The following is a 108,073-nucleotide window of genomic DNA, read 5'->3' as shown; positions in this document are numbered from 1 at the left end:
GTTCACGAAGGCCCCCAACACTGTTGGGGGCCTTCGTCATATCCGGACGAAGACAGCCGAGTGCTGAACCACGGTCCGCTGCCGGTGACGGACGGGAGTTGTCCTGTCAGGCTGAGGAGCATGACTCTGCAGACCGCTTTCACCGAGAACATGTCGATTCGGCATCCGATCGCGCTGGCTCCGATGGGCGGCGTGGCCGGAGGGGCACTGGCGGCGGCGGTCTCCGAGGGCGGCGGGCTCGGATTGATCGGCGGTGGCGGAGGCGACCGCGAGAAGCTGGCACCGGAGCTGGCGCTCGCGCGTGACGCGACCGAGAAGCCCTGGGGTATCGGCTTTCTCCTCTGGGGGTTGACCCCCGACGTTCTCGCCTGGGCACTGGAGTTCGAGCCCGCCGCGGTCCTGCTGTCGTTCGGTGATCCGGCACCGTTCGCGGACCGGATTCGTGCCGCGAATACGAAGCTGATCGTGCAGGTGACCGATATGGACGAGGCCCGCCGCGCGGTGGATGTCGGCGCCGACATCATCGTTGCCCAGGGTCGTGACGCCGGTGGGCACAGCGGCGGGAAACCCATGGGCACGATGTCGTTCGTTCCGGCGGTGGTCGACCTGGCCGGTGCGACACCGGTGCTCGCGGCCGGTGGCATCGCGGACGGCCGCGGACTGGCCGCCGCACTGGCGCTGGGCGCGTCGGGCGCGCTGATCGGCACCAGATTCGAGGCCAGCCTGGAGGCATTGGTATCGGCCGAGGTCAGCAAGGCCTTGCTCGATGCCCACGGCGCCGACACCGAACGCAACCGCACCCTGGACATCGCTCGCGAGTCCCCCTGGCCGGACCGCTATCCCGCCCGTACTCTCCGCAACGACTTCCTGGACGAGTGGCGAGACCGCGACGACGAACTACGGGCCGACGAGGCGGCCCGGCGCGAGTACCGAGAGTTCGCGGCCCGCAACGACCTCACTGCGGTTCCCGTATGGGCGGGCCAGGGCGTCGGCCTGGTGACATCCGTCGAGCCCGCCGCGGATATCGTCCCGGCGATCGCGACCGCGGCCGAGAGGATTCTCGCCCGCCTCGGTGGACGCCCGAGTGCGCCGGGATAGATCGCCGCCGTCGGCATCGAGCCCGCTACGGACTACCCGCGCTTGTACAACTGGTGCCAGCGCTCGATGAGCGCGGGCATCTCCTGCGCCATGAAACCGTAGAAGTCTTCCAGGATGCCGCTGCCCTCCGTCGAGATCCACTGTGCGCGAGACGATCCGGCCCGGATGCAGGCTTCCCGCCTCGATCATGGAGAGCATGGTGCCGAAGCGCTGTCCCTGCATGCCGAAGGCGCTTTCGACGAACGCGAGGGTCATCCGGTCCGGCGGTGTGGGTCTTCATCGAGAGCTGTCGGGTTGTCGCGTGTCCGAAGGTGGACGGTCGGTAGGGGATCGCGTCAGGATCTCGTGCCGGTGAACCCGGTGATGCGGTGTGGGGTTACTCGGACGATCAGGCGGTGCACGGTATTCGGTTCGAGCGGTGGGTCCGCATCGACGTACTTGTGGGACAGGCGCATCGGAAGGGTCTTCTCGGGGTCGTCGATCAGCTCCGCGATGCCTGCTATATCGACTGTGCGGTAGGGGTTTTCGGCGTCGATGACGGTGAGGCTGACGCGGGGATCGCGGGCCAGGTTGCGGCCCTTTCGGCGATTCGTCGTGGTGGAGAACACGACCGCGCCGTCGTCGGCGTCCAGCCAGACCACAGAGGTGTGTGGCGACCCGTCGGCGTTCAATGTCGCGACGGTGGCGAAGTTCTTGCCTTCCACCAGCATTCGGGTCGCGTTGTCGAGTTGGACCGCCTCGGGTTTCCCCACCATCTACGGTGTAACCGCCGCACGGCGTCGAAGATTCCGCCACCCCGGGCGTCGGGTAGGTGCACCTGGCGTGTGGGCTCAGCGAGGAGGATTCGCCCGATCACGAGACCGCCTGCGCGCGAGGCTCCTTCGGCGACCGCCGCCGTCACGCCGGTGCCGCCGCCGCAGAGGACGGTCGGCCCGGCCTCGGCCAGTAGGTGGCCGACCTCGGCGGCGTGGGCGGCCTCGGTGTCGGTGCAGTCGCGCGGGCCGCGAACTGGATGGGTGGGTGGTTCATCGCCCGGTGGTCAGCTCCTTGCCCAGGGCGTCGAGCTGGTCGCCGGTGCCGTGTTCGCGCCATTCCGGCTTCTCGTGGCCGTCGAGGTAGGCGCCGTGCTCTGTGAGCGTGAGGCGCGTACCCGATTCTGCCGCAACGAATTCCACGGTGGTGACCGATACGGTCGTCACCGTGTCGCCGCTGCGCATGGTGGAGGTGTAGGCGATGCGCTCGCCGGGGACGATCTCGTGATAGGTGGTCTCGAAGGCCAGTTCGTTGCCGTCGTGGGTGCCCGCGGCGAGTTCGCGGCCGCCGACACGGAAGTCGAGTTCGTGCCGCCCGTTGCCGCCGGCGAACCAGCGAGCCTTGGTCTCCGGATCGGACCATGCGGCGAACACCTCGGCGGGGGCGGCGGGGTACTCGCGTTCGTGGGTGAACGTGGCGTGGACGACGGAATGCTGTGTCATGACCTACTCCTTGTCTTCGGTGTTCTCGGCGAGCACCGCGCCGAGCGCGTCGAGCCGGTGCTCCCAGCCGGTGCGGCGCGCATGTAGCCACTGTTCGGCGGAGCGCAGCGCATCGGGTGCCAGCTGGCAGGTGCGAACCCTGCCGACCTTCTCGGAGTGGACCAGCCCCGCCTCCTGCAGTACCTGCAGGTGCTGGACGACCGCCGCCAGCGACATGTCCAGCGGCTGCGCCAGCGTGCTGACCGCCGCCGGTCCGCTGGTCAGCCGCTCGAGCAGCGCCCGGCGGGTGGGGTCGGCGAGCGCGCGGAAGATGAGATCCAGCCGCTCCGATCGGTTAAGCACCTACTTGAGTATAGGGAGCGGCGGCGGATAGTCAAGGAGAGACTTAACTATTGCTGCCCGCTCCCCGGCAACCCTTTCGCGTCACCTCGAGCCGAAACCTGTTCTCGTATCTGCGGGCTGGCTACCTTGATCTTCGAAGGTCACGAGTATCAGCGTCTCGAGCCCCGGCTCGCTGATCGGCAACCCTCGCGCAGCGGTGGGGTGCCCCGGGTGACGACCTGGCCGAGCCCGCACGGGTCCGGCAAGCGCTGTTGTTCGCACGCCCGGCGCGTGGTTACGCGGCCGGTTGCGGTCGTGCGCCCGCTCCGGCAGGGATGTAGAGGAAATCCGGTGATGAGTGGGACGTGGACCGGGCCGAAGCGGCTGCGGTGGGTGACGGGTGCCGCGGTGGCGGCGTTGGCGGCCGGATTGCTGTCCGGCTGCAGCGATTCCGGCGCGAGCGACACGGTCTACTTCGGGGTGTCGGGCCCCAGGACCGGGCAGTCCGCCGAATACGGGCGGCTGTGGCAGCAGGGTTTCGATCTGGCGCTGCGGGAGGTCAATGCCGCGGGCGGGATCAACGGCAAGAAGGTCGCGCTGAAATGGGAAGACTCGCAGTCGGATCCGAAGCAGACGGTGCCGATCGCCACCAAGTTCGTCGGCGACAGGTCGATCATCGCCGAGCTCGGTGACTTCTCCTCGCCCGCCTCGATCGCCGCCTCGCCGGTGTACAACCGGGGCAAGCTGCTGCAGTACGGATTCACCAATTCCGCGGCCGACTTCACCAAGGGCGGTGACTACTCGTGGAGCCCGTCCATCACCCAGGACGTGTACCAGGAGCGCAACGCGCAGTGGGTACGGCAGGCCGGAGGCCGGAAGGTCTCGGTGGTGTATCTCGAAACCGACTGGGGCAAGCAGTCGTTCGGATACTTCCAGAAGGCGGCGAAGGACAAGGGGATCGATATCGCCTATTCGTCCCCGATCCTGCCCGACTCCACCGACTTCCGGCCGATCCTGATCAAGGCGCGTGACGCCGCCCCCGATGCGGTCGTGCACCTCGGGTACGGGCCGGACGGCGCGCTGGTGATCAAGCAGCTGCGCGATGTCGGATTCACCGGGCCGTTCTACGGCGGGCAGAACACTCCGCAGTTCATCCAGCTGGCCGGTCCGGCGGCCGAGGGCGACATCATCAGCGGCATTTTCAGCCCCTCCGATCCGGACCCGCGAGTTCAGGAGTTCACCGCCAGGTTCCGTTCCGAATTCGGCACCGACCCAGGTGATTTCAATGTCTACGCCTACGACGCCATCCAGGTGTTGGTGAAGGCCGCCAGGGCGGGCGGGGCTACCCGCGAGGGCATCGTGCAGGGGTTGCGCGACGTCAAGGACTTCAGCGGCATCGGCCTCGGACCGTCCTTCGCGTTCGATCAGCAGAGCCGGCGGCCCAGCGGCGTGCAGCCGATCGAACTCCAATTGCGCGACGGGCGATTCGTACCCGCCGCCGCACAGGGCCGGTAAGCGCCGTGTTCGACACGCTCGTCGCGGGGCTGGTCCATGGAAATGCCTACGCGCTCATCGCCGTCGGCATCACCTTGATCTTCGGGGTCAGCAACGTCATCAACTTCGCCCACGGGGCGATCTTCGCCTTCGGATCGGTCCTGGGCTGGTGGCTGATCGCCGAACACGGTGTGCCGCTGTGGCTTGCGATCATCCTGGTGGTCGCGGCCACCGCACTGCTCGGCGTGGCCATCGACGTGATCGCGGTGCATCCGCTGCGCCGGGCACCCGCGATCGCGGCGCTCCTGGCGACGGTGGCGGCCGGGCTGATCATCGAGAACGTGGTGGCCATCGTGTTCGGGCCGGACACCCGGCCGTTCCCACAGGTGCTGCCCACCAACAACTTCCAGATCGGCGGCGTCCGGTTCGGCACCTCGGATCTGGTGATGTTCGGTCTGACCCTGTCGGCGATGGCCGGGCTCTGGGCGTTCCTGCGCTTCAGCCGATTCGGCCTGGCGATCCGGGCGACCGCGCAGGATCCCGATGCCGCCGTGCAGATGGGCATCGGTGTGAGCCGAATCCAGGTGTTGTCGTTCGCGATCGCCTCCGGCCTGGGCGGGCTGGCGGGCATATTCGTCGGCCTGTACAACTCCAACATCTCCCCGACCAGCGGCAGCATCGTGGGAATGACGGGATTCGTCGCGGCCACCGTCGGCGGGCTCGGGTCGCTGCCAGGTGCGGTGCTCGGCGGGTTCGTGCTCGGGACAGTCGAGGCGTTCGGAATCTATTGGCTCGGAGACGGATACCGGGATCTGATCACCTTCGGTCTCTTGGTGATCTTCCTGGTACTGCGGCCGGGTGGACTCCTGGCGCGGCCGCCCGCCATCGAATCCGAGCCGATGACCGGCACTTTCCTGGGCGCCGGGCGGGAATTGCCGGTCCGCTGGTGGCACGTCGTACTCGTATTCGCCGTGGCCGGCATCGCAATCCCACTGGTGGCCGACAGCTACGCGCTGTCGGTGGGGACGCAGATTCTGGCCTACGCGATCATCGCGGTATCGATGACGTTGGTGGCGGGAGCGGCGGGCCAGCTGGCGATCGGGCAGGCGGGTCCGATCGCGATCGGCGCATACACCTCGGCGGTCCTCACCGTCACCTACCACTGGGCATTCCTTCCGGCCTTGCTGGCGGCGGGAGTCGTTGCGGCCGTGGTGTCGTCGGTGCTCGCCGCGCCGCTGTGGAAGCTCGGTGGACATTACGTCGCCATCGCCACGCTCGGCATCGGGATCGTCACGGTCGCGCTCATCCGCAACTGGGAGCCGGTGACGCAGGGCAGCTACGGGATCTTCGGGATTCCGGCGCCCAGCCTGTTCGGTTACGAATTCGCCTCGCAGGGCGCCGTATTCGTACTCGACCTGGTGTTGCTGGCGGCGACCCTGTCGGTGATCGTCCGCATCCAGCGGTCACGGCTGGGCACCGCGATCCGGTCGGTCGGCGCCGACGAACTCGCGGCGCGCGCATCGGGAATCGCGGCGCGCGACTACAAGGCGCTGGCATTCGCGCTGGCCGCCTTCTTCTCCGGGATCGGTGGCGCGCTGCTGGCGCATCAGTATTCCTACATCGATCCGACCGTGTTCAACCTGTCGATGTCGTTGCTGGTGGTGACGATTCTGGTGCTCGGCGGCACCGCATCGCCGTACGGTGCGGTCCTGGGCGCGGTGGTGCTGATCGGTGTGCCGGAAGCGCTGCGCCTGGCACCGCAGGCCCGCATCGTGCTCTACGGCGTGGTGCTGCTGTTGATCATCCGGTTCCGGCCGCAAGGCATTCTGGTGAGGAGGCAACGTGTCCCTGTCACAGCATGATTCGGTGCTGACGGTATCCGGACTGCGCCGCTCGTTCGGTGGCGTCCATGCCGTCGACGGCATCGACTTCTCGGTCGCCCCCGGCGAATTCGTCTCCGTCATCGGACCGAACGGGTCCGGCAAGAGCACCACGATCAACCTGATCTCGGGCATCCTGAAGCCCGATTCCGGCGATATCCTGGTGCACGGCAGGCGCATTCGGCACGGCAGCCCGGAGGCCGCCGCGGCCGCGGGTATCGCGCGGACCTTCCAGAACGGCCGGGTATTCGGCAACCTGAGTGTGCGCGACAACGTCGATATCGGCCTGCACACCACGCTGCGCGCGACGCGTCCGCTCCGATCGCTGACCCGCTACCCGGTGCTGCGCTGGGCGGCGCTGCTCGCGGAGGTCGCGGTGGCCCTGGTGCCGACGCCGCGGGTGCGGGCCGAACGCCGGGACGCGCAGGCACGCATCGATGCGCAGCTGGCCCGGTTCGGCGATCGGCTGACCCCACGTGCCGAGCATCCGACCCACACCCTGTCCTATGCCAATCGGCGGCGCACGGAGATCGCGCGGGCGCTGGCGCTGGAACCGGCGCTGCTGTTGCTCGACGAACCGGCGGCCGGAATGAATCAGACCGAGACCGCCGAGATCGGCAGGCAGCTGGCGCGATTGAAGGAGCAGGGCGCCACGGTGGTGCTGGTGGAACACAAGATGGATCTGGTACACGAACTGTCGGACCGGGTGCTGGTGCTCGATGAGGGACGCATCATCGCCGCGGGAACCCCCGAGGAGGTGCTCGACGACCCCAAGGTGATCGAGGCATACCTGGGCCGCCGCCGGGCGGCGACACGGGAGGCGGTGCCGAATGTCACCGTCTGACGATGCCCTGCCGATTCTCGAATTCGACGGCGTGACAGTTCATTACGGGCCATCGCGGGCATTGAACGAGGTATCGCTGCGGATTCGGCCCGGTGAGATCGTCTCGCTGCTGGGCGGCAACGCGTCCGGCAAGTCGACGACGATGAAGACCGCGCTGGGCCTGCTGCGTCCGACCTCGGGCACGGTGCGCATCGACGGCCGGGACGTGACCGGCGCGCCACCCGCGGCCCGAATCGCGGCCGGGCTCGCGTCGGTCCCCGAGGCGCGGCGGGTGTTTGCGGCGATGACCGTCGAGGAAAACCTCTATGTGGGCGGCTACATCCGCAAGGAACGCCGCGCCGTGCTGGCGGCGCGGGCGGCGGAACTGTTCGAGCACTTTCCGCGGCTGGCGCAGCGGCGCGGGCAGGCGGCGGGCACCCTGTCGGGCGGCGAGCAACAGATGCTGGCCTTCGCCCGGGCGCTCATGAGCAGGCCCCGGTTGATCTGCATGGACGAGCCGACGATGGGCCTGTCGCCGCTGTTCGTCGATCGTGTGCTCGACGAAATCGCCCGGCTCAACCGCGATCTGGGGCTGGCGATCCTGATCGTCGAACAGCAGGCCGAGTTGGCGCTGACCATCGCCCACACCGCGAACGTGCTGCGCGGCGGCGAGATCGTGCTGCGCGGCGCCGCGGAAGATCTGATCGACGATCCGGCGGTGCGCGATGCGTATCTCGGAAAGGTGGCGCAATGACGATGACCAAGAGGCTCGGCCTGTTCACCCGGTTGGTGCGCAGCGGGCCGCACGAGGATGCGGCGACCGTGTACCGGGAGGCGCTGGAGCAGATCGAACTCGCCGAACGGCTCGGCTACGACGTGGCCTGGGTCGCCCAGCACCACCTCGACGCGGACGAGGGCGGGCTCCCATCGCCGTTCGTATTCCTGGCGCACGCGGCCGCCCGCACGACGCGGATCCGGTTCGCCACCGGCATCGTCACGCTGGCGCTGGAGGATCCGGTCCGAGTGGCCGAGGACGCCGCGGTACTGGATGTGCTGTCCGGGGGTCGCTTCGAATTGGGTTTCGGCGCAGGCGGTTCCGCGCATGCCTTCGAGCTCTTCGAGGTGGCGGGGGCGGACCGGCAGCGGGTGTATGCCGACAAGCTGGCCCGGGTGAACGCCGCCTTGGGCGGCGCCCCGCTGGTCGGGGAAAGGACACTGAATCCGCCCGGGGACGGATTGCGGAAACGCCTGTGGCAGGCCACATTCTCCGCTTCGGGCGCGCACCGTGCGGGCACGGCGGGTGACGGCCTGCTGTTGTCGCGAACGCAGCCCCGCGATCCGGTGGCGCCGGAGGCGGCCCTGTGGGAGGTTCAGGAGCCGTTGCTGGACGCGTACCACGCGGCGCTTCCCGCGGGCGTGCCACCGCGAATCGGCGCCTCCCGCAGCGTGTTCGTCGCCGACAATCGGGCCGAAGCCGTCGCGCTCGCCGAGCGGAGCACCGAACGCTATCTCGCGCACCTGCGCCGCAGCGGCGGACCCGATCCGGCGCGGACCGTGGCCGAGGCGCTGCGCGACTCGTATATCGGCACCCCGGACGATGTCGTCGAACGCATGTCGTCCGACACCGCTCTGGCCGGGTCCACCGATGTCGTCGTGCAGGTCTATCCGGCCACGCCGGGACACGAGGCCGTCCTGCGATCGATCGAGCTGATCGCGAGCAAGGTTGCACCGCAACTGGGCTGGTCACCGCATGCCTGAGCGGGGCGAAATAGAGTGTGACAGAGAGGTATTGCCGTGACCGATGTGATCGATGCCGTCCTCGGTGAGCGCGCCGAGGCGGTGCGGGAGGTGCGTCGTGCACGCCCGGCGGTGTTCGCGCACACCCAAGGTGTGTACGACGCGCTGCTGGACGGACCCGCGACCGCCGCGGTCGGGCGGGATCGCCTGATCGCGACCGCCGTGGCGGTGGCCGAATTGGCCGGTGCGCCCGAACTCGCCGCCCACTATGCCGCGCAGGGCGGCCGTCCGGATCCCGGCGACCCGGTGCTCGCCGCGGTGCTGCGGCACGCGGCCCGGGTCACCGAGGTGCCCGCATCCCTCGGCCGCGCGGATATCGACGCCCTGGCGGCCGTCGGGCTCTCGGATCGGGACATCGTGACGGTGTCGCAGCTGATCGGTTACGTGCACTATCAGGCCCGGCTGCTGGCCGGGCTCGGCGTGATCGGAGCGGCAGATGAGTGAGACACGACTCGGCAGCGAGGTGCGCAGCGTCGAAAGCGATTGGCGCGCCACAGAATTCACCCAGCGACGACTCGACTGGGTTCCGTGGGTGGAACCGGTCCGCCTGGCCGACGCCGACGACACCCAGCGCCCGCTGCTGGCGGGTGACCGCGGCATCGGCCCGTACTTCCGGGTATTGGCGCTCAACGCGGCGGTGCTGGCCGAGCGCAGCGCCAACGACAAGGAGATCTTCTACGGTCGCGACGGTGAGCTGCCGCGGGCCGAACGCGAGCTGGCCGCCACGGTCACCTCCCGCCACAACGGCTGCGTCTACTGCGCCTCGGTGCATTCCCGGCTGACCACGGGACTGTCCAAACGCGGCGACGACGTGCAGCGGCTGCTCGACGAGGGGAACGGGGTCCGCCTCGACGAGCGCTGGAACGCGATCATCGACTTCGCCGACGCCCTGGCCGCCAATCCGCCGCGCGCGACCCGGTCGCATGTGGAAAGGCTGCGTGCACAAGGACTCGCGGACAACGAGATTCACGACTTGGTGCTCGCCACGGCATCGTTCTCGTGGGCCAATCGCCTGATGCTCACCCTGGGCGAGCCGGAGATACCCGAGGAGGCTTGACGCCGCTGCGGCGCGATCTTGGCCGGTAGTGTGGAGGTATGTCCGGCATCCAGGGCGTGCTGTACGACATCGACGGCGTGCTGGTGACCTCGTGGCGGGCGCTTCCCGGCGCCGCCGAGGCCGTGCGCTGTCTGCGCGAGGCCGGGCTGCGCCGGGCCTTTCTCACCAACACCACCTCGGCCACCTGCGCGGAGATCTCCGAAAGGCTCTGTGCCGCAGGGATTTCGGTGGACCGGTCGGAAATTGTCACGGCCGCGCGGCTCACCGTCGAATACCTGCACCGCCACCATCCGGACGCGCGCGTCTGGGTGCTCAATCACGGCGATATCGATGAGGACCTCGGCGGGCTGACCCTGGACGCGGAACATCCGGACGTCATCGTCATCGGCGGCGCCGGCGCCGAATTCACCCACCGGGCCCTGAGTGCGGTGGTCGAGGCGATGCTGGACGGCGTGCCCGTGATCGCCATGCAGGGCGGCATGACCTGGGCGACGGACGACGGCCTGCGGATCGACACCGGGGCGTATCTGCCGGGTCTCGAGGCGGCCGGGCGATCGCGAATCACGGTGATCGGCAAGCCCTCTGCGACCGGCTTCCACGCCTGTGCCGAGCTGCTGGGCCTGCGCCCGGAGCAGCTGCTGATGATCGGCGACGATCTGCACTCGGATGTGCTGGCGGCCCAGCAGGCCGGGATGACCGGGGCGCTGGTGCGAACCGGGAAATTCCGGCAGGCCGTGCTCGACGACGCTCCGGGGAAGCCGAATCACGTCCTCGATTCCGTGGCCGACTTGCCCGCTCTGCTGCATGTGGAGTTCTCGAAGTGAAAACGCGCGAGTAACAAGAAATACTTCTAGAAACCTCCTTCAAAATGTCGCGAAATCGCCCGGCGGTGAGTATCGTCCAGGGTGGACAGGCAAACCGCTGGTAACTCCGTTTCGGAGCTCGACTCACCGGCGGTGGCAGCGAGGGCCTGATCCGGATGAGGGGGTTGGGCCCTCGCCGTTCTGGTCTGCGTCCGGCCGACAATTGGATATCTACCGCCGGGCGCGTCGCGAAATCGATACAAGTCCGGTAGACAACTTTCAGCTATCGTTATCGGAATTCGTCCAGTTAACGAAGCGCCCGATCCTTACCTTGTGGATCGGGCGCTTAGGTATTGTCTGGCGCGATGTCACAGGAAACGAACGCGGGCAGGATGTACGCCGGGCAGCCCGTAGAAGACCGGCAGCGGCAGCGACGTGCGCGTTTTCTGGAGTCCGGGCTGACGGTGTTCGCACGCGACGGCTATGGAAATAGTTCGGTCGGCGCCATCTGCAAAGATGCCGGACTCTCCTCACGACAGTTCTACGAGGAGTTCACCGGGCGCGAATCGCTGCTACTGGAGCTCTATGAACAGATCGACCGGCAATCGCGGGAAGCGGTGGCCGCGGCGCTGGCCGAGCAATCCGATCGGAACGCGGTCGAGATCATCGACGCGGCCGTGCGCGCCTACGTCGAATCGATCGGGCGGGATCCGCGTAAGGCGCGTGTCGCGTTGGTCGAAGTGGTCGGTGCGGGGCCCACGGTGGAAAAATTCCGGCTGGAATTACGCCGCGCCTGGGGTTCGCTGCTGGCGAGCGCGGCCGAAGATGCTGCGCTACAGGGAGAAATCCCGCCCGGCGATTACGAGATGCGGGTGCTGGCGATCATCGGTGCGGTCAACTATGTGGTCGACGCCTGGAGCGGTGCGGAGCCGCGCCCGCCCCTCGACGATGTGATCCGCGTGCTGCGCCGGGTGATCATCGGCGCGGTCAGTGCGTGATCTGTAGGCCCGCAAAGCTGGTCGTGTGCTGGTGATTCGCTCTAGCATTCCAGTGTGACAGGCGTTGAGGTGGGGGAGCACTCCCCGAGTTTTGTTGTCTGCGGGGATAATCCGTTGGTGTATCAGCTGGCAGCGCAGCTGGTCGACCGGTTCGCCGATGCCGTGGTGACCGTCGTGATCCCGAACCGCCGGGGTGGTTACGTTCCGCAGCTGGAGCGGCTGGAGCGGGTACGCGTGCTGTGCGCGGAAAGGCTGGACGAGGAGACACTGCGGGTGGCCGGCGTCGCCGAGGCGCGGGCACTGGCGCTGGTCGATCAGGCGGATGTGGAGAACTTCCACGCCGCGCTGCGGGCGTACGAGATCAACCCCGATATTCGGCTGGTGATCCGAATGTTCAACACCGGCTTGGGTTTCCGTATCCGCACCCTGTTCGCGGACTGCGTGGTGCTGTCGATTTCCGAGATGGCCGCACCGTCGTTCATCGCGGCCGCGCTGGGCGAGAAGGCCCTGGACTACCTGCGGCTGGGCGAACGAACGCTGTATGTCACGGGACCCTCCGGCATGCCGGACGGAACGGTGGTGTGCGGGCTGGCGGAATCGCCGTCGGGGGATATTCGCATGCTGGCGTCGACGCGCAGCGATTCCCGGGCACTGGCGCTGGCCGGGCGGGCGCCGTATCTGCCGAACGGGCGCAGGCGATGGTTGCTGCGGTTCCGATATCTGTTCCGCAACAATCTGATTCGGCTCATGCTGGCCATGCTGACCTTGGTCGTGCTGGGCTGCGGGTTGATGGTGGTGTTCGGAAACGCCTGGGGCGATGCCGTATACGAGACGCTGCTGGATGCCGCGGGTGCGGCGCAGCCGGAGCGCGACCGCGAGCCGATCTTCAAGGTGTTGCAGGTCGGAGTCGTGTTCATCGGTCTCGCCCTGACGCCGGTCGTCACCGCGATGGTGGTGGGCGGGGTGCTGCGCGCCCAGCTGTCGGAGCAGATCGGGCCGGAGCCTTCGGATTTCAACGACCACGTGGTGGTGGCCGGGCTGGGCAATGTCGGTATGCGCGTGCTGGAGCAGCTCTGCGATCTCGGTGTGCGCGTGGTCGGCTTGGACTACGACGAGAACGCGCGCGGTATCGCGCTGGCGCGCACGCTGGGTGTGCCGGTGGTGATCGGCCAGGCCACCTGGGAGGACACGCTGGAGGCGGCCGGGGTGTCGCGGGCGCGGGCACTGGTGCTGGTCACCAGCAGCGATGCGGTCAATCTCGAGGCCGCGCTGCTCGGCCAGTCCTACCACCAGGCCCATCGCGAGGACCTGCAGGTGGTGCTGCGCCTGTCCGACGACGACCTGGCCCAGCGGGTCGAGCGTAGCCTCGGGGGATCGGTCCTGGTGCGCAGCGTCTTTCAGCTCGCGGCGGAGGGTTTCGCCGCGGCCATGGCCGAGCGCCGCGTGATCGCGACGCTATCGATCAACGGCGGCACGCTGATGGTCGCCGAGGTTCCGGTGGAGGCGGGGTCGTCGCTGGTCGGCAAGCCGATCCGGACCGCGGGCCTGCCCGTCCACACCCGGGTGCTGGCCCTGCAGCCGGTCGTCGGCGCCGAACTGGAGTGGCAGCCGGACCAGGAGACCCTGCTGGAGGCGGGAAATCAGCTCGTGGTGGTTTCGAACCGGACCGGCCTCGATCACTTGCTGGAGCAGAGCGCAGGTGGTGATTCGGCCCGGCCGGGTGACGATCCGGTCGAGCCGGATCCGGTCGTCGCGTGATCGTGGGCCCCACGGTGATGCGGCCGGATGCGGTGCCGCCGTCCGGCCGCGCCTGCCCGCCGCGCGGTAGCGTGCGCGCATGGAGACGATTCCGATCCAGGTGACCGACGGGAGCACGGTGCCGGTGCGGCTGGTACCGGCCCGCGGCGCGCATCGGCATCCGATCACCCCGGACGCGCCGCGCGCGGTGGTCGTGATCATCCCCGGGCTCGGCGTGCCGGGGGTCTTCTACGGGGACTTCGCGCGGGAGCTGGCGGGCCGCGGCTTCGACGTGGCGATCGGGGAGCTGCGCGGCAACGGCGACAGCCGCCCCAAGCCGAGCCCCAGCAGCGCGTACGGCTACCAGGAACTCGTATCGGTCGACTTCCCGGCGATCTTCGAGGTGGTGCGCGAGCGCTTCCCCGCGAGTACCCCGATTCTGTTGGGGCACAGCATGGGTGGGCAGCTCGGCGTGATGTACGCGGCCCGCGTCCGCGGGCGGCTGGGCGGCCTGATCCTGGTCGCCTCCGGCACGCCCTACTTCCGCGGCTACGGCGGCATCGCCCGCTCGGCCATGCTGCTGGGCCCGGCCGCCATCTCGCTGACCGCCAACCTGGCCGGTTTCTGGCCCGGTGACCGGATCACCGCGGGCGGGTTCGGGCGGCAGTCCAAGGTGCTGATCTCCGACTGGGCGCGGCTGGCGCGCACGGGCCGATTCGTCCCCGTCGACGCCGATATCGACTACGAGGAGCGCATCGCCCGCCTGAAGCTGCCGGTCCTGTCGATCACGCTGGAGGGCGACGATCTGACTCCCCGCAGTTCCGCCGCCCACCTGCTGGAGAAGCTGCCCAACGCCCGCACCACCGCCTGGCACCAGCCCGAGCCGCACGGGCACAACGGCTGGATCACCGATCCCGGGACCACCGTCGACCGCATCGAGCGGTGGATCCGGGACCTGTGACCGAAAAGCGCTGGGGCGCTCAGCCTTTCCGGTCCTCCATCAGCATCTGCGTGAAGAACTCGTAGATCAGCGCGGCCTGGAACGCCATCTGCTTGTTATCGGCCGCGCCGCCGTGGCCGCCCTCGATATTCTCGTGGTACCAGGTGGTGTGGCCCTCTTCGGCCAGGCGCGCGGCCATTTTCCGGGCATGGCCGGGATGGACGCGGTCGTCGCGGGTGGAGGTGGTCAGCAGGATCGGCGGGTAGGTCCGATCGGCTCTCGTGTTCTGATACGGCGAGTATTCGCTGATGTACTCCCACTCCTTCGGATCGTCCGGGTCGCCGTACTCGGCAACCCAGGAGGCGCCGGCCAGCAGCAGGTGATAGCGCTTCATATCCAACAGCGGAACCTGACAGACGATGGCGCCGAACAGCTCCGGATAGCGGGTGAGCATGACGCCCATCAGCAGCCCGCCGTTGCTGCCGCCCACCGCCCCCAGCTGCTGCGGGGTCGTGATCCCGCGTGTGACCAGATCCCTGGCGATCGAGGAGAAGTCCTCGTAGACCTTGTAGCGGTTCTCCTTCTGCGCCTGGGTGTGCCATTCGGGGCCGTATTCGCCGCCGCCGCGGATATTGGTCATCACCCAGGTGCCGCCGCGCTCGAGCCAGCCCATTCCGGAGGCGCCGCTGTAGGCCGGGGTGCGCGACACCTCGAAGCCGCCGTAACCGGACATCACCGTCGGCCCCGGCTCGTCCCTGCGGTCGCGGTGGCGAATCACGAAGTACGGCACCGGCGTTCCGTCGTCGGAGCGGGCGAAGAACTGCTCGGTCTCGATGCCGTCGGCGTCGAAGAATCCGGGCTCCTGCTTCAGCGGTTCCGCCGGACCGCCCACCGATCCGGACAGGAGGGTGGCGGGAGTGGTGAAACCGCTTGTGGTGAGCATGAATTCGTCACCGCCCTCGAGCGGGTCGAGGTTCATGACATTGGTCGTGGCCATCGGCGGGGCGTCGGCCAGCGGCTCGCGCGCCCAGCCGCCCGGACCCGGGGTGAGCACGTAGAGCTTGGTCTGCACATCCTCGAGGGTGATGAGCAGCAGATGGTTCTCGGTCCAGCCGTAGCCGTGCAGGGAGGTGTGTGCGTCGGGGGTGAATACGACCTCGAAATTCCGTGCGCCATCGAGGAATTCGTTCAAGTCGATGGCGAGCAGAGCGCCCGCCGGATAGGTGGCGCCGCCCACCTCCCAGGATGACTTCAGCCGGACCAGCAGCCAATCCTTGTACCAGGACTCCGACGCATCGGTCGGCACGTCGAGATGGCGGAGGGTGTCGCCCTCCTCGAGCAGGTACACCGATTCGTTGAAGAAGTCGGTGGCGCGGGCCACGTAGTGCCGCTCGTAACCGGGGGTGCGATCGTAACCGGCCGACACCATGACATCGCCGGGCTCGCCCTCGAACACCGTCTCCGCCTGCGTCAGGGGCGTGCCGCGCCGCCAGCGCTTGGCGACTCGCGGATAGCCCGACTCGGTCAGGGATCCGGGGCCGAAATCCGTTCCGACATAGACGGTGTCGGCGTCGATCCAGCGCAGCTGCGACTTGGCCTCCGGGAGGTAGAAGCCGCCGTCGGCCTCCTCGCGGAATTGCTTCGTGGCCATGTCGAATTCGCGGACCACCTTCGCATCGGCCCCGCCGCGGGACAGGCTGATCAGTGCCAGGGACTGCTCGGGGCGCAGCACCGCGGCCCCGCCCCAGACCCAGTTCTCCTCCTCGTTCGCGGCCAGCTCGTCGAGATCGATCAGCACCTCCCAGCTCGGGTTCTCGGTGCGGTATTCGGCGAAGGTGGTGCGCCGCCACAGGCCCTTCGGATGCTCGGCGTCGCGCCAGAAGTTGTACAGCCAGCGGCCGCGCCGCGCCGGGTACGGGATGCGCGTATCGGTGTCGAGCATGTCGAGGATGCGATGCTCGAGTTCGGAGAACCGGTCGGAGGTGGCGAAACGGTCGACCACCACCTCGTTGTGCGCGCGGGCCCAGTCCAGCGCGCGGTCGGAGGTCACTTCCTCCAGCCACAGGTGGGGATCGGTCTGCTGCTCCTCGACACTCATGCCTGACATTGTTGCCGACGCCGTTTTCCGCCGGTGAACCGTCTCTGCCCATTTCCGGTGAGCATTGCCCCTACGATTGCGGCGTCGTTGCCACCGCGCTCAGGAGGTCCGGTTGCCGCACTATTTCTGGGAACAGCACTGCTGCCTGCCGCTGCTGCCGTCGGCCGACATCACCGAGCTGGCGCGCTACCCGCTCGGCTCGTACCTATCGGTGAATGTCGGGTACGCCCCGCAGTCCACGGCGGACGCGCTCGCCCTGGTGCGGCAGTTCCGCCGGGACGCGCTGGCGGACGGGCGTTTCCGGCTCGTCGAATCCGTCGACGACACCGTCGGCGACGATCGGACCATCGCCCTGGCGTTCGATCTGGAGGATTCCGGTCCGCTGGGCGGCGATCTCGACAACGTCAAGCTCTTCCACGACCTGGGCGTGCGCTCGCTGCTGCCCAGCTACAACCAGTCCAATGCCGCCGGCGGCGGCTGTCTCGACACCGCCGATACCGGCCTCACCGCCTACGGCCGCGACCTGATCCGCACGCTCAACGAGGTGGGTGTGTTCGCCGACGGCTCGCACTGCTCCGTGCGTACCGGCCTCGATATCGCCGAGGTCACCGCCGAGCCGATGATCTACAGTCACTCCAATTTCGCGGCACTCTGGGCGCATCCGCGCAATATCACCAACGCCCAGGCCCGCGCGTGTGCCCGCACGGGTGGTGTCATCGGCATCAACGGCGTCGGAATCTTCCTGGGCTGCAATGGATCCGATGAGCGCGCCGCCCGCATCGAGGCGATGGCCGATCATCTCGTCTACGGCGCGGATCTGGTCGGGATCGAGCACATCGGCATCGGCTCGGACTTCTCCTTCGACGCCGACCAGTTCAACGCCGAGATCGCCGCCGCCCCGGAGAATTTCTCCGAGGACTACACCCGCTGGGGTCCGCTGCAGTGGACGCCGCCGGAGGATCTGCTCGGCGCTGCGGAGGTGCCCGGGCTGGATGCGGTGCTGGCACGTCGCGGTTTCACCGAGGCGGATCGGGCGGCGGTATTCGGCGGGAACTTCCTGCGGGTGGCGAGGCGGGTGTGGCGCTAGCGCTTATCCCAACTGCACCAACATCTTTCCCACATTGGCGCCCGACAGTACCCCGAGGAACGCCGCCGGTGCCTGCTCGATCCCCTGGTACACCGTCGATTCCGTGTGCAGGGTGCCGTCGGCGAGCCAGGGCGCGGCCGTGGCGATGTACTCGCCGAAGTTCTGGAGGTAGCTGTTGACCAGCATGCCGCGCAGCGTCACCTCGCGCTTCACGGCGGTGAACAGATTCGGGAGGGGTTGCGCGGCACCGTTGTAGCCCTCGATGGCTCCGACCAGTGCGACCCGTCCGTGCGGCCGGATCGCGTCCAGCGCGACCCGCAGGTGCTCGCCGCCGACATTGTCGAGGTAGACGTCGATGCCGTCCGGTGCGGCGGCGGCCAGCTGACCGTCGAGGTCGCCGGCCCGGTAGTCCAGTGCCGCGTCGAAGCCGAACTTCTCGGTCAGCGCCTTCCCCTTGACCGGGCCGCCCGCCGAGCCGATCACCCGGGCTGCGCCCAGCTTGCGAGCGATCTGGCCCGCGACGCTGCCGACCGCCCCGGCGGCCGCGGAAATGAAGACCACATCGCCCGGGCGGACCGGCGCGATATCGGTCAGTGCCGCGTAGGCCGTGAGCCCGGTGGTGCCGAGTGGGCCGAGGTAGTCCCGCGGTGCGGCCAGCGTGGTGTCGATCGGGGTCGCGGCGGCGGCGTCCAGCACCGTGTGCTCGCGCCAGCCGAGGAAATGGGTGACGGCCGTGCCCACCGGAATGTCGGCGGACCGCGAGGCGGTCACCTCACCCACCGCCGAGCCCTCCATCGGCGCACCCAGTTCGAACGGGGCGATGTAGGACGGGGTGTCGTCCATCCGGCCGCGCATGTACGGATCGACCGACATCCAGGTATTGCGGACCAGGATCTGGCCCTCCGCCAGCTCCGGAATCACCCGCTCCACCACCGCGAAGTTGTCGGCGGTCGGAGCCCCGGAAGGCCTTGCGGCCAAATGGATTTCGCGAGTGACGCGGGGTAGTGTGGTGGTCGGGTTCGACATGATCGAAGCCTTTCGAGATCGGTCCCGGATCGGTCGACCCGGTGCTACCGACGACATTAAGAACGCCCACCCCCGCATCCCAGGGCCGCAGACGTCACCCACCGGACCCGTCCCGCCAATCCCGTGCGCTGGGGTTCCATGCTTGATTCCGGCCGAAAGCATGCCGGAAATGCGGGGTGGGCCTGGCCCTATCCCGCTGCCCGGTGCTCGGTGGGTGAGCTGCCCGACCAGCGGCGGTAGGCGCGGCGCAGCGCTCGGTCGTCGGCGAAGCCGAGTTTGCGCGCCACCGCTTCCGTGGTCGAATGTTGTTGCTCGAGAAGGTATTTCGCGCGCTCGTAGCGGAGCAGGTCGACCTCGTGCCGCCAGGTGGTGCCGTGATCGGCCAGCCGGCGCTGCAGGGTCCGCGGGCTGAGGGCCAAGCGGGCCGCGACGGCGTCCAGCGCCGGAGGTCCGACGGTGAGTTCTGCGGCGAGTGCGGCGCGGAACGTCTCCAGCGGTCCGGGGACCGGCCGGGAACTCGCCAGCACCAGATCGGCATGGCTGCGCAACAGATCCGCCAGCTGCGGATCCGCGTGCGGCAGCGGCGCGGTGGCATCGGCGGCAGTGAAGGTGATGCTGTCGGCGGGAGCGTCGAATTCGATGTCGGACGTCCCGAATGCCTCGGACAGCGCGGCACGATCGTGCGGCGCCGGATGGCCGAAGGTGACGCGGGTCGGCACGACCGCACGTCCGGTGGCCTCGCGGGCGCGGCGCAGATAGTAGGCCAGCACGTACTCGTTGATCACCGCAGCGACCGCGGGATCGCCCGCGGAGGTGCGGAATCCGACCGTGAGCTCACCGTCGTGGTGCAGGTCGAAGCCCTCCGCCTCGCCGGTCACGAGGCGGTGATAGGGCTGGGCGGCCCGCAGCGCATCGGCCAGGGTGGGGCCGTTGGTGACCAGATAGTCCCAGGTGGTGAGGGTCCCGAGCGGAGCGGCCGCGGCCACCGCGAGCCCGGCACCCGGCCCCGGGCGCGCGGTCGCCACCAGTTCCCACAGCCGCAGCAGCGAACGCAGCGGAATCCGGTTGAGTTCACCCGCGAGCGCATCGGCGCCCGTGCCGTCGACGGCGGCGAGCTGATCGGCCGCGGCGCCCGCGCGTCGGGCCGAGTCCAGGACCAGCCGCGTCAGGTGCGTGGAGGCGGTGTCGGCGATCGGGTTCAGCGGTGCGGAACCGGATGCGCTGTCACTCACGTCTCCTACGGTAGCGATCCGGGCAAACCCGGCAACCGGGGAAGTGAGTGAAGTTACTGCAACTTATCGGAGGTGGGTGGGCTCGCGGCGGGCGGCGGAGTTAGGCTCGCAGGCGTGACTTCCCACTACGATGTCGTCGTTCTCGGTGCTGGTCCCGGCGGTTACGTCGCCGCGATCCGCGCCGCTCAACTCGGCCTGCGAACAGCGATCGTCGAGCAGAAATACTGGGGCGGTGTGTGCCTGAACGTGGGCTGTATCCCGTCCAAGGCCCTGCTGCGCAATGCGGAGCTGGCGCACCTGTTCACCAAGGAAGCGAAGACGTTCGGTATCACCGGCGAGGCGAGCTTCGACTTCGGCGCGGCATTCGACCGCAGCCGCAAGGTGGCCGACGGCCGCGTCAAGGGCGTCCACTTCCTGATGAAGAAGAACAAGATCGACGAGTTCGACGGCAAGGGGACGTTCACCGGCCCGAACTCGCTGTCGGTCGCCCTCACCAAGGGCGGCGAGGAGTCGATCACCTTCGACAACGCCATCATCGCCACCGGAACCGTCACCAAGCTGCTGCCGGGTACCTCGCTGTCGCAGAACGTGGTCACCTACGAGGAGCAGATCCTGACCCGCGATCTGCCGGGTTCGATCCTCGTCGTCGGCGCCGGCGCCATCGGCATGGAGTTCGCCTACGTCCTGAAGAACTACGGCGTGGACGTGCGCATCGTGGAATTCCTCGACCGCGCCCTGCCGAACGAGGACGCCGACGTCTCCAAGGAGATCACCAAGGCGTACAAGAAGCTCGGCGTCACCATCACCACCGGTGCGTCGGTGCAGTCCATCGAGGACAACGGCACCAAGGTCACCGTCTCGATCAAGGACAACAAGTCCGGCGCGGTCGAGACCGTCACCGTCGACAAGGTGCTGCAGGCCGTCGGTTTCGCGCCGCGGGTGGAGGGCTTCGGCCTGGAGAACACCGGCGTGCAGCTGACCGATCGCGGCGCCATCGCCATCGACGACTACATGCGCACCAACGTGCCGCACATCTACGCCATCGGTGACGTCACCGCCAAGCTGCAGTTGGCGCACGTCGCGGAGGCGCAGGGTGTGGTCGCCGCCGAGACCATCGGCGGCGCCGAGACCATGACGCTGGGCGACTACCGGATGATGCCGCGCGCCACCTTCTGCCAGCCGCAGGTCGCCAGCTTCGGTCTCACCGAGCAGCAGGCCCGCGACGAGGGCTACGACGTGAAGGTCGCGAACTTCCCCTTCACCGCCAACGGCAAGGCGCACGGCCTCGGCGACGCCACCGGCTTCGTGAAGCTGATCTCCGACAACAAGTACGGCGAACTGCTCGGCGGCCACCTGATCGGCCCCGACGTCTCCGAACTGCTCCCCGAACTGACCCTGGCCCAGAAATGGGACCTCACGGTCAACGAGCTCGCCCGCAACGTGCACACCCACCCCACGCTGAGCGAGGCCCTGCAGGAGGCCATCCACGGGTTGGCGGGACACATGATCAACTTCTGATCCTGTCGGCGGCGATCCCGGATCGCGGTTACATTCAAGGCGCCCTTCGGTTTTCGGACCGGAGGGCGTTTTGCTGTCTGCTCGTCATAGGCGACCGTTATTCGCGGTGGTAGGCCGCCTGGGCCTCGTGGACCGTGTCCATATTGGTTTCCAGGGTGACGATCAGGGCCTCGAGGTGGTCGGCGACCCGGGCGCCGAGGTCGGTGAGGGTGTATTCGACGCGGGGCGGGATCGACTGCTGGACCTCGCGGTGGATCATGCCGTCGCGCTCCAGGGCCTGCAGGGTTTGCGACAGCATGCGCTCGCTGACGCCGTCGACGCGGCGGCGCAGGGCGCTGAAGCGGAAGGGGCCCTCGCGCAGCGCGACCAGGGCGAGGGTGCCCCAGCGGCTGGCGACGTTCTGCAGCACCGGGCGTGAGGTGCAGTTTCGGGCGAAGACGTCGGCCTCCAGCGTCGGGTCGGAGGCGTCCGCCGCGGTGGTCTGCCGGGTGGTCATGGGTTTGATGCTACTCATTCGTCTGGTAGTAATGGAATATCGTGTACTAACTAATAGTTAGTGCTAGATATTCCGTACGTAACCAGGAGGTAGACATGACCGTCGCCGTCACCGCAGCCAGTGGTCAGCTGGGCCGTCTCGTCGTGGAGGCGCTGCTGCGCCGGGGAGACGGGCCGGTCGTCGCGATCGTCCGGGATCCGTCGAAGGTGGCCGATCTCGCCGACCGCGGCGTCGATGTCCGGCAGGCGTCCTACGACGACGCGGAGGCGCTGGATCGCGCGCTCGCGGGCGTGGATCGGGTGCTGCTCGTCTCCGGCAACGAGTTCGGTGCGCGAGTAGATCAGCACACCAATGTCATTCGCGCCGCCGAGCGGGCGGGGGTGGACCTGCTGGCCTACACCAGCATCCCGCTCGCCACCGAGAACGAGATGATCCTGGCGCAGGAGCACCGCGGCACCGAGGCGGTTCTCACGGAATCCGCTGTGCCGCACGTAATTTTGCGCAACGGCTGGTATTGGGAGAACTACTACGGCGGATTGGCGCCCGCCGTAGCGGGCGGTGTGCTGTACGGCGCTGCGGGCGATGGCCGGGTCGCGGGTGCGGCACGGGCCGACTATGCGGAGGCCGCTGCGGTAGTCCTCGGCACCGAGGGGCACGCCGGGCAGATCTACGAGCTGGGTGGTGATGAGCGCCTGACGTATACGGATCTGGCGCAGGTGATTTCGGAGGTGTCCGGGAAGCCGGTGCGGTATCAGGATCTCCCGCAGCAGGATTACGCCGCGGCCCTGGAAAAGTCCGGGCTGCCCGGCGAATACGCACAGGTGCTCGCGGACGCGGATACCGGCATCGACGCCGGTCTGCTCGACGTGACCAGCGGCGACCTGCAGAAGCTGCTCGGCCGGGCATCGACTCCCGCGGCCGAGGTGTTCCGGGCCGGATTGAACGCCTAGGACCTGTACGGGAACGAGACGGGGCGGATCGATGATCCGCCCCGGGCGCGACTACCGGAGTAGTTGTCGCAGAAAGGAATCGACGTCGTCCGCGGATGCCTCGAGGACTTGCATATGGCCGACTCCCGGGTACCTGCGCAGGTCGAGCCGGACACCGTCGGCGCGCAGCACGGCGGCTTGTTTCGATACGCCGGAGGCGGGCACGTCGATATCGTCCGTACCTTGGAAGATCATCAGCGGGTGGTCGTACCCGGTGGTGGGCACATCGAGGACGGGACGTGCGACCTGCTCGAATTCACCGTCGGACAACGGTTTTCCGAGCATATCGGCCACCTGTACGTGCTCGAGGCGTGCGGTCATGTCATCGGAACACAATCGGTCGCCGTCCGCCACGACCCGCCTGCCCACGGGGGTCAGGTAGTCGGTGGGGTCGAAATTGGGACGCGCGGTGTGCAGGCCGCCGAGAAGATAGCCGAGGGCGGTCTTCATGCGCGCGTCCGGTTCCGGGACGCCGGGGCCGCCGAGCGGCAGCATCCTGTCGACAATGCCGCTGGCGGGGGCGAGCGCTGCCGCGCCGCGGTAGTCCAGTTCCGGCGCGTACGCGGTGGCCACGGACGCGGTGAACAGTGCCGCGTGCCCACCTTGAGAATGTCCGACCGCGACCCACCGAGGTGACAGGGATGCGTCGATCGTGCGGGCGGCCCGGACCATGTCGACCGCCGAATACGCGGCGGCCCGGCCGTCGAGGTACGGGTGGTCGCCGGGTGTGCCCAGGCCGGGGTAGTCCGTCGCGGCGACGGCGTAACCGCGCGCCAGCAAGGTCCCGATGTAGTCGCGATACATCGTGAAGTCGGTCCTGGAGGGCGCGCACGCATCCGCTCGTCCCACCGTGCCGTGCTCCCACGCCACCACGGGCCATCCGCCCGCGGGCGGGCTGCCGTGCGGTACGAACAGCGCTCCGCTCGACAGCGCCGGGCGATCCTGCGAAGTCTGCGTCCAGTACACCGCTCGCTTCGCCGAGGCAGCTCCGGGAATCCACTGGTAGTCGGCCAGATCGGTGGCCGCGGTGACGGATCCCGGCTCGGCAGCCCCGACATGGGTGGCGGTCGCGCCCGCCGCGGCGATCGTCGCGATGCTCACCGCCGCGGCCGCTATCCAATTCCTTGCTTTCATGCGTCCTTTCTTGACACCCTGTCGACGTCCACGCGTCTCGCGTACCCCCACGTATTCTGAGCAAATGTTCAGCAATGATCCCGCTGTGGAAATTACGGACATCGAAACCACGACCGGAAATTCCCCCGTCGACTATGTGCACGGTTACGGCGAGGACGAGGCGGAGCGATTGGTAGAACAAGCTGATTTGCTCGCGGCGATGGTACACGACGGGACGAGATTTACAGCGGGGGCGCGCGTATTGGAAGCCGGGTGCGGTGTGGGCGCGCAGACCGTGCATCTGCTTCGGCGCAGCCCGGAGATTGCGCTCACCGGCCTGGACCGCAGTCGGGCATCCCTGGATATTGCGCGCTCCCGGGTGGCGGCATGCATGCCGGAGGCGAATGTCGAGTGGGTCGGGGGAGACCTGTACGAGCCGCCGTTCGCCGAGGACAGTTTCGATCATGTCTTCGTGTGCTTCGTCCTGGAGCATGTGCGCTCGCCCGCGCGGATACTGCGGTCGCTGCGGCGTGTGCTGCGGCCGGGCGGGAGTATCACCCTTGTCGAGGGTGATCACGGCTTCGACTCGTTCCGCCCGGACAGCGCATATGCCCGCAAGGTGATAGACAGCCTGGTCCGGGTGCAGTCGGACGCCGACGGCGATGCGCTCGTCGGACGCAAGCTCCACGGCCTTCTGGCCGAGTCCGGGTACGCCGATATCGTCACATTTCCGAGGCCGATCCGCGTCGACTCGGACTCCCCGCGGTACGCCAAAGAATTCGCTCGAAATACCCATATACCGATGATCGAAGCGGTACGCGATAAAGCGACAGGTTCCGGATACATCTCGCGCGACGATTGGGATCAGGGAATTTCCGACCTGTATCGGACCGCCTCGGAAGGCGTGTTATCCGTCACTTTCATGAAAGCGACCGCGATAGTATCGACAGCCTAGGACATCTAGGAGTTATCGTGTCTATTTCGATAGAACCATCTCCTGATTGTGCCCACCTGAGCCTGTACCTTCCGTCGCCGGGGGTGGAATTCGAGTCCTGTTGTCATGCCGATGGCTCACTCCAGGATTCATGCCGCCACGAGATCTTGTGGGAACATGCGCCAGCTGTGGATTATCGGCAACTGGCGCAGTACCGCTGGATCGCCGGTCACCAATTGGTATTCTGCGTTTGGCGCTGCCTCGTCGAAGCAATGCACGAATTTCTCGACGTGCCACACTCCCGTCCGGGCAATGCATGCATTATCGCGACGCTATACGACGCGTATTCCCTGCTGCTGTTGTACAGCGGGAGCTGCTCCCCGGACACTTACAACTCGACGATACGTCCGCAGATGATGGCTGCGGACCCCGCATTCAGTGGGCGATGGGCGCCGGACCAGGAAGCTATAGGCCCGCTACTCAAATGCATTCGGAAATCTACCGCCCCCGCCGTGCGGCAGCCGATCACGAAGGCAGTCAAGGAAAATATCAAAATTCATATGGCCGTCGCCGAGCGCCTGGTTCCCGAAGGGAAGTCCCTGTTACGCGAGTCCGGTCTCGACTCCAGCGTCCCGCCGACGGCGACGCAACGCCGCACCTACGACGGCTTCTTCCGCGTCACCCGCACCTCCCTGTGCCACCGGGAGTTCGCCGCACAGCTGCTGGCCAGGCTGTCTCAGGTCCGATCGGACCTGAGACAGCATCCACTACCCGTACCGTGCGCATGGAAGCAGATCGGCAAAACGAGGAACGCGCCCATCGATCGGTTTCACCGGGAAAGCCTATCGACTCTGGACCGCCTGGAAACCTACGTCCGGAATTCATTCCAATACGAACCAGCCGAATAGGGAACGGCCGAACAGACAGCGTTACTCGTTCACCCACTGGACGAGTTGGATGACGATGCCGTTGGGGTCGAGGGTCTGAAAGTAGCGTTCGCCCCACGGTTCGGTTTCGATGGGTGTTGCGATCGGCACCCCTTCGCGTTGGACGCGCTGGTATTCGGTCTCGATGTCGTCGACGACGAAGGCCACGAGGGTGCCCTGGCCTGCGCTACCGGCGATGCGTTCCGGCTTGAAGGTCGACAGGCCCGTGCGCAGGTAGACGATGTTGAACCCGGCGTCGGGGCGGGTCAGCGAGACGAAGCCGTCTTCGGACATCTGCACCTCGAAGCCGAAGTGCTCGGTGAGGAACTTCGCCGATGCCTCCGGGTCGGGCACGTTCAGGGAGAGGGCGGATGCGGTGATCTTCATGGTGCCTCCTGGAGGTCCCGATTAACTCTGTACGTAGTACGCTGTACTTTGTAGACAACTTTCCGGAAGGCTGCATTGTGAGCCTGATCACGCCGATACGATCGGGAACGGAGGTGCGAGGACAGTGCGTGAGCGGGACGGGCGGTCCGAGGTGGGCGACGCGGCGGTACGGCCGCCCGGCAGCGGTCGGCGCGGGCGCGGCGAGCGCAGCAGTGCGGGCGATCCGGCTCGCACTCTGGAACTGCTGTGGCGTGAACCCGCGCGGACCTCCGGGCGTGGCCCGAAGCAGCGCAGCAGTATCGACGAGGTGGTCGCGGCGGCGGTCGACATCGCCGATGCCGAAGGACTCGATGCGTTGACGATGCGGGCGGTCGCGTCTCGGCTGGGGTTGACGCCGATGGCCACCTATACCTACGTGCCGGGCAAGGCCGAGTTGCTGGACCTGATGCTCGACTCCGTCTATCGGCAGATGCCCCGCGCGAACATCGCCGGATTGCCTTGGCGGAAAAGGGTTTCCGCAGTGGCCGCGGAAAACCGCGAGCTGCTCGTGCGTCATCCCTGGGTCGCCTACGTCCCCACCACGCGCCCGCCGCTCGGGCCGGGCGTGGCCGCCAAATACGACCACGAGCTGCGGGCCTTCGACGGGCTCGGCCTCGACGACGTCGAGATGGACGCCGCCCTCACCTACCTGCTCGGATTCGTCACCTCGGTCGCCCGCATCGCGATCGACACCGCGCGCGCCGCAACCGACAGCGGCATATCCGACCGCGAGTGGTGGGAGCGCACGGCACCCGTCCTGGAGCGCGTCTTCGACCCCGACCGCTACCCCCTCGGCGCCCGCGTCGGCTCCGCCGCGGGCCAGGCTCACGACAGCGCCTACTCCGCCGACCACGCGTGGGATTTCGGACTGGCCCGAGTCCTCGACGGCCTGGCCGCCCTGATCGAAAAACCCACCCGCTGAACGACTTCGGCGCATCGAGCGCGCCGCATGCGGGTGTCAGGGGACGAGGGGGCGGACCTGCTCGGCGGCGAAGCGGATGAAGTCGATCGGGTCGGCGTCCGCGGTGGGCTGCAGGATGACCGTGTCGGCGCCGGCGTCGGCGAGGCGCGCTACGGCGTCCGCGACGGCGTGTGCGTCGCCCGCGACACCGACGCCGTCCTCGTCGGCGGCCCCGACTCCGTCGATGGATTCGCGACCCATCCGGAGCATGTCGGCGCGGAGGCGTTCCAGGGCGTCGGGCCCGGTCGCCGTCGAGAGATTGGCCAGCACACGCCCGCTGCCGGAGCGATCGCCCTTCGCGCGGCCCTCGCTCAGCAGCGCGACCGCCCGGCGCAGCGCGGCGGCGGAGGTGCCCGCGGTGAGGATGGCTCCGTCGGCGATCTCGCCGACCAGGCGCAGCGTGCGGGGACCTGTTGCGGCCGAGATGATGTCGGGCGCCTGCGCCGGGGGCCAGTCGAGCGCGACGTCGTCGAGCCGGACATAGCGGCCGTCCGTGGTCAGCCGCTCACCGGCGAGCAGGCCGCGCAGGGCGTCGACGTACTCGCGGAGGAGGGTGACCGGGGATTCGGCCCGCGCGCCGATCTGCCCCATCCAGTCCTGCACGCCGTGGCCGACACACCAGACGCCGCGGCCTGGGAAGAGGCGTTCCAGCGTGGCGATCTCCATGGCCGTGGCGGCCACGGTGCGCAGCGGGACCGGCAGTACGCCGATTCCGACGCGCAGCCGCTCGGTGCTCGCGAGCGCCGTGGCGGTCGTGGCGATTCCGCCCCCGAGGAAGCAGTCCTCCCACAACCACAGCTCCTCGAGGCCGGACTGTTCGGCCACGTGCGCCACCTCGCGCAGTCGCTCCGGTGGAACCTGTGGAAGAGATACCGCGCCCAGGATCGTCATACAGTGATCGGTACCAGACGGCACCGACAACATCGATCGGATTTCGCTCCCTCGAACGACGCGACGCTGTCGGGGCGAGGCGATCCCACCGGCGCCGCGCTAGTGGTCGGTTTGCACGCGCAAGGTGGTGATGGTGCTGGCCAGGCCCTCGTACTGGTTGACCAGCAGCACGATTTCGATGAGCCGGCGTTCGTCGTAGTGATCGGCGAGGGCCGACCAGGTGATGTCGTCGATATCGCGGGCCCGCACCAGTTGGTCGACGGCCGACAGCAGGGCCCGCTCCTTGGCGGGCCAGCCGGGCGCGTCCGGTCCGGTGCGCAGGCGGTCCAGGATCTCGCGGGTGACGCCGGCCCGCTTGCCCAGGCGGACGTGATGATCTGTCTCGTATTCGCATTGGCGCAGATGCGCCACCCGCAGGATGACCAGTTCGGTCTCGTAGCGCGGCAGTTTCCCGCCGGGCATCAGCCGCCCGGAGTAGTGCAGCCAGCCGCGGAACAGCCCGCCGGTGCGGCCGAGGGTGCTGAACAGATGTGCGTCGGCCGTACCCGCCGCGCGTGAAATCACCTGCCATACAACCCAATTGACGGGCCCCAATTCACGCAGGCGGCCCGGTTCGATGCGTGGCTTCGTCGACACCATGCCTCACGCTAACAGCCTGCTCGGGCCGGTACCAGACATTGTGAACAACAATGTTCGCCGACAGGGTGGCTAGAACGACGCGGTCTACTCGGCAAGCAGTTTCAGCACGACAGGGCGGGACATCGTGCCGGCGACCCGCCGGGCGAGTTCGTTGGCGCCCGCGCCTTCCGCGTGCGCGCCACGCAGCGCTTCGGCCAGTTCGGCGCGCGCGGCGTCGGCCTCGGCCTGCGCGGCGCGCAGACGCGCAGCGGCCTCGCCGACCACATCGCGGGTCGCCGCAGTGGAAGGCGCGGCCGCTTCGCGCGTTGTCGGAGTGCGGTCGCCCGCATCGCCGCTCGGAATGGATTCGGGCGCATTGCTGCTCGGGGTGAGTTCGCGTGCGGTGCCGGTCCGGCGGAGCTCGGCAGGGTTGGTTGTCGGAACGGGCTCGGCGGCGTCGGCGGTCGAAGCGGATTCGGTTGTGGTGGTGATCAATGGATTGACCGGTGCTTCGCGGCGCATCGCGGCGCGGGCGAACTCCTGCAGAAACTCCTGCGTCGCCGCGGTGTCATCGGCCGCGGGGCCGAGCAGCAGCCGGGTGGTCTGCGGTACCGCGTGGGTCCAGGCGGCCAGGCCGCACAGTGCCAGCAGGACCCGGCCCGCCGCGCGTTCGTCCACGCCGAATTGCTCTTGGGCGCGGGCGAATTTGCGTGCGTACAGCTCGTCTCGACGGCCGTCGACATCGTGCGCGTCGGCACCGCGGTGCAGCGCCTCCCACAGCAGCAGTCGCAGCAGTTGGGGATTGTCGCGGTGGTAGCGGAACAGCTTGCCCACGTAGTCGCCGGGCTCGGTATCGGCCAGCGGCTGCACGACATCGGTGAACTCGTCCAGCGACTCGATGAGGATGACGTCGAACAGCTTGTCCTTGCTGCCGAACAGCCCGTAGATGCGTTCCTTGTTCACCCCGGCGGCCTCGGCGATGCGATCGACGCGCGCGCCGGCCAGGCCGTATTCGGCGAACTCGTCGCGGGCGGCGCGCAGCAGCGCCTGCCTGGTCGCGTCGCTGCGCTTGGTCGGAGCGGTCATGGGAAGAACTTTACCAGCCTCCAACCAACTATTCGGTTGACGTTCGAGTGAAATGGGCTTACCTTCGTCGCCATGGCAACAACCACCGTCACGAATCGGGCCGACACACCGGCCGTCTCGCGCTCCGCGGGCGCGTCACCCCGCGCCCACACGGGGCGCACCCTCCCGGTATTCGTGTTGTCCGCCCTGCTCGCCACCGGTCAGATGTACGTGCCGATCCCCATGTTCACGGCCATGCAGTCGGACTGGCAGGTGGGTGCGAGCGTGATGACCTGGATCATCAGCGCCTTCGCCTTCGGCTATGCGGGCGGCTTCGTCCTGTTCGGCCCGCTGTCCGACCGGTTCGGTCACCGCCGGGTGCTGGTGACCGGGATGATGATCGCCGCGGTGGTCACACTGTTGACCGGGTTGGCCTTCTCGGCCCCGGTGGCGATCGGCCTGCGCATCGTGCAGGGACTGATCGTCGGATCGATTCCGCCCGCGATCATGGCCTACGTCGGTACCCGGATCGCCCCCGCGCACCGACCCGTGGCGACCATGTCGGTCTCCACCTCGTTCCTCGCCGCGACCGTCGTGGCGCAGATCGCCGCACAGACGATGGTGGCCTCGTTCCCGTGGCGCGCGGTGTTCGTGGCCTCGGCCGTGGCCTTCGTGGTGCTGGCGGCGCTGCTGCGGGCGGTCATGCTCGCCGACGCCCCGACGGGCGCGGATCAGCCACTGCGGCACAGCTATTCGGCGATCCCCGCGGTGCTGCGGATCCGGCCGCTGCTGCCGATGCTGGTGGCCGGTGCGCTGGCGATGGCGGTCATGGTCGGGATCTACACCGGGATCGAGCTCACGGGTCTGGTCCACGGTTCCGGGGAACTGCTGACGCTGCGCGCCGGTGCGCTGCCGGTGATGGCGTTGCTGCCGGTGCTGGCGGTGCCGCTGGCGCGGTTGTCCAAACCGGGGCAGATCGTGCTCGGCGTGCTGATCGCGGCGACCGCGATGGTGCTCGCTGCCTTCGCGGGCAGCCATCTCGCGCTGCTGACGGTGCTGCTCGCCGTGCTGGTGGGCGGTCTCGGGACGATCGCCCCCGCGGTGCTGCAGAGCGCCGGTGAACTCGGCGGCGAGGCCCGCGCCGCCGCCATGTCGGTCGCGATGTTCAGCTTCTACGTGGGCGCCACCGTCGGCCCGCTGGTCGCGGCAGCCGCTGCCCCGCACGGGTTTCCGATGCTCGCGTGGTCGCTGGCCGCACTGCTCGTGACGGCCTTCGCCCTGACCCTGGTCGGCATGCGCCTGCAACGGGCACAGGCGGCCCGGTAGTGCCGAATCGGTGGCAGTGCGACCACGCCGAATACCTCGCGTCCCGCGCCGCCACCCGCGGGGACCTGGTGGCGCGAGGCTGCGGCGGCCACGGCATGTCGGTGACACCCGATGTCAATCCCGCAGAGCCTGGCCGAGTTTGGTGAGTTCGAGGGCCCTGCGAGCGCGGGCCAGCACGTTGGCCCGGGAACGCAGGATGTGGGTGAGCAAGGTGTCCAGCGCACGGTCCAGGTCGCCGGTGAGGATGTGTTCGGCGATCGCGATGTGTTCGGCGGTCATTGCCGCGATCCGGTCCGGGGTCGGCATGTCCAGCGAGCGGATCGGTCGGATCTTGGCGTGCACGGTGATCAGGGCGTCGGCCAGTGCCGAATTTCCCGCCGCCGTCAGCAGAGTGGCGTGGAACTGCTCGTCCGCGGCGACGAGTCCGGGCCCCGCCTCGGGCGGGTTGTCGCGCAGGCGGCGCCAGTGGTCGAGTTCCCGTCGAACTGCCAGTTGATCGTGCGATGTCGTACCCGACCGGGCGACAGCGATGATCGCCGGATCGGCCGTCGTCTCCGGCACCGCCGTCGCATCGGCCCCGAGAGTCGCGGCCTCGACTTCGAGGGCGGACGGTGATCCGAACCGACTGCCGCCGAACGTCTCCGGTGCGGTCGTGTCTCCGGTGCGGTCGATATCCCCATGCGCCCGGCTGTCCCGCAGAACGGCGGATCGGACGCGCTGAATTCCGCGCGTCTCCAGAACGATTCGCAATTCGTACAGGTCACCCAGTTCATCGAGGCGCGGCCGATACGGATACAGCCCGTTGTCGCGGCGTTCCACCAGGCCGTCGGACAGCAAGCGGGCCAGCGCCTCCCGCACGGGTGTCCGCGAGACCCGGTACGCCTCGGCGAGGCGTTCCTCGCCCAGACGCACGGTGGGGTCGAGCGCGCCTGCCGCCAGGTCCCGGCACAGCGAGCGGTAGACCCGCTCTCCCAACGAGATACGCCCCCTGCGCGCCATCTCGTCCGTCCCGTCAGATGGCCATCGCCGCGCGGACGGACGCTTCGGCGCCCGCCCCGCCCGCGCCCGAGGAGGCGATCCGGCCCGATTGCAGCACGTAGTAGCGCCCGGCGGCCTCCAGCGCGAAGCCGATGTGCTGCTCCACCAGCAGCACGCTCAGACCACCGCGGCGCGTGAGTTCCATGACCGTGCGCTCGATTTCGGCGACCACCGACGGCTGGATGCCCTCCGTCGGCTCGTCGAGGATCAGCAGCTTGGGCTCCGTGACGAGAGCCCGCGCGATGGCCAGCTGCTGACGCTGACCCCCGGACAGCAGTCCGGCCTTGCGGTCGAGTAGTTCGCGCAGCGCCGGAAACAGGTCCAGCGCTTCATCGATCAGCGTCTTGCCTCGCTTGCGCCCGTCGGCGACGACCTGCAGATTCTCCGCGGCCGTCAGCTGGGGAAAGCACTGCTGTCCCTGCGGAACATAGGCCATCCCGCGCCGCACCCGCCGCGACGGTGAGAGCTTCGTGACCGTCTCGCCGTCGAAGCGGATCTGCCCGGATCGGACCGGCAGCAGCCCGACGGCGGCCCGCAGCAGGGTCGTCTTGCCGGCGCCGTTATGACCCATGACGGCGGCGACGCCCTCGTCCGGAACGGTCAGAGATACCCCGCGCACGACCTCGGTGCGGCCGTAACCGGCATGGACGTCAACGAGTTCCAGCATCGGCTGCCTCCTCGCCGTAGGTTGCGGCGGCGGCCGCGGTTCCCAGATAGACCTCCTGGACCTTCGGGTCGGCCTGCACCTGCTCGACCGTGCCCTCGCTGAGCACCCGGCCACCGGCGAGCACGGTCACGGAGGTCGCGAACGCTCGCATGAAATCCATATCGTGCTCGACGACGATGACGACACGATCGGACCCGATGCGCCGCAGCAGGTTTCCCGTTTCGTCGCGCTCCTCTGCGCTCATCCCGGCCACCGGTTCGTCGAGCAGCAGAACCGAGGCGTTCTGCACGAGCAGCATGCCGATCTCGAGCCATTGCTTCTGCCCGTGCGCGAGCACTCCGGCCGGCTGATCGCGCAACTCGGTCAAACCCGTGGTCTCCAAGGCGGATTCGATGATCGGCAGCACCTCTCGCCGCCGCCGCAGCAGGGTGAGCGGCGAGCGCCCGGAGCCCGCGGCGATATCGAGATTCTGCAGCACGGTGAGCTGTTGGAAGACGCTGGCGGTCTGAAAGGTGCGGCCGATGCCCAGCCGGGCGATCCGGTGAACCTTGCGGCCCAGCAGTTCCACGCCGGACTTCTGCGCCGAGCCGGTCGCGGGGACCAGGCCCGTGATCGCGTCGATCAGCGTGGTCTTGCCCGCGCCGTTGGGGCCGATCAGAAATCGGAGATCACCCTGCAGCACCGTCAGATCCACGTCCGACACCGCTTTGAATCCGTCGAAATCGACCGAGAGACCCATGATCTCGAGGTACTCGCTGTCCATTCCCCCGGTGCCGCCGAACTTCGGACCGGGGCTCGGTGCGCCCGCCGTGGTCGCGGCAGGCACCGATTCCGATTCGGCTCGGGCGACCGTCTCCTCCGGATGATTGCCGGTCATCGTGCCTCAACCTTTTTCTCTTCCACGGTGTCTCCCACCTCGGCCGGTGCCGGCGCCTCCGCCGTGGCCGGTCGCCGGAACCGCTCGGCCAATTCCCTTGCCATCGGCCATATTCCGGCCAGCCCGGCCGGGATGAATCCGACCACCACGATGAACAGCACGCCCTGCAGATAGGTCCACCCGGACGGGAAGTGCTCGGAGAACGTGGTTTGCGCCCATGCCACGCCGATCGCGCCGAGTACCGGCCCGAGCAGCGTGGTGCGGCCACCTATCGCGACGCCGATGAGGAAGACGATCGACGGCACGACGCCGATATCGGCCGGGGAGATGATGCCGACGATCGGAGTGAACAGCGCACCGGCGATGCCGGCGAAGAAGGCCGCCACCACGTACGCGACGATCTTGATATTGGCGGGATCGTAGCCGAGGAAGCGCACGCGTTCCTCCTGGTCACGCACCGCCACCAGCAACTCCCCGTATCGGCTGTGCATCAGCTGCCGCGCCACGGCGACGACCAGCAGCAGCGCGGCGGCCGCGATGAAGAACAGCATCCGCCGGTTCACCGGATCGTCGAGCCGGAAGCCGAAGAAGGCGCGGAAGTCGCTGAGCCCGGTGAAGCCGCCGATGGTCTGCTGTCCCGTGAGCAGGATGGCCAGCGCGGCGGTCAGCGCCTGCGACAGGATCGCGAAGTAGGCGCCCTTGACCCGTCGCTTGAAGACCCCGAACCCGAGCGCCGCGGCGAGCAGGGCGGGCAGCAGCAGAATGGCCAGGATCGCCACCGGAGCGGATGCGAAAGGCAGCCAGTACGAAGGTAATTCGGAGATCCCGGCGATCTGCATGAACTCCGGGACGTCCTGTTTCAGCCGTGCGGCGTCGGCCAGCTGCATATGCATCGCCATGATGTAGGCGCCGATTCCGAAGAACACGCCCTGGCCGAGGGTGAGCATTCCGCCTCGGCCCCAGGCCAATCCGATGCCGACCGCCACGATGGCGAAGCACAGGAACTTCGCCAGCAGGCCGAGCCGGAAATCGCTCAGGACGGCGGGGGCCACCGCGAACAGCAGCACGGCGGCGAGCGCGAAGCCGACCGGTGTGCGCAGCGCCGGACGCTGCAGGAGGCCGCTCATGCCAGGCTCCTCGTCCGGACCGTGAACAGCCCCTGCGGCCGCACCTGCAGGAAGACCACGATCAGCACGAACACGATCACCTTCGCCACGGATGCGGTGGTGGAGTACTCGATGAACGAATTCAGCAGTCCCAGTGCGAAAGCCGCCAGCACGGTGCCCTTGATCTGACCGAGCCCGCCGATCACGACGACCAGGAACGCGTCGACGAGATAGCTCTGTCCGATGGTCGGACTGGTCGATCCGATCAGCGTGAGCGCGACACCGGCCACGGCGGCCAGACCCGATCCGATGAAGAATGTGCCGACGTCGGTCGAACGGCTGGACACGCCACTGGTTTCGGCGAGGTCGCGGTTCTGCACGACGGCCCGGATGCGCCGCCCCAGCGGAGTCGTCTTCAGTGCGGCGGCCAGCACGACCACCGCGACGACGGCGAGCACCAGGATGAAGATGCGGGTCTTGGGCACCACGGTCCCGGCGATGGTGAGGCCGCCGGACAACCATTCGGGAACGACCACGTTCTTGGCCGGTGCGCCGAATATGTTGCGCGCCAATTGTTGCAGGATCAGTCCGACGCCGAAGGTCACCAGCAGGGTGTCCAGGGGTCGCTCGTACATCCAGCGGATCAGGCCCGCTTCCAGGGCGGCGCCCAGCAGGCCGCCGACCAGGAATCCCGCGAACAGCGACACGACGAGTGCCACACCCGTCGCGTGCACGACCTGCTGCACGACAAAGGTCGTGTAGCAGCCCGCCATGATGAATTCGCCGTGCGCCATATTGATCACGCCCATCTGACCGAAGGTCAACGACAGGCCCAGCGCCGCCAGCAGCAGAATGGATCCCAGGCTCAGGCCGGTGAACAGCTGGCCGATCGCCACTTCCATAGGGATTACCTCGATTTCGCTCGATCAGCCGGTGTGGTCCCGTCCGCCCGATACGCGGACGGGACCACACCGCCCCTCATCGATGGCCGTCTGCTACTTCAGGCCCTTGGCCCACTCGTAGGACTTCAGGTACGGGTCCGGCGCAATGGGCTTGCCGGAGTCCCACACTGTGTAGATCAGGCCGTCCGGGCGGATCTCGCCGATCCGCGCGGTCTTGGTGATGTGGTGGTTGGATCCGTCGACGGTCACGGTGCCCTCGGGAGCGTCGAAGCTGACGCCGTCGGCGGCGTTCTGCACATCGGTCACCGCGAACGACTTCGCCTTCTCGACCATGTTCTTCCACAGGAATATCGAGGTGTAGGCGGCCTCCATCGGATCGGAGGTGGGTTTGGCGGCGCCGAATACCGACTTGTAGGCGTCGACGAACGCCTTGTTCTGCGGGCTGTCGACTGTCTGGTAATAGTTCCAGGCGGTCAGCTGACCGGCGATGTTCTGCGGGCCGATGCCGGTGACCTCCTCCTCGGCGATAGATACCGAAACCACCGGCATGTCAGCGGCTTTGAGGCCCGCATTGGCGTATTCGCGGAAGAATGCCACGTTGGAGTCGCCGTTGAGGGTGTTGAATACCGCGCCCGCCTTGGCATTTCGCACCTTGTTGACGATTGTGGAGAAATCGGTGGAGCCCAGTGGCGCGTAGTCCTCGCCCTTGATCTCGATCCCGTTCGCCGCCGCGTAGGCCTTGATCTCGCGGTTGGCGGTCTGCGGGAACACGTAGTCGCTGCCGACCAGATACAGCGACTTGACGCCCTTCTGCTTCAAATAGTCCAGGGCGGGCAGGATCTGCTGATTGGTGGTGGCGCCCGTGTAGAAGATGTTCTTGCTGTCCTCCAGGCCCTCGTACTGCACCGGGTAGAACAGCAGCGAGTTCAGCGCCTCGAACTTGGGCTTCATCGCCTTGCGGCTGGCCGAGGTCCAGCCGCCGAAAACCGCTGCGACACAGTCGGAGCTGATCAGTTTCTCGGCCTTCTCGGCGAAGGTCTTCGGGTCCGACGCACCGTCCTCGGGCACTATCTGGATCTGCTTGCCCAGCACCCCGCCCGCGGCATTGACCTGGTCGACCGCCAGCTTGGTGGAGTTGGCGACGGTGACCTCGCTGATGGCCATAGTCCCGGTCAGCGAGTGCAGGGATCCGATCTTGATCGTGTCCTTGGAGGTGTCGACGCACGACGTTGCGGCCGAGCCGGTTTCGGCGTCGTCGCGGGCACCGCAGGCGGTCAGCAGCAGGGCCGACAGCGCGACTGCGGTCGGTGCGGCCACGATCCTGACCAGGCGGCGGGAGCGGTGACGACGAGTGTCACGAGAATCTGACATGGGCGGAACCCTTCTTACTTCATCAAGAGTGCGGCGACACCCGCGTTGTATACAGCGGCTGTATCCGTGCGCCGAAGAGTAAGTGGGAAGTGTTGCGCCCGAATATTTCCCGGTGACAACCGTGTTGCCGACGTTTCGGGAATGTGAATTTTGTCCGTTTCTAGATCAACTTCGCCCGGACTCGAATTATCGCAACACGTACGGCGAGATCGAGCTGCGATGCTCGCTGATATCGAGTGACTTGCCCAGCGGCGGGAAGGCCCGCTGTGGGCAGTTCGTGCGCTCGCAGACGCGGCAGCCCGCACCGATCGGGGTGGCCTGGGGATCGTTGAGATCCAGGCCGTCGGCGTAGACGACCCGGCCCGCGTGCCGCAGCTCGCAGCCGAGCCCGATGGCGAAGGTCTTGCTGGGCTCGCCGTAGCGGGTGGCCCGTCGCTCCACGGTGCGGGCGATCCACAGATACTTGCGGCCGTCGGGCATCTGGGCGATCTGGGTCATGATCCGCCCCGGATAGGCGAAGGTCTCGTACACGTTCCACAGCGGGCACGTGCCGCCGCTGGAGGAGAAGTGAAAACCGGTGGCGGACTGCCGTTTCGACATGTTTCCCGCGCGGTCGACGCGCACGAACGAGAACGGCACCCCGCGCAGCTTCGGCCGCTGCAGCGTCGAAAGCCGGTGGCACACGGTCTCGTAACTCTGGGTGAAGAAGGCCGACAGCCGCTCGATGTCGTACCGGAAGTTCTCGGCGACCTCGTGGAAATACGAATAGGGCAGCACCAGGGCGGCGGCAAAGTAGTTGGCCAGCCCGAGCTGTGCCAGCGTGCGAGAGTCGTCGGAGGCGAAATTGCCCTCCTCGACCAGCTTTTCGATCAGATCGCCGCATTCCAGATAACCCAGCTCGGCGGCGAGCTTGAACACCCGCTGGCCGCCCGACAGGTGCGGGGCGATCTCGAGCCGCCGGGCCTCGGTGTCGAATCGGTGCAGTACGCCCTCGCCGAGATCGATGCGCTCGACGATCTGCACACCGTGCGCGGTGGTGAGCCGACGGGCGATCTCGCGCTTGAGGTCGCCGCCGTGGAAACGCATCCGGGTGGCGAGTTCCTCTGCGGCGGTATCCAATTCGTGAATGTAGTTCTGCCGCTGATAGAAGAAGTCGCGCACCTCCTCGTGCGGGCGGGAGATGGCCCCGGAGCCGCTGCCGTCGGAGAAGCGGTCCTCGGTGGCGGCGGCCAGCTGGGCGGTGGTGTTGCGGAAGCGGCGGTGCATGTTGACCATCGCGCGGGCCAGGCTCGGATGCGCGGAGACCATATCGGCGATCTCCTGGGCGTCGGCCTCGATGCCGAGTTCCTGGTCCATCACCACTTCCTGCAGCTCGGCGATGAGCCGGGTGTCGTCCTGGGAGGAGAAGAAACCGGCGTCGACCCCGAACACCTCGCTGATGCGCAGCAGCACCGGTACGGTGAGCGGGCGCACATCGTGTTCGATCTGATTGAGGTAGCTCGCCGAGATCTCCAGCTTCTTGGCGAGCGAGACCTGGCTCAGCCCTCGTTCGGTGCGCAGCTGACGAAGCCGCGCCCCGACGTAAGTCTTGGCCATATGTCCAGTTTATGGCCGGTTTCGCAGGTCTGCAAACCTCTGATTAGCAAAACGTGCGAGCGATGTGTCACACCCCCGCGCTACCGTCGAACCCGTGCTGTTGTCGCAAGTCGTTGCGGCGTCGCAGGCCGTGCGGGCGACGTCGTCACGCAAGACCAAGATCGCCACGCTGGCCGAACTGCTGGGCTACGCCGGGCCGGACGAGCTCGCGCAGGTCGTGGCGTGGGTATCGGGGGATTTACTGCAGGGCCGGATCGGCACGGGTTGGCGCACGCTGGTCGCCATCGCGGTCGATCCCGCCGCCGAGCCGAGCCTGACCGTTCCGGCCGTGGACGCGGCGCTGAGCGAGCTGGCGGGTACCGGCGGGTCCGGTTCGGCGGCGCGGAGGCAGGAACTGCTGGAGGGTCTGCTGTCCGCGGCCACCGCCGAGGAGCGTGACTTCCTCGTGCGGCTGCTGACCGGCGAGCTGCGCCAGGGCGCCCTGACCGCGATCGTGGCCGAGGCGGTCGCGGTGGCGGCCGAGGTGCCTGTCGATCTGGTCCGTCGTGCGCATATGCTCTCCGGCCGCCTGCCGGTGACGGCCGCGGCGGCGATGACCGGCGGCGCACCGGCGCTGGCGGGGTTCCGGTTGGAGGTGGGCAGGCCGATTCAGCCCATGCTCGCCTCCCCGGGCGCCACGCTCGAAGAGGCCTTCACCGAATTCGGCGGCGATGTGAGCGTGGAGCACAAGCTGGACGGCGCGCGAATTCAGGTGCACCGCAAGGGGTCGCGCGTCTGGGTTTTCACGCGGACACTGCGCGACATCACGGGCAACGTGCCGGAGCTGGTGGAGCTCGTCACCGGGCTGGACTGCGAGAGCGTGGTCCTCGACGGGGAGACGCTGGCCCTCACGGATGCGGGGCGGCCGCGCCCGTTCCAGGAGACGATGAGCCGCTTCGCGATCACCCCCGACGCCGTTCGGCCCGGGGCGGATCCGGCGGTCAGCGAGGCCGCCGCGCTCGGCCAGGCCGTCCCCGCGGCGTCATCGACCCGCGAACTGCTGCTGCACCCGTACTTCTTCGACTGCCTGCATCTGGACGGCGCCGATCTGCTGGACGCGCCGCTCTCCGAGCGCCGTGCGGCGCTGGCGAAAGTAGCCGCCGCACACAGCATCCCGTCGCTGACCCATCCCGATGCCGAAGCGGCGGCGGCGTATTTCGACGGCGCGCTGGCCGCCGGGCACGAGGGCGTCGTGGTCAAGTCCCTGTCCGCGCCCTACGCCGCCGGGCGCCGGGGCAGGGCCTGGCAGAAGATCAAACCCACCCACACCCTGGATCTGCTCGTGCTCGGCGCCGAATGGGGTTACGGCCGCCGCACCGGCTACCTGTCGAACCTGCATCTGGGCGCGCGCGATCCCGACGGCGGCGATCCGGTGATGGTCGGCAAGACCTTCAAGGGCCTCACCGATGCGCTGCTGCGGTGGCAGACCTCGGAATTCCCCCGCCACGAGCGGGCGCGTGACGAGCACACCGTGTACCTGCGGCCGGAGCTGGTGGTCGAGATCGCGCTCGACGGGGTCCAGGTCAGCCCGCGCTATCCGGGCGGCGTCGCGCTGCGCTTCGCGCGGGTGGTCCGCTACCGGCCCGACAAGGAACCCGCCGAGGCCGACACCATCGATGCCGTCCGCGCGCTGCTGCCGGGGTCGGAGGCTGGACGGTCGGATCCGGCCGCTGCCGAGTGAAATGGTCGGCCCTGCGCACTCCTCATTCGACGGGTGCCGTCGGCGTGGGCCACGGCTCCGGATGTGAGCAGGCGCAGGGGTTGCGTTCCTCCACCGTGCTGAGGAGGAAGATAGCGATGGCCGCGACGACGATGATGACCACACCGATCGCCGCCCAGAGCCATCTTCGTATCCGCGATCGGGTCCCCCGCTGATTTCTCATGTAGTCCACTGTCCGGCTCGGCCCGTCGGCGAAGCCAGCGTGGAACTACTCGAGGCAGGAATGCCTGTGCATCAGCTCGGCATCTCGGTAGGCGGCACGCCGATCTCGAGATCAAGAACCAACCGGTAGGCATGCAAAGCTGATCGGGTGTGCCGCCTGGCGGTGGTGGAGCTGGGCGCACGCGGGCTGGTCGAGGAACGAACGGACAACCTGGCGGATGCGCTGCGGCGCGCTGGCACATCGGGGAGTGATCGGGACTTGGCAGGTAGGCAGCGGGTGGTCGCCCGGATGTGGACGGCGGCGGCCGTGACGGCGGTATCGGTACTGACTCCGGTCGTATTCGATACTGGCCGGTCGGTCGCGCGCGCCGACCTCCTGGAGAATCTGGTCAACCCGCCGCACGAACTCGCGTCCATCCTCCCGACCCCGCTGGACGACAAGTTCTACACACCGACTTCGGGGTTCGAAAAGAGCCGTCCGGGAACAGTTCTCGCGTCGCGCACGGTCCGGAACTGGTTTCCGACCCCGACGCGATCCACCGAACTGCTGCTCCGGTCCACCGATACCAAGGGCAGGCCGGTGCCGGTGACCGCGACGCTGCTGATGCCCCGGTCGCCGTGGCAGGGTGCCGGGCCCAGGCCGCTGATCTCCTACAACATTCCCATCTCCTCGCTCGGAAACAGCTGTACCCCTTCGCATCAGCTCAAGGAGGGCGTCCAGGCCGATCAGCTGTCGATCGGGCTGCTGCTCGCGCGCAACTACGCCGTGATCGTGCCCGACCATCAGGGGCCGCGGCAGGCGTACGCGGCCGGGCGGATGGGCGGTCATGCGGTCCTGGACGCGATACGAGCCGCGGTGCACCTCGGTATTCCTGCGCTGCAACCGAATTCGCCGATCGTGGTGTCGGGGTACTCCGGCGGCGCCGTGGCGACCGGTTGGGCGGCACAGCTGGCGTCCGAATACGCGCCGGAACTGAATCTGGCGGGCGCCCTGATCGGCGGCGTGCCCGCCGACTACGAGATGTTGCTGCGCACCATGAATGGCACCAACATCGCATCCGGGATATTCCTGGCGGCGACCCTCGGGCTCGCCAGGGAGTATCCCGAGCTGCTCTCGCTGCTCAACGACGACGGGTGGCGGTTGGCGCACGCATTCCGCGATATCTGCGTCGGCGGCGAGGCGGTGCTCGGCGTGGTCGCCTCGCTGAAGGTCGAGCAGCTCACCGACGTGCCCGATCCGAGTTCCCATCCGATGGTGCGAAAGATACTGGCGGACAACCGGCTCGGCGGGATCGCCCCGAAGGCGCCCACGTTGATCTACCACGGTGTCCACGAGTTCTGGATTCCCTTCGAGCAGGCCCAGAATCTGCATGCCGACTGGTGTCGGTCGGCAGCCCGCACGCGGCTCGACCCGCTACCCGGCGAGCACTTCACCGTCGGAGCCCTGGCCATCCCCGCCACCGGCGCATGGGTGGACGGCATGTTCGCCGGACAACTGGTCCCCCCGGGCTGCACCGAAGCGGGCCGCTGACCCTGCCAACCCACTCGGCACGAACTCCTACTTCATCCCGGCACCGAACCCCTAATTTGTTCCCGGCATGCTTTTGGCCGGGATTATCAGTCAGTTCTCAGCCGACGTTGCGGTTGCCGCCAAGGTTGCTGGGCAGACTCGGTGTTGACGGGGGACCGGCCATTATCCCGCTGCCGGCGGCGCTGAAGCTCGCGCCGCCGGCGGCAATTCTTCCGGGGTCAGTGGTCGTAGGAGTGGTGTCCGCTGAGGTTGGGTAGGCGGCACAGGCCGGCGGAGATCTCCGCGGCGAGATCGTCGTACGCGGCCGCCAGCTCCGACAGCCGCCGCGAGGCGTCGCGAACCATCCATTCGGGCGCGTCGGCCAGCGTGAAGTAGGACAGCGCGGAGAACTGGGCCAGCCGATCGATCACCGTGCCGACCGTCTCGGTGTGTAGGCGCACGCCGCCGCGTGCGCGCGGTAATTCCGTTGCGACCCAATGGTCTATGTCGTGCACCAGCTGGGCGCGATCTCTATCGATGCCGTGTGCGGCGGTCGGCGTCACGGCGAGCCGCTGCTCGTGCAGCTCGGCCAGCCGGCAGGCACAGCGCAGCACGAAGTGATCCTCGGCTGCGGTCCCGCGGCATGCCTCCAGGAGGCTGTGTTTGGGTGGGAGCGATTCCACGGCGCCATCTTGCACGCCGAATGTTTCCGATCAGCAACAACATTCGATGCCAGCCCGTGATCTTGTTCGCGGTACGGCGTCGACCGGCCCCCTGCCGCGCACGTCAGTTCCATTTTCCGCCGCACCACCCGAAAGCCGGTCGCGGCACGGACTTTTCGCTCGAGCGTGGCAGAAATCTCCGTCGTCATCCTGCCGCTGTGGCTACTGGGCGCCAATCGCCCGCTGATGCTCGTTCCGTCCGCAGGCCGAGGCGATCGGCGGTCCGGGGACGGCTGAACGGTTGCCTGTCGGTTGCGACACGATCGGATGTGGGGTTCGGTTGCTGCCGCGGCGGTTACGGTGGTCGCAGGCGATTCGGCCGATCATCCGGCGGTGAGGGGATCTGGTTGCTGCATCTGCGTGTGATCTGCCCCGGCGAGACGACGCCGGTGGTGCTCGCGCTGCTGGCGGCCGAGCGCGGTGCCACGCACGTGACCGTGACGCGGGGAGTGGCAGTCGAGCCCGCCGGCGACCTCGTCGAGGTCGACGTGGTGCGATCGGCGGCCGACCAGGTGCTCGACGGGCTGACCGCATTCGAGCTGCCGCACCGGGGAGCGATCACGTTCGAACCGGTCGATTCGATGCTGTCGGACGCCGGGCGGGACGCGGTCGACCGGGTCCGCGGCGGTCGCACCGACACCGTCGTGTGGCAGCAACTCGTGCCACAGGCGCGCCGCGATGCCGAGGCCAATCCGACCTTCTTCGCGTTCCTCACCATCGCCGTGCTGCTGGCCGCGGTGGGTGTGGCGACGGCGTCCCCGCTGACCATCGTGGGGGCGATGGTGGTCGGCCCCGAGTTCGGGCCGCTGTCGGCGCTGGCGATCGGACTCAACCGCCGCGACCGCGACCTGGTCCGCCGGGCGACAGGCGTACTCGCGCTGGCGTTTCCGGTGGCGATGCTGGTGACCGCGGCCGCGACCCTGCTCTGGCGGCACCTGGGCTGGATATCCACCGATGATGTCGACAACGCCCGAAGCTTCGACTTCATTTACGAGGTCGGCCCGTTCTCCCTGGTGGTTGCCCTGCTGGCGGGCGCGGCGGGCATGCTCGCGGTGGTGACCGCTCGGTCGGCCGCGCTGGTGGGTGTGTTCATCTCGGTGACCACGGTGCCCGCCGCCGGACTCGCCGCGGCCGCGGCGGTGGCCGGCAAGTGGCAGGTGACGGCGAGTTCGCTGGCGCAGCTGGTCGTCAACCTGGTCGGCATCGTCGCGGCCGGGGTGCTGGTCCTGGCGCTGCGGCCCGGGTCCAGCCGCGAGGACGGACCGCTCACTCGGGTGTTGCGCCGGATTCGTTCCGCCTGATCGCCTTCGCGAGGAGCGGGAATATCAGCACCGTCGTGGCGCCCGCCGCGACCAGCGCGGACGCCAGGTCCGCGCTCATCAGTTCGGCGCTCGTGGCGACCTGGGTGACCGCGACGATGATCGGCAGACCCGTCGCCGCGTACAGGGCCAGCTGAATGCGCTCGCGACCGTAGTCCAGGTTCGCGCCGTGCGGCACGAACCGCTCGCTGAACCACACCGGAATCCCGCGCGCCACGGCGATCGCCAGCACGAACACCACCCAGGTGAGCGGATTCCGTGCCACTGCGGCGGGGTCGATGCCCATGCCGGACACGACGAAGAAGATGGGGATCAGCACGCCGTAACCCACTGTCTCCAACGATGATTCGATGTGCGGATACTGCTCGGCGACGAGGCTGCGCAGGATCAGGCCGGCGGCGAACGCGCCCAGCACCACGTCGAGGTCGAATTCGTCCGCGACCGCCATCAGGGTCAGCAGGAGCAGGAAGACCACCCGCACCGGCAGCTGCGCCGTCCCGCCCTCCAGCGCGGTGACGACCCGGGTCAGGCGGGGGACTCGCTCGAACAGGCGCGTGGGAACCAGCCACACCAGCGCCGCCGCGGCCACGAACAACAGCAGCACGATCACCGCCGCCGCCGTGTTCCTACTGGTGAGCAGGACCGACATCGCGACGATAGGGCCCAGCTCACCGACCGCCCCGTGCGCGAGAACCGCACGGCCCAAGGGCTGTTCGAGCACTCCGTCCTGTTTCACGATCGGCAGCAGGGTGCCGAGCGCGGTCGAGGTGAGCGCGATCGCGACCGCCACCTGCGCGGTGAATCCGGCGTCCCGCGCCACCAGCCAGACCAGCACCCACGCCAGTACCAGGCACACCAGCCACGTCGACCACGCCACCCGCCCCGACTTGCCCCGCAGCAGCCGCGGATCCAGCTCGTAACCCGCCAGCAGGAACAACATTCCCAACCCGAGCTCGCTCAGCAGGTCGACGCCGCCCTCGCTGCCCGCCAGCCCGATCACATTGGGCCCGAACAGCATCCCCAGCACGAGCAGGATCACCACATCGGGCACGAACCCGCGCAGCGCCCGGGCGAGCAGGGGAGCGGCCGCGGCGGCCGCGGCGATCCAGAACAAGGACACGATCGCCGAGGGCGCCGCGTCAGCCGTCTGCTCCGCCGCCAGGAACACCCGGCCATAGTCGCACGGCAGCCACCCTGCCTCCCGGCACGACACAACTCATAGGCTCACCCGCCGGGCGCCGGGAGCTTGCAGCGGGCGTCGGCGGGCGGGGTCTTCAGATCGACCAGGTATCCGGCGACGGCCGTGTTCACACAGTCGCTGCTGCCGGACAGTGCGACGGTGTGCTGTTCGCCCTCGACGGTGAGCATGGTGCCGCCGAGCGCCTCGGCCAGGCTGATGCCGCCCTCGTAGGGGGTGGACGGGTCGCCGGTGGTCGAGATCGTCAGGGTTTCGGGCAGGCCCTCGATGCCGGTGGCGTAGGGATAGCCGAGAGTCGGTTCGGCGGGCCAGAACTCGCAGCCGTCGCGTGCGCCGCCCGCGCCGCGTCCGGCGTCGGTGTACGGGGCCGCCTCGTGGATCTTGCGTTTGAGATCGGTCTCCTGGTCGGGGGTGCGGCGCTGTTCGTCCATACAGTTGATCGCGTAGAGGGCCTCGTTGTAATTGCCGTAATGCCCGTCGGCGTCGCGTCCCGCGAAGGCGTCACTCAATGCGGTGAGGGTGTCACCCCGCCCCGCCTCGAGCTCGGCGATCCCCTTGGTGATCGCGGGCCAGACCGCGGAGTCGTACAGCCCGACGGTCACGGATCCGTAGGCCTCGTCGAAGCCCAACCGCCGCCCGTCGGCGGTGATCATGGGCCTGTCGAGCAATGGCCGGACGATGTTCTGGAATCTTTCGGTAGCTCTGCCCGGATCGTGGCCCAGGGGACAGTCGGGCCGGGTGGCGCAGTCGGCGGCCATCGCGTCGAAGGACCGCTGGAAACTGGCGAATTGTGAGATCCGTCGTTCGACGGTCCCGGCGCGCGGATCGATGGCGCCGTCGAAGACCATTGCCCGCACGTTCCGGGGAAACATCTCGGCGTAGACCGCGCCGAGCCGGGTGCCGTAGCTCTGGCCGAGGTAGGTCAGCTTCTCGTCGCCCAGTGCCGCCCGCAGGATGTCCATATCGCGGGCCGCGTCGCGGGTGCCGACGTGGGCGAGCACGTCCCGGCCGCCGGAGCGCTCGGCGCACCGGTCGACCAGCCTGCGGGTGTCCTGCTCGGTCCAGGTACCTGCTCCGACGGCGACCGTGGTCACGGCGTCGCCGGCTTCGGTTTCCGCATCGGTGAAGCAGTCGACGGCCGGCGTGGAGGCGCCGACCCCGCGGGGGTCGAAGCCGATGAGGTCGAACTTTTCGGTGACCGGGCTGGTCGCCCAGGTTTTCGAGGCGACGGCGGCCATGCTCATTCCGGGCCCGCCGGGTCCGCCGGGGTTGAGCAGCAGTGATCCGACCTTCTCGCCGCGCGCGGGCGCTTTGAGCAGTGCGATCTGCGCGGTCCGGCCCGCCGGGTCGCCGTAGTCCAGGGGCACTTCCACGCGTGCGCACTGGAACGCGGGGCTGCCGGAGAATGCCTTGTCGTCGGCGGCCGTCGTGGCATATCCCGCGCAGGGACCGAACGACAATTGCTGGTCGTAGAAGCGCTGCAGCTCCGGTGGCGGCTGATGGGGCCCCGAGGGAGCCGGTTGAGAGCAGGCGACGAACGCCGATGCGAACAGAAAGGCCGTGGCAGCCGTGGCCGCGCGGCGCAGGCTGAAGCGGCGCACGCCGGGAGAGCGCGCAGGCCGGGCGCGGTCCGCGTTCGCCTGGCTGTGGATGGAACTCCTCGTCATGGCCGTCACTCCTCCGGCACCGATTCCACGGCACGGGGTGTGCCGACTCGGGCGCCAGTCTCGGCTGTGCCGTAGCGGCATGGTCAAGTGTCGAGCTGACGGCGGCGAGTCGGTCCCGCGAGGGCTTCGCTCACACCAGGTCTACCCGTACCCCCGCCTCGCGAATTGCGGCCACTGCGGCCGGTTCTGCGGCGTTGTCGAGCACCAGGATGTCGATCTCCTCGATGGGGCAGATGCGGGCCAGGGCCGTCTGCTCCAGCTTCTCGGCGGTGGCCACCGCGATGACACGGGTTGCGCGGTGCGCCATTTCGGCGTTCACGCCCGCCTCGTCCAGGTGGCGGCACTGAGCGCCACCGGTGGCCGAGATCGCGTTGACGCCGAGAATGACCGTGTCCAAATGCAATTCGGCCAGGGCGCGTTCGGCCAGCGGACCGTGCAATTCGTAGGACTCGCGCCGGGCCATCCCGCCGAGGCAGATGGTGCGCAGCTGCGGTCGCAACACCATCTCGCTGGCGATGTTGAGCGCGTTGGTGACGATGGTCATCTGGTTGTCGGCCGAGGTCGGCAGGTCCGGGCGCCCGGCCAGCGCGCGGGCCACCGCCGTCGTGGTGGTGCCGCCGTTGAGACCCACCACCTCGGTCGGATCCACCAGTCCCGCAGCGTATTCGGCGACGCGCTGCTTGGCCGCATCGGCGCTGCGGTACCGGGCGGGCAGCTCGTAGGCGACCGACGTGGCGACGATGCCGCCGTGCGTGCGGGTGGCCAGTTGCTGATCGGCCAGCGCGGTGAAGTCGCGGCGGATGGTGGCGGGGGAGACGCCGAGTACCGCGGCGGCCTCCTCCACCGACAGCCGTCCGGTATCGGCCAGCAGTTCCAGCAGCCGGTTCCAGCGCTGGGACCGATCGGCCGCAGCGGTCATTTCACGCTACCGGCGGTAAGGCCGGCGACCAGGCGCTTCTCGATGAGCGCGAACAGGATGACAACGGGCACGATGCCGACCGTAGAGATGGCGAATACATATTGCCAAGCCGTGTCGTATTGCCCGATGAACTTCGTCAAGGCCACGGACAGCGGCTGGTTCTCGGGCGTGGTCAGGATCACCAGGCTGGCGGCGAATTCGTTCCAGCACGACACGAACGCGAAAATGGTCGCGGTGACGATGCCCGGCCACACCAGCGGCAGGCTCACCCGGGTCAGGATCTGCAGCCGGCTCAGTCCGTCCAGCTGTGCGGCCTCCTCGATCTCCACGGGTATCGACGCGAAGAAGCTGTGCAGGATCCACACCGCGAACGACAGGTTGAACGCCGCGTTCACCAGGATCATCGCCAGCCAGGTGTCGTTGATGCCGAGCGTGAAGAACTCCCGGATCAGGCCGGTCACCAGCACGGTCGGCTGCAGCATCTGCGTCACCAGCACCAGGCCCAGGAACGCGATCTTGCCCGGAAAGCGCCGCCGCGCCGTGTAGTACGCGGCGGGGATCGCCACCAGCAGCACCACCACGGTGGCGAATACCGAGATCACCACGGTGCTGACCATGTTGAACGACAGTGGAGTCTCGGGGGTGTTCCACATGCTGGAGTAGTTGCTCGGACTCCATTGCTCCGGCAGATATGTCGGCGGTATCCGCAGAATCTCCGAGCGTGGCTTGAGCGAGCCGAGCACCATCACGACGTACGGGATCAGGAAGATCGCCGCGATGACCATGCCGACGAGAGTCAGGTCCCAGCGACGCCGGGGTTTCTTCCCCGCCGTGGCAGGTGAAACCGGCGGTCCGGCAGGCGATTCGATGGTGCCCTCCGAGATGGTTGCTATGGGAGCAGACGCCCTCATCGCGCCTCCTCCCCGGCCGGGCGGATCAGCTTCACGTAGATCGCGATGATCACCACGATCAGCGCGAAGTTCAGCACGCTCATCGCGGCCGCCGTCGCGACCTCCTGGTTCTGCCGAATCAGCTTGAACGTCAACGTGGTCGTGGTGTCGGCGGAGAAGCCCGCGATGCTGCCGGTCAGCACCTGCAGGATCGGCAGCGAGTTGAAGACGTTGATGATGTTGATGACCGTCGCCACGGCGATCGCGGGCCGCAGCTGCGGCAGGGTCAGGTGCCGGTAGCGCTGCCAGACGCCCGCGCCGTCCACCCGGCCCGCCTCCTCGATCTCCGACGGAATCGCCTGCAGCCCGGCCAGAATCGTGTAGGTCGTGAACGGAATCGAGACGAACACCGCCACCCCGATCGCCACCAGGAACGCCGGACCCGCCTCCTTGGTGAAGCCGAAACCCCGGTCCAGCACGCCGATGTCGACCAGGAACCGGTTGGCGATGCCAACGTCGGGGTCCAGCATGTAGGCGAAGATCGTCGTCGTCATCACCACCGACGCCGCCCACGGCACCAGGATCGCCATGCGCACCGCGGTGCGGCCCGGGAAGTCCTTGTTCAGGAACTGTGCCAGGCCCGCCGACAGCACGAGCGTGATCACCACGACCGCCACCACCCACACCACCGTGTGCAGCAGTACGCTGCCCAACTCGTCTATCGCGAACAGTTTGCGGAAGTTCGCGAGCCCGGCCGGGCCGCGATCCTGTCCGTAGGCACTCAGATTGCGGGTGGACGTCCACAGCATGTAGCCCGCCGGGAACGCGACCACACCCGCGATCAGGATCAGCACCGGGCCGACCCACGGCAGCGCCCGGAGCGTTGCCGTGGACCGGGACCCGGATTTCACGGCGACGCCCCTCAACTCGCCGCCTGCTGAATCCTCTGCAGCACCGAGGCCGGGTCGGCGCCCTGCGCGACGGTGCCCATCTGCTGCCGGATGGCGCCCTGCGCGGCGCCCCACTTCGGATTGTTGCTCGGGTAGAACTTCGCCACGGGCAGCGTGGCGGAGAACGCCTTGACCACCGGATCCTCGGCCATTGCCTGGGTGCCGCCGGTGGTGATCGGGATGAAGTGCTCGCTCTGCACGAACTTGGAGTAGACGGGGGCGGAGTAGAAGTAGTCGAGGAACTTCTTGATCGCCTCGGTCTTCTTGCCGTCCTTCTTGAAGGCCATCAGGTGGTCGGCGACGCCGAGGGTCACCGGATCACCGGACTTGGTGGGGGAGGGCGCGGTCGCGTACTTCAGGCCCGGGTTCTTCTGGTCGATCATGCCGATCACCGGTGGCAGGCCCTCGATCATGCCGATCTTGCCCTGGATGAAGGAGTTGATGACGTCCTTGCGGTCTGTGGCTCCCGGATTCGGCTGTGTCACACCGGATTCCGCGACAGATTTCATTGCCTGCACGCCCTCGGTGTTGGCGGCGGTGTCGACGGTGATCTTGTCGCCGTCGCTCCAGTTTCCGCCCGCGCCGAAGGTCCAGATCGACGTCTCGCCCTGAGCCTCCTCACTGCCCAGCGGGAGGCCGTACCCGGAGACGCCGCCGCCGAGCGCTTGGATCTTCTTGGCCGCGTCGGTCAGCTCGGCCCAGGTCTTCGGGGGTGTGGCGACGCCCGCCCGGGCCAGTAGCTCGGTGTTGTAGAACAGTGTGCGCGTGGACGCGAACAGCGGTAGCGCCCACTGGGTTCCGCCGATCGACGCGTTCTTCGCGAAGCCGGGCTGAATGTCGGCGAGCACCGCGGGGGAGACGACCTCGGAAGCCGGGTAGAGCTGGCCGTCGGTGGCGAAGGTGGAGTAGGCGTCGATGTTGAGGAGGTCGGGGGTGGTCGATTTCGACTGGAGCTTGGTCCGCACCACGTCGTTGATCGAATCCCACGACTCCACCTGCACATTCACCTTGATATCCGGATTCTGCGCGTGGAAGTCGGCGGTGATCCGGTCCCAGGACGCCTTGGTGCCGTCGCTGTAGGACGCGGCCAGGAAGGACAGGGTGTTCGGGTCCGAGTCGTCGGAGGAGTTGCCACCGAACCCACAGGAGGACACCGCCAGGGCCAAGCCGGTGAACAGCGCTATCGACGAGAACGCGCCGCGGAGTGGACGTTTCACGAGTAGAACCTTTCCAAAGTGCACACCCGGCGATACGAACCGCGGATGATGAAGCGAACGATTCGATTGCACAGAGGTTAGCGCTAACGGTGATCGAATGTGACCGTTTCGATTGTAAAGTTGACATGAACGATCATCGGGCCGATCCTGGTGTCGTGCCGACCTCTGCCGAGCGAATCCCCGAAACCCACCTGGCCGCCGAGGTGGCCACCCAGCCCGACGACTGGACGCGCGCCGCGTCGATCGCCGCCGAACACTCCGCGCTGCTCCCGGCGCCGGGTGAGCGGGTGGCCGTCATCGGTTGTGGCACCTCGCTTTTCATGTCCCGCGCTTTTGCCGGTCTGCGCGAGTCCGCAGGCCAGGGGCTGACCGATGCCTGGCCCGCCGGTCAGGTCCCCGCCGGGCGCGACTACGACCGCTACCTGGTGATCTGCCGCTCCGGAACGACCACCGAGGTCGTGGATGCGATGCGCGCGCTCCCGGCGGGCGTGCCGCGCACCGTGATCTGTTCCAGCCCCGGGACCCCCGTGCTCGAACTGGGCGATCCGATCCTCATCGACACCGTCGACGAGCGGTCGGTCGTGCAGACCCGATTCGCGACGACGACGCTGGCGATCCTGCGCCGGCACCTGGGCGAGGACTTGGCCCCGGTGATCGCACAGGCCCGCGCGGTGCTGGCCGAGGACCTCGAGGAGTCGGTCGCGGGCGTGCGGCACGCCGAGCAGATCAGCTTCGTGGGCATGGGTTTCGCCGCCGCGCTGGCCGACGAGGCCGGGCTGAAGCTGCGCGAGTCCTGTCAGGCCTGGACCGAGGGCTACCTGGCCACCGAGTACCGGCACGGGCCGATCAGTATCGCCGCGCCCGGCCGGGCGGTATGGGCGTTCGGGCCGGTGATCGACGGCCTCGCCGACGACATCGCGGCCACCGGAGCGCATTTCGAACATCGCGCCATCGACCCGATGGCCGACCTGGTGCGGGTGCACCGGCTGTGTGTGCTGCGCGCCGCCGATCTGGGTCTGGATCCCGACCGGCCGCGCAGCCTGAACCGCTCGGTGATCCTCGAGTGACGGGCCGGGCGTGACCGCCGTCGAACCCCCGGATCTGGTGCTCGCCGTCGATGTCGGCGGGACCACGATCAAGGGCGAGATCACCGATGCGGCCGGGGCGGTGCTGGGTTCGGGCATCGTGGCGACCCCTTCCGGGGAGGCGGCGTTCGATGCCATGGGCGAACTCGGCGCGGGCCTGCTGGCCGAGCTGCCGCCGGTGCAGCGCGAACGGGTGGCCCGCGCGGCCGTGGTGCTGCCCGGCATCGTCGACCCGGCCCGCTCACTGGCCGTGTTCAGCAGCAATGTCGGCTGGCGTGATGTGAAGGTGGGCAGCCGCTTTCGCGACCGGTGGGAACTTCCGGTGCTGATCGAACACGATGTCGCCGTCGCGGGCTGGGCCGAATGGCGCTACGGCGCGGGCCGCGGTTGCGACGACGTGTGCGTCCTGATCCTCGGGACCGGCATCAGCGGCACGCTGTCGGTAGGCGGGCGGCTGGTGCGCGGCGCCGCCGGGCAGGCCGGTGAGTACGGCCACATCCCGGTGCGTCACCGCGACGGATTACGGTGCCCGTGCGGCAATATCGGCTGTGTGGAAACCGTAGCCTCCGGCGCCGCCATCGCCCGCGCCTACAGTGCCCGCACCGGGCGCGAGATCCCCGGCGCCGAAGCGGTTTTCGCCGCCCTGGACACCGACCCGGACGCCAGGGCCGTGTTCGACGACGCCGTGGACGCCCTCGCCGAGGGCTTGTTCGGCATAGTCCACGCCACCTGCCCCGAAATGGTCGTACTCGGCGGCGGCCTGGCCGGCGCCGGTGCGGTGCTCACCGAGACCCTGCAGGACCGGCTCGTCCAACTGCTGCGAATAGCCCCCGCTCCCCGAGTTGTGCTGGGACAGTTCGGCGCCCGAGCGGGCCTGGTCGGCGCGGCCCACTACGCCCGTGCGGGGGTGCTGGAATGAGGCGCGCCGCTCCTACAGTGCGCCCGTCGCGACCGCGGTGCAGTCCCCGCACGTCATTCCGGCGCACTCCCCGCACGTCATTCCGGCACGCTCTTGGCCGGAATCTCTGCTCGGAGGCGATAGATTCCGGCCAGAAGCATGTCGGGACGACGACTTGTCCTCCGGCGGAAACGGTGCCGTGCTGCCTGCTCGGGGAGGCGCGGTGAGCGAGGGCGCGGGGCTCCAGGTGCGCGGACGGATCGTATCGGCGTCGCACCTGATCGACGACGGTGTCGTGTCGATATGTGGCGAACAGATTGAGGCCGTCACGACATTGCCGGAATGGTCTGCGGCACACCGTGGTTCCGAGGTCCCGCCGTACCTCGGCACGATCGTGCCCGGGCTGGTGGACATTCACAATCACGGCGGATACGGGCATCGCTTCGATACCACCGACGTCGACGAGGCACGGGCCGCCGCCGAATTCCACCAGCGGCAGGGCGCGACCAGCGTGGTCGCGAGCGTCGTGACAGGTGCGCCGGACGATATGGTGGCGCAAACGGCCACATTGCGGACCCTGGCCGAGGACGGCACCGTCGCGGGCATTCACATCGAGGGTCCGTTCCTGTCCGAAGCGCGCTGTGGCGCACAGGATCCCAGGTATCTCACCGATCCCGATCCGGCGCTGATCGAGCGGTTGCTGGAGGCCGCGGGCGGTCATCTCCGCGTGATGACCCTGGCCCCGGAACGCCAGGGCTTCGACGCGGCCGCGAAATTGCTCGCCGAGCGTGGTGTCGTGGTGGCCCTCGGTCACAGCGATGCCGAGTACGCGGCCTTCCGGGCCGCCCTGGCGCCGAACGGGTTCGGCACCGTGGTTACCCATCTGGCCAACGGCATGCCGCCTCTGCATCACCGGTCGCCGGGCCCGGTCGCGGCCGGTCTGGTGGCCGCCGCGGAACAGCAGGCGGTCGTGGAGCTGATCGGCGACGGCGTGCACGTCGAACCCGGTTTCGGTGCACTGGTTTTCGCCACCGCGCCGGACCGGGTCGCGCTGATCACCGATGCCATGCAGGCCGCGGGACTGGCGGACGGCGAGTACCGGCTCGGCCCGCAGTCGGTGCGGGTGACGGGCGGGGTCGCGCGCGTCGCCACCGGGTCGATCGCGGGCGGCACCGCCACCCTGCGGCAATGCCTGCGCTGGGCGGTGCGCGAGTGCGGGGTGGCCCTGCCCGATGCGGTCCGAGCGGCGACAACCACCCCGGCCGCGGCGGTCGGCCTGGGCGATATCGGTGACCTGCGTCCGGGCCTGCGCGCCGACGCGATCGTCCTGGATTCGGACCTGGGGTTGCGCCGTGTGCTGCGCCGTGGACAGTGGTTGACGTGATCCTCACCGTGACGTTGAACCCCGCCTACGACATGACCTACCGCATGGAGCGGTTCGAGCGTGGCCGGGAGCATAGGGTGCTGTCGGTCGAGCAGCGGATCGGCGGCAAGGGGATCAACGTCACCCGCGTGCTGAACCAGCTCGGAAAATACTCCCGGGCAACGGGTTTCGCCGACCATATCTTCGCCGCCGCCGCCGAGCTGGAACTGCCGGTGGACTTCGTGCACGCGCTGCCGTGGGTACGGCGCACGGTCGTGATCAGCGAATCCGGCGACGGCACCGCGACCGCGCTCTGGGAGCCGGGCGCGCGGGTCGGCGACCCCTACGCCGTCGATCAGCTGCTGGTCCGGGTGGCGGGCCTGCTGCCGGATACCGGCGGCATGGTGGTGTCGGGCTCGCTGCCCGGCGGCGTCGGCGACTCGGTCCCGGCCCAGCTGGCTCGCACCGCGCTGGCGGCTGGCGTGCCCACCGTCTGCGATGTCGACGGGCGGGCGCTGCGGATGGCCGCCGAGGTGCCGGGCGTGGTGCTCATGCCCAACCGCGACGAACTGGAACGCCTCACCGGTGCGCCGGCGGCCACGGCCGAGCAGGTGGTGTCGGCGGTGCGGCCGCTGCTCGACCGCGGCGTGCGCGCGGTGATCGCCACCCGCGGCGCCGACGGCATGATCGCGGTCACCGGTTCCGGAGCCTGGTCGGCGGCGCTGCCCGAGCCGGTCTCCGGAAACCCCACGGGCGCAGGCGATGCCGCGGCCGCGGCGGTGATCGCCGCACTGGCCGCCGATTCGGAGCCGGACTGGCCCGCACTGCTCACCGACGCCGTGGCGACGTCGGCGGCCGCCGTGGTCATCCCCCTGGCCGGGGAGATCGACCGTACGCTGCGCGATCGGCTGACGCCCACGGTCGTCGTCACCGCCCTGTCCGATACCGCCCGGGAGACCGCCTCGTGACGCTGCACCCCGTGCCCGATCTGATCGCCGCCGCCCGGCCCGGCGGGCTGGCCGCCTTCAACGTGATCGCCCTGGAGCACGCCGAGGCCATCGCGGCCGCGGCTACCTTCGCGAAACGTCCTGCGATCCTGCAGATCTCGCAGAACACCGTGGGCTACCACGGCGGCGTCGCACCGCTGGCGCGCGCCTGCCTGGCGATCGCGGACCGGAGCCCCGCCCGGCTGGCCGTCCACCTGGACCATGCGACATCGCCCGAGCTGATCAGGGCCGCCGTCGATATCGGCGTCACCTCGGTGATGTACGACGGCTCCACCCTCGAGTACGCCGAAAATGTGGACAGCACAGCGGAAATGGCCCGGTGGTGTCATGAGCGGGGGGTGTTCGTGGAGGCCGAACTGGGCGAGGTCGGCGGCAAGGACGGCGCGCACGCGCCGGGCGTGCGGACCGACCCGGACGAGGCCGTCGCCTTCGTCGCCGCCACGGCGGTGGACGCGCTCGCGGTGGCGGTGGGTTCCTCACACGCCATGCATACCCGGGAGGCGCGCCTCGACGACGAGCTGATCGCTCGGCTGGCCGCGAAGGTGCCGGTCCCGCTGGTGCTGCACGGTTCCTCCGGCGTTCCGGACGAGGGCCTGCGCTCGGCGGTCCGGCACGGCATGACGAAGATCAACATTGCCACCCGGCTGAATATCGTGATGGCGCAGGCGGTCCGGGCGGCACTGGCCGCCGATCCGGCGTTGTCGGACCCCAGAAAATACCTGGGCCCCGGCCGGGAGGCGGTGCGGCAGGAGGTGCAGCGGCTGCTGCACGTGCTGGAATAGCCGCCCCGCGCGTTGCCTCGGGAGCGTATGGACTGCGCGGTACAGTTTTCGTCCAACCAGCCCCGCAGCCGAGAGGGGAGACCGATGTCCGAGGCTGGGCGCGATCCCGCAGGCGCGGGCGGGTACAGGATGCCCGGTTCGGTGCGCGCTGCACAGGTGGTGGCGCTGGGCATGGCCGCGGTCGGGCTGGTGTGCACGGCGTCGGCGGCCTGGCTGTTCGGCGGGCGTTCCGCGATGATCACCTCGCTGTCGTTCGTGCCGAGTTGGTTGCTCGGGCTGACTGCGCTGGGGTTCGGTGCGGTCGGGGGTGGCATCCGGGTGGGGGCGATTCTGCTCGCCGTGCTGAACATGCTGTGGACCGTGCCGTCGATCACGGCCGGACATCCCCCGGGCTGGCTGGGACCGGCCAGTTCGGTCGTCGTGATCGTCCTGCTGTTCCGGCCCGCGGCGCGCGACTGGTTCGATCCCGCCTGGTGAGTGTGGTCAGGGGACCGGAACGGCGGTGCGGGTGCGGGCGGTCAGGGGTGCCCCGGAGCGGGCGGCGAGCATTTCGGCGGCCACGGAGACCGCGACCTCCGCGGGAGTGCGGGCGCCGACATCGATTCCGGCGGGAGCGTGCAGCCGCGACAGGGTGTCGGTGTCGAACCCACCGGCCTGCAGGGCCTCGACCCGTCGCGTGTGCACGGCGTGCGAACCGAGGGCGCCCAGATAGCCGAACTCGGGTAGTCGCAGCGCCACGGTCAGCAGCGGGATCTCGAACTTCGGATCCTGCGATGCGGCGACAAGCGCTGTGCGGGAGTCGATTCGACCGGCGGCGGCCTGCGCGTTCAGGTATCGGTGCGGCCAGTCGGCGACCACCTCGGCGCCGGGGAACGAATTCGGCGCGGCGAAGACCTCCCGCGGATCGCAGACGGTGACCCGATAGCCGAGCATCCGCCCCTGCGCCGTCAGCGCGGCGGCGAAGGAGTTGGCGCCGAAGATGATCAACCGCGGCGGTGCGGTGTAGGAGGAGACGAAGACATCCGATTCCGGCAGCGACACCAGTTCGGTGTTGTGGCGCCGATCGGTCACCAGATGCTGCCCGATCACCGAGGGGTCCGAATGCCACACCACCGTGAACACGGTGACCGGGTTCTGCGCATCGATCTCGCTGGCCACCTCGGCGAATTCGGGAAAGTGGTTGCGGGAGAACGGCTCCAGGAATACGTCGATGGTGCCGCATTCCGACCCCACGTCCAGCCCGGAGGTGCCGTCGAACCGGCGCAGCTCGCGGTGGCCGGTGCGGGCGGAATGTGCGGCACCCTCGTACACCGCGGACTCGTAGCAGCCGTCGGAGACCGACCCGTACACGGCGCCGTCGGGATCCAGCAGCATCATCGAACCGACCGGCAGCGGGGACGGGCCGAACGTCCGGACCAGAGTCGCCAGGCCGCCCGTCCGGCCGCTGTGCCACACCCGCATGAGGTCATCGACGATGTCACGCATCACAAACTCCCGATCAGGGTGCGCGAGTGGCCGGGTAGTCGTGGTCCCGTCCCGTTGCCAGATCGTCGCACGTGACGGCCACGATATCCGGTCTAGCGTCCAGAAAGGCCCGAGCTCCGAAATTTCCTTGCGCTCTCTTGAGCACCGCATCCCAGTGTTTGTGAGCGAGCACAACGGGATGGCCGGGTCGGTTGTGGAAGACGGCGCGGGCGAGTCCGCTCGGCGCGGTGCGCGCCGCCGCCAGCATCCGGGCCACCACGTCGGCGCCGACGTCCGGGGTGTCGACCGGCATGACGGCCGCGTAGCCGATGTCGCCGGGGAATTGTGCGGCCGCGCCGAGCCCGGCCCGCAACGACGCCGCCAGCCCGACGGCCCAGTCGGCGGCCCAGACCGGTCGGGCATCGTCCGGCAGCGCGATGGCCGGGGATTCGCAGACCAGCCATCGCCCGTCCGCCGACGGCCGCGCCGGGCCGGTCGCGCCGAGCACCACGAACACGGGATCACAACCGCCATCGCGCAGCGCCGCGACCGCACCGCGCAGCCATGCACCGCCCGCCGCCAGCACCTTCGGCCGCCCGTACCGGGTACCCGCGCCCGCCGCGAGCAGGAGACCGGCACAGCGCTCGCCAGCCATGCTCGCCGCCCTTCCCAGCCTCGGCTGCTGATGCCGCTCTCCCGAGTAAGCAGGCCTGCGCGTTCAGGGTTCGCCGACTTCCGGCCTGACCGCCCGTGCCCGCGTTGCTTCTCGGACCGAGCGTAAATGCGCCCGGTGATCTTCGCCGCCCGATTGGCACCGGCCGGTTGCCGTGGCCGATGCTGGAGGCGATGAGCACTTCCGAGACCGACCCGATCACCCTCGACACGCTGCCCGAGTCCGAGGCCGTGCAGCTGCTGCTGACCTGCTGTTCCTCGCCCGAATGGGCGCGAGCGGTCGTCGCCGGGCGGCCATTCGGCACCGTGTCCGCGCTGCTGACCGCTGCCGACGACGCCCTGGCCGGGCTGTCCGAAGCGGAGCTCGACCTTGCGCTGGCCGGTCACCCGCGCATCGGTGACCGACCGGACGGCCCGGCCTCGGCGCGCGAGCAGGCCGCGGTGGTCACCGCCGGAGACGCGATTCGCGCCGAGCTGGCGGAACGCAATCGGGAGTACGAGGCGCGATTCGGCCACGTCTACCTGGTGTGCGCGACGGGCCGGTCCGCCGCCGAACTGCTCGACATCCTGGTCTCCAGGCTGCACAACGATCCACGCACCGAAAGGGGTATCGTGCGCGAGGAATTGGGCAAGATCAACCGAATCCGGCTGCGCCGCTTGGTGCGCGAGATCGGAGAGCGTTCATGAGCACCCTCAGCACGCACGTCCTCGATGCCGTTCGCGGCGCCCCGGCGAGCGGTGTCGCGGTAACGCTGTTCGCCCCGGACGGCACGGAATCGGCCACCGCGCACACCGACGACGACGGCCGCGTCGCCGGGCTGGGCGGAGACCTGGTACCGGGCACCTACCAGCTACGTTTCGGCACCGGCGACTACTTCGCCGCCCAGCGGGTCGCCACCTTCTATCCGGAGGTCACCATCGCGTTCACCGTCGGCGGCGAGCGCCACTATCACGTACCCCTGCTGCTGTCGCCGTTCTCATACTCGACCTATCGGGGTAGCTGAAGGGTCTCGGCGCCTCGCCTGCCGCGGCGCCGCGATGGTGACAAGGCCCGTCGGCGCGGCTGGTGACGCCGCTGCCGGAGGCGCGCCGCCCGGTGATCGGTCGGCATTTGCCCGACCTGCACGACGCACCCCGTGCGGTTACGCTCGATGACGCAAATCCCTTGGTATCAGGGCGGGTTCGGCGCCGCGGTCGAACCGGTCGTCGGCGCGGGTGCCGGGTACCCGGGGCCGCGGTCGTTAACGCGGTGAACGACCGCCGCGATGGTGAGACGAGTGTGGCGAGAGCGGTGTTGGCGTGTCGTGGCAAACGTGCCTGTCCGGGCAATCGGCTGTGATTAGATTCGCGCGTCGCCGTCGGAATGTGCGAGGGCGATCGCCGAACGAACCGCCCGATGCCGTGCGGAAGGAGCCTTCGCTGGGTCCCCAGAGTGCGTCGACGAGTCCGGGCACCAGGCCCGAATTGCGTGAACGCGGGTACTTACTGCTGCGCATGCCCGATTTCGGGTTAACGACGGACGAGTACGCCGTGCTGGCCGATATCTACGATCGTGAACTCGAACTGGATCGCTGGCTACCGGCCGGGCAGCGCCGCCGCAGCCGCGCCTACCAGTGTTTCGATGTCGAGGTCGACGGATTGATCTTCACCCCGAACGACAACCCGCGGCCCTACGTCCAGTCGATGTCGGTCAATCCGCTACAGGGTGGCCTGGAGCGCGAGTTCCGGCTCGTTCCGTCCGGGCACCCGGTTACCGCGGTGGCCGAGAAGATCGCGCGCACCGTGGCCGAATCCCTTGCCGCGGCGGATCTTCTGGCCGGAGGGCCCCCGCGGCTGGTCGCGGATGCGCACTACATCCGGATCACCGCGCCGGGCGAGCCCGCGCCGGAGGGGGTGCACCGCGACGGCCTGCTCGCCGGGTCCGCCCACCTGGTCAGGAGGGAGGGAATCACCGGCGGCGTCTCCGGCGCCTACGACACCCCCACCCGGTGCGTGGAGAGTTTCGAACTCACCGACCCACTGGACTCCTTCGTCTTCGACGACCGGAAGGTGATGCACTACACCACGCCGATCGAGCCGGTCGCGGGTGCCGAGCGTGCCTTCCGCGACGTCCTGCTGATCGGATTCCGCTCGACATGACGGAGCCCGTTCCGGCGTTCACCGCGCGCCTGGACGATCTGCTGCCCGAGAGCGAGATCGTGGACCTGGCGGCCGGTCTGGCGGCCATTCCGTCGTTCACCACCGAGGAGACGGCGCTCGCCGACCATGTACGGAACCTACTGCGCCGGAACGGGATTCAGGCCGAATCGCAGGAGGTCTCGGCGGGGCGGCGGCAGACCGTGGCCCGGATGGGTCCGGCGGTGGGCACGCCCGCGCTGCTGCTGAACGGTCATCTCGACATGGATCCGCTGGTGCTCGGGCATCCCGCCGATCCGTTCCGGGCGCAGCGGCGGGGCGATCGGCTCTACGGGGCCGGGTTGCACAATATGAAGAGTGGCCTGGCGGCGATCATCGCCGCGGCACTTGCGGTGCGCCGCAGCGGGATCGAGCTCCGGCGCCCGCTGCTGCTCGAATTCGTCGTGGGAGAACTGCAGGGCGGCATCGGCACTCGGCATGCGCTGGACCGGGGCTTGACCGCCGATGCCGCAGTGGTGCCCGAACCGTATTCGGTCCGCCGGATCATCACCCGCACGGCGGGAGTGTACAAGTTCGCGGTGGTGGTCCGGGGCGTGAGCGCGCACACCAGCCGCAGCGAGGAGGGCGTCGATGCCCTGCGGGTGCTGCGCCGGGTGTGCGACCTGCTGGAGGAGGAGCGTCTCCCGCTGCGCAGCAACGACTTTCCGACATTGCCGCGCCTGCAGGTGGCCGGTCTGATCGCCGGTCGCGGCGAGCGGCACGACCTGTCGGGGGTGAGCTACTGCGCCGACAAGGCGACCGCCCTGGTGGATCTGCGGTATCCGCCACCGCACGAGCCCGCTGACGTGACCGCCGCGCTGGATCGGGCGCTGGAACGCGCGTGCTCGCTGTATCCCCGGGCGCGCATCACCTTCGAGCATCCGCCCGACCCGGTGTTCGGTGTCGGGGGAACCGAGATGCCCCCGATGGATGTCGCCGCGGATTCCGCTCTGGTGGGCCAGGTGTCGGCGCTGCTCGCCGAGGTCTCCGATTTCACCGTCACGGAAACCGGTCTGGCGCTGCCGTACTCGTACTGCGGCAACGACACCACCCACCTGGCCCGGGCAGGCATCGAATGCTGCCTCTTCGGCCCCCGCGGCTCCGGCCCCGACACCGAACACCACGTCCTGGTCAGCGAAATGCTGGCCTGCGCCCGCACCCTGGCCGCCCTGGCCATCCTCCGCTGCACCTGACCTCGCCCGTCGCCCACGACCCGCTCCGCGCCGGACTATGTCATCCCGGCATGTTCTTGGCCGGGATCCCGCTCGCCGCCCTCCGTAAGCGCCCCCAGTTGATCGCGGACCAGATCCGCGAGCGGTATTCCTATGCGCTCGTACAGATCTCGCGCGGTGGACAGGTAGCCTCGGGCTTCCTCGATCCGGCCGTGATCGACGGCCAGCCGTCCCAGCCCGCGCAGTGCGTCCGCCCGCCCGCGCCGGTCGCCGATCTGCTGGGCGACCTCGATCGAATCGCGGTAGTACCCCTCCGCCAGTGCGTACCGCGCGGGATCGCGGACCGACAACTCCCGCTCGACATGTCCCAGTCCCCGCAGCGCGTCCACCTTCCCGAGCGGATCCTTGATCTCCCGGGCGAGCTGCAGGGCGTACTCGAAGTTGTTGCGCGCCTGCTCGAGATTGCCCGCCGTCCGCGCCAAATTGCCCAGCCCCCACAGCGCCCAGCCCTCGCCGTACTGGTCTTGGATTCGCCGTGCCTTGTCCAGGGCGCTGGCCAGATGCTGCTGTGCCGACTTCGGATTGCCGTCCAGCCGATCGAGGTGGCCGAGTCCGCGCAGGGCGTCGCCCTCCATCTTGACGTGATTGATGCTGCGGGCGATATGCAGCGCGTACACATAGTGCTGGCGGGCCGCGTCGTGCCGCCCGTGCAGCCGAACGGCTTCGGCGTATCCCCACTGCACGGTGCCCACCCGCTCCGGATCGGCGAGTTCGATGGCGATGGACAGCGCCTCCTGCGACCAGCGCTCGGCTGCCGTGTAGTCGCAGGCCATCCGGCCCGCGCGGCCCAGCCCGTCCAGTGCGTCGCATTGCGTAGGCCGGTAACCGATCTCGCAGGCGATGCGCAGCGCCTCGTTGAAATGGTGCCGGGCGTCGGCGTGCTCGCCGGTGATCCACGCGGAGTGGCCGCGCTCGCATTCCACCTCGGCCAGGCAGCGCAGATCGCCCAGCTCGTCGGCGATCTCGCACACCTCGAGAAAGGCCTGGTCGGCTTGGACGTGCGCGCCCCGCATCCGCGACATCCGCCCCAGCCCCAGCAGCGCCCACGCCTGCCCCGGCCGGTCGCCGATATCGCGGGCGACCCCCAGCGCCCGGCCGTACAGTCGCTCGGCGCCCTCCCAGAAGCCGAGCCCGCAGAGGTGCGCGGCCGTCAGCCGTGCCAGCTCCGCGGCTTCGGCTGTGGGAGCGGTGATTTCGAGGCAGCCGAGTAGCAACTCCTGTTCCCTGGTGAGCCATGTCCGCGCCCGGGCGGCCTCCTCGGGCGGGTTGGGCGTCGGCCGCACGCCGACGGTGTGGAACGGCCGGATCGCGTTCACGGTGCGCGCGACGGCGAGGCTCCGGCCGATCAGCCTGCCGACGAGGGCGGCCCGCTCGGCGATCGCGCCGTCCCGCTCGGCATGCAGCTGCGCACCCAGCCGCAGCATGTCGTGCATTCGGTAGCGCGGGCCGCTCGGATCCGGCTGCGCCCCGTCGCCGGCCTCCGGCAGCGGGTCCAGGAATCCGGCCTCACACAGCTTGAGTATCAACAGCTTTGCCGACGCCTCGGAGACGTCGGCCATCCAGGCGTAGGTCTGCGCCGTGATCTCGGTGCCCGGGAACCAGCCGAGCAGCCGGACGGCGTGCTGCAGCACGGGTTCGCGCAATCGCTGATAGGACAGTTCGAACGCGGCGCCGACCGACTCGTCCTCGGCGGCGAAGCGCTCCAGAATATGTTCTGCCGCAGACTCGTTCGGCGTCGAGCCGACCGGGGTCCGGCGAATCTCGGCGGCCAGGCTCGCGAAGTCCGCGGCGCTGTCGGCGAGCATGGTGGTGCCGTGATGGGCGATCTGCCCGGCAATCAGCTTGAGCGCCAACGGCAATCCGCCGGAGGTCTCCGAAATCTGGCGCACCGCGGCGCGATCGTAGCCGTCGCGCAGATTGGCGAGCCGGACCAGCAGTTGCTCGGCCTCGCCGAGCCGCATGCCGTCGAGGTGGTAGGGGTACACCGGGCCGCTGCCGGACAAACCGGTGAGCCGCTTGCGGCTGGTGATCAGGACGAAGCAGCCGCGCGCCTGCGGCAGCAGATCCTTGACCTGTGCGCTGTCGGCCGCGTTGTCGAAGACGATGAGCGCCCGCCGCGAGGCCATCGTCTGCCGCCACTGCTGCGCCCGCCGCCCCCCGTCGGACGCGATCGCCGTCGGCGGCACCTTCATCTGCCGCAGCAGCCATTCCAGCAGGTCGGTGGGCTCGGCGGGCTCGCGGCCCGGGGTGTAGCCGAGCAGGTCGACCCATATCGTGCCGTCCGGATAGTGCTTGTAGAACGCGCTGACCGCATACCGGGCCAGGGCGGTCTTGCCGACGCCGGGCGGGCCGTCGATCACGTGCACCGCCACGCCACCGTGTTCCAGATGTGCCGAAACCCTTTTGTGCAGTTCGGCTTTCGCTTCCTCGCGGCCGGTGAAGGCCTGCACCTCGGGCGGCAGGTCGCCGACGAGCACCGCCGCCGGATCGGCGCTGCGCAGCAGCACGGCCTCGCGGTATTCGTGCTGTTCCGCGGGTGTCATATGCGCCAGATCGGCGAGATCGACGAGTTGATCCCAGGTGGTGCCGTAGATGGTCGCCAACTTCTTGAGCACCTCGGCCGTCGGCCGCACCCCCTTCGGCCGGTGCCCGTCCCCGCTGCCGCCCGGCCACGTCTCGTATTCGGAGATGCGGCTCGGTTTCATGGTGTCGCTGTTGGAGATGTCGTTGAACAGTTCGCAGACGTTCTCCTGCGAGAGATTTCCGGCGTAGCGCCACGCCGCTCGCGCGCGGTATCCGTGCTGGCGCAGTTCGGTGACGAAGGGCTCGCGCATTTCGTGATCGCTGAGACCGAGCTCCCGGAACCGGGCATAGACGGCCTCGACCGCTCGCGGTCTGCGTGGCCTGTGCGGTCGGCTGGAACTGGCCACCGGGTGCCTCCCCCGACTATTCCGGCATGTGATTCATCTTTGGTAGCAGTACTCATTCTCCCAGGTCAAGTGGTTCTCCCACTGTGAAGTAAGCGGCCCGTCCCCTGTGATCGACGCCGCCGGTCCGCCTCGTCAGCATTGATCTATGGGCACCGGCAGCGCCGGGCGGGAGAAAGGACACGTACATGGCAATTCTCGCCACCGACTGGTTGATCACGAGCGACGTGGCCCTGGAGGTCGCGTACCGCATCGACCTCCCCGGTCCCGAACGGGGCTGCTGGGTCTTGTCGTATCTTCCGACCGGATACCGGCTCACGCGGTCGCAGGCGATGGCGGGCGTGGTACTCGCCGAGATGATCGTGCTCGATCCGCAAGGGGCCGAGGGGGACTGGGATGGCGATATGGCGTCGGTGTGCGTGGCCGAGTTGGGGCTGAACCTGATCCAGGTGCAGTGCCTGCTGGCCCTGCGGGCGTTCGCGGCAGCCGAGGACGACGATTCCCCGGAGCCGCAGGCGTTTTCATCGTGCTCGGCGGGTGGCCGGGGGTGATGTCGTCGTCAGCACCCGAGCGTGCGCAGTTCGGCACGCAGCGCCGCGGCGACGGGTAGCTCGGTGCGTTCGGCCACCGCCAGGGCGGCGCGCAGCTGGGCGCAGGCTTCGGTACGGTCGTCGGTCAGGTTCGCGAGCGCACGCAGGGCATCTGCCTCTCCCCGCGGGTTGCCGATATGCCTGGCCAGCTCGAGGGACTCCAGATAATAGCCGCGGGCGCGCTCTGTCGCGTGGAGGCGGCATTCGACATTACCGAGTCCGCGCAGCGCATCGATGCATCCCAGCGGATCGTTGATCTCCTGTGCGAGTTCCCATGCACGCGTGAAGTTTTGACGTGCCTCCTCGTAGTTTCCCGCGGCGAGCGCCACCCTCCCGTAGCCCGATAGCGCCCAGCCCTCGCCGTACCTGTCGTGAATTCGGCGAGCGGTCGCGAGCGCATCCTCGAAGTACCGCCGCGCCGTGACCTGGTTTCCGGCGAACTGTTCGATGTGGCCCAGTCCGCGCATCGCATCGCCCTCCAGCTTCCGATGGTTGATGCTGCGGGCGAGGTGCAGGGCGTGCACATAGTGCTGCCGGGCATCCTCGTGACGGCCCTCGTAGCGCAATACCTCTGCCAGCCCCCACTGTGCCGTCCCGATGCGTTCGGGGTCGTCCAGGTCGAAGGCGATGCTCAGCGTGTCCTCGGAGCACGCGCGGGCCTCCGCATAGTGGCAGGCCATCCGGTGCGCCCGGCTCAGTCCGTCGAGCGCATCGCATTCTGTTGGCCGATAGTCGATTTCGCGGGCCAGTACCAGGGCATCGGTGAAGTCGACGCGGGCCTCCTCGTGTCTGCCGGTGAGCCAGCCGGACTGGCCGCGTTCGCACAGCATGTCGGCCAGGCAGCGCTTGTCGGCCAGTTGCACGGCGATCGCGTGCGCCGCCTCGAACATGGACGAGGCCTGCTTGGGATGCCCGACCAGCCGATGCACCCGGCCCAGCACCACCAGCGCCCACGCCTCCAGCGGACGGTCGCCGAGCTGGGTCGCGATCTGCAGCGACCGTTCGCAGAGACGATGCGCCTCCGAATACAATCCCCGGCCGCACAGATGGAATGCCACCAGCCGCGCCAGCTCCGCGGAAGCCGGTGTCGAGCGGGCGATCTCGACGCATCCGAGCAGCAGCTCCCGCTCCCGGCTCAGCCAATCCCGCGCCTGGGCCGGATGCTCGATCCCGCCGGTCGAATCGGGGGATCCGGGCACGTGCGCCCGCCGGGCGATGGTGAGGGCGTGGTCGACCAGCCGATCGATGGCCGCCGAGTGATCGTCGGGCGGATCCTGTTGTGCCGCACGCAAACGCGCGCACAGCTTGTTGAGGTCGTGCATGCGGTAGCGCACCGGTCCCGGCACCGGATCCAGCAGCCCGGCCTCGAAGAGCTTGCGGATCAGTATCTTTGCCCGCCCCGGGGTCACGCCCGCCATGACGGCCAGCGGTTCGGCGCTGATCTCCGGGCCGGGGAACCAGCCGAGCAGGCGCACGGTTCGCTGCAGCTCGAGATCGTGCAATCGGCGATAGGACACCTCGAACGCGACCCGCACCGACTCGTTCTCCGCGGTGAACCACTCCAGAATGTATTCGGCCGCATCCTCGTTCAGCGCACCGTCGTCCAGGGTCTGGCGCAGCTTATCGGTCAGGTCGGTGAGGTCGCTCGCGCTCTCGGCGAGCATGTCCTCGCCGTGATGGGTGATCTGACGGCCGATCAGCTTGAGCGCCAACGGAAGCCGCCCCGAGACCGCCACGATGCGCCGCACCGCGTCCTTGTCGTAGTGGCCGGGGTGCAGGTTGGCGAGCTTCACCAGCAACTCCTCGGCCTCGTCCCAGTCCATCACGTCCAGGTGCAGCGGGACCGAACCGGACAGGCCGAGCAGCCTGCTGCGGCTGGTGATCAGCACGAAGCATCCGGGCGATTGCGGCAGCAGGTCTTTGACCTGCGAGCTGTCGGCGGCGTTGTCGAAAACGATCAGCATCCGGCGCCGGCTCATCTCCGCGCGCCACTGGCCGGCGCGGCGCGCGGCGTCGGTCTCGATCGCGTCCCGGGGCACCTCGATCTCGAGCAGCAGGCGTTCCAGCACATCGGCGGCGCGGCGCGGCTCGCGGCCGGGCGTGTAGCCGAACAGGTCGACCCAGACGGGGCCGTCCGGGTAGTGCTCCAGGAATTCGGCCACCGCGACGCGCGCCAGCGTCGTCTTGCCGACGCCGGGCTGGCCGTCGATGACATGCACCGCCGCCCCGTTCTGCCGGCGGTGCAGGTAAACCCGGTGCTCCAGTTCGGCTTTCGCCGCCCGGCGGCCGGTGAAATTGGGAATCTCGGCGGGCAGCTCGCCCGCGCTCGCGGCCCTCCGGTCCGTCGCGCGGCGCACGATCGTGTCGCGGTACTCCCGGCGGTCGGTCTCCGGCATATGCTCGAGATCCCGCAGGTCGATCAGGTGGTCCCAGGTCGTGCCGTACACGGCGGCAAGGGTTTTCAGCACCCGGATCGTCGGCCGCACCCCCTTGCGGCGATGGTCGGCGGGGCCCGGCGGCGAATCGTTTCGCTCGATGGGCCACGCCTCGTACTCCGAGATCCGGCCGGGACGCATGCCCGCGGTGTCGGACAGGTCGTTGAATCTGTCGCAGACCTCGGCCTGGGTCAGATTGTTGGCGTACCGCCACGCCACTCGCGGGCGGTACCCGCGCTGCCGGAGTTCCGCGGCCAGCGGTTCGATCAACTGCCGCTCGCTCAGCCCCACCGCGGCCAGCGCGGCGCGGATCGCCCGTCGTTCCTGGGCGGCGCCGTCTCGCCGGGACTGCTCTCGATCCATCGCGTACCTCCCGTTCGCGATGCAGGCGCCTCGAGGTCGGCGCCGGTAATCGCCACCCGGATTGTGAATATTCCGCCGTGGCAACTCACATCCTGCCAGGTCATGGGGATATGCGGAAGAAGGCGGGTGTGAATAAATCCGCGGCCCCCTCGAGATTCACGGCGGGCGATTTTCCGGCGACCATCGATGATATCGGCCGATCAGCTCCGGCCGTTGCACCCGGAAGGATACGAACAATGGCAATTCTGGCCTCGGACTGGTTGATCAGGAGCGACGTGGCCCACGAGGTAGCGTTTCGGATCGACCTGCCCGAATCGCATCAGGGACGGTGGGTGCTGTCCTATCTGCCGACCCACCGCAGGCTCACCCGCGCGCAGGCGCTGGCCGGTGTCGTGCTCGCCGAGATGGTGCTGCTGGATCTGCTGGAGCCCGCAGGGCAGTGGGACGGCGAGATCGCCCGCATATACGCCGGCGAACTGGGACTGTCGGTCCCGGATGTGTTGTGCCTGCTCGCGTTTCGGGCCTACGGCGTCGATCTCGAGGAGGCAGGGGATCCCGGCGAAGCCGGGGACGGCGAGCCGGAGTCGCGGGGGACGTCGGCGTGCCCGGCGCCCGCCGAGTTGTGGGAGGTAAGTCGATGATTCTCGGGTTCGGTCCGCTGGCGATCCTGTTGCCCCACGGTTCGCTCGCGCGGACGGTCGTGCTGTTCTGTGCGGCGGTTTTGTTCGCGATCGGAGTGATGATCTTCGTATCCGTCGTGGAAGGCGGGGATCCCTCCGCGCGAACGTCGGAAGTTTCTACGAAAACCGTCGCGCCGGGGCCGTTCGGCGGTAGGCCGTGTGAGCCTTTCTGCGGTCCGGAATTGTCCGTTCGCTGAGCGCAGCCTTGCCTAATTACTGACCTGTTCCAATTTGTCGACCAATGGAGTTCGCAATGTCTGCACCGAAAGTTCCGTTCGAGGAGAATCTGCCGCCGCCGCGCTCGTCGCTGCCGCCGATACTCGCCGTCCTGCTGAGCGCCGCCTTGGCCGCCGGTGTCGGGGTCGTGTCGGGGGACTGGGCCTCGGCCGTGACGGTCTTCGTGACAAGTGCCGGGTTGCTCGGGGCCCGGGAGGTGCGCGAGCGCCGCCGCCGCTCGTGCGAGGAGGAGGGGGAGTAGCGAGTCCCGGGTGACCGGTTACGCCATCGCCGCGCAACCGGTCACGCCACACACGCTCAGTCGAACAGGTTGCGTACGAACGGAATCGAGTCCGGCAGCGACGCATTCACCGTGCCGCTGTGATCGGTGGGATAGGTCTTCAGCGTCACCGGTTGGCGATTCGCCGTCAGCACCGCCGCGAACCGCAGCGTCTCCGGCGTGATCACGTCGGTGTCGCGCAGTCCCTGTCCCAGGAAAAGCGGCTTGTCGTAACCGGATTCGGGCAGACCCAGATAGCCCGCGAGCAGCCCGTGCAGATCGGGGATCTGTGCCAGCGGGCGGGTGAAGAGATTGCCCACCACCACATTCTGCGCCGCCAACTCGTCGCCCAGCGGCAGCAGGCACTCGGTGCGCGCCCGCTCCAGCCAGTCCCGGCCGGAGTCGGTCAGGAAGGATTCGATATTCAGCTCGGGATAGGTGGTGCGCAGGCCGTTGAGGATGTACAGCGCGTACCCGGTGCTGTGCGGGCTCAGCTTCACCGGCGGCACCCCCGGCCCCATCGGCGTCAGGATGTCCTCGATATAGGCCGGGACTCCGGTGCCGACCGCGCCCCGGTAGTCCAGCTCCGGCCCGCCGAATTCGGTGGCGTAGCGCGCGGTTTCGACGGCCGCGCCCCCGCCCTGGGACTGTCCGACCACGACCCACTTGTTCGACATCGACGGGTAGTGCCGGGTCGCGGCCTTGACCGCGTCGACGACATTGTGCGCCTCGACCACGCCGTTGAGATACGGGTGATCGCCCGGGGTGCCCAGGCCCGCGTAGTCCGCGGCGACGATCGCATACCCCTGCCGCAGCCAGGTCCCGAGATAGGCCCAGTCGCGTTCGACGTCGCCGGGCCCGCCGACGCTGTACGCGCAGTCGTCACCCAGTCCGACGGTGCCGTGCGCCCACGCGACGACCGGCCAGCCCCCGGGCGGCGGCGGTCCCGGAGGGAAGTACACCGCGGCGCTGGCGACGGCGGGCTCGTCACGGACCGTCGTGGAGGTGTAGAGCATCCGCTCGGAGTTCACCGAGCCCGGCAGCGTGGCCCGCGCCGTCAGCGGCTGCACGGATTCCACGTTCCCGGTGCCGGTCGCGCCGGGTGCCGCACCCGCGCCGGTCGGCAGGGTCAGGATTCCCGCGGCGGCCAGGAGCACACTGACCGCGACGATGATCGGTTTCCGCATCGCGTTCCTTTCGCCGGTTCGGCACCGATGCCTCCCCTGTCCGCGGTGCGAGCACCAGTCTGGCACTTGGACGAGCGTCCATCACCCCTCGGTGTGTCCGTCGGCCGGAAAGTGGCCGGGCGCACACCGACTACGCCCGCCCGAACTTGTGAAGGTCCTCACAAGCGGGAATGGGGGCCCGCGAAATCCGGCGGTGGTCGATATCACCGAAACAGTACGGGCGTTACGCAAAACCCCACGTCAGACCTACTCGGGAGTAGACTTGTGGCATGCAATTGCTGGGCAAATTTTGCAGACTTAGCAAATGCCCTGGTCCGGCTAGCAGAGATTCACACTAGCAACAGGTAGACGGCAATTTTCTGGTGTGCCATCGTGTGGATGTACACCCGATGGGCCTAGCAAGCCTGCAAATTGCCGCTCCAGCAGAGTTCGGACATCGCGACGGATTCCGAACATGGGGCACGACCGAACAAAGAAGTGGAGTCAGAGATGTCGACTGCCGGCACCCCGAAGACCGCTGCGGAAATCCAGCAGGATTGGGACACCAACCCCCGCTGGAAGGGCATCGACCGCACGTACACCGCGGAGCAGGTTACGAAGCTGCAGGGCACCGTTGTCGAGGAGCACACCCTCGCGCGGCGTGGCGCCGAGATCCTGTGGGAAGGCGTCAACAACGATGACTACATCAACGCTCTCGGCGCCCTCACCGGCAACATGGCGGTGCAGCAGGTCCGCGCCGGCCTGAAGGCCATCTACCTGTCGGGTTGGCAGGTCGCCGGCGACGCGAACCTGTCCGGCCACACCTACCCCGACCAGAGCCTCTACCCGGCCAACTCGGTTCCCGCCGTGGTCCGCCGGATCAACAACGCGCTGCTGCGCGCCGACGAGATCTCCGCGGTCGAGGGCGACACCTCGGTCCCGAACTGGCTGGTCCCGATCGTCGCCGACGCCGAGGCCGGCTTCGGTGGCGCCCTGAACGCCTACGAGCTGCAGAAGGCGATGATCGCCGCCGGCGCCGCGGGCGTGCACTGGGAGGACCAGCTCGCGTCGGAGAAGAAGTGCGGCCACCTCGGTGGCAAGGTGCTGATCCCGACCCAGCAGCACATCCGCACCCTGACCTCCGCCCGCCTGGCGGCCGACGTCGCCGACGTGCCGTCGGTGATCATCGCCCGCACCGACGCCGAGGCCGCCACCCTGATCACCTCCGATGTCGACGAGCGCGACAAGCCGTTCCTGGACGGCACCCGCACCGCCGAGGGCTTCTACGGCGTCAAGAACGGCATCGAGCCCTGCATCGCGCGTGCCAAGGCCTACGCCCCGTACGCCGACCTGATCTGGATGGAGACCGGCACCCCGGACCTCGAGCTGGCGCGCAAGTTCGCCGAGTCGGTCAAGAGCGAGTTCCCGGACCAGCTGCTGGCCTACAACTGCTCGCCGTCCTTCAACTGGAAGAAGCACCTGGACGACGCCACCATCGCCAAGTTCCAGAAGGAGCTGGGCGCGATGGGCTTCAAGTTCCAGTTCATCACCCTGGCGGGCTTCCACGCGCTGAACTACAGCATGTTCGACCTGGCCTACGGCTACGCCCGCGAGGGCATGACCGCCTACGTCGACCTGCAGGAGCGCGAGTTCGCGGCCGAGGAGCGGGGCTACACCGCCACCAAGCACCAGCGTGAGGTGGGCGCCGGCTACTTCGACACCATCGCCACCACCGTCGATCCCGACAGCTCGACCACCGCGCTGAAGGGCTCGACCGAAGAGGGTCAGTTCCACTGAGTTCCCGTCCCATCGGGTAACTCCGTCGCCCCGGCGTCGCCCGGGGTGACGGCGGGACAGCCGGGACCCGGAGCGCATCACCGGGTCCCGGTTTCGCCCTCACCGCCCTTCCCACTGAACAGCCCCAGTGGGGAGGGCATCCTTATAACGTTCCCCGTCGAAGGATCGGGCTCACCGGCCCGCTCTTTCGCCCCACCCCCACCGTGACCGAACAACCAGCAGGAGCGGGACGTGAGCAGCGAAAAGATTCAGCGCGTCGGCATTATCGGCGCCGGACAGATGGGTGCCGGCATCGCGGAGGTGTGTGCACGGGCGCATGTCGACGTGCTCGTGTTCGAACAGACGCGGGAACTGGCCGCCGCGGGCCGCGCCCGCATCCTGCGCTCGCTCGACCGCGGTGTGTCCAGCGGCAAGATCACCGAGCGGGAGCGCGAGCAGACCGCCTGGCGGCTGCGCTTCACCTCCGATCTCGGCGACTTCGCCGACCGCCAGCTGGTGGTCGAGGCCGTCCTGGAGAACGAGGAGGTGAAGACCTCGATCTTCGCCGAGCTGGACAAGGTCGTCACCGACCCGAACGCGGTGCTGGCCTCCAACACCTCCTCGATCCCGATCATGAAGATCGCGATGGCCACCGCCAACCCCGACCGCGTGGTCGGCATGCACTTCTTCAACCCCGTGCCGGTGCTGCCGCTGGTGGAGCTGGTGACCACGCTCAAGACCAGCGACGCCGTATCCAAGCGTGCCGAGAACTTCGCCGCCGAGGTGCTGGGCAAGCAGGTCGTGCGCTCCGCCGACCGCTCCGGTTTCGTCGTGAACGCCCTGCTCGTGCCGTACCTGCTGTCCTCGATCCGGATGGTCGAGTCGGGTTTCGCGACCAAGGAGGACGTCGACAAGGCGATGGTGCTCGGCTGCGCCCACCCCATGGGCCCGCTGGCCCTGACCGACCTGGTCGGCCTCGACACCGTGAAGTCCATCGCCGACTCCATGTACGCGGAGTTCAAGGAGCCCCTGTACTCCGCCCCGCCCCTCCTGATGCGCATGGTCGAGGCGGGCCTCCTCGGCAAGAAGTCCGGCGCAGGCTTCTACCAGTACAACAACAACCGGTGAGGGATCCCGTGCTCGCGGCCCCAGGGGCCGCGAGCACGGGAAATAAGAGGCGTCCCGCCGGGATGGGCCGCCGGGACGGAAGATCGACGGCGCGCGGCGAACCTCGTTCCCTGTTGTTTCGGAAGGTCGGCGAACCTCATTCCCTGTCGTCTCGGAAGGTCAGCCAACTTCATTCCCTGTCGTTTCGGCCCCCTGGGGCCGAAACGACAGGGTCGCAACGAGAAAACGCGCACCGTAGACGATGGTCGCGCATAAGGCACCGGGCATAAGCTGCGAAAAGGGTCGGGCTGGACCCGCGGCTCGGAAGGAGTGTCCCGCTCATGGTCAACGTCACCGACGGATTCGGATCGAGCATTCTCGGCTATCCGAGGATCGGACCGCATCGGGAACTCAAGCGTGCGCTGGAGTCGTACTGGCGTGGTTCGCTGCCGCGGGAGGAACTCGAAGCGGTAGGCCGCGAGATCCAGGAGACCCAGTTCGCCGAACTGCACGCGGCGGGGCTCACCCAGGTGCCGGGCAACACCTTCTCCTTCTACGACCACATCCTGGACAATGCGCTGCTGTTCGGCGCGGTGCCCAAGCGGTTCGAGCCGTATCGAGAAGGCCTGCACCCGTTGGACTTCTACTTCCTGATGGCGCGCGGCCGCCCGGACCTGCCGCCGCTGGAGCTGGTGCGCCTGTTCGGCACCAACTACCACTACCGCCAGCCCGAGCTCGACGCCGACACCGAGTTCTCCCTGCATCCCGAGGCCCTGCTCGACGAGTGGGACCGGGCCAAGGCGGCCGGTATCGAGCAGCGGCCGGTGGTGCTCGGCCCCCTGTCGCTGCTGCTGCTCTCGAAGGCCGGGCAGGTCCCCGGCGAATCCGAATTCGACACGCTGACCCTGCTGGACCGGCTGCTGCCGGTGTACGAGGAGCTGTTCGAGCTGCTCGCCAAGCGCGGTTCGACGTGCGTGCAGCTGGACGAGCCCTGCTTCACCAGCGAGCGCACGCCCGCGGAGTTGGCGGCATTCGAGCAGGCCTACCAGCGGCTTTCGACCGCGCCGCTGCGGCCGCGCATCCTGGTCACCGGCCAGTACGGTGATTTCGGTGAGGCCGTGCGGATCCTGGCCGGAACCGCCGTGGAGGCCATCGGTCTCGACCTGGCCAGCTTCCGGGTGCGCCCGGAGGATCTGGCGCAGATCCCGGGGATCCGGCGTAAGCGGCTGTACGCGGGCGTGATCGGCGGCACCAATGTGTGGCGCGCCGACCGCTACGTCACCCTGCAGTACCTCAACGAACTCGCCAAGGTGTGCCCCGATCTGGTGGTGTCCACCGGGACGACGCTGCTGCATGTGCCCTACGACGTGCTCGTCGAATACGACATCGACGGCAATGTCGCCGACCGCCTCGCCTTCGCGAAACAGAAGGTGCTCGAGGTGGTTTCGCTGGCGAAGGCGCTGACGGAGGGTCCGTCGGACAAGTGGCGCAAGCGGCCGGGCGAGGTGCACTTCAAGCAGAAGCACGCTGTGCGGCAACGGGTTTACGCGCTGACGCCGCAGATGCGCGAGCGCGAGCCGTACGCGGTGCGCCGAGAAGCCCAGCGCGCCAAGCTGAATCTCCCGGTGGTGCCCGCGACCACGCTGGGCTCGTTCCCGCAGACCGCCGCCGTCCGCCAGGCCCGCTACGAACTCGGCGAGGGCCGGTTGTCCTACGACGAGTACCGCAAGCGGATCGAGGCCGAGATCGAGTCGACGATCCGTTTGCAGGAGGATATCGGCCTGGACGTGCTGGTGCACGGCGAGCACGAGCGCAACGACATGATCCAGTACTTCGCCGAACTGCTGGACGGCTTCGCCACCACGCACTTCGGCTGGGTGCAGGTGTACGGGTCGCGGTGCGTGCGCCCGCCGATCCTCTACGGCGACGTCTCGCGTCCGAAGCCGATGTCGGTGGAGTGGACCACCTACGCCCAGTCGCTGACCGACAAACCCGTGAAAGGCATTGTGACGGGCCCGGTCACGATGGTGGCGCGGTCGTTCGTGCGGCAGGATCAGCCGCTGTACGAGACCGCGGACCAGGTGGCGCTGGCCATCCGGGACGAGGTGGTGGATCTGGAGAAGGCCGGGGTCTCGATCATCCAGGTCGACGAGCCGGCCGTCCGCGAACTGCTGCCGCTGCGTCCCGACGGCCGCACCGAATACCTGCGCTGGGCCGTGAACGCGTTCCGGCTGGCCACCTCCGGGGTCAAGCCGGAGACCCAGATCCACACGCATATCGCCTATTCCGGTCGGGCGGAGATCGTGCGGGCGATCGAAGAGCTCGATGCCGACGTCACCGCCATCGTCGCCACCCGCTCCCTGGAATGGGTGCTCAAGGCGCTGAAGGAGGACGCCGAGGAGGGCAACGGCCTGTCGCACGGCGTGGGACCCGGTGTGTACGAAAGCCGTTCGGCGCGCATCCCGGATATCGACGAGATCGACGGCCTGCTCACCGCGGCCGCCGAGGCGGTCACCCCGGAGCGGCTGTGGGCGAATCCCGACGGCGGCTTGAAGACCCGGCACGGCTGGCAGCTGGAGCCGTCGCTGCGCAATATGGTCGCGGCCGCCCGCCGGGTGCGCCGACGGGCCGAGCAGGGCGCCGGGTAGCCGGCCGCCCGGCCGATCCAGCCGGTCGTTTGCCCGGGGCGGCTAGCCTGGTGAGACCAGTTTCGCGACAGGAGTGCGGTCATGGGAATGTTCAACAATTTGAAGAAGGCGGCCGCTATGGCCGGTAAACACGCCGACAAGCTCGACCCGGTGATCAACAAGGTTGGCGACGCCGTCGACAAGCAGACCAAGGGCAAGTACGCCAGGCAGGTGGACAAGGCGCAGCAGACCGCCAAGAAGGCCCTGCGCGACCAGCGCCGCAAGTACTAGACCGACCGTAGCGGCGGCCCGGGTGCACAGGCACCCGGGCCGCCGTCGTTTTGGTACCCGTTCGGCGTTTCGGCGCGCGCATACGCGGCTTCCCGGCCACACCGTCCTACGATCGGCAATCGATCCGTTACTGCTCTTCGGTGTGGAAGGGATGGGTGATGCGTTCGCTGGCCGTGCTGCTTTCCGTATTAGGTTTGTGCACGGTGTGGACGTTTGCCGGAGCGGGCGCGGATCCGGTGGCGGACTTTGTGCACGGGCGTGACGGCAGCGTTGCTCCGCCTGGAGCGAATGATTGGCAATGCTTGCCGTCGGCGGCGCGCCCCGTTCCCGTGGTGCTCGTGCACGGCACCTGGGGCAATCAGAACAGCTGGGATGTGCTGGCGCCGAAGCTGAAAGCGACGGGGCACTGTGTCTTCGCGCTGAACTTCGGGCGCGATACCTCGAGCATGTACGGTGCGCAGCCGGGTGTGTACGGGACCGGTGATATCCGCGCCTCGGCCCGCGAGCTGGCCGGATTCCTGGATCGGGTCCGCGAGGCGACCGGTGCGGGGCAGGTGGACATCGTCGCTCATTCGCAGGGCGGTCTGGTGGCGCGCCAGTACATGCGCTTCGACGGTGGGGCCGATCCCACTGCCCCCGAGCGCAATACGGTGCGACGGCTGATCACCGTCGGGGCCACCAATCACGGCACCACCCTCAGCAATCTGGGGTATCTGCTGCCCACGGGTAGCGCGGCCGGTCCGGGGGAGGTCGCGGTAGCCCGGGTCCTGGGCCCGGCCGCCGCCCAGCAGGTCGTGGGCAGCGAATTCCTCCGCGCGCTCAATGCGGGCGGCGACACCGAGCCCGGCGTGCACTACACCGTCATCGCCAGCCGGGTGGACGAGATCACCACACCGCCGGAGACGACGTTCCTGCGGGCCGGTCCGGGTTCGGCCGTGGACAACGTCTGGGTCCAGAACGTCTGTGCGGGAGACACTTTCGGCCACGCCAAGCTACCTACCTCGCCCACCGTGATCCACATCGTCCAGCGCGCCCTCGACCCCGCCCACACCGCTTCGCGCTGCCCGTCCTGACGCCGAGTTCCCCGCACCCCTGGCGTGTTCCCCGCACCCCTTACAGCGCTTGCACGGGGTGCGTGAGCGAGTGCGGAGTGCAGGAACGTGCGGTTGGCGTCCCGTCGAAGGGAGGGCGTCAGGGCTTGTGGCCTACGCCTGCCCAGTACCAGGCCGATTCGATGTCGGTGTCATCGTTCGCCGGGGGAGTGTCGGCCAGATCGGGGCGCCAGCCCAGGACGGGAATGACGCCGGGGTCCACGATTTCCGTTCCGGTGAACAGGCTTTCGGTCTCGGTGCGGCTGCGCGGGCGGAACGGAATACCGGCCTGCTCGGAGGAGCTCACCACCCGCGCCGTGGCCTTGGGATCGAAATCCGCAGTGGGGTGGGTGATTACGAGGCAACTGCCGGAGGGCAGCGCGTCCAGCAGCTGCTTGACGATGCCGTGCGGATTGTCCTCGTCGCGGAAGTACATCATCACCGCGACCAGCATCAGGGCGACGGGGCGGTCGAGATCCAGCGTGGACGCGAGCGCCGGATCAGCCAGGATCGACTCGGGTTCGTGCAGATCGGCATGGATGAACGAGGTCATACCCTCCGGCATGCTCCGCATCAGCGCGCGGGCATGGGCCAACACGATCGGATCGTTGTCCACGTAGACGACGCGCGCCGTGGGATCGTGCTGCTGCGCCACCTCATGGGTGTTGCCCGCAGTCGGAATCCCCGTACCGACATCGAGGAACTGATTGATCCCCGCCTCGGTGATCGCATACCGCACCGCGCGAGCGAGAAAAGCGCGATTGGCGCGCGCCATGCTGCGAATGGCGGGGATGTGGGTGGCGATCACATCGCCGAGAGCACGGTCGGCGGGGTAGTTGTCCCGCCCGCCCAGCCAGTAGTCGTAGACCCGCGCCTCGTGCGCGACGCTGGTGTCAATCTTGGTCGCCGGTCGGCCACCCCGATCACTGCTCTCCGACATCCCGTGCTGCCTCTCCGCAGTGCTCGCGCGACACGTGCTGCCGCGCTGAGCCGAGGCCGCCCCGCGGCGCCCAGCTCCTGCGTCAGGACCAGGGTATTCCCACGCCACCGGGCGGCACGGCCATTTCGACGCGGAATGCGGGAGCTCGTGGACTCGCCAGGGTGGCGCGAGGAAACACCTCGGCTACTGCTGGCCGGTGGCAAACGCCTGCACGGCGTCCAAGAACTCCTGACCACCCATCGCATAACCGCCGGCGATCGCACCGATGAGTGCTCCGGCCGGAACGGTGACGAGCATCAGTGGCAGCAAGAGAAATCCGATGAGGGCGCCGACGATGGCGCCGCCGACCACGCCTGGCTGATTCTTGTAGATTTGCTCCATGAGTCGGTCGTAGGAGCCGATGTCCTGAAGTAGAGCTATATCTCCGGCCGGTTCCGGTGTCAGAGTAAGCGTGCGCCCGTCGACAGCGGTCTGCTGAGACACAGAGAACGAACGCCCGGTGCTTTCGTACCGCAACGGTATGTTCGTGACAGCTGTTCCGTCCTCGGACTCGAGAGTCACCGAGGCGCCATCGGGCTGGACCTCGAACCTGCCCTCGTCGATGGTGGCGGTAATGGTCTTTGCTGCTGGGGACACCGAGATGCGGTAATCGACTCCGCGATCCACACCGGAGGTCGCATTGCCCGTCGACTGCTCGGTCGCCACCGCCGTCTGGCCATGTGCGGTAGCCGCGGTGATCCCCACCGTGGTGATCGCCATGACCACAGTCGCGGTGATCCTTCCGAATGCCATCCTCTGAGTTCCTTCCCGGAAGTCGGTAGCTGCGAATCGAATCGGACCACCGGCGGCCCAATTATGTTGTCACGCAGCGATCATCGCCTGACGCCGCTTTCCGCGCCGATGGCGCCGCCGAGTACGGCACCGCCTGCGCCCCAGCCGACGCATGCCAGCGGCAAGAAGGGAAGTGTGAATACGAAAACAGCGCTTGCGGCGGAACCGAGTACACATCCGACAACGGCGCCCTGAACGGCACCGGCCAGCGCCGTCGACGCCATGCGGTCAGCCCTGCTCGGCGCAACTCCGACGGACCGGAAGTACTGCGATATATCAGCCTCGGGTTTGGCCACAGTCATATTGAGCTGATCCACTTGGTCCTGGCCGAGGAAGTCCGGTGCAGGCATGACGGTTTCACCGAACCGCAGAGTGTCCGAAGGCGGAACGATCGGTGCCACCGGTGGCTCGGGCTCCGGCGCATGCAATTCCTCGGGCTGCAGCGGCGCAACGTAATCACGTTGCGGCACAGAGCGAGACGGCGCGTAATCCGTTTCCGGAGCTACCCCGCGCCGATCGTCTTCCGGGGATACATAGGCCATCGGGGGCGGTGTCTTTTCGGGTGGCGCAGGCGGCGTGGTGACACCGGGTTGTACTGCGCCAGGTCCCTGTTGGGGCCCCGGAGTTGGTTGATTCGGTGTGGTGACGCCCGGTTGTGGGGCAATGAATTGCGGTGCAGCGTGCGCAATTGCGCTACTGGTGATGATTGCGGTTGCCGGAACCATACTGACTGCTGCCCGCAAGGCGGCTCTTTGGGTTCTCGTCTGTTTGCGGTGCTTTGCCACGCGTTCCCCCCGGATGTAACTTGTCCGGCTCTTATCGGAGCTGGCTGGATCATACTGCGCTCCACGGTATCTCGCTACGTGAAGGTCCGTCGATCGTTGATAGCACCGTCGATCGTGCCCGCCGGAACGGTGATCGGCCAGGTGTGTGCGCAGGCGCAAGAGAACCTGCGCACACACGCTTCATGAACCTGCGATCACGGCTGGCCGGTGGCGACCGCGGTCACGGCGTCCAGGAATTCCTGGCCGCCCATGGCGTATCCGCCGGCAACGGCACCGAGGACCAAGCCGAGGGGCCCCGTGATCAGGCTGAAAATGCCGAAGCCGAGGAGGCCGCCGAGGAAACCGCCCAGGCAACCACCAATGATGACACCGGCCAGGTTCTTTTGGACCTGCGCCATCAGGTTGTCGAACGAGCTGACGTTCTTCAGCTCGCTGATGTCTTCAGGGGTCATCTGGGGTGTCAGTGTCAGGGTGCGACCGTCCGCCCCGATTTGCTGAGCAATCGCGATCGAGCGTCCGGCGATTTCATACGTCTGCGGTACTTCGGTCACCGCTGCGCCATCGTTGGACTCGAGTACTGCGGCCCCGTTCTGTGCGGGCTCGAACTTGCCATTTTCGATGGTCGTGGTGATGGCCATATTTGTCGGGGAAACAGTTGTGTGGTAATTGATCCCGTGGTCCACACCGGAAGTTGCGTTCCCCGCCGTCACTGCCGCCGGCTGCTCATTGACTACCGTCGACTCACCGTGAGCCGTTGCCGCTGTGATCCCCGTAGCAGCGATCGCCATGAAAACCGTAGCAGTGATCTTTCCGAACTTCATTCTTGATTTCCCCTCCTGACCCCCGATTCCCCAAGGATTCCCCCAAGTTTGAATCGAACGTCAACGTGTGATTCGAACGGACACATTCATATCTGACGTCATCGGCTGCGGCAACTCGAGCGTTTATCGCCACGCCGTGCGTGCAGTGGAGTCGCGTCTAGCGCTGCCCCGCAGCAATAGTCGGCATCATGCGATCGAAAAGCTCGTCGGCGCTTGACTGTTGATCGATGAAACGCAGGTAGACCCCTCCACTTGTCGACCCGGATGGCCAACCGGACAAGACCTTAGCGGATGTGTAATACCTTGCCGGGGAGGGGGGTTCGTATTCATGCAACCGTAATGATTGCTGGACTATGGCTGTCCGGCTCTGTCTGAGGCTGGTGGATGTGGAAACAATCGAATACGCCGGTTTTGTGCAGCGTGCCCACTAGTTGCTCGATGGGTTGTGAACAAGTTCGTTCGAGCTGTCTAGCGCGTCGTGGCAGCGTCCGCATGGGTGACGTTGCCGCCCTGCCGATTTCGCCCCGCCTACCCGATCGCCCGCCCGATGGCCCGCAACCCCCCGACAATCCGCTCAGCCCCCGGCGCCGCCTCCGGATCCAGCAGCCACTGCACCAGCAACCCATCCAACAAGGTGAGCAGAATCGCTCCGATGTTGTCGTCGGGCTTCGCGTCGGCTGTGGGTAACAGCATGTGGGCCAAGGACTGTCGGGCCTCCTGCTGTTTGGCGGAGAAGTCGGTGCGGATGTCGCCGAGGTGTTGGGCCTGGGCGAGGCTCTCGATGTTGGCGGCCCACAGGGCGCGGTCGTCGGTGAAGCTGGCGATCAGTTTGCGCAGGAACTTGTCCAGGCGCACCGCCGGTTCGCCCTCCTGGTCGGCGTCGAGGGTGTCGAGGATGCGCCGGACCGCGTCGGTTGTGGACTCGACCATCGCCTGGCTCAGCAGGGCGTCGCGGGTGCCGAAGTGGTAGTTGATCGCGGCGAGATTGCTGCCGGAGGCGGCCACGATATCGCGCACCGTCGTCCGGGCGTAGCCGCGCTCGGCCAGGCACTGCTTGGCCGCGGTCAGGAGGTCGTCACGGGTTCCCACGTCAGCAGGGTAGCAAGCACTCGCAAACGGATGTTTCATACATAGGTTTGTGACAAATGTTTGAAACGCTTGTATGGTCTCGGTAGTGCTCCAGAACGAACCCGAGAGGTGCCCGATGACCACGCAACGCCCGCAGTCCCCCTTCGAATCCGGCTACTTCCGGGCCGACGCCCGGTTCGGCTCGGTCCCGGTCGGCGGCATGCCGCTGTACATCGGATCGGTCGTCGAGGGTGACGTCGACGCCGAGGCGTTGCGCGCGGTGCTGGCCGACCTGGCCGCCCGGCACCCATTGCTCGCCTGCCTGCCGGTCGACGACGCCGGTGTGCCGATGCTGCGCCGTCGGGACGGATATCGGCCGCCGCTGGTGGTGGCAGACGGGGACGAGGTCGAGTACGTCCGGCTCGTCAACGAACCGCAGGACTGGAGCGAGGGCCTGTTCCGCGCGGTGCTGCTGCGCGATGGGGAGCAGAGTCGCATCGTGCTGGTCGTTCATCACGGAATCGCCGACGGCCGTTCGGCTTTCGCGCTACTGGACGAAATGTGGCGGCGCTACACCGCGCGGCTGCGCGGCACACCGCTGCCGGTGGTCACGGTCGAAGAACTCCCGCAGGCGGTGGATGATCGTCTCGCCGCGGCCGTTTCGGGTTCGGAGGTCGAGGAGCTGCTCGACCGGATGCGCGGCATGATGGCCGAGGCGCCCGCGCAGTTGCCGCGTGTCGGGGGTGCCGCGGGCGTACGGGGATTCCTCGCCGCCGAGCGGATCGAGTTGGAGGCAAGCGAGACGGCCGCTTTCGTGGCTGCCGCACGGTCGGCCGGGATCACGGTCAACAGCCTGTTGAGCGGCTGCGCGCTGGTCGCCGTGCGCGGCCGCTTCGACGTCGCCGGATCACTGCCGATGGTCTGCGGCTACGCGGCCGACCTGCGCTCGACACTGGATCCGCAACTGACCGACGACACCATGCTCAACTGCGCATCGGGCTGGGGCACGGCGCTGTCGGTGGCGGCGACCGACGACCCGATCGAGCTGGGCCGGGTCGTGGACGCCGACGTGCGCGCCGCACTGACACGCCGCGACCCCGCTCGTTTGGCGCTGGCGGGCCGCCACATTCGCGACGAGCAGACCGCGGCGATGCTTTCCTCGCAGCCCACCTTCGCCCTGTCCAACATCGGCAGGGTGCCCACACACGAGGTGCCTCCGGGCGTAAAGCTGTTGCGCGACAACATCTTTGCGATGAATCCGGGCATGCCGCCAAAGGCGACAGCGTTCACCCTGGACGGGCGCCTGACGGTGCAGGTCGAGTACGACACCGCCGACCACAGCCGAACCCAGATGGGCGAGGTGCGTCGAGCGTTGTCGGAGTCGCTGCACCGTGTCGCGGCAGGGTTTGCGCAAGGCGAACTGGCCAGAAGCGCAGGGTAATTCGCGCAACAGGTCGTGTCGCGGGCGCCGCCGCCCGGCCCTCCCACGCAACGGGCGATGGGGTTCGCGACACCGAACCCTCCGGCGCGCACGGCTGTTCGCGCGCCGGAGGGGAAATCTCACATGGTGGCCGCGTCGATGACGAACCGATACCGCACGTCGCTGGCGACGACCCGGTCGTAGGCCTCGTCGATGCGGTCCGCGGAGATGACCTCGATCTCGGCGCCGATGCCGTGCTCGGCGCAGAAGTTGAGCATCTCCTGGGTCTGCGGGATGCCGCCGATCATCGATCCGGCCAGCGAGCGGCGGAATCCGGCGAGCGTGAACGGCTGCACCTGGAGGGGGTTGTCGGGCAGGCCGAGGATCACCAGGGTGCCGTCCAGGTTCAGCAGCTTCATGTACCGGTCCATCGGGAGATCGGCGGAGACGGTGTTGAGGATCAGGTCGAACTTGCCACGCAGTTCGCGGAAGGTCTCCTTGTCGCGGGTGGCGTAGTAGTGCTGCGCGCCGAACCGGCGGCCGTCCTCCTGCTTGCTCAGCGAGCTGCTGAGCACCGTGACCTCGGCGCCCATCGCCGCGGCGATCTTGACGCCGACGTGCCCGAGCCCGCCCATGCCGATGATCGCGACCTGTTTGCCGGGCCCGGCGTTCCAGTGCCGCAGCGGCGAGAAGAGGGTGACGCCCGCACACAGCAGCGGCGCGGCCTCGTCCAGCCCGATGCCCTCCGGAATGGACACCACGAAGTTCTCCGTCACGACCACCTGCGTGGAGTAGCCGCCCAGGGTGGTCCCGCCGGGCTGGAACTCCTCGGGCACGGCCGTGTTGTAGGTCATGGTGGCGCCCCGGGTGCAGTACTGCTCCTCACCGGCCAGACAGGGCCCGCACTTCCCGCAGGAGTCGACCATGCAGCCGACCCCGACCCGGTCGCCGACCCGGTACTTGGTCACTGCGGATCCGACCGCCGCGACCAGCCCGGCGATCTCGTGACCGGGCACGCAGGGGTACGTGGTGCCGTGCCATTCGTCGCGGGCGGTGTGGATATCGGAATGGCAGATGCCCGCGTACTTGATGTCGATCAGTACGTCGTGCGGACCGAGTTCGCGGCGCTCGATCGTGGTCTTCGCGAACGGGCCCTCGGGGGCCGAGACGGAGTAAGCGGCTGCGGTGGTCATGCGTCCATGCCTACTCCCGCATAGTTCGCTTCGCAAACGGCGTCTTGCCCGAGGCATGCTGGAACCGAACTCGCCGGTCGTATTTGCCCGGAATGTGCCAGCGCATGACACATGCTGGTCGGCGTGGCGATTCTGCTTTCGCTGATCTCCTTCTGCTCGACACTGGTCGGCGGGCTCGTGGCGGTCCGTATCGGCGACCGCAAGCGCATCGTGCTCGGCCTGGCCGCCGGAGTCATGCTCGGCGTGGTCGCCTTCGATCTGCTGCCCGATGCCCTGGAGGAATCGAAGTACACGGTGGCCGGCGTGCCCGGCGCGCTGATCGCGGGCGTCGTCGGGTTCTTCACGGTCCACATCATCGAGCAGGCGACCGCCATCCATGTCGGCCACGAGAACGAATTCGGCAGTCACACACACGATTTCCAGTCGGTCGGCATCCTCGCCGCCTGCGGGCTGATCTTCCACAGCATGCTCGACGGCCTGAGCATCGGCGTCGGCTTCCAGACCGGCACCGCGCTCGGGATCTCGGTCGCGATCGCGGTGATCTGCCACGACTTCGCCGACGGCTTCAACGCCTTCACCATCCCGACGCTGTACGGCAATGCGCACCGCCGGGCGCTGTTGCTGCTGTGGCTCGACGCGCTGGCTCCGGTCGTGGGCGCGGTGATCGGCACGCTCATCCACATACCGTCCAACCTGGCCGGGCTGTACCTCGGCTACTTCGCGGGCTTCCTGCTGTATCTGGCCACGGGCGATATCCTGCCCGAGGCGCACGCCGGGAAGCCTTCGCGCCTGGTACTGCTGTGCACGGTCGCGGGCGCCGCGTTCATGTTCGTCGTTGCGGCACTGAATCATTGACCATATCGGTCTCGTGACCAGGTAGAAGCGACCTGCCGGTAAACAGGTATTACGGGAACCGTCGCGCCGGACCCCGCAGTGCTGCTACATATAGAAACACAATCGCCGGCCCCGACGGGCGTGCACGAGGCGGGAGTGGCCATGTACGACGAACGGTGGGACGACGGGCCCAGGCGCACCGGCCGGACGGGCCGGACGGTGGCCGTTCTGCTCGCGGCGATGCTGGCCGTGGTCGCCTTCCTGGGCTACCAGGGGGAGTTGCCGCGCTGGGTCTTCGGGATCACCGACTCCACCGCGACGCTGCTCGCGCCGCCGCTGCCGCCCATGGATCCCGCCGCGGTCGCCGCCGCGGTCGAGCCGGAGCTGGCCAATATCAACGTCTCGGTGCGTCCCACCGGCATGACCGCGGCCGGGTCGGGCATCGTGCTCACCGCCGACGGACAGGTGCTCACCAGCCATCATGTCGTGAAGGGCGCCGAATCCATCACCGTCGGCGATATCGGCACCGGCGGGCAGTATCCGGCGACCGTGCTCGGCTACGACGCCGACGCCGATATCGCGCTACTGGAGCTGTCGCGCGCGGCGGGCCTGCCGGTCGCCCGCATCGGCAGCTCGGCGGCGCTGCGCGTCGGCGACGAGGTGCTGGCCATCGGCAATGCCGGCGGCACCGGCTCGCCGACCGCGACGCCCGGAACCGTGACGGCCCTGGACGCATCGATCGTCGCGCGGGATGCGGCCGACTACTCGCGCAAGGCGCTCACCGGGATGGTCGAGATCGCCGCACCGGTGACGTCCGGGCAGTCCGGCGGGGCGCTCGCCGACAGTCACGGATCGGTGGTCGGCGTGATCACCGCGGCCTCCGGGGATGTGGCCAAGGCGTCCGGGCGCGCCAGCGGCTACGCGGTGCCGATCGATACCGCGATGAGCGTGGTGCGGCAGATCCGCTCCGGGCTGGCCAGCGACACCGTGCACGTGGGGCCCACCGCCACGCTCGGTGTCATCACCTCGGACGCGAAACCGGCCGGCGCCCGCATCGAATCCGCGGTCTACGGCATGCCCGCCTATGCGGCCGGGCTCACCGAGGGGGAAATCATCACCGGCATCGACGGCCGGGCGGTCACCTCGGTGCAGTCCCTGAAGGCCGTGCTCAACCTGCGCAAACCCGATGACACCGTGCAGCTCGAGCTGACCGTGCCGGACGGCTCCCGGCGCACGGTCGCCGTCGTGCTGGCCGTCGGGCCGCCGAACTGATCGTCAGAACAGCGACATCCAGTAGTCCTGGAAGCGCAGGAACACCAGCACCAGGACCACCGCGTAGAAGACGACCACGACGGTCCAGCGCCACTCCGCGACGATCTTCAGCACGCCCCGCGCGCCACCCCACAGCTGATCGGTGACCACCGCCAGCAGGATCGGGGTGGCGGCCCACACCACCATGCAGTACGGGCACAGCGCGTTGATCCGGTACAGGCTCTGGAAGATCAGCCAGCAGATGAACCCGATGCCGAGCACCAGGCCCAGCCACAGCCCACCCCAGATCCAGCGCGGGAACCCGACCCCGGCGATGGCCAGCACGGCCAGCGTGACCACCACCGAGAAGCCGACCACCCCGATCAGCGGATTCGGGAATCCGAACACCGACGCCTGGTCGGTCGCCATCACCGACCCGCAGGACAGGATCGGATTGATGCTGCACGAGGGCCGGTAGTCGGGATCCATGAACAGCTTGAACCGCTCCACGGTCAGCGTGACCGAGGCGATCCAGCCCGCGAGCCCGCCGATCAGCAGGATCCACGCGGAACGTGTGGTCATCCCGCTCTACTCCCTTCTCGTGCCGTATCTCCGCGAGTTACTTCGCGGCGGCCTCGATGGTCGGGCGCAGGCCGTCGGGCTGCATGAGCTCCTGCGAGCTCTTGATCTGCTTGCCGTTCACGAACACCGAGGGGGTGGACTGGATGCCCTCGGCCGCCACGTCCTTGGTGACCTTCTGCACGTACTTGTCGTACTTGTCGCTCTTGATGGTCTCCGCGACCGAGGGATCGGTGATACCGGCGGCCTGCGTGATCTGGATGATCTGGTCGTCGGTCAGGCCGGTGCCGTTCTCCGGCGGCTGCGCCTGGAACATGCTGCTCAGCCACGGCATGAACTTCGTCGGGTCCGAGTCGGCCACGGCGTAGGCCGCGTTCGCGGCGCGCGAGGAGTACCGGGTGCCGCCCGACATCTTGTCGAGGAAGGCGACGATGTTGTACTCGACCACGGCGGTGCCGGCGTTGACCTCGTCCTCGATGGTCTTGCCGTTGGCCTGCTCGAACATCTGGCAGGCCGGGCACTGCAGGTCGGCGATCACGCGCACCGTGGCCTTGGCGCCGGGCTTGCCGATCCGGATCGCGCCGTTGTCGGTGATCGAGCCCTCGACCCCGCCGGGCGCGGCCTGGGCGGTCACCGTCGGCGTCGGCCCCGGATCGTTCTTCTTGTTGTTCTTGACCGCGATGCTGATGCCGATGGCGGCGATGAGCGCGACCAGCACGGCCCCGACACCCACCTGGATCGCGATGGTGCGTGTCCGATCGGCACGCTGCACCCCGGCCAGCGGGTTCTTACCACGCGGATTCTTGCTCACCTTCGAGTCGCCTTCCTGTGTCTACGTGCGGACAGCCGTCCGGTGCCGTCTGCGATGGTACGGGGCGGATGCCGTGCGGGCGCGACGCCGCCGCCCGAAATGCGAGGGCAGGTCCGGACCACATGATTGCGGGCGAACCTGAGAGGGCCTTGAGATTCCGGCCACAAGCACGCCGGAAATGAATGGTCGGCACGCCGGGGTCAGGAGGCGGCGAGGCGCTTCTTCTGCTCCTCGACGTCGAATTGCGCCGCGGGCCAGTCCAGTTTCAGGTTCTGCAGCGCATCGATCAGCAGCTCGGTGACGGCCAGCCGGGAGTACCACTTGCGGTCGGCGGGCAGCACGTGCCACGGGGCGTAATCGGTCGAGGTGCGGTCCAGGACGGCCTGGTAGGCCTCCTGGTAGGCGGGCCAGAAGCCGCGCTCGTCGATATCGTTCGGGTTGAACTTCCAGTACTTGTCGGGCCGGTTCAGCCGCTCGGCGAGGCGCTTGCGCTGCTCGTCCAGCGAGACGAACATGGCCACCTTGATCAGCGTCGTGCCGGAGTCGACGATCTTGCGCTCGAACTTGTTGATCTCGTCGTAGCGCTTGCCCCACACCTCCGGCGCCACCAGATTGTGCACCCGGACCACCAGCACGTCCTCGTAGTGCGAGCGGTCGAAGACCCCGATCTGGCCGCCGCGCGGCAGCTGCCTGCGGATGCGCCACAGATAGTTGTGGCGCTTCTCCTCGGCGGTCGGGACCCCGAATGCGGCGTGGTCGACGCCCTGCGGGTCCACCGAGCCGATCACGTGCCGGACGATGCCGCCCTTGCCCGCGGTATCCATGCCCTGCAGCACCAGCAGTACACTGCGCGGATCGCCGGAGCGGCCGTTGGCGAACAGCTTCTCCTGCAGATCCGACAGGACGGGGCCGCGCTCCGCGAGCAATTGCTCGCCGTCCTTCTTGTTGCCCTTGAAGCCCGGGGTGGCGGAGGTGTCGAACTTGCCGAGTTCGAGCCCGTCGGCCTGCAACGCCTTGGTGACCGGTTTGGACCAGGGAGACTTAGCCATAACAGTGCAGTATCTACCCTGCGGCTACCTGATGCCCGCCAACTTCATCAGCTGAGTCGCGAAATCGGTATCCGACACCGGCGTCAGGCTCAGGTCGGCGGCCGTGGTGAGCAGGTAGCGGCCGTCACCCGCGAAGTCGAGCCAGGTGCGGTGGCGGGTGGGCGGCGACATCGGGTTGTCCGGGGCGACGGAGACGGTGATGAATCCGCGCGCGTCGACCGGCTCGCGGAGTTTGCGGCGGAAGCGCGCGGGGCCCTGGCCGTTGTCGGGAAGGACGGGCCCCTCCTGGTTCAGCACCGCGTCCTGCGGCTCGCGCATGGTGGCGTGCCGTCCGGGCGGGGCGGAGCCGATCACCTCCACCAGCTTGTCGCCGAGGGTGCGGGCGTGGCAGACCGTCACGGTCACGGTGTCGGATCCGGCGACGAGGACGCCGGCGTGGTGATGGACCACCGCCGCGAAGGCGAGGATCCGTTCCGGCTCGTCCCGGGGGCCGCCCGACCGTTCCCCGGTGACGGTGATCGTGGTGGCGTCGGACCGGGCGCAGAGCATCAGGGCGGCGGTCAGGTCCGGGTCGGTGTTGCGAGCGTACCGATGGCGCAAACCCAGTGCGGCGTACTCGGATTCGGTGCGCGCGGTGGCGGCCGGAATCATATTTACGGGGTAAGGGCGGCGATCCAGGCCCGTTTCGGTGGCCCAGACGTGTGTGAACTCGTCCGGGGTGAGCACCCACTTCACTACTCGTGACCCCCACTCGAGCCCGGACCGCGCGGTGCCGGTGCGAACCGGGGCACGCGGTCCCCGGACGCGGGCAGGGTCGGGTTGTAGACGAAGGTCATGACATCGCGTACGTCGGCCTGGGCGGTCGCGGCCTGCGTGTCGTGCTCCATGCGCCGTCGTCCGCCGTGCACGGCCTCGGCGACCGGGTCCTCCAGCGGTTGATACGGCTGCGGCGGCGGTGGGATCGCGTCCCGGATCACCTGGGCCGCTTCGGCATCGGCCTCCAGTCGCCGCTGCACCGCGACGCAGACCTCGGGCACCGCGGCGCCGCGGGCGACGAAATCGAGGGTGGCCCGCAGCGCCGCGTCGCGGGCCTGCCCGCTCCAGCGGGCGAACTCGGCGTTCGCGCTCGCCGAGAAGGTGCGGAAGGCCTCGCCGACCACGTCGGCATTGCCCCGCCACACGTCCGCCGCCTGCCCCAGGGCGCCGGGGTCGAGTGCCTCGTGCACCAGGCCCCAGAGTTCTCGATGGGTGTAGGAGCCGAATACTTCCCGATCCGGGACATAGGGCGGGTCTATGTCGTCCACTGCGGTCGGCACGTCGCGAATCACGTTCGTGCCGTGGGGGTTTACCGAAGTGGGGTCAGGTGTCGCCGAGTCGGCCGGGAGGCTGGGCGCTGCCGGGTCCGCCGGGCCGTCGGCGGAGTTCGCCGAGTCGTCGGCGGATAGGGGTGGGTCGTCGGGGGTCATCGGTCCTCCAGCCGGGCAGCGGCCAATTCCAGGGCCGCGCGATTGGCGGCCTCGGCCTCGGCGAAGTGTCTGCCCGCGGCCAGGTACGCGGCCTTGAACAGCAGAGCCGTCTCCTGGAAGGCGAGCACGGTGTCGAGAAATTCGCGCCCCTTGTTGCCGAACCCGCGGGCCAGCCCGTGCCCGGAGGGCAGCTCCGGGAACCCGGAGATCGTCGTCAGCAGGTGTTCGGTGTGCCGCGCCCGCTGCAGGTCGTCGACGAGCCGATCGCATGCGGCGGCGAGGTTGCGTGCCACATCCTCGGCGATCTCGAAGGCCCCGTCCCCGGAACCCGTTGCCGCGGCATACAGTTCGCGGGCCGCCTGCTGACCGGTGTCCGGTACACCCACCCGGTGCTCCCCTTCCGTTCACCGCCACATCCCACCTGTCCCATTTGGGACAGTACCGGAGTGCGCTCACCGGCGACGTGGATCGGATTTGTGACGCGGCACACGATCCTTCGCCAGCGGTTGTGGAACCCGTTGCGCCACGGTCACTTCCGCTGCTGTCCGGGCGATGGTGGCCGCGGTGGTCCGCGGCGCCGACGGTGCCCGCAGCTCGTGTCCTCCGGCTTCGCGGCGCCGACAACCGTGGCTAGTGGCGCGGACGACAATCGAAGCAACGTTGGCGTGAGTGCGCCAACGGTCGCCTCCGTCGTCCGCGCAGCCAACGGTCGGCTCCGCGGTCTGCGAAGAGGTTGCGGCGCAGCGGTTTCAGCGCGGGCCGGTGGCGCTCACGTACTGCATGAGCCCATGTACCTCTTGCTCGATCTCCACCAGCCCCGCCTCGGCGAACAGCTTCGGAAAGGTGTCGGTATCGAATACGCGCAGCCCGCCCGCGCCGCCGACCGCCGTGCTGACGCGCCCGAACCAGCTGTCGGCGCGGTGACTGGTGCTGATCGCGATCCGCCCGCCCGGGGCCAGCACTCGGATCATCTCCCGCGCCGCCACCATCGGATCCGGGATCAGATACAGCGCGCCGAAGCAGCACACCGCGTCGAAGCTGCCGTCGGGGAACGGCAGCTGTCGGGCGTCGCCGCGCACGTAACCGGTCCGCGCGCCGCGGTTGTCGGACATCGCCCGGCGCAGCATCGGCACCGAGAAGTCGATGCCTACCGCGTACCCGTCACCGGTCAACCGCTCGCTGAGATAGTGCGTGAAATTACCGGGGCCGCAGGCGATATCGAGGACCCGGCGGTCGCCGCGCAGCCGCAGGACGCGCACGGCGTCGCGGCGGTCGGCCTGCATGGTGCGTCCGGTGGCGGCGAAGAAACTGGCGGGCCGCCAGGCACGTTCGTAGACCAGCGCGAAGGCGGGGTGGTTCATGGTCCGCCGCGCGAGATTCACCGGGCCGCCTCCGGCTCGAGTATCAGTCGCATTGTGACTCCTCGTCGTTGGGGAGCTTCCGGCCGCAGCGGCCGGTTGTCAGGCCCGGTCCACCTCGATGGTCATGCCCGCGCCGCGCAGCCGTTCGGTGAGCGGGTCGCCCATCACCGCCGCCGGGGTGAGAATGCCTGCGAGCTCGGGCAATTCGTCGAACGCCAGGCTGAGCCCGGACTCGCCGAGCAGCACCGAGGTGGCCTGGTAGCCGGGGTCACCCTCGCCTGCGAAGGTGCACACGTACTTGGCGCCGGAGGTGGTCCGCGCGAACGTCTTCATCGTGAACCAGCCGCTGCGCCGGGCCGCCTCGCTCGGTCCGGTGCCGGGCTTGGGCAGCACCCGGTCGAGCAGCTTGCGGCCCGCCGATACGCGCGAGAGCACCGCACCGGCCGCCATCGTCGCCACGATGCCGCCCGCCATACCGGCCGCCACCAGCGGTGCCGCCGGCGACTTGCCCGCGCTCATCACCTCGCGGTAGCGGAAGTTCTTGCCGTACACCCAGCCCAGCAGGCCGTTGCTGCGCCGCACGATCTTCGTGTTGTGGGCGGCCATGACGAAGGTCGCCACCCAGCCGTCCAGGCTCGGGTCGATGGTCGAGGCCCGCGCGAGCGCCTGATCGGACTGCCGTCCGACATCGGGCTCCATGGCCTTGTCCGGACTCAGCGAATACGGATGCGCCATGACCGACCCCTTCGACGGGTCGGCGGCGATCGCCTCCATCATCGCGCGCCCGGAGTCGATGGTGCCGCCGCTGGCGCCGCCCTTGAGCCAGGCCACGAGGGTGGTGTCGGTGAGTTCGCCGGTGTTGTCCTCGACCGAGCGCCGGTACAGCCGGTACACGCTCAGATCGGACGGAATCGAGTCGTAGCCACAGGAATTCACGATCTTCGCGCCCGTCTCCACGGCGCGATCGTGGAACCGGTCGATGCATTCGCGGATGAACAGCGGCTCGCCGGTGAGGTCGGCGTAGTGCGTTCCGGCCTCCGCGCACGCCTGCACCAGCGCCAGGCCGTACCGCAGGTACGGGCCGACCGTCGAGACCACGACCTTGGTCCTGGCGGCGAGATCGTCCAGCGCCGCCTGATCCGACGAATCGGCAACCAGCAGCGGCCATTCCGCCGCGGCCGGGCCCAGCTCGTCGCGGACCTTCGTCAGCTTCTCCACGGAGCGTCCGGCCAGCGCGATGCGGGCGCCCGCGGGTGCCGCCCGCACCAGATACTGCGCGGTGAGCGCACCGACGAAACCGGTCGCGCCGAACAGGACCAGATCGAATTCCCTGTCTGCCATGAACTTTCCCATCTGCCGTCTATTGTCATTGCGGCGTGATCTGCGTACCGCCGGGATGACGGATCAAGGTTTGCGGCGTCGCTTGGTGGTGGCGCTCGTCTTCTTCCGCGCCGGGGTGGTCTGCTTGACTAGGTCCGGCCGCTGCGCCAGCCAGGCGTGATGCGCCTTGCCCAGCTCGGTCACCGGCGCATCGCCGTAGAGCCACTCGCGGGCGATGCGATGCCAGTTCGCCGTGGCCTCCAGTTGGCCGAGCACCCCGAACGTGAGGAAGTCCGCGCGGCGCGAGAACAGGTGCTCCGGCGGCAGGTTCTGCTCCTTCATCCCCGCGAATTCGCCGGCGCGCGGATCCACCGCGAGCACGAATGCGCCGCTGGCCAGTTCCGGGGTGATGGTCAGTTCCTCGTCCACCACCGCCCACTCGCACGCGGCCAGCACGTACTCCAGGCATTCCTCGGGAGTCACCGCGTCGGGCTCGTCGATGACACCCCGGTCGATCATGATCTTCCACAGGTCGTCGGCGCGGTCCTCGGCCGCGGCCCGGATCCCGGCGATCTCGGCCTTGACGTGCTTGGGATCCATCCGGTTGAACAGCCCGAAATCCAGGAACGCCACCCGCCCGTCCTCACCGAGCAGCAGATTGCCCGGGTGCGGATCGCCGCAGAACTCGTTGAAGCTGAACAGCGAACCCACGTAGAAGCGGTAGATGATCTCGCCGACCCGGTCGCGTTCCGCCGCGGGCAGCGCGCGGATCTGCTCGAAATTGCGGCCGGGGAAGTACTCGCTCACCAGCACCCGGGTGCTCGACAGCTCCGGCATGGTGGCGGGCACCACGATGAACGGGTGGTCGGCGTAGAGGTCGGCGATCTGGCGCTGGGTATGTGCCTCGGCGACGTAGTCGAGCTCGCTCTCCAAGTTCAGCCGCAGCTCGTCGAGCACCGCCGGCGTCACCCACGGCATCGCCGTCTGCAGCACGCGCCGGAACATGGACAGGTTCTTCAGGTCGGCGCGCACGGCGACATCGATGCCCGGGTACTGGACCTTCACCGCGACCTGCCGCCCGTCGTGCAGTCGCGCCCGGTACACCTGCCCGATGGAGGCGGCCGCGATCGGCTCCGGCTCGAATTCGGCGAACAGCTCGTCGATCGGGCGGCCGAAATCCTCCTCGATCACCGCGCACATGGTCTCGGAGGAGACGTTCGGGGCGCTGTCGCGCAGCACGGCCAGCCGACGCTGGAAGCGTTCGCGGTGCTCATCCGGCACCAGATCCATATCCAGCACCGACAGCATCTGGCCCAGCTTCATGGCGACGCCCTTCATGGTGCCCAGCACCATGACCATCTGCTCGGTCGCGCGGATCATCGACTCCTCGGCCATCCGCGCCCGCACGGCCTCCGAGCGCCCGCGCATCGATCGGCGGGTGCGCTGCGCGCGGATGACATTGCCCGCGACGGCCACGCCGAGCTTCGTCCCCCTGGCCAACCGAGACGTCGGCAGCTCTTTAGCCATCAAACCTCCGTTGGTGCCGACGCACGGCGATGTGAACTCCCGTTCCCTGCCGATCTTCAGCGTAACCAACGCGGGCCGCTCCGGCCCAGCCGCAGATTGCGGCCGTCACAAGCGCTCGGGCTCGGCTATTCCGTGGCGTCGATCGGTTCCGGCAGCTGATGCTGCACGGCGTTGAACTTCTCCGGGGAGCCGCCGGCGCGGACCATGCCCTCGATGGCGCTCCACGCCATCATCGTCATGTGGTCGAGCATCTTGTCGGCCGACAGGGTGCGGTTGGTGATCCACCAGTCGGTGGCCAGCTGCACGCCGCCCACCAGGACGTACGCGTACAGCTCGATGCCCTCGGTCTCCACGTTGCGGTCGAAGGCCTTGTCCCGCAGCACCGCGGACACCACGTCGGCGAACAGCTTCTCGAAGTCGGCGAGCGTGGACTTGTCGGTGGTGGAGCCGTTGCCCATGATGAACCGGTACACGTCGGTATCGGCGTCGACGGTGTGGACGTAGGCGGCCAGGGTGTTGCGGACCAGCTCGTACTCGTCCAGGTCGTCGCTGATGGCCTCGTAGATGCGCGGCATCAGGGTGGTCTCGACGAACCGCTCCATGGTGGCGCGGGTCAGATCGCTCTTATCCGAGAAGTATCGGTAGAGAACGGTTTTGGACACCCCGATCTCGGCGGCGATCTCGTCCATTCCGACGTCCCCGCCGCGCTTGCGGATGGCGGCCAGGGTGCCGTCGACCAGTTCCTCGCGGCGATCGATCTTGTGCTGATGCCAGCGCTTCTTGCGGCCGTCCACCCGGCCCGGCCGTGCCGGAGCTGTTCTGGCGGACGGCTTGCCGACCTCGACAAGATCTTCGGTGGACAGGACGGACTCCTTGTTCCGGGGGTGCGGGCCACCCCAGCTTAGGTCCTCCGCAACTGCCGTGTTCCGACTTCGGCCACCGACCTGTCGCCGCGGTGCGGAAGTAGGGGGTGGGCGGGTCTAACCGAGCGGGTCGGTCGTTGCGACCAGAATGGGAAATATGGAGCGATCTGCCAGCAGTGCATCCACCGCGGGCACGGATTCGGAGACGGCCGTCGAATCCGCTGCCGGAGTGGGAAACAACACAGGCCCGCCGCCGGGCAGACGCGCGCTGCCCGGGCCCTCGTCCGGGCCGTCGTCGTTCGCGGATCTCATGGACGAGTCCGGCAAGAAGCGGGATCTGCGCAAGATGAAGATCGTCGCCACCGGATTCCTGGTCGGTGCGACGTTGGTGTACCTGTTCTGCTGCTGGCTGGGTTCGCGTGGCGCGGGCGGAAATTGGATCGGCTACGTGCGGGCCGCCTCCGAGGCGGGCATGGTCGGTGCGCTGGCCGACTGGTTCGCGGTGACGGCGCTGTTCCGGCATCCGCTCGGATTGCCGATTCCGCACACCGCGATCATCCGCAAGAAGAAAGATCAACTGGGCACCAGCCTCGGTGATTTCGTGCGGGCGAATTTCCTGTCGCCGGACACCGTGGCGGAAAAGGTCAATTCGGCGCAGATCTCCCTGCGGCTCGGGCGCTGGATGGCCGATGCGAATCACGCCGCCCGGGTATCGGAGGAGTCGTCGACGATCCTGCGTGCGGTGATCGGCGCGCTCCGCGACGAGGATGTCGAGCAGGTCATCGACAACACCATCGTCAAGCGGATCGCCGAACCGCAGTGGGGGCCGCCGCTCGGGCGGGTGCTCGCGGAACTGCTGGCCGAGAACCGGCAGGCGCCGCTGCTGGACCTGCTGGCGGAGCGGGCCCACCAGTGGGCGCTGGGCAGCCAGGAGACCATCGACCGGATCGTGATGCGGGACGCGCCGTCGTGGGCGCCGAAATTCGTCAACGTGCTGCTGTCCGAGCGAATTTATCGCGAACTGGTGGAATTCACCTGGAAGATTCGCTCCCAGCCGGATCACGAGGTGCGGCTGGCGGCCAATCGATTCCTCGAGGATTTCGCGCACGACCTGCAGTACGACGAGGCCATGATCATCAAGGCCGAGCGGGTGAAGGCCGAGATCATGGGCCGCGAGGAGATCACCGGAATGGCCCGGGCCACCTGGCGGGCGGCCAAACGAATGATCTTGGAATCGGCCGACGATCCGCACAGCACGCTGCGGCGCAAGATCACCGAGAATGTGCAGCAGCTGGGGCAGCGTCTGGTCGACGAGTCGGAACTGCGCGGCAAGGTGGATTCCTGGGTCGAGCGCGGGGTCCGGTATCTGGTCGCCAATTACGGCTCCGAGATCGCCACCCTCATCAGCGATACGGTTGCCCGGTGGGATGCCGACGAGGCGAGTCGCAAGATCGAATTGCAGGCGGGGCGCGATCTGCAATTCATTCGCATCAACGGAACTGTCGTCGGATCGCTGGCCGGACTGGCGATCTACGCCGTTTCACATTTGCTCTTCCCGGGGTGGTCGGCGTAGCCGCCAGTTGTTTGCCGGAGTAGTGCTAGCAAGGGTGCTTGCAAGAGTTAGCACCCTGTTTTAGAATCGACCGTACAACCGCCGGAAGGTGAGTGATGGCACAGGAGCCCGAGGTTTCCGACCAGAACACCGGGGAATCCGCAGAGACGTCTGCGGCCGGAGGAGGGGTGGGCCGCGTAGCCAACGCGGCGCACGACATCGGAAGCTTCATCCGATCGCAGCGAGAGGCCGCGCAGGTCTCGCTGCGTCAGCTCGCACAGCTGGCGGGGGTGAGCAATCCGTATCTCAGTCAGATCGAGAGAGGGTTGCGTAACCCGTCCGCCGAGGTGCTCGCGCAGATCGCGAAGGGTCTGCGGGTCTCCTCGGAGGTCTTGTACATGCGGGCCGGTTATCTCGAACAGAGGCCGCCGAGCCCCGTCCGGGACGCCCTGCTGGCCGATACGGGAATCACCGAGCGGCAGAAGCAGGTGCTGCTGGACATCTACGAATCGTTCCGCCGGGAAAACGCGGGGAACGACATCGGAGGGGACGCTACGGATACCCAGGGGGGCGTTCCCGGGGGGAACAGGGACAACGAGGTTCCGCACGCCACCGATGGCAGCATTACCGAAGTTCCGCCACGCCAGGAGAACGAAACACCATGACCGAACCGAATGCCACCGTGACGAAGCCGCTCTACGCGACCGTCGGCGCGGGCGATGCGCTGTACACCGCCGTGAACGATCTGGTCGAGAAGGTACGCGAGCGTGCCGCCACCGCCGATGTGACCGGCCGGGTGGAGGAGGCCCGCGAGCGCCTGTCGAACCTGCCTGCCGATGTGCAGGAGCAGTTCGAGTCGCTGCGCCAGCGGCTGACCGGCCTGCCCTCCGAACTGCCGGACGACGTCGCCGAACTGCGCGAGCGGCTCACCCCCGAGGAGCTGCGCCGCCTGGTCGACCAGTACTACCACCAGCTGGTGGACTACTACCAGGACCTGGCCGCACGCGGCGAGGAGACCGTCGGGCGGCTGCGCTCGGAGAACACCACCTTCGACGAGCAGTTCGGTCGGGTCGAGGGCATTCTCGACGATGTCGTGACCCGCGCCGAGGACGTCTTCGGCAAGGTGACCGACCAGACCCGCGGCCTGCTGGGCCAGAAGGTCGCCGACGAGGCCGACGAGGCCGAGCCGGTCGTCGACGCCGAGGTCGTGAAGGTGACCACCGAGCCCACACCGGCCACCAACGGCCCGGCCAAGAAGGCGCCCGCGAAGAAGGCCCCGGCCAAGGCCGCGCCCGCCAAGGCGGCGAAGAAGACCACGGCCCCGAAGAAGTAACGCAGTTCCCGGCGGTTCTCCGAGCCGCACGCGACGCCCTCGCATGTCCTGATATGCGAGGGCGTTGCCCCTATCATGGGGAATGTGTATTCCGTGACTGGTGCCATCGTGTTCGTGTTGTGGCTTGCCGCGCTGGGCGCGACCATCTTTGCGCTGGTCCACGCCATCCGGCAGCGCTCCGACGCGTTCACCGCCGTCGACAAGCTGACCAAGCCGATCTGGGTCACCATTCTGGCCGTCGCGCTGCTGCTGCTGTTCCTGGCACAAACGCCGGTCGGGCTGATCGGCATCGTCGCGGTCGTCGCCACCGGCGTCTATCTGGCCGATGTGCGGCCCAAGGTGGACGAGGTGCAGCGCGGTCCGCGCTGGTAGGAGGCCCGGTTCCCGATCTTTCCGCCGTACCGATGCGATATCGGTGCGGCGGATTTTTTCGTGCTTGCACTAGCTAGCACCCACTCCGGCGGGTTACTGTACTTGTAAGTAACACACAAAGGAGTGTTTCCATGCGGGCAACGCTGCCTACGCAGAGTTCGATGCGGCCTACGCGGGTCCCTACGTGGTTACGCGAGCTGCCTCCTTCGGGCCCGTCGCTCCGGCCGGTGGCACGGATGGCGGGCAGGATTCAGGATCTGCTGCGTGTCCATCGCGCCACCCTGCGCGTGCGGGACTACGGGACCGCCGCGCTCAATCCGCCGGCCGCGCCGACGGAGGTCGTCCCGGTGACCGCGCCCGACGGCGCCGCGCTGCGGGTGCACTCGTACGGCCCCGCCGACGGTGATGTCATCGTCCTGGTGCACGGCTGGACCTGCTGCATCGAGTACTGGAACCCGCAGATCAACGCCTTCGCCGGCGACTATCGCGTGGTCGCCTACGACCAGCGCGGGCACGGCGAGACCGAGTTGGGTGACAGCCCGCTGACCACCGATCTGCTCGCCGACGACCTGGCCGCCGTCCTGGCCGCCACCCTGCGGCCCGGACAGCGCGCGGTGCTGGTCGGGCACAGCCTGGGCGGCATGACGATTCAGGCCTGGGCCGGGCGGCATCCGGAGCAGGTGGCCCAGCGTGCGGCGGCGGTGCTGCTGACCAACACCTCGCCCGGCGACCTGGTCGCCGAGACCACCGTGCTGCCCGTATTCAACCGCGGGCTGGTATCGCTGCCGTTCGCGGTCGGCCGTTTCCTGCTCGGCACCGCGGTCGTGTTCCCGCCGGTCGCGCCCGTGAAATGGATCTTCCGGCGGCAGGTGATGAGCCTGGCCACCACCGGCGATGTCGCCGACTACGCGCTGTCGATCGTGCGCTCGTGCCCGGCGGTCGTCCGCGCGAAGTTCGGGTTGCTGCTCGCCGACCTCGCCCTCGGCCGCTCGGCCGAGCGCCTCACGGTGCCGACCACGCTGCTCGCCGGTGAATTCGACGATCTGACGCCGGTCGTGCACGCCGAGCGGATCGCCGAAATGCTACGTGCCGCAGGCAGTCTCGAGCGATTCGAGATCCTGCCGACCGGGCACCTGGGCAACGTGGAGGCCTACGAGGCCTTCAACGAGGTGCTGGCGCGGGTGCTGTCCTCGACCTACGTCGCGCGGGAAGCCAGCGCGTAGTCCCGCTGGTACGACCCTGTCCTCCCGGCGTACCGCGCTGTCCTCCCGGTATGCCGCGCTGTCATTCCGGCGTTCCGCCCTGTCATTCCGGCGAACGCCGGAATCGAGCGTGTCGTTGTGACGGAAAGCGTCTGGAACCGTTCGCAATTCGTTATTCGTCCGAGCGATATCGCGGATGGGCTTCCGGTCGATATGTGTTGTAGGTAACAGTGCTTCATCGTCGGACTCGGTCGCGAATGTCGTTGCAGCGAATGGGTATTCGATGAATGCGGGATGCACGCAGCGGAAGGGGATTCTTTCCCTGCTTGCACTAGCAAGCACTACTGCTAGCGCGGTAGTGTGCGGGAGGACACAAAGGAGTGCTCATGCTGGTGAAGCTGCCCGACCCGGTGAACGGCCTGCGAAGCGGCGCCGACGCGCTGACCGCCGCATACCGCGCGCGGTTGCGCGCCCGCACCTACGCCACCGCGTCTCTGAATACGGCCCCGTCTCCCGAGATCGTCCCCGTCACCACCGCCGACGGCGCCCGGTTGCGGGTGCACGCCTATGGCCCGGCCGACGGTGACGTGATCGTGCTGATCCACGGCTGGTCGTGCTGCATCGAATACTGGAATCCGCAGATCAACACCTTCGCCGGCGAGTACCGCGTGGTCGCCTACGACCAGCGCGGGCACGGCGAGAGCGGGGTCGGCACCCGGCCGTTCGGTCCCGACCAGCTGGCCGACGATCTGTCCGACATCCTGGACGCGGTGCTGCGGCCCGGACAGCGGGCGGTGCTGGTCGGCCACAGCATGGGCGGCATGACCATCCAGGCCTGGGCGCAGCAGTATCCCGAGCAGGTCGAGCAGTGGGCGTCGGCGGTGGTGCTGGCGACCACGGCGGCCCGGCAGATTCCGGCGCGCGCCAAGGTTGTTCCGCTGGTCAGCGACGTCGTCGCGATGCCGGTGTGGGCGGCGCAGGCGGTATTCGGAACGCCCGTGCCGCTGCCCGGCTCGGCCGCGGTGCGCACGGTGTTCAAGTCCCGCATCATGAATCGCGCCTCGGACGCCGATCAGGCCGCGTTCGGCCTGGCGATCGTGCGGTCGTGCCGCCCGGCGGTGCGCGCCGCCGTCGCCCGCGACCTCGCGAAGCTCGACCTCGGTACCGCGGCGGCCGCCATCACGGTGCCCACCAGCGTGATCGCGGGCGAATTCGACAAGCTGCTGCCCGAGATCCACTCGCGCGAGATCGCCGACGTGCTCGCCGAATCCGGCAGCCTGGACCGCTACACCATCCTGCCCACCGGGCACCTGCCGAATATCGAAGCGCCGCAGGAATTCAACGCCGAACTGCACCGCATGGTCCGCATCGGCCGCCACGGTTCCCGCGCCGTCGCCAGCTGAGCTCGAGCTAGTTGAAGACGACGGTCCGGCGGCCGTGGACGAGCACGCGGCCCTCCAGGTGCCAGCGCAGGCCCCGGGCGAGGACGACGCGTTCGATATCGCGGCCCTGGCGGACCATGTCGCCGACGGTGTCGGCGTGGTCGATGCGGGTCACATCCTGTTCGATGATCGGCCCGGCATCCAGCTCCGCGGTCACGTAGTGGCAGGTGGCGCCGATCAGCTTGACGCCGCGGGCGAAGGCCTGGTGGTAGGGGCGGGCGCCGACGAACGACGGCAGGAAGCTGTGGTGGATGTTGATCGCCCGGCCCGTCCAGTGCGCGCACAGCTCGGGCGGCAGCACCTGCATGAACCGGGCCAGCACCACGGCATCCGGATCGTGCGCGTCCACCAGCTCCCGGACCTGCTCGAACGCCGGGTCGCGCTCGGCCGGATCCTTCGGAAACGGCACGTGGTGGAACTTCACGCCGTGCGCCTGCGCCATCTCCGCCAGGTCCGGGTGGTTGCCGATCACGGCCTCGATGGTCGCGGGCAGCTCGCCGCTGCCCGCGCGGCCCAGTAGGTCGTGCAGGCAGTGCCCGTCCCTGCTGACCAGCAGCACCGCGCGTCGCCGGGCCCCGGAATCCAGCAGTTGCCACTCGGTGTCGGGCCCCAGCTCCGCCGCCACCGCGGAGAACCGGTCGCGCAGTTCGGCCAGCCCGAACGGCACCGTCGACGCCTTGATGGCCTGACGGGTGAAGAACCAGCCCGAGTCGACGTCCGAGTGGTACCCCGCCTCCACGATGGATCCCCCGAAGTCGGCGATGAACGAGGTGATCCGGGCGATGATGCCGGGCCGGTCCGGGCAGCCCAGCATCAGCACGTAGCGGTGGTCGTCGGTGGTCGAACTCATGGGCCGATTCTCCCAGGACGGATCGCGGACGTATTTCCCGGCGTGCGGGGAACAGACTCAGAGCGCGTAAAACGGTTCCGCGTAATGGAATTCGCCGGTGATGTCCGGTTCGTAGGCGGTGAGGGGGCGGACCTGGAAGTGGGAGCTCCAGGTTGGTTCGTCGGGGGTGATGCCGACGCGGGTGCCGGGGACGAATCCGAAGTGCGGGTAGTAGTCGAGGCTGCCGAGCAGGCCCACCAGCGGCTCGTCCAGGGCGTCGGCGGCGCCGAGTGCGGCGTGCATGAGCGCCGAGCCGACCCGCTTGCCCTGATGGTCGGGCAGCACCCCGATCGGGCCCAGCGCCAGCACCGGAAACGGCCCGACACCGGCGCGGGTGAGGCATACGTGCCCGACCACCCGGTCGTGGACCTGCGCCACCATCGACAGCGTCGGAATCCAGCCGGAATCGCTGCGCAACCGGTGGACCAGCGCCACCTCGGCGGGGTCGGCGGCGGCGCGCGGGGCATCGTCGGGCAGGCCGTTGGGGTAGTCGCGAGCGAAGGCGCGGCGGTGGACCGCATCGATCGCGGGGATGTCGCCGGCCCGTTCGCGACGGATCAGCACGGTGACGTCTCCTCCCCAGCGAGTGGGCACATCCGCACGGGTGCTGCGGGAATCGTGATGCGCCGGACCGTAGGTGGACCGACCCTTACGAGTGTGCGCGACGTCCGATACCGCCCGCAACGAAATTCGCCGTGCGCTTTCCATGTGCCAGACTCTGTGCCCATGGCCGATACCGCCCCGGAACCAGGAACGCGTGCCCTCACCCGCGGGGAGGTGGCGGCGATGATCGACCACACCCTGCTCGCGCCGGAGGCCACCGCGGCCGACGTCACCGCCACCGTCGAGGAGGCGCGCGGGCTGGGTGTGTACGCGGTATGCCTGTCGCCCGCGATGCTGCCCGTCCGGGCGCCCGGCCTGGTGGTGGCCACCGTCACGGGATTCCCCTCCGGGAAGCATCATTCGCTGGTCAAGGGCACCGAGGCACGGCTGGCGGTGGAGCAGGGCGCGGCCGAGGTCGACATGGTCATCGATATCGGCGCGGCGCTGGTCGGGGACTACAACGCCGTGCTGTCGGACATCGTCACGGTGCGCGAGGCCGTGGGCGATCAGGCGGTGCTCAAGGTGATCATCGAGGCGGCGGCGCTGCCGGACGGCGCGATCGTCGAGGTGTGCCGCGCCGCCGAGCGGGCCGGGGCCGATTTCGTGAAGACCTCCACCGGCTTTCACCCCGCGGGCGGTGCGAGCGTGCACGCGGTGCGGCTGATGGCCGACACCGTCGGCGGGCGGCTGGGCATCAAGGCCAGCGGCGGCATCCGGACGGCCGCGGCGGCCGCCGAGCTGATCGAGGCCGGCGCCACGCGCCTCGGGCTGTCTCGCTCGCGCGAGGTGCTGGCGGAGATCCCCGAGTAACCGGCGATCAGCAGCTGCTCGCCTCGGTGTTCTGCGCGTCCGGCGCGGGTTCCAGCTTGGTGGGGCCGCCGGACAGCGAGACCGCGATGCCGTTGTCGGTGACCTTCACCTCGGTGGGCTTCAGGCCCATCGGGTAGCTCTGCAGGCTCTCGGTCATCAGATCCACGATGCCGTCCACCAGGTCGGTGGGCAATCCGAATCCGAACAGCTGGGCGGACTGCGTGGTCACCTCGATCCGGTCGCCGACGATCTGCGGCTTGACCTGCAGGTCGGCGATGCCGCCGAGCACCTTGACGTCCAGCACGCCGGCGGCCGGGTCGGACTGGACTCCCGAGACCAGGCCCTTCAGCGTCTGCGCGATGCCGTCGTTGCTCCAGGTGGCCTCGGCGCTGCTGCTGCCGATCTCGGCGCCGCCGCGGCCGTTGTCGACCAGCGTGATGTCGTCGAGCCGCGCGTGCACCTTCATATCGACAGCGGGGCCGAACTTGGCGTCGTCGCTGTCGACATCGACGTACTGGACCTTGTGGTCGATCGCCGTGAGCAGCAACGGTTTCGGGCCGAAGCTCACCGACACCTTGGAACCCAGGTCCCGCTCCACCTGCGTGGCGATGCAGTTCGCGGTCCGATGGCGGTAATAGGTTTCGGCGGCTGCCACGGTGCCTACCACGGCGAGGACGAGGACGAGTCCGACGATCAGGATGATCCGCCGCAGGTTCCGGGTGCCGGGAGGGTTCGAACTCATGCCACCGATTCTTCCCGAGCTTTCTGAGCTCGCTCTGTGGGACGGGTGAGGGGCCGACTCGAGGATGCCCGGCGATTGTGACATGCGGCACAAACTCCGGGCGTAGCCTGGGTCACATGTCCGGGGAAGCCGCCGCCAGTCGAATCCGTAACCCGGAGCAGGGCTGGTGGGTGCTGCGGCAACTGGCCGCCCGGCATGCCGGATACTTCACCACCCGCCTCGTGCTGCGCACCGGCTGTGAGGAGAGGGTGCGAGCGGCGCTCGGCGACGGTTCGGTGACCCGCGCCGGGGTCGGGCTGCTGCGGCTGGCGGACTGGCCGTCCGGGCCGCTCGACGAATACGCGATGTGGTCGGCGTGGTTCGAGGGGGCGGCCGCGGTCTCCCATCACAGCGCGGCCGAACTGCACGGGCTGGGCCGTCTGCGGCCGCGGTTCCTGCACCTGTCGTCCACTGGTGCGCGGGTGCCCAGCGCGCCGCGGCTGGTGGTGCTGCGCCGGGTGCTGCGCCACCGTGACGTCGAATCGGCGGGCACGTTCCTGGTCACGACGCCGGTGCGGACGGTCCTGGATCTCGCCGAGACCGGCATCGGGCAGGCCGCGCTGGACGAGGTGGTGTCGGATGCCGTCGCCATCCATCGCTGCGCGAGCACCGAGATTCGCTCCGCCGCCGCGGCTCTGCCGCCGCGCACCGCCGCACGGATCCGGCATGCGCTGGCGCGTGTGTGAAAGCCGGTGCGGGCCCGCACAACCGATGCACTACAGCTATTAGACGTATCCAGTTCGAGTTTTGCGGGGCCGGTGTTCATGGCATCGTGATCGACCATGGCGATGGTCGGCTGTGGCGCGTGGGATCTGCTCTTTCCGCCCGGGCCGCCGGATCGGATCGCGGATATGTTCGCCACCGCGGTCGTCGCCGACGCCGTGCGCCGCTACGACGCGGATCTGGCGCAGTCGGTGGAGACCTGCCGCGAATGGCGGCACGGGTATCGCCGGGTCTTTCGCGGGATGACGGCCCTGGCGGCCAGCTCGCCCGGGGCCTCGATCGGGATTGCCCGGGACGGGCTGCGGGCGGTCCGGGCCACGCTGCAGGCCACGGCCGGGCACTCGGTCCAGCCGCTGTCCGATGTGGATCCGGCCGGGCTGGGTGCCGATCATCCGCGGATCGAGACCGGCGAGGTCGCGGGTGCGGCGAAACCCGTGCGGCGCCTGGAGGTTCCGCTCGGCGGCGAGCGGCTGTCCGGTGACCGGCTGCGGCGGCAGCTGCGGGACTGGCAGCGCCGCGGGATTCTCGAACCGGGTTTCGCCGCCGGGGTCGAACGTGTCATCGACCATCCGGAGTGGCTGGCACTGCCGGGCTTTCGCGCGGTGATCGCCGGAGCCGATGCCGGGTCGGGTCCGCTGCGGCCGCTGCTGCGCTGGGGCGCCGACGTGACGGCGATCGATCTGCCGGGCCGCAGGCGCTGGCAGGCGTTGCGGGACTGCGCCCGCCGAGGCGCCGGCAGGCTGCGCTTCCCGATCCTGGCCGATCGACCGGGAGCCGATCTCGCCGGACATCTCCCGGCGCTGACGCAGTGGATCGACGGCCAACTCGGCGACGGGGCCCGGCCGGTTCTGGGGCTGTACGCCGCGGCGGCGGGTCCGGCCGGGGTCCGGCTCGCCGCGGCCGCGGATCTGCTGGCCGACGCGGTGTCGCGGCGGCACCCGGAAACCGCGCTGGCACAGCTCGGCTCGCCCTTCGACTGCTATGCGGTACCGCGCGACGTGCTGGCCGACGCCCGAGAACAGCTGGCCCGCTCCGGATTCGCCGGTGCGGCACAGAACTGCGCGCGGGTACTGTCCGGTTCGGCGGTGTTCCGTGCGAACTACCGGCACGAGATCGCGGATGCCGCGGGCGCCCGCTGGGGCGTGGCCGACCTGCTACCACCCGCCCTGGGCCCGAATCATGCACTGGCCCACCGATTACCGCGCTGGCGTGCGTTGCTGGCGCACGCCGCGGGACAGACCGTGTCGTATACCGTCGCCCCGCTCGCGTGGGGGCGGATCGCGCGCGGTGCCTGGCCGGTGGCGGCCTATCGGGGCTGCACCCACTTCGGCATCGAGGTCTTCGACGGGGACACCGCCCGCACCCTGCTCGCCGCCAAACTCGTCGCCGACCTGTTCGAACCGCCCGCCCCCGAACCGAATCCGGAGTCCTTGTTCAGCACCGGAGCATTCCACGGCGGCCTGTGGCGTCAGCCCTACGAGCCGCGCTCGGTCGTCACCATCGCCACCGCCGTCGGGCGCGTGCAACACCTGCTGCCCATGTGACGGGTCCGCCGACCGCGGACCCTATCAGTCTCGTCGCCGGGCGATGGGTGAGCTGTTCGCATGCCACGGCTCTTCCGCCCGAGTCCGGCATCGGAGATCGAGCATCGAGGTCTCGCGCGCACTGTCAGCCGCGTAGCTCATAACCCTTGGGGGCCACCGTCTCCCACGGCACCGACAGCACGCAGTCGCGCATGCGGCGGCGGTAGCGGCGGACCGGAAAACCCTCCTCGCGCAGCAGCCTGGCCGATTCGCGCCAGCGCACCCGGGGGCCGTAGGCCGACAGCGGCGCGGCGCGGGCCCAGGCGCGGTCGGCGGCGGTGAGCAGCGCGTGCACTCGCTCGCCCGGAACATTGCGGTGAATCAGCGCCTTCGGCAGACGCTCGGCGACATCGGAGGGGCGCTCGACCGTGAAGGGATCCCACGCCAGCGTCAGCGAGACCGGACCGGCCTGCTCGAGCAGCACCCAGGCGCAGCGGCGGCCGAGTTCGTCGCAGGTGCCGTCGACCAGCAGCCCGCCCGGCGCCAGCCCGCTCAGCACCCGCGCCCATGCCTCGGCGACGGCCGCCTCCGGATACTGGCGCAGCACGTTGAACGCGCGCACCAGGATCGGGCGCTGCCCGGCCAGCTCGAATCCGCCGCGCGCGAACACCACGCCGTCGCGGCCGGGCACCACCCGCGCCGGATCGATCTCCAGGCCCACCACCCGCACGTCGGCGCGCACCCGCCGCAGCCGTGCCGCCAGCTCCAGCGTCGTCACCGGGCTCGCCCCGTATCCCAGATCCACGACCAGCGGGTCCGCGGCGGCACGCAGCCGCGAGGTCACCAGTTCGTCGTGCATCAGCCAGCGATCGCTGCGCCGTAGCCGGTTCACCCCGGTGGTACCGCGGGTGATCGCTCCGATCGGTGTGCTTCGTGTGCGGGATGGGGCGGGCGTCAGGCGGTGGGGTTCTGCTCTTCCAGCCACTGCGCCGTGAATTCGGCCTCGGCCCGCAGCAGATCCACGAGGTTGATCAGCATCATCTGTTCCAGCTTCGGGCCCAGCATGGGGATGAACACCTTCGCCGTCGACGAGGTCCGCAGCGTGCAGCCGGTCTCGGTGGGGAACAGGTGCAGGGTGCCGTCCAGGCTGCCCGGACCGGCGGGGATGGAGGCCACGTATTCGCCGGTGACCTCCGGACCGAACGGGCCGTAGGTCTCTCTGCGGGTGATGGTCATATCCTTGCGCATCACCGTCTGCGCGATATCCGGCAGCATGTCGCGCGGCAGGACGTGCTCGATTTCGACCTCGATGCCGCTGTCCGTGGCCGTCAGAGCGGTGACCTCGTTGGGGGAGTACTTGCGCATCTCCTCCATCCGCGCATTCCAGTAGTCGCGGTTGGACAGTGCCGCGTACACCTCTTTGGTGGTGTGCAGCGGGTAGCGGGCTGAATAGTCCAGTCGGCGAGCCATGGGCAGCTAGATTACTGTGCTTGTTTGC

General features: G+C 68.4%; 105 protein-coding genes, 2 pseudogenes and 1 riboswitch. Of the genes and pseudogenes, 52 read left to right on the top strand and 55 right to left on the bottom strand.

The window, feature by feature from the left end:
- Positions 1-120 precede the first annotated feature (120 nt).
- On the top strand, positions 121-1,098 hold the full coding sequence (locus tag NM1_RS25230) for an NAD(P)H-dependent flavin oxidoreductase (protein ID WP_068024606.1): 978 nt from the start codon (positions 121-123) through the stop codon (positions 1,096-1,098).
- Positions 1,099-1,130: 32 nt separating this feature from the next.
- Here NM1_RS25230 and NM1_RS44825 read toward each other — a convergent pair whose 3' ends face one another.
- From NM1_RS44825 to NM1_RS25215, 5 genes and pseudogenes are all read right to left on the bottom strand, one after another.
- Entirely contained in the window at positions 1,131-1,211 is an 81-nt protein-coding gene (locus tag NM1_RS44825) for a hypothetical protein (protein WP_507762182.1), read from the bottom strand.
- A gap of 222 nt (positions 1,212-1,433) precedes the next feature.
- Positions 1,434-1,853 (bottom strand): PPOX class F420-dependent oxidoreductase, encoded by a 420-nt coding sequence (locus NM1_RS25225; protein WP_068024602.1) that lies wholly within the window; start codon positions 1,851-1,853, stop codon positions 1,434-1,436.
- Positions 1,766-2,092: pseudogene (locus NM1_RS43100) on the bottom strand (SLOG cluster 4 domain-containing protein); the annotation flags it as partial. The gene NM1_RS25225 and the pseudogene NM1_RS43100, both read right to left, overlap by 88 nt.
- A gap of 31 nt (positions 2,093-2,123) precedes the next feature.
- Positions 2,124-2,573: an SRPBCC family protein gene (locus NM1_RS25220; protein WP_068024599.1), complete on the bottom strand. Its 450-nt coding sequence runs from the start codon at positions 2,571-2,573 to the stop codon at positions 2,124-2,126.
- A gap of 3 nt (positions 2,574-2,576) precedes the next feature.
- Positions 2,577-2,915, bottom strand: a complete 339-nt coding sequence (locus NM1_RS25215; RefSeq protein WP_114699530.1) for an ArsR/SmtB family transcription factor — start codon at positions 2,913-2,915, stop codon at positions 2,577-2,579.
- A gap of 138 nt (positions 2,916-3,053) precedes the next feature.
- A riboswitch (SAM riboswitch) is annotated at positions 3,054-3,169 on the top strand.
- A gap of 79 nt (positions 3,170-3,248) precedes the next feature.
- Between NM1_RS25215 and NM1_RS25210 the strand changes: the two genes are divergently transcribed.
- From NM1_RS25210 to NM1_RS25160, 11 genes are all read left to right on the top strand, one after another.
- On the top strand, positions 3,249-4,409 hold the full coding sequence (locus NM1_RS25210; protein ID WP_068024596.1) for an ABC transporter substrate-binding protein: 1,161 nt from the start codon (positions 3,249-3,251) through the stop codon (positions 4,407-4,409).
- Between the two features lie 5 nt (positions 4,410-4,414).
- Positions 4,415-6,250, top strand: a complete 1,836-nt coding sequence (locus tag NM1_RS25205) for an ABC transporter permease (RefSeq protein ID WP_068024593.1) — start codon at positions 4,415-4,417, stop codon at positions 6,248-6,250.
- The gene (locus NM1_RS25200; protein WP_068024590.1) at positions 6,231-7,112 is read left to right on the top strand and encodes an ABC transporter ATP-binding protein; all 882 of its coding nucleotides are present in this window, start codon (positions 6,231-6,233) and stop codon (positions 7,110-7,112) included. The genes NM1_RS25205 and NM1_RS25200 overlap by 20 nt, the downstream gene beginning before the upstream one ends.
- A complete protein-coding gene (locus NM1_RS25195; RefSeq protein ID WP_068024586.1) occupies positions 7,099-7,845 on the top strand; it encodes an ABC transporter ATP-binding protein in 747 nt (248 codons plus the stop codon). The genes NM1_RS25200 and NM1_RS25195 overlap by 14 nt, the downstream gene beginning before the upstream one ends.
- The gene (locus tag NM1_RS25190) at positions 7,842-8,849 is read left to right on the top strand and encodes a putative FMN-dependent luciferase-like monooxygenase (RefSeq protein ID WP_068024583.1); all 1,008 of its coding nucleotides are present in this window, start codon (positions 7,842-7,844) and stop codon (positions 8,847-8,849) included. Before NM1_RS25195 ends, NM1_RS25190 begins: the two co-directional genes overlap by 4 nt.
- Before the next feature lie 36 nt (positions 8,850-8,885).
- Positions 8,886-9,332, top strand: a complete 447-nt coding sequence (locus tag NM1_RS25185; RefSeq protein WP_084520010.1) for a hypothetical protein — start codon at positions 8,886-8,888, stop codon at positions 9,330-9,332.
- Positions 9,325-9,945: a peroxidase-related enzyme gene (locus NM1_RS25180; RefSeq protein WP_068024574.1), complete on the top strand. Its 621-nt coding sequence runs from the start codon at positions 9,325-9,327 to the stop codon at positions 9,943-9,945. The genes NM1_RS25185 and NM1_RS25180 overlap by 8 nt, the downstream gene beginning before the upstream one ends.
- 38 nt (positions 9,946-9,983) lie before the next feature.
- Positions 9,984-10,769, top strand: a complete 786-nt coding sequence (locus tag NM1_RS25175; RefSeq protein WP_068024572.1) for an HAD-IIA family hydrolase — start codon at positions 9,984-9,986, stop codon at positions 10,767-10,769.
- A gap of 344 nt (positions 10,770-11,113) precedes the next feature.
- Positions 11,114-11,746: a TetR/AcrR family transcriptional regulator gene (locus tag NM1_RS25170; protein ID WP_246011184.1), complete on the top strand. Its 633-nt coding sequence runs from the start codon at positions 11,114-11,116 to the stop codon at positions 11,744-11,746.
- A 54-nt stretch (positions 11,747-11,800) separates the two neighbouring features.
- Positions 11,801-13,504, top strand: coding sequence for an NAD-binding protein (locus tag NM1_RS25165; RefSeq protein ID WP_084520009.1), 1,704 nt, complete (start codon positions 11,801-11,803; stop codon positions 13,502-13,504).
- Positions 13,505-13,583: 79 nt separating this feature from the next.
- Positions 13,584-14,444 carry an alpha/beta hydrolase family protein gene (locus tag NM1_RS25160; protein WP_068024564.1) on the top strand — a complete coding sequence of 287 codons (861 nt, stop codon included), beginning with the start codon at positions 13,584-13,586 and terminating at the stop codon, positions 14,442-14,444.
- A 19-nt stretch (positions 14,445-14,463) separates the two neighbouring features.
- Here the strand turns inward: NM1_RS25160 and NM1_RS25155 are convergent, their stop codons facing one another.
- Complete coding sequence (locus tag NM1_RS25155) at positions 14,464-16,530, bottom strand: prolyl oligopeptidase family serine peptidase (RefSeq protein WP_068024561.1); 2,067 nt, start codon at positions 16,528-16,530, stop codon at positions 14,464-14,466.
- A gap of 103 nt (positions 16,531-16,633) precedes the next feature.
- Between NM1_RS25155 and NM1_RS25150 the strand changes: the two genes are divergently transcribed.
- On the top strand, positions 16,634-17,608 hold the full coding sequence (locus tag NM1_RS25150; protein WP_084520008.1) for a dipeptidase: 975 nt from the start codon (positions 16,634-16,636) through the stop codon (positions 17,606-17,608).
- A 3-nt stretch (positions 17,609-17,611) separates the two neighbouring features.
- Here the strand turns inward: NM1_RS25150 and NM1_RS25145 are convergent, their stop codons facing one another.
- Positions 17,612-18,634 carry an NADP-dependent oxidoreductase gene (locus NM1_RS25145; RefSeq protein ID WP_068024555.1) on the bottom strand — a complete coding sequence of 341 codons (1,023 nt, stop codon included), beginning with the start codon at positions 18,632-18,634 and terminating at the stop codon, positions 17,612-17,614.
- Positions 18,635-18,822: 188 nt separating this feature from the next.
- On the bottom strand, positions 18,823-19,866 hold the full coding sequence (locus tag NM1_RS25140; RefSeq protein WP_084520007.1) for an AraC family transcriptional regulator: 1,044 nt from the start codon (positions 19,864-19,866) through the stop codon (positions 18,823-18,825).
- A 114-nt stretch (positions 19,867-19,980) separates the two neighbouring features.
- Here NM1_RS25140 and lpdA point away from each other — a divergent pair, with 114 nt between their 5' ends.
- Positions 19,981-21,384 carry a dihydrolipoyl dehydrogenase gene (gene lpdA / locus NM1_RS25135; protein ID WP_068024549.1) on the top strand — a complete coding sequence of 468 codons (1,404 nt, stop codon included), beginning with the start codon at positions 19,981-19,983 and terminating at the stop codon, positions 21,382-21,384.
- 97 nt (positions 21,385-21,481) lie between these two features.
- Here the strand turns inward: lpdA and NM1_RS25130 are convergent, their stop codons facing one another.
- The gene (locus tag NM1_RS25130) at positions 21,482-21,880 is read right to left on the bottom strand and encodes a winged helix-turn-helix transcriptional regulator (RefSeq protein WP_068024546.1); all 399 of its coding nucleotides are present in this window, start codon (positions 21,878-21,880) and stop codon (positions 21,482-21,484) included.
- 95 nt (positions 21,881-21,975) lie between these two features.
- On the opposite strand from NM1_RS25130, the gene NM1_RS25125 reads away from it, so the two are divergent.
- Entirely contained in the window at positions 21,976-22,830 is an 855-nt protein-coding gene (locus tag NM1_RS25125) for an SDR family oxidoreductase (RefSeq protein ID WP_068024543.1), read from the top strand.
- 51 nt (positions 22,831-22,881) lie between these two features.
- Here the strand turns inward: NM1_RS25125 and NM1_RS25120 are convergent, their stop codons facing one another.
- On the bottom strand, positions 22,882-24,003 hold the full coding sequence (locus tag NM1_RS25120) for an alpha/beta hydrolase family protein (RefSeq protein WP_068024540.1): 1,122 nt from the start codon (positions 24,001-24,003) through the stop codon (positions 22,882-22,884).
- Positions 24,004-24,067: 64 nt separating this feature from the next.
- Between NM1_RS25120 and NM1_RS25115 the strand changes: the two genes are divergently transcribed.
- Complete coding sequence (locus NM1_RS25115; protein ID WP_068024537.1) at positions 24,068-24,937, top strand: methyltransferase domain-containing protein; 870 nt, start codon at positions 24,068-24,070, stop codon at positions 24,935-24,937.
- 17 nt (positions 24,938-24,954) lie between these two features.
- Positions 24,955-25,824 carry a 3-methyl-L-tyrosine peroxygenase-related protein gene (locus NM1_RS42495; RefSeq protein ID WP_147288962.1) on the top strand — a complete coding sequence of 290 codons (870 nt, stop codon included), beginning with the start codon at positions 24,955-24,957 and terminating at the stop codon, positions 25,822-25,824.
- Positions 25,825-25,845: 21 nt separating this feature from the next.
- Here the strand turns inward: NM1_RS42495 and NM1_RS25105 are convergent, their stop codons facing one another.
- Positions 25,846-26,229 (bottom strand): VOC family protein, encoded by a 384-nt coding sequence (locus NM1_RS25105; protein WP_068024531.1) that lies wholly within the window; start codon positions 26,227-26,229, stop codon positions 25,846-25,848.
- A 235-nt stretch (positions 26,230-26,464) separates the two neighbouring features.
- Between NM1_RS25105 and NM1_RS25100 the strand changes: the two genes are divergently transcribed.
- Positions 26,465-27,190 (top strand): TetR/AcrR family transcriptional regulator C-terminal domain-containing protein, encoded by a 726-nt coding sequence (locus NM1_RS25100; protein ID WP_246011220.1) that lies wholly within the window; start codon positions 26,465-26,467, stop codon positions 27,188-27,190.
- A 36-nt stretch (positions 27,191-27,226) separates the two neighbouring features.
- On the opposite strand, the gene NM1_RS25095 is transcribed toward NM1_RS25100, so the two are convergent.
- From NM1_RS25095 to NM1_RS25085, 3 genes are all read right to left on the bottom strand, one after another.
- Positions 27,227-28,120 carry an LLM class flavin-dependent oxidoreductase gene (locus NM1_RS25095; RefSeq protein WP_068024528.1) on the bottom strand — a complete coding sequence of 298 codons (894 nt, stop codon included), beginning with the start codon at positions 28,118-28,120 and terminating at the stop codon, positions 27,227-27,229.
- A 99-nt stretch (positions 28,121-28,219) separates the two neighbouring features.
- Positions 28,220-28,759 carry a carboxymuconolactone decarboxylase family protein gene (locus NM1_RS25090; RefSeq protein ID WP_068024526.1) on the bottom strand — a complete coding sequence of 180 codons (540 nt, stop codon included), beginning with the start codon at positions 28,757-28,759 and terminating at the stop codon, positions 28,220-28,222.
- Positions 28,760-28,843: 84 nt separating this feature from the next.
- Positions 28,844-29,824 carry a TetR/AcrR family transcriptional regulator gene (locus NM1_RS25085; RefSeq protein WP_068024523.1) on the bottom strand — a complete coding sequence of 327 codons (981 nt, stop codon included), beginning with the start codon at positions 29,822-29,824 and terminating at the stop codon, positions 28,844-28,846.
- 72 nt (positions 29,825-29,896) lie between these two features.
- Here NM1_RS25085 and NM1_RS25080 point away from each other — a divergent pair, with 72 nt between their 5' ends.
- Positions 29,897-31,129: an MFS transporter gene (locus NM1_RS25080; RefSeq protein WP_068024520.1), complete on the top strand. Its 1,233-nt coding sequence runs from the start codon at positions 29,897-29,899 to the stop codon at positions 31,127-31,129.
- A gap of 114 nt (positions 31,130-31,243) precedes the next feature.
- Here the strand turns inward: NM1_RS25080 and NM1_RS43580 are convergent, their stop codons facing one another.
- The 8 genes and pseudogenes from NM1_RS43580 to ramB all read right to left on the bottom strand — a co-directional run bounded on the left by NM1_RS43580 (position 31,244) and on the right by ramB (position 38,686).
- Positions 31,244-31,828, bottom strand: coding sequence for an FCD domain-containing protein (locus NM1_RS43580; protein WP_425454310.1), 585 nt, complete (start codon positions 31,826-31,828; stop codon positions 31,244-31,246).
- A gap of 12 nt (positions 31,829-31,840) precedes the next feature.
- Positions 31,841-32,128, bottom strand: a pseudogene (locus tag NM1_RS44155) (GntR family transcriptional regulator); the annotation flags it as partial.
- 13 nt (positions 32,129-32,141) lie between these two features.
- The gene (gene urtE, locus NM1_RS25070) at positions 32,142-32,834 is read right to left on the bottom strand and encodes an urea ABC transporter ATP-binding subunit UrtE (RefSeq protein WP_068024516.1); all 693 of its coding nucleotides are present in this window, start codon (positions 32,832-32,834) and stop codon (positions 32,142-32,144) included.
- On the bottom strand, positions 32,818-33,597 hold the full coding sequence (gene urtD / locus NM1_RS25065; protein WP_114699547.1) for an urea ABC transporter ATP-binding protein UrtD: 780 nt from the start codon (positions 33,595-33,597) through the stop codon (positions 32,818-32,820). Before urtD ends, urtE begins: the two co-directional genes overlap by 17 nt.
- 110 nt (positions 33,598-33,707) lie before the next feature.
- Entirely contained in the window at positions 33,708-34,838 is a 1,131-nt protein-coding gene (gene urtC, locus NM1_RS25060) for an urea ABC transporter permease subunit UrtC (RefSeq protein ID WP_068024510.1), read from the bottom strand.
- Positions 34,835-35,719, bottom strand: a complete 885-nt coding sequence (urtB, locus tag NM1_RS25055; protein WP_068024507.1) for an urea ABC transporter permease subunit UrtB — start codon at positions 35,717-35,719, stop codon at positions 34,835-34,837. The genes urtC and urtB overlap by 4 nt, the downstream gene beginning before the upstream one ends.
- A gap of 93 nt (positions 35,720-35,812) precedes the next feature.
- A complete protein-coding gene (gene urtA / locus NM1_RS25050) occupies positions 35,813-37,090 on the bottom strand; it encodes an urea ABC transporter substrate-binding protein (RefSeq protein WP_068024504.1) in 1,278 nt (425 codons plus the stop codon).
- A 186-nt stretch (positions 37,091-37,276) separates the two neighbouring features.
- A complete protein-coding gene (gene ramB, locus NM1_RS25045) occupies positions 37,277-38,686 on the bottom strand; it encodes an acetate metabolism transcriptional regulator RamB (RefSeq protein WP_068024501.1) in 1,410 nt (469 codons plus the stop codon).
- Positions 38,687-38,780: 94 nt separating this feature from the next.
- Between ramB and NM1_RS25040 the strand changes: the two genes are divergently transcribed.
- Together NM1_RS25040 and NM1_RS25035 are read left to right on the top strand one after the other, a co-directional pair.
- Positions 38,781-40,406 carry an ATP-dependent DNA ligase gene (locus tag NM1_RS25040; RefSeq protein ID WP_068024498.1) on the top strand — a complete coding sequence of 542 codons (1,626 nt, stop codon included), beginning with the start codon at positions 38,781-38,783 and terminating at the stop codon, positions 40,404-40,406.
- A gap of 349 nt (positions 40,407-40,755) precedes the next feature.
- On the top strand, positions 40,756-42,138 hold the full coding sequence (locus NM1_RS25035; protein ID WP_246011182.1) for a lipase family protein: 1,383 nt from the start codon (positions 40,756-40,758) through the stop codon (positions 42,136-42,138).
- Between the two features lie 218 nt (positions 42,139-42,356).
- Here NM1_RS25035 and NM1_RS25030 read toward each other — a convergent pair whose 3' ends face one another.
- Positions 42,357-42,800 carry a DUF4254 domain-containing protein gene (locus tag NM1_RS25030; protein ID WP_068024495.1) on the bottom strand — a complete coding sequence of 148 codons (444 nt, stop codon included), beginning with the start codon at positions 42,798-42,800 and terminating at the stop codon, positions 42,357-42,359.
- Between the two features lie 386 nt (positions 42,801-43,186).
- Between NM1_RS25030 and NM1_RS25025 the strand changes: the two genes are divergently transcribed.
- On the top strand, positions 43,187-44,140 hold the full coding sequence (locus tag NM1_RS25025) for a DUF389 domain-containing protein (protein ID WP_068024492.1): 954 nt from the start codon (positions 43,187-43,189) through the stop codon (positions 44,138-44,140).
- Here the strand turns inward: NM1_RS25025 and NM1_RS25020 are convergent.
- The 6 genes from NM1_RS25020 to NM1_RS24995 form a co-directional block, all read right to left on the bottom strand.
- Positions 44,106-45,326, bottom strand: coding sequence for a cation:proton antiporter (locus NM1_RS25020; RefSeq protein WP_068024490.1), 1,221 nt, complete (start codon positions 45,324-45,326; stop codon positions 44,106-44,108). The two genes, NM1_RS25025 and NM1_RS25020, sit on opposite strands and share 35 nt — an antisense overlap.
- Before the next feature lie 56 nt (positions 45,327-45,382).
- Positions 45,383-47,023, bottom strand: a complete 1,641-nt coding sequence (locus NM1_RS25015; RefSeq protein WP_084520005.1) for an alpha/beta hydrolase — start codon at positions 47,021-47,023, stop codon at positions 45,383-45,385.
- Positions 47,024-47,153: 130 nt separating this feature from the next.
- Entirely contained in the window at positions 47,154-47,942 is a 789-nt protein-coding gene (locus NM1_RS25010) for a DeoR/GlpR family DNA-binding transcription regulator (protein ID WP_068024488.1), read from the bottom strand.
- On the bottom strand, positions 47,939-48,853 hold the full coding sequence (locus tag NM1_RS25005) for a carbohydrate ABC transporter permease (protein WP_084520004.1): 915 nt from the start codon (positions 48,851-48,853) through the stop codon (positions 47,939-47,941). The genes NM1_RS25010 and NM1_RS25005 overlap by 4 nt, the downstream gene beginning before the upstream one ends.
- Complete coding sequence (locus tag NM1_RS25000) at positions 48,850-49,743, bottom strand: carbohydrate ABC transporter permease (protein ID WP_174556915.1); 894 nt, start codon at positions 49,741-49,743, stop codon at positions 48,850-48,852. Before NM1_RS25000 ends, NM1_RS25005 begins: the two co-directional genes overlap by 4 nt.
- Positions 49,744-49,754: 11 nt before the next feature.
- Entirely contained in the window at positions 49,755-50,999 is a 1,245-nt protein-coding gene (locus NM1_RS24995; RefSeq protein ID WP_068024479.1) for an extracellular solute-binding protein, read from the bottom strand.
- Between the two features lie 125 nt (positions 51,000-51,124).
- Between NM1_RS24995 and NM1_RS24990 the strand changes: the two genes are divergently transcribed.
- The 6 genes from NM1_RS24990 to NM1_RS24965 all read left to right on the top strand — a co-directional run bounded on the left by NM1_RS24990 (position 51,125) and on the right by NM1_RS24965 (position 56,611).
- Complete coding sequence (locus tag NM1_RS24990) at positions 51,125-52,066, top strand: SIS domain-containing protein (protein WP_068024476.1); 942 nt, start codon at positions 51,125-51,127, stop codon at positions 52,064-52,066.
- Positions 52,067-52,076: 10 nt separating this feature from the next.
- The gene (locus tag NM1_RS24985) at positions 52,077-53,003 is read left to right on the top strand and encodes an ROK family protein (protein WP_084520003.1); all 927 of its coding nucleotides are present in this window, start codon (positions 52,077-52,079) and stop codon (positions 53,001-53,003) included.
- A 202-nt stretch (positions 53,004-53,205) separates the two neighbouring features.
- Positions 53,206-54,366: an N-acetylglucosamine-6-phosphate deacetylase gene (gene nagA / locus NM1_RS24980; protein WP_068024474.1), complete on the top strand. Its 1,161-nt coding sequence runs from the start codon at positions 53,206-53,208 to the stop codon at positions 54,364-54,366.
- On the top strand, positions 54,363-55,313 hold the full coding sequence (locus tag NM1_RS24975; RefSeq protein ID WP_084520011.1) for a hexose kinase: 951 nt from the start codon (positions 54,363-54,365) through the stop codon (positions 55,311-55,313). The genes nagA and NM1_RS24975 overlap by 4 nt, the downstream gene beginning before the upstream one ends.
- On the top strand, positions 55,310-56,134 hold the full coding sequence (locus tag NM1_RS24970; RefSeq protein ID WP_068024471.1) for a class II fructose-bisphosphate aldolase: 825 nt from the start codon (positions 55,310-55,312) through the stop codon (positions 56,132-56,134). The genes NM1_RS24975 and NM1_RS24970 overlap by 4 nt, the downstream gene beginning before the upstream one ends.
- A gap of 141 nt (positions 56,135-56,275) precedes the next feature.
- Entirely contained in the window at positions 56,276-56,611 is a 336-nt protein-coding gene (locus NM1_RS24965) for a hypothetical protein (RefSeq protein WP_147288961.1), read from the top strand.
- 6 nt (positions 56,612-56,617) lie between these two features.
- On the opposite strand, the gene NM1_RS24960 is transcribed toward NM1_RS24965, so the two are convergent.
- Both NM1_RS24960 and NM1_RS24955 read right to left on the bottom strand, forming a co-directional pair.
- Positions 56,618-57,619 carry an XdhC family protein gene (locus tag NM1_RS24960; protein WP_068024465.1) on the bottom strand — a complete coding sequence of 334 codons (1,002 nt, stop codon included), beginning with the start codon at positions 57,617-57,619 and terminating at the stop codon, positions 56,618-56,620.
- Between the two features lie 13 nt (positions 57,620-57,632).
- Positions 57,633-58,253 (bottom strand): nucleotidyltransferase family protein, encoded by a 621-nt coding sequence (locus NM1_RS24955; RefSeq protein WP_068024462.1) that lies wholly within the window; start codon positions 58,251-58,253, stop codon positions 57,633-57,635.
- Between the two features lie 191 nt (positions 58,254-58,444).
- On the opposite strand from NM1_RS24955, the gene uraD reads away from it, so the two are divergent.
- From uraD to NM1_RS24935, 4 genes are all read left to right on the top strand, one after another.
- Positions 58,445-58,957, top strand: coding sequence for a 2-oxo-4-hydroxy-4-carboxy-5-ureidoimidazoline decarboxylase (gene uraD, locus NM1_RS24950; RefSeq protein WP_068024633.1), 513 nt, complete (start codon positions 58,445-58,447; stop codon positions 58,955-58,957).
- Positions 58,954-59,274: a hydroxyisourate hydrolase gene (gene uraH / locus NM1_RS24945; RefSeq protein ID WP_068024459.1), complete on the top strand. Its 321-nt coding sequence runs from the start codon at positions 58,954-58,956 to the stop codon at positions 59,272-59,274. The genes uraD and uraH overlap by 4 nt, the downstream gene beginning before the upstream one ends.
- 490 nt (positions 59,275-59,764) lie before the next feature.
- The gene (locus NM1_RS24940; protein ID WP_068024456.1) at positions 59,765-60,409 is read left to right on the top strand and encodes a 2OG-Fe dioxygenase family protein; all 645 of its coding nucleotides are present in this window, start codon (positions 59,765-59,767) and stop codon (positions 60,407-60,409) included.
- On the top strand, positions 60,406-61,638 hold the full coding sequence (locus NM1_RS24935; protein ID WP_068024453.1) for a M20 family metallopeptidase: 1,233 nt from the start codon (positions 60,406-60,408) through the stop codon (positions 61,636-61,638). Before NM1_RS24940 ends, NM1_RS24935 begins: the two co-directional genes overlap by 4 nt.
- 35 nt (positions 61,639-61,673) lie before the next feature.
- Here the strand turns inward: NM1_RS24935 and NM1_RS24930 are convergent, their stop codons facing one another.
- Positions 61,674-64,511 (bottom strand): tetratricopeptide repeat protein, encoded by a 2,838-nt coding sequence (locus NM1_RS24930; RefSeq protein WP_068024449.1) that lies wholly within the window; start codon positions 64,509-64,511, stop codon positions 61,674-61,676.
- Between the two features lie 281 nt (positions 64,512-64,792).
- On the opposite strand from NM1_RS24930, the gene NM1_RS24925 reads away from it, so the two are divergent.
- Positions 64,793-65,155 (top strand): hypothetical protein, encoded by a 363-nt coding sequence (locus NM1_RS24925; RefSeq protein WP_068024446.1) that lies wholly within the window; start codon positions 64,793-64,795, stop codon positions 65,153-65,155.
- Positions 65,156-65,163: 8 nt separating this feature from the next.
- On the opposite strand, the gene NM1_RS24920 is transcribed toward NM1_RS24925, so the two are convergent.
- Positions 65,164-67,992, bottom strand: coding sequence for a tetratricopeptide repeat protein (locus NM1_RS24920; protein WP_068024443.1), 2,829 nt, complete (start codon positions 67,990-67,992; stop codon positions 65,164-65,166).
- Positions 67,993-68,228: 236 nt separating this feature from the next.
- Here NM1_RS24920 and NM1_RS24915 point away from each other — a divergent pair, with 236 nt between their 5' ends.
- Positions 68,229-68,633, top strand: a complete 405-nt coding sequence (locus NM1_RS24915) for a hypothetical protein (protein ID WP_068024440.1) — start codon at positions 68,229-68,231, stop codon at positions 68,631-68,633.
- 292 nt (positions 68,634-68,925) lie between these two features.
- Complete coding sequence (locus NM1_RS24905; protein WP_147288960.1) at positions 68,926-69,150, top strand: hypothetical protein; 225 nt, start codon at positions 68,926-68,928, stop codon at positions 69,148-69,150.
- A 56-nt stretch (positions 69,151-69,206) separates the two neighbouring features.
- On the opposite strand, the gene NM1_RS24900 is transcribed toward NM1_RS24905, so the two are convergent.
- On the bottom strand, positions 69,207-70,355 hold the full coding sequence (locus tag NM1_RS24900) for a lipase family protein (RefSeq protein WP_068024431.1): 1,149 nt from the start codon (positions 70,353-70,355) through the stop codon (positions 69,207-69,209).
- A gap of 489 nt (positions 70,356-70,844) precedes the next feature.
- Here NM1_RS24900 and aceA point away from each other — a divergent pair, with 489 nt between their 5' ends.
- From aceA to NM1_RS24875, 5 genes are all read left to right on the top strand, one after another.
- Complete coding sequence (gene aceA, locus NM1_RS24895) at positions 70,845-72,131, top strand: isocitrate lyase (RefSeq protein WP_068024428.1); 1,287 nt, start codon at positions 70,845-70,847, stop codon at positions 72,129-72,131.
- 231 nt (positions 72,132-72,362) lie between these two features.
- Complete coding sequence (locus tag NM1_RS24890) at positions 72,363-73,238, top strand: 3-hydroxybutyryl-CoA dehydrogenase (protein WP_068024425.1); 876 nt, start codon at positions 72,363-72,365, stop codon at positions 73,236-73,238.
- A 320-nt stretch (positions 73,239-73,558) separates the two neighbouring features.
- Positions 73,559-75,865 carry a 5-methyltetrahydropteroyltriglutamate--homocysteine S-methyltransferase gene (gene metE / locus NM1_RS24885; RefSeq protein WP_068024423.1) on the top strand — a complete coding sequence of 769 codons (2,307 nt, stop codon included), beginning with the start codon at positions 73,559-73,561 and terminating at the stop codon, positions 75,863-75,865.
- Positions 75,866-75,946: 81 nt separating this feature from the next.
- Positions 75,947-76,135 carry an antitoxin gene (locus NM1_RS24880; RefSeq protein ID WP_068024420.1) on the top strand — a complete coding sequence of 63 codons (189 nt, stop codon included), beginning with the start codon at positions 75,947-75,949 and terminating at the stop codon, positions 76,133-76,135.
- A gap of 302 nt (positions 76,136-76,437) precedes the next feature.
- The gene (locus tag NM1_RS24875) at positions 76,438-77,208 is read left to right on the top strand and encodes an esterase/lipase family protein (RefSeq protein ID WP_246011178.1); all 771 of its coding nucleotides are present in this window, start codon (positions 76,438-76,440) and stop codon (positions 77,206-77,208) included.
- A 118-nt stretch (positions 77,209-77,326) separates the two neighbouring features.
- Here NM1_RS24875 and NM1_RS24870 read toward each other — a convergent pair whose 3' ends face one another.
- The 5 genes from NM1_RS24870 to NM1_RS24850 all read right to left on the bottom strand — a co-directional run bounded on the left by NM1_RS24870 (position 77,327) and on the right by NM1_RS24850 (position 81,692).
- On the bottom strand, positions 77,327-78,166 hold the full coding sequence (locus tag NM1_RS24870; RefSeq protein WP_068024418.1) for an SAM-dependent methyltransferase: 840 nt from the start codon (positions 78,164-78,166) through the stop codon (positions 77,327-77,329).
- Positions 78,167-78,349: 183 nt separating this feature from the next.
- Positions 78,350-78,958 (bottom strand): DUF8020 domain-containing protein, encoded by a 609-nt coding sequence (locus tag NM1_RS24865; RefSeq protein WP_068024415.1) that lies wholly within the window; start codon positions 78,956-78,958, stop codon positions 78,350-78,352.
- Positions 78,959-79,038: 80 nt separating this feature from the next.
- Positions 79,039-79,539, bottom strand: a complete 501-nt coding sequence (locus NM1_RS42490; RefSeq protein WP_147288959.1) for a hypothetical protein — start codon at positions 79,537-79,539, stop codon at positions 79,039-79,041.
- Positions 79,540-79,976: 437 nt separating this feature from the next.
- A complete protein-coding gene (locus NM1_RS24855; RefSeq protein ID WP_068024410.1) occupies positions 79,977-80,603 on the bottom strand; it encodes a DUF8020 domain-containing protein in 627 nt (208 codons plus the stop codon).
- Positions 80,604-81,131: 528 nt separating this feature from the next.
- Complete coding sequence (locus NM1_RS24850; RefSeq protein WP_068024409.1) at positions 81,132-81,692, bottom strand: TetR/AcrR family transcriptional regulator; 561 nt, start codon at positions 81,690-81,692, stop codon at positions 81,132-81,134.
- Positions 81,693-81,807: 115 nt separating this feature from the next.
- Between NM1_RS24850 and NM1_RS24845 the strand changes: the two genes are divergently transcribed.
- The gene (locus NM1_RS24845) at positions 81,808-83,112 is read left to right on the top strand and encodes a phthiocerol/phthiodiolone dimycocerosyl transferase family protein (protein ID WP_068024406.1); all 1,305 of its coding nucleotides are present in this window, start codon (positions 81,808-81,810) and stop codon (positions 83,110-83,112) included.
- 119 nt (positions 83,113-83,231) lie between these two features.
- On the opposite strand, the gene NM1_RS24840 is transcribed toward NM1_RS24845, so the two are convergent.
- Positions 83,232-84,284 (bottom strand): NAD(P)-dependent alcohol dehydrogenase, encoded by a 1,053-nt coding sequence (locus tag NM1_RS24840; protein WP_068024404.1) that lies wholly within the window; start codon positions 84,282-84,284, stop codon positions 83,232-83,234.
- A gap of 123 nt (positions 84,285-84,407) precedes the next feature.
- Between NM1_RS24840 and NM1_RS24835 the strand changes: the two genes are divergently transcribed.
- Positions 84,408-85,139 carry a ZIP family metal transporter gene (locus NM1_RS24835; protein ID WP_068024628.1) on the top strand — a complete coding sequence of 244 codons (732 nt, stop codon included), beginning with the start codon at positions 84,408-84,410 and terminating at the stop codon, positions 85,137-85,139.
- Positions 85,140-85,280: 141 nt separating this feature from the next.
- Positions 85,281-86,390, top strand: a complete 1,110-nt coding sequence (locus NM1_RS24830) for a S1C family serine protease (protein WP_068024401.1) — start codon at positions 85,281-85,283, stop codon at positions 86,388-86,390.
- Positions 86,391-86,393: 3 nt separating this feature from the next.
- Here NM1_RS24830 and NM1_RS24825 read toward each other — a convergent pair whose 3' ends face one another.
- The 10 genes from NM1_RS24825 to NM1_RS24780 all read right to left on the bottom strand — a co-directional run bounded on the left by NM1_RS24825 (position 86,394) and on the right by NM1_RS24780 (position 95,276).
- Entirely contained in the window at positions 86,394-86,951 is a 558-nt protein-coding gene (locus NM1_RS24825; protein WP_068024399.1) for a vitamin K epoxide reductase family protein, read from the bottom strand.
- 37 nt (positions 86,952-86,988) lie between these two features.
- Positions 86,989-87,759: a DsbA family protein gene (locus NM1_RS24820; RefSeq protein WP_068024395.1), complete on the bottom strand. Its 771-nt coding sequence runs from the start codon at positions 87,757-87,759 to the stop codon at positions 86,989-86,991.
- Positions 87,760-87,959: 200 nt separating this feature from the next.
- Positions 87,960-88,808: a polyphosphate kinase 2 family protein gene (locus NM1_RS24815; RefSeq protein ID WP_068024390.1), complete on the bottom strand. Its 849-nt coding sequence runs from the start codon at positions 88,806-88,808 to the stop codon at positions 87,960-87,962.
- Positions 88,809-88,832: 24 nt separating this feature from the next.
- Positions 88,833-89,543, bottom strand: coding sequence for an ESX secretion-associated protein EspG (locus tag NM1_RS24810; RefSeq protein WP_068024388.1), 711 nt, complete (start codon positions 89,541-89,543; stop codon positions 88,833-88,835).
- Positions 89,543-90,274, bottom strand: coding sequence for a hypothetical protein (locus NM1_RS24805; RefSeq protein WP_246011175.1), 732 nt, complete (start codon positions 90,272-90,274; stop codon positions 89,543-89,545). Before NM1_RS24805 ends, NM1_RS24810 begins: the two co-directional genes overlap by 1 nt.
- Complete coding sequence (locus NM1_RS24800) at positions 90,271-90,660, bottom strand: hypothetical protein (RefSeq protein WP_068024385.1); 390 nt, start codon at positions 90,658-90,660, stop codon at positions 90,271-90,273. Before NM1_RS24800 ends, NM1_RS24805 begins: the two co-directional genes overlap by 4 nt.
- A 363-nt stretch (positions 90,661-91,023) precedes the next feature.
- Positions 91,024-91,656, bottom strand: coding sequence for a class I SAM-dependent methyltransferase (locus NM1_RS24795; protein WP_068024382.1), 633 nt, complete (start codon positions 91,654-91,656; stop codon positions 91,024-91,026).
- 78 nt (positions 91,657-91,734) lie between these two features.
- A complete protein-coding gene (locus NM1_RS24790; RefSeq protein ID WP_068024622.1) occupies positions 91,735-92,976 on the bottom strand; it encodes a saccharopine dehydrogenase family protein in 1,242 nt (413 codons plus the stop codon).
- Between the two features lie 63 nt (positions 92,977-93,039).
- Positions 93,040-94,482 carry an ABC1 kinase family protein gene (locus NM1_RS24785; RefSeq protein ID WP_068024620.1) on the bottom strand — a complete coding sequence of 481 codons (1,443 nt, stop codon included), beginning with the start codon at positions 94,480-94,482 and terminating at the stop codon, positions 93,040-93,042.
- A 125-nt stretch (positions 94,483-94,607) separates the two neighbouring features.
- A complete protein-coding gene (locus tag NM1_RS24780; RefSeq protein WP_246011173.1) occupies positions 94,608-95,276 on the bottom strand; it encodes a TetR/AcrR family transcriptional regulator in 669 nt (222 codons plus the stop codon).
- Between the two features lie 379 nt (positions 95,277-95,655).
- Here NM1_RS24780 and NM1_RS24770 point away from each other — a divergent pair, with 379 nt between their 5' ends.
- The 6 genes from NM1_RS24770 to NM1_RS24745 all read left to right on the top strand — a co-directional run bounded on the left by NM1_RS24770 (position 95,656) and on the right by NM1_RS24745 (position 101,207).
- A complete protein-coding gene (locus tag NM1_RS24770) occupies positions 95,656-96,918 on the top strand; it encodes a DUF445 domain-containing protein (protein WP_068024374.1) in 1,263 nt (420 codons plus the stop codon).
- Positions 96,919-97,013: 95 nt separating this feature from the next.
- Positions 97,014-97,562: a helix-turn-helix domain-containing protein gene (locus tag NM1_RS24765; RefSeq protein ID WP_084519999.1), complete on the top strand. Its 549-nt coding sequence runs from the start codon at positions 97,014-97,016 to the stop codon at positions 97,560-97,562.
- Positions 97,559-98,230: a heparin-binding hemagglutinin gene (locus tag NM1_RS24760; RefSeq protein WP_068024371.1), complete on the top strand. Its 672-nt coding sequence runs from the start codon at positions 97,559-97,561 to the stop codon at positions 98,228-98,230. Before NM1_RS24765 ends, NM1_RS24760 begins: the two co-directional genes overlap by 4 nt.
- Positions 98,231-98,305: 75 nt before the next feature.
- The gene (locus NM1_RS24755; RefSeq protein ID WP_068024369.1) at positions 98,306-98,602 is read left to right on the top strand and encodes a DUF2516 family protein; all 297 of its coding nucleotides are present in this window, start codon (positions 98,306-98,308) and stop codon (positions 98,600-98,602) included.
- A gap of 236 nt (positions 98,603-98,838) precedes the next feature.
- The gene (locus NM1_RS24750; protein ID WP_068024366.1) at positions 98,839-99,825 is read left to right on the top strand and encodes an alpha/beta fold hydrolase; all 987 of its coding nucleotides are present in this window, start codon (positions 98,839-98,841) and stop codon (positions 99,823-99,825) included.
- Between the two features lie 365 nt (positions 99,826-100,190).
- A complete protein-coding gene (locus NM1_RS24745; protein ID WP_068024365.1) occupies positions 100,191-101,207 on the top strand; it encodes an alpha/beta fold hydrolase in 1,017 nt (338 codons plus the stop codon).
- Between the two features lie 7 nt (positions 101,208-101,214).
- Here NM1_RS24745 and purU read toward each other — a convergent pair whose 3' ends face one another.
- Positions 101,215-102,096, bottom strand: coding sequence for a formyltetrahydrofolate deformylase (gene purU, locus NM1_RS24740; RefSeq protein WP_068024362.1), 882 nt, complete (start codon positions 102,094-102,096; stop codon positions 101,215-101,217).
- 57 nt (positions 102,097-102,153) lie between these two features.
- On the bottom strand, positions 102,154-102,699 hold the full coding sequence (locus tag NM1_RS24735; RefSeq protein ID WP_068024614.1) for a GNAT family N-acetyltransferase: 546 nt from the start codon (positions 102,697-102,699) through the stop codon (positions 102,154-102,156).
- Positions 102,700-102,861: 162 nt separating this feature from the next.
- Here NM1_RS24735 and deoC point away from each other — a divergent pair, with 162 nt between their 5' ends.
- Positions 102,862-103,548 (top strand): deoxyribose-phosphate aldolase, encoded by a 687-nt coding sequence (gene deoC, locus NM1_RS24730; protein WP_068024360.1) that lies wholly within the window; start codon positions 102,862-102,864, stop codon positions 103,546-103,548.
- 7 nt (positions 103,549-103,555) lie between these two features.
- Here deoC and NM1_RS24725 read toward each other — a convergent pair whose 3' ends face one another.
- Positions 103,556-104,290 (bottom strand): LmeA family phospholipid-binding protein, encoded by a 735-nt coding sequence (locus NM1_RS24725; protein ID WP_084519997.1) that lies wholly within the window; start codon positions 104,288-104,290, stop codon positions 103,556-103,558.
- Positions 104,291-104,406: 116 nt separating this feature from the next.
- On the opposite strand from NM1_RS24725, the gene NM1_RS24720 reads away from it, so the two are divergent.
- Together NM1_RS24720 and NM1_RS24715 are read left to right on the top strand one after the other, a co-directional pair.
- A complete protein-coding gene (locus tag NM1_RS24720) occupies positions 104,407-105,015 on the top strand; it encodes a type IV toxin-antitoxin system AbiEi family antitoxin (protein ID WP_068024356.1) in 609 nt (202 codons plus the stop codon).
- Positions 105,016-105,111: 96 nt separating this feature from the next.
- Entirely contained in the window at positions 105,112-106,596 is a 1,485-nt protein-coding gene (locus tag NM1_RS24715) for a hypothetical protein (protein WP_068024354.1), read from the top strand.
- A 124-nt stretch (positions 106,597-106,720) separates the two neighbouring features.
- Here the strand turns inward: NM1_RS24715 and NM1_RS24710 are convergent, their stop codons facing one another.
- Both NM1_RS24710 and NM1_RS24705 read right to left on the bottom strand, forming a co-directional pair.
- Positions 106,721-107,467 (bottom strand): class I SAM-dependent methyltransferase, encoded by a 747-nt coding sequence (locus tag NM1_RS24710; protein ID WP_246011172.1) that lies wholly within the window; start codon positions 107,465-107,467, stop codon positions 106,721-106,723.
- 62 nt (positions 107,468-107,529) lie between these two features.
- On the bottom strand, positions 107,530-108,045 hold the full coding sequence (locus tag NM1_RS24705) for a DUF2505 domain-containing protein (protein WP_068024351.1): 516 nt from the start codon (positions 108,043-108,045) through the stop codon (positions 107,530-107,532).
- Positions 108,046-108,073 lie beyond the last annotated feature (28 nt).

The sequence above is a fragment of the Nocardia mexicana NBRC 108244 genome, from assembly GCF_001613165.1.
Classification (GTDB): Bacteria; Actinomycetota; Actinomycetes; order Mycobacteriales; family Mycobacteriaceae; genus Nocardia; species Nocardia mexicana.
Note: the sequence above shows the minus strand (reverse complement) of the source record. Positions and strands in the feature narration are given on the sequence as shown.

Bases quoted from the DNA above. Each gene is read 5' to 3' on its own strand.
- NM1_RS24865 (WP_068024415.1), bottom strand. From the start codon at position 78,958: ATGGCATTCGGAAGGATCACCGCGACTGTGGTCATGGCGATCACCACG.
- NM1_RS24765 (WP_084519999.1), top strand. From the start codon at position 97,014: ATGGCACAGGAGCCCGAGGTTTCCGACCAGAACACCGGGGAATCCGCA.
- NM1_RS24935 (WP_068024453.1), top strand. From the start codon at position 60,406: ATGACGGAGCCCGTTCCGGCGTTCACCGCGCGCCTGGACGATCTGCTG.
- NM1_RS25160 (WP_068024564.1), top strand. From the start codon at position 13,584: ATGGAGACGATTCCGATCCAGGTGACCGACGGGAGCACGGTGCCGGTG.
- NM1_RS24755 (WP_068024369.1), top strand. From the start codon at position 98,306: ATGGGGAATGTGTATTCCGTGACTGGTGCCATCGTGTTCGTGTTGTGG.
- NM1_RS42490 (WP_147288959.1), bottom strand. From the start codon at position 79,539: ATGGCCTATGTATCCCCGGAAGACGATCGGCGCGGGGTAGCTCCGGAA.
- NM1_RS25015 (WP_084520005.1), bottom strand. From the start codon at position 47,023: ATGACGAGGAGTTCCATCCACAGCCAGGCGAACGCGGACCGCGCCCGG.
- NM1_RS24855 (WP_068024410.1), bottom strand. From the start codon at position 80,603: ATGAAGTTCGGAAAGATCACTGCTACGGTTTTCATGGCGATCGCTGCT.
- NM1_RS24870 (WP_068024418.1), bottom strand. From the start codon at position 78,166: ATGTCGGAGAGCAGTGATCGGGGTGGCCGACCGGCGACCAAGATTGAC.
- NM1_RS24705 (WP_068024351.1), bottom strand. From the start codon at position 108,045: ATGGCTCGCCGACTGGACTATTCAGCCCGCTACCCGCTGCACACCACC.
- NM1_RS24720 (WP_068024356.1), top strand. From the start codon at position 104,407: ATGTCCGGGGAAGCCGCCGCCAGTCGAATCCGTAACCCGGAGCAGGGC.
- urtD (WP_114699547.1), bottom strand. From the start codon at position 33,597: ATGGACAGCGAGTACCTCGAGATCATGGGTCTCTCGGTCGATTTCGAC.
- urtC (WP_068024510.1), bottom strand. From the start codon at position 34,838: ATGAGCGGCCTCCTGCAGCGTCCGGCGCTGCGCACACCGGTCGGCTTC.
- NM1_RS24815 (WP_068024390.1), bottom strand. From the start codon at position 88,808: ATGGCTAAGTCTCCCTGGTCCAAACCGGTCACCAAGGCGTTGCAGGCC.
- NM1_RS25115 (WP_068024537.1), top strand. From the start codon at position 24,068: ATGTTCAGCAATGATCCCGCTGTGGAAATTACGGACATCGAAACCACG.
- uraH (WP_068024459.1), top strand. From the start codon at position 58,954: ATGAGCACCCTCAGCACGCACGTCCTCGATGCCGTTCGCGGCGCCCCG.
- NM1_RS24940 (WP_068024456.1), top strand. From the start codon at position 59,765: ATGCCCGATTTCGGGTTAACGACGGACGAGTACGCCGTGCTGGCCGAT.
- NM1_RS24745 (WP_068024365.1), top strand. From the start codon at position 100,191: ATGCTGGTGAAGCTGCCCGACCCGGTGAACGGCCTGCGAAGCGGCGCC.
- NM1_RS24805 (WP_246011175.1), bottom strand. From the start codon at position 90,274: ATGACCCCCGACGACCCACCCCTATCCGCCGACGACTCGGCGAACTCC.
- urtE (WP_068024516.1), bottom strand. From the start codon at position 32,834: ATGCTGGAACTCGTTGACGTCCATGCCGGTTACGGCCGCACCGAGGTC.
- NM1_RS24825 (WP_068024399.1), bottom strand. From the start codon at position 86,951: ATGACCACACGTTCCGCGTGGATCCTGCTGATCGGCGGGCTCGCGGGC.
- NM1_RS24785 (WP_068024620.1), bottom strand. From the start codon at position 94,482: ATGGCTAAAGAGCTGCCGACGTCTCGGTTGGCCAGGGGGACGAAGCTC.
- NM1_RS25120 (WP_068024540.1), bottom strand. From the start codon at position 24,003: ATGAAAGCAAGGAATTGGATAGCGGCCGCGGCGGTGAGCATCGCGACG.
- NM1_RS24930 (WP_068024449.1), bottom strand. From the start codon at position 64,511: ATGCGCGAGCCCTTCGTCACCGAACTGCGCCAGCACGGATACCGCGCG.
- NM1_RS25230 (WP_068024606.1), top strand. From the start codon at position 121: ATGACTCTGCAGACCGCTTTCACCGAGAACATGTCGATTCGGCATCCG.
- NM1_RS24830 (WP_068024401.1), top strand. From the start codon at position 85,281: ATGTACGACGAACGGTGGGACGACGGGCCCAGGCGCACCGGCCGGACG.
- NM1_RS25095 (WP_068024528.1), bottom strand. From the start codon at position 28,120: ATGACGATCCTGGGCGCGGTATCTCTTCCACAGGTTCCACCGGAGCGA.
- NM1_RS25145 (WP_068024555.1), bottom strand. From the start codon at position 18,634: ATGTCGAACCCGACCACCACACTACCCCGCGTCACTCGCGAAATCCAT.
- urtA (WP_068024504.1), bottom strand. From the start codon at position 37,090: ATGTCAGATTCTCGTGACACTCGTCGTCACCGCTCCCGCCGCCTGGTC.
- NM1_RS24840 (WP_068024404.1), bottom strand. From the start codon at position 84,284: ATGACCACCGCAGCCGCTTACTCCGTCTCGGCCCCCGAGGGCCCGTTC.
- urtB (WP_068024507.1), bottom strand. From the start codon at position 35,719: ATGGAAGTGGCGATCGGCCAGCTGTTCACCGGCCTGAGCCTGGGATCC.
- NM1_RS24845 (WP_068024406.1), top strand. From the start codon at position 81,808: ATGACCACGCAACGCCCGCAGTCCCCCTTCGAATCCGGCTACTTCCGG.
- NM1_RS24915 (WP_068024440.1), top strand. From the start codon at position 68,229: ATGGCAATTCTGGCCTCGGACTGGTTGATCAGGAGCGACGTGGCCCAC.
- NM1_RS25210 (WP_068024596.1), top strand. From the start codon at position 3,249: ATGAGTGGGACGTGGACCGGGCCGAAGCGGCTGCGGTGGGTGACGGGT.
- NM1_RS24955 (WP_068024462.1), bottom strand. From the start codon at position 58,253: ATGGCTGGCGAGCGCTGTGCCGGTCTCCTGCTCGCGGCGGGCGCGGGT.
- NM1_RS25005 (WP_084520004.1), bottom strand. From the start codon at position 48,853: ATGAGGGCGTCTGCTCCCATAGCAACCATCTCGGAGGGCACCATCGAA.
- NM1_RS25170 (WP_246011184.1), top strand. From the start codon at position 11,114: ATGTCACAGGAAACGAACGCGGGCAGGATGTACGCCGGGCAGCCCGTA.
- NM1_RS25175 (WP_068024572.1), top strand. From the start codon at position 9,984: ATGTCCGGCATCCAGGGCGTGCTGTACGACATCGACGGCGTGCTGGTG.
- NM1_RS25080 (WP_068024520.1), top strand. From the start codon at position 29,897: ATGGCAACAACCACCGTCACGAATCGGGCCGACACACCGGCCGTCTCG.
- NM1_RS24990 (WP_068024476.1), top strand. From the start codon at position 51,125: ATGAACGATCATCGGGCCGATCCTGGTGTCGTGCCGACCTCTGCCGAG.
- NM1_RS24920 (WP_068024443.1), bottom strand. From the start codon at position 67,992: ATGGATCGAGAGCAGTCCCGGCGAGACGGCGCCGCCCAGGAACGACGG.
- NM1_RS25010 (WP_068024488.1), bottom strand. From the start codon at position 47,942: ATGACCGCTGCGGCCGATCGGTCCCAGCGCTGGAACCGGCTGCTGGAA.
- NM1_RS25180 (WP_068024574.1), top strand. From the start codon at position 9,325: ATGAGTGAGACACGACTCGGCAGCGAGGTGCGCAGCGTCGAAAGCGAT.
- NM1_RS24960 (WP_068024465.1), bottom strand. From the start codon at position 57,619: ATGCGTGACATCGTCGATGACCTCATGCGGGTGTGGCACAGCGGCCGG.
- NM1_RS24715 (WP_068024354.1), top strand. From the start codon at position 105,112: ATGGCGATGGTCGGCTGTGGCGCGTGGGATCTGCTCTTTCCGCCCGGG.
- metE (WP_068024423.1), top strand. From the start codon at position 73,559: ATGGTCAACGTCACCGACGGATTCGGATCGAGCATTCTCGGCTATCCG.
- NM1_RS24790 (WP_068024622.1), bottom strand. From the start codon at position 92,976: ATGGCAGACAGGGAATTCGATCTGGTCCTGTTCGGCGCGACCGGTTTC.
- NM1_RS25155 (WP_068024561.1), bottom strand. From the start codon at position 16,530: ATGTCAGGCATGAGTGTCGAGGAGCAGCAGACCGATCCCCACCTGTGG.
- NM1_RS25130 (WP_068024546.1), bottom strand. From the start codon at position 21,880: ATGACCACCCGGCAGACCACCGCGGCGGACGCCTCCGACCCGACGCTG.
- NM1_RS25125 (WP_068024543.1), top strand. From the start codon at position 21,976: ATGACCGTCGCCGTCACCGCAGCCAGTGGTCAGCTGGGCCGTCTCGTC.
- NM1_RS24770 (WP_068024374.1), top strand. From the start codon at position 95,656: ATGGACGAGTCCGGCAAGAAGCGGGATCTGCGCAAGATGAAGATCGTC.
- NM1_RS24905 (WP_147288960.1), top strand. From the start codon at position 68,926: ATGTCTGCACCGAAAGTTCCGTTCGAGGAGAATCTGCCGCCGCCGCGC.
- deoC (WP_068024360.1), top strand. From the start codon at position 102,862: ATGGCCGATACCGCCCCGGAACCAGGAACGCGTGCCCTCACCCGCGGG.
- NM1_RS24880 (WP_068024420.1), top strand. From the start codon at position 75,947: ATGGGAATGTTCAACAATTTGAAGAAGGCGGCCGCTATGGCCGGTAAA.
- NM1_RS24760 (WP_068024371.1), top strand. From the start codon at position 97,559: ATGACCGAACCGAATGCCACCGTGACGAAGCCGCTCTACGCGACCGTC.
- NM1_RS24750 (WP_068024366.1), top strand. From the start codon at position 98,839: ATGGCGGGCAGGATTCAGGATCTGCTGCGTGTCCATCGCGCCACCCTG.
- aceA (WP_068024428.1), top strand. From the start codon at position 70,845: ATGTCGACTGCCGGCACCCCGAAGACCGCTGCGGAAATCCAGCAGGAT.
- ramB (WP_068024501.1), bottom strand. From the start codon at position 38,686: ATGGCCAAGACTTACGTCGGGGCGCGGCTTCGTCAGCTGCGCACCGAA.
- NM1_RS25225 (WP_068024602.1), bottom strand. From the start codon at position 1,853: ATGGTGGGGAAACCCGAGGCGGTCCAACTCGACAACGCGACCCGAATG.
- NM1_RS24900 (WP_068024431.1), bottom strand. From the start codon at position 70,355: ATGCGGAAACCGATCATCGTCGCGGTCAGTGTGCTCCTGGCCGCCGCG.
- NM1_RS25190 (WP_068024583.1), top strand. From the start codon at position 7,842: ATGACGATGACCAAGAGGCTCGGCCTGTTCACCCGGTTGGTGCGCAGC.
- NM1_RS25085 (WP_068024523.1), bottom strand. From the start codon at position 29,824: ATGACCGCTCCGACCAAGCGCAGCGACGCGACCAGGCAGGCGCTGCTG.
- NM1_RS25195 (WP_068024586.1), top strand. From the start codon at position 7,099: ATGTCACCGTCTGACGATGCCCTGCCGATTCTCGAATTCGACGGCGTG.
- uraD (WP_068024633.1), top strand. From the start codon at position 58,445: ATGAGCACTTCCGAGACCGACCCGATCACCCTCGACACGCTGCCCGAG.
- purU (WP_068024362.1), bottom strand. From the start codon at position 102,096: ATGAGTTCGACCACCGACGACCACCGCTACGTGCTGATGCTGGGCTGC.
- NM1_RS25220 (WP_068024599.1), bottom strand. From the start codon at position 2,573: ATGACACAGCATTCCGTCGTCCACGCCACGTTCACCCACGAACGCGAG.
- NM1_RS24725 (WP_084519997.1), bottom strand. From the start codon at position 104,290: ATGAGTTCGAACCCTCCCGGCACCCGGAACCTGCGGCGGATCATCCTG.
- NM1_RS24925 (WP_068024446.1), top strand. From the start codon at position 64,793: ATGGCAATTCTCGCCACCGACTGGTTGATCACGAGCGACGTGGCCCTG.
- NM1_RS25090 (WP_068024526.1), bottom strand. From the start codon at position 28,759: ATGGTGTCGACGAAGCCACGCATCGAACCGGGCCGCCTGCGTGAATTG.
- NM1_RS25105 (WP_068024531.1), bottom strand. From the start codon at position 26,229: ATGAAGATCACCGCATCCGCCCTCTCCCTGAACGTGCCCGACCCGGAG.